Below are 103,860 nucleotides of genomic sequence, written 5' to 3' on the forward strand. Positions count from 1 at the left end.
CCACGCCGAAGTCGTCCAATGCCGTCTGGCAGCCCAACTGGCGGATATCCTGCAACACGCCGCGGGCGGTCGAGAAGTCGGTCACTGCGGCGGTCTCGGTGACCTCCAGGATCAACTGCTGAGGGTCGGCGCCGGCGATCTGCAGTTCGCTGGCCAGGAAGCCGCTGAGCTCGGTGTCATGCAGCGACTGTCCCGAGAGATTGACGGCCAGCTTGATGCCCTGATCCTGCAGGCGTGCGAGCAGCGACAGACTCTTGCCCAGTACCCAGCGATCGAGCGCAACGATCTGCCCGCTGCGTTCGGCAATGGGAATGAACAGGCTGGGCATGACCAGCGCACCCTCGTCGCCATGCATGCGTAACAGTACCTCGTAATGCTGGATACTGAGGTCGTCGAGGCGTGCGATGGGTTGCAGGTACAGCTCGAATTCATCGTTGTTGAGCGCCTCGCGGATACGCTCGACCCAGTACACGCGTTGCTGCAGTTCCTCGCGGGAGTGCTTGGCTCCCGTGAGCAGGTGCCAGTGTTGGGTGCTGCTCTCCTTGGCCTTGTACATGGCGAAATCGGCGCCGGCCATCAGTTCGGCCATGTTGCTGCCGTGTTCGGGGTACAGCGCAATGCCGATGCTGGCGATGGCGCGGTGTCGGCGCCCGTTGACCGAGAAATTGATGCCCGCGAGTATCTCGACGATGCGTTCGGCAACGGCGATGGCCTGTGTGGCGTCGGCCTCTTCGATCAGCAGCGAGAATTCATCACCACCGAGCCGGGCGACCAGCGAGGCGTGTTCGAGCTTTTCGATCAGTGCGTCGCCGACCTGACGCAGCAACTGGTCGCCGGAGTTATGCCCGCTGAGCTCGTTGACTTCCTTGAACTGGTCGAGGTCGAGGAACAGTAGCGCACCCTGGCGGGAGCGCTTGATCGCGCCTTCCAGCGCATCCTGAAAGTAACGCCGGTTGTAGAGGTTGGTCAGCGGGTCGCGGTGGGCCAGCCAGGTCAGGCGCGCTTCGGCGTGCTTGCGCTCGGTGACGTCGATGCCTACCGAGATCAGCACGGCGCTGGTCTGGTAGTCGCCGGGCATCGGGGCGTGATACCAGGCAATGGTGCGCTGCTCGCGCTCGGCGCTCAACATCACGCCCTCTTCCTGGCTGGGGCGGTCCAGGGGACGCTCGACGTCGTGCGCATCGCGTGCGAACAACGTCGCGAAGTGGCGGCCCAGCAAGGCCTTGGCGGGCCGGCCGCTGACGATCTCCGTGTAGCGGTTGGTCAGGGTGATGCGGCCCGCGCCGTCCTGGGTCAGGATCAGCACCCGGGCGGTATCGAGCAGGCCACTGATGAAGTCGCGTTCGGCGCCCAGTTCGGCGAGGCGTCGGGTCAGTTCACGGTCGCGGCTGAGCACCGTTGCCTCGAGCGAGCCCAACTGTTCGGCGAGCTCGAGGGTGGTGTGTTCGAGGCTGTCGATCTCGTCGTTGAACCGCGTCTTGCGCGGGCTGATGGCCTGGCGGACATGCGCGAAGTCACGCTGGGCCAGGCGTGGCAGGAGCGCGGCCAGATGGCGCAGACGGGACATCGGTCGCCACAGGATCAGCAACAGCAGCATTTCGGCAGCCAACCAACCGGCCAGCGCGACCAGCAGGGTGTGACGGGTGTCGCGAGTGATTGCCGCGATCTGCGAGGTAATGTCCGAGACCAGCAGCAGGTGGCCGGTGGTCGGGAACCAGGCGCTATCGTCCAGGGGAATCGCCACCAGCTCGTGGGTGCGCAAGCCGAACTCGAAGCTCCGGGGCTGGGCCTGGATCTGGTTGAGCGCGAGACTGCGCGATGCGGCCTCGATGACCGGCAGGCTGATCTCCTGGCGCGTCAGCGTCACCAGTGCGCCGTTCCACGCCGGCAGGTAGCGATCGGCCTGGCCGAGCGTTGCGTCGCCCTGATTGTCGACCACCAGCAGGGCGATATCGGCGTTGGACATGCTTTGCGCGTAGCGGGTGACCTCGGCCAGCGAACGCGAGATCACCACCACGCCGACGCTGGCGCCGTCGAGCAGTACCGGTACGGCGATGTACTGGCGGCAGTCGCGAACGCAGCGCAACCTGGCAAGCGGTGCCTCGCGAGACATCACTTCGGCGCTCCACTTGGCCAGCGGTAGCTCGTCGCCCGCCAAGGGTTGCCCCTGGGCGAGCAGGGGGCGGCCCTGGCCGTCGAGTATCCGGATCTCATCGACCCCTGCATCGAGTTGCAGCGTCGGCCAGATCGGCTCGATCGCCCGGGCCGCCCGATCGCCGTCGTCATTGGCGACGGCGACGCCGAGATTGGCGCTGGCCGCCGCCATGCCGGCCAGCCGGGTCAGCGCGTTGGCCGATCTGTCGATGGCCATGCCCAGCTCGCGCTGGCGAGCCTGGAAGATCGCATCCCGTGATTGCTGAAACTGACGCGTCAGGCTGTCGTGACTGATGACCGTGAAGGTCAGCACCGTGCCCAGCAACAGCAGGCTGGTCAGGCTGATCGCACGCCAGGTCAGGCTGAGGCGCGGACGTTCCCGGTCGTGGGGCGCGCTGGAGCGGGGTCTCAAAGTGAGCGTCTGCCTCTTCTGTCAGGAGCGTGTTCTGTCGGGACGTGTTCCGTCAGCGGTCGGGCTGGCGGAGACGATGTCGGCTAAAACCGGAACGAGGCCTGCATCAGGAACAGGTTCCAGTACTTCTCCGGCAGGGTGTCGCTATCCGATGCCGGCAGCCAGCCGGTGCCTTCGATGGCATGGTATTCGGCGGCGAGTAGCACCTGCGGGTGTAGACGCCACTGTATTCCGGTCGTCAGATCCTTGGCATAACGAGTATAGGCCGGCCCGCCCCCCGCGGCTTCGAAGCGTGTGCCGCTCGGGTCGTCGCGGTCGTTGACCAGCACGTCGTAGCGCAGCAGCCATTGCCAGTTCTCCTGAAAACGACGCGTGTATTGCACATACCAGCTCTCGCCCGTGGTGTCGGTGTTGCGTCCGGGGGCGTCGAAGTCTTCCAGCTGAATCCCGCGCAACGCGTACTCGGCGGTCAGGCTCCACAGCTCCTCGGTGTACTGCAGCGAGAGAATCCAGGGCTGGAAGTGGAAAGTGCCGTCGCCGGGCCCGGGCTTCCCGTTCCGGTACCCGGCCTCGACGTCGGCGGCACTGAGCGCGGCGGTGACATGACCCTCCTCGTGTTCATACAGCAACTGGCCAATGTAGGAGGTTTCGCCCTCGAACGAGCCGGGACTTTCGCCGAGCCCCAGGGCGCCATCGAGGTCGCTGCCGGCCTGGGGGTTGCCGACGCCGGCCTGCAGGCGCAGCGTGCCGCTATCGAGATACTCCTCGTTGTAGATGGAAATCCCATCGGAAGCGAGTGCCAGCGAGCGGGTGCGATCGAAGTAGATCGACTGCGGCAACAGGATGCCGGGGCGGGTGAAGGCCATGTCGCGGGTCTGGTTGTAGAAGCCGAAGGGGTTCTTGAAGCGCCCTAGCTGCAGGCCGAGGCGTCGTTCGGTATTGGAAAGCCACTCGTAGTCGATGACGCCGTGATCGAGTTTCGGCTGCAAGTCGTCGCCCTCGCCACCGGCGCGCCGACTGAGTACCTGGGCGGCCACCAGCACGTCGGGGTGCGGGCGGAACGACAGGTTGGCGCCGAGCTCGGTGTACTGGTAGCTGCCGCCGCCCTCGCTGCTGGGGCCGAAGAGATCGTTGTCGTCACTGATCAGCCAGGCTTGGCTGATGAAGCCATGTACCTGAAGGGTATCCATGGCATCGGCGGCCTGCGCCGGCTGGCAGACGAGCCCCGCCAGGGCCGCCAGCGACCAGCGGACCCGGAAACTACTCTGCCAGCGGCAGGACATGGACACTGTCATCTAGGTAACCTCGTTCGATATAACCCAGCCCGCCCGGTGTCGTGGCGACCTGTTTCAACATTTCGGCCTGGGAGGCGACGCGCTCGGGAGCCTGGCCGGTGCCGGAGAAGACCATTCGGTCCCAGGCGAGCCTGAGCTGATGGGGGTAGACGTCCAGCAGGCCCTTGGCGAACCGGGCGTGCACCGGATGGGCGTCGGGGAGCACCATCACATGGAGTGCCTGGCCGCTTGGCGAGGTGCGCTGGCGCATGGCGAAGATGGCTCGCGCCGTATCGCGCGGCAGGGGGCCGATGGCGAGCTGCGGATTGGCAATCAGCACGACGTCGTTCTCGGCAGCCATCCCCGGCAGGCCATGGCCGAACAGCGCGACCATCAGGGCGCCGCAGATCAGTCTCGCCAGCCACGCAGAAGCGCGGCGTCCCACGGGCTCCAGCATGATTGCCGGCAAGGTTGCGGGTTTCGAGTCGGTGTATTCGGTTATCCTGCGCGGCGAGTCTTTTCGCCAGTGGTTCCCTTGATGCTTGGACGACATGCTGGGGCCCTGAGTCTGCAAAGAAGCTCGATCGGCGCGTCGTTGCCGGACGCTCGATCGTGTGTGTTTTTCGCACTCAGCCGCGGTGCTCCCCGCGTTGAATTCGGCATGACTTTGGCCGACTGATGGCTGTGGCCGTGTAGAAAACCCGTCATATGAAAAGATTGGCTAGTCGTCATTTTTTTCGCCATCGCCTAATTATCGAACAGCCTGAATTTACCTTGCCTGCCGCTTGGGTCGCTGGCAATAGCGAATGTTCGTTTGGCATCAATTCCTAATTATCGTAAGTGGTATTTGCCGCATGACGACGGCTTACGGATGCGTTTCGGGTGTCTGGCCGACGCGCGGCGCTAGAACTTACCAGCTTGCAGTCGGTTATGTGAATTATAATTAATGAAAAAGCCTCTGGCGCAACAACGGAACGCCATCGGCCAGCTGGTGCCCGTCGTTCGACGATGCTTCGCCCGGGCGCTTGCGCGAGGCGCGAACGCCCGGCGTTTATTGACTAGACTATCGAGATCGCCCACGGCGAGATCATTCCAAGGAGGGTGTTGCCATGTCCCGTCTGACAACCCGGGGAGAGCGCTTCGTCGAGGAACTGGCCCAGCGCCACGACTTCAGTCATGAGGCGGTCGCTCACATGCTGATGGCCATGCATGATGGCAATGCCGGCATGGCGCAGTTCTCGCATTCCGAATTCGGTGGCCATGGTCAGTGGATGCGCGGCGGCATGCTGATGCTGGGTGACATGTTCAACCAGACTCTCAAGGCGCGGGTGGATGCCCTGTGTGTCGAGCTTGCCGATCGGCTCGCTGCCGAGCCGGGACTGATGCAGGAAGGCCGCTTACAGTCGCAGCGCCAGGATTCGGGCTCCGGCCGGGTGTCGAGCCAGGCTTCGCGTCACGAACGGTCGAGCCGGCGCGCCGGCGAGGAGGATGGCGCGGGCCTGTTCACTGCCGATCCGGCGCGTCGCTGGTGGCCTGCCGAGTTGGGCACGCCCAGCGCGACCGGGACGCAGAACCAGTTGCGTTATGCCTACTTCGCCGATGCCAGACGACTCGTCATCGAAGCGGGGGGCATCGTCTGGGTCTATGATACCGGCGAGCATCGCATCGGCGGCTTCACGTCCCGGCAACAGGGGGGCGGCGGATCGATCACCTTGACCAGCCAGCACGGCAGCGTCGATCTGTCCCGCCTGCGCGTCGTGTCCCGCAATGGACAGCCGGTGCCGACAGAGCCAGCGCCGGCTTCCCGGGAGCCGGACGAGGGCGGCGAATCCGTCGGCCATGTCTCGTCTTCGACCCATGAGGAGGTCTTTGCGGCGCTGGAGCGCCTTGGCGATCTCAAGGCCAAGGGCATCCTCAGTGACGAGGAGTTCGCCGCCAAGAAGGCCGAGCTGCTGGCGCGTCTGTAAGGGCATCAACAAGGCAAAGGGGCGTTTCAAGGGCGCCGGCGGGGCACGATCCACCGGTCGCGACGTGGAGGGTCGCGTTCAGTCGGCTATCCTGTAAGGTCAGCATCGAAGGATCCGGAAACGACCGCAAGGAGGGCCCATGCGTTACGAACTCTACTACTGGCCGACCATCCAGGGGCGCGGCGAATTCGTGCGGCTGGCGCTGGAGGACGCCGGTGCCGATTACGAGGATGTCGGTAACCAGGCGGATGCCGGCCTTACCGAGATTTCCTACTACCTGGAAGGCCAGGCGACCGCCAGGCCTCCGTTCGCGCCGCCGTTCCTGAAGGCCGGCGAGACCGTCGTTTCGCACGTCGCCAATATCCTGCAGTTTCTCGCCCCGCGTCTGGCGCTGATCCCCGATGATGAAGACACCCGGTTGTGGGCCCATGGACTGCAATTGACACTGACGGACTTCGTCGCCGAGATTCACGATGTCCACCACCCGATCGGGTCGAGCCTGTACTACGAGGAGCAGCAGGACGAGGCCAGACAGCGCGCGGCGGTCTTTCGCGACGAGCGGCTGCCCAAGTTTCTCGGTTATTTCGAACAAGTGCTCGAACTCAACCCCGATAGCGATGTGTGTCTGGTCGGCGCCGGGCACAGCTACGTCGACCTGTCGCTGTTTCAGGTAGTGAGCGGCTTGCGGTATGCCTTCCCGCGTGCCATGGCCGGGCATGAGGCGTCTTTTCCGCGCGTCATCGAACTGGCCCGGCGCGTCGCCGAGCGACCCAATGTCGCGGCCTATCTGGCATCGTCGCGGCGTCTGCCCTTCAACGAAAGCGGCCTGTTCCGCCACTATCCGGAGCTGGACGTGGATTGACCGGCGACAGTAATCACACAACCCCGCTCCCGGCCATGCCATTGCGACTGGTCAGGGAGCGTGTTCGATGATAGAACGCAGCTACCGGCACCGCTCTGGCGCTCCATAACAACTCCCCGCTCGCCGGCGCTCCCGCTCATTCAAGCGTTCACCTAGGTACCAGGACTGGCATGTTTCTCGACGAGTTCTACACCGAAGCCGATGGCTGGCTGCGTATCGATGCGCAGCAGGCCAGCCGCTTCGCCAAACGCATGGCTGGCGATCACAATCCCATTCATGACCCCGACGCCAGGCGCTTCTGCGTGCCGGGCGATCTGCTGTTTGCCCTGGCACTGGTAAAGCACGGTCTGGCCCAGCGCATGACCTTCCATTTTCGAGGCATGGTCGGCGACAGCGTGCCGCTGAGGTTCGTGGTCGACGATGAAGGCGCGTTGAGCGTCGTCGATGACGCCGGCAAGCAATACCTGTACGTCGAGCGCAGTGGCTCGATCACCCACGAGCCGGCGGTGATCGAACGCTTCACGTGTCGTTACATCGCCTTCTCGGGGCGTAACTTTCCCCACTACCTCAAACCGCTCATGGAAGACAGCGGGGTCATGTTCAATCCGCAGCGGCCGCTGGTGATCTACGACAGCATGGGCTTCCAGCTCGACGCGCTGCCCGGCGAGGGGTTCGAGGTGGCCTTCGACGGTGCCAGCTTCGACATCCAGGGCAAGCGGGGCGAAGCGCGACTGGCTTTTCGCATGAGTGCCGGCGACCAGCCGCTGGGCACCGGCGCCAAGAAGCTGGTGGTCAGCGGGTTGCAGCCCTACGACGCTGAGGTCATGGATGCCTTCGTCGAGGACTTCGCCCGGCGCAAGGCGGCTGCCAGCCTATCGCCGTGAGACGCCCGCTCACGGCGCCATTCTGTGCTTCCGATCGGCCGGCATGGAAAGGCCCGCCATGAGACGGGCCTGTGCATCGTGCGTCTTGCAGGCGCCTAGAATTCCTCCCAGTCGTCCCGCGCCGTATCGTCGGTGCGCGTTGCCGGCTCGGCCTGCGGTGGGCGCCGGGGTTCCGGCACGGGAGCGTGGCGGGCCGGTGTGTCCCGACTGGGGGCGGGGGCCGAATCGCCCAGGTGGAAACGCCCCATCAACTCGCTCAGGTGCCGTGCCTGACCACGCATCTCCTCGGCGGCGGCGCTCGACTCGGTGACCATGGCGGCATTCTGCTGGATCATGGTATCGAGTTCCGTCACCGCGGTGTTGATCTGACTGATGCCATCGCTCTGTTCGCTGGCGCCGGTGCTGATTTCGCCGATGACGTCATTGACCCGTTCGACCCCCTCGAGAATCGACGCCACCGTGCGCGCGGCGCGCTCGACCTGTTCGGCCCCGGCCCGGGTATGCGTCAGTGACGCGTCGATCAGGTCGCGAATCTCGCTGGCGGCATCGCTGGAGCGGGTGGCCAGGGTGCGCACCTCCTGGGCGACCACGGCGAAGCCACGTCCGTGCTCGCCGGCACGCGCCGCCTCGACCGAGGCGTTGAGCGCGAGGATGTTGGTCTGAAAGGCGATCGAGTCGATCAGGGTGATGATGTCGCCGATCTTTTCCGCCGAGGCATTGATGTCGTTCATCGACGATTGTGCCTGCTCCATGGCGTCGTTGCCCTGGTTGGCCAGGTCGCGGGTGTTGCCGACCAGTTGCGTGGCCTGACGCGCGGCGTCGGCGGTGTTGCTAACCGTGCCGGTGATTTCCTCGAGCGAGGCAGAGGTCTCCTGCAGGTTGCTGGCCGACTGCTCGCTGCGCGAGGCGAGGTTCTCGCTGCTCTGGGCGATCTCGCCGGCGGCGTGAGAGACGCTCTGGGTGCTGTGGCGCACGTCGCCGACGAGGCGCGCCAGACCGTCGCCTATGCCGTTCATGGCGGTGGTCAGGCGGCCGATCTCATCATCGCGCCGGACCGCGACGCGCCGCGACAGGTCGCCCTTGGCCAGATCCTCGGCCAGGCCGCCGAGGGTGTCCAGGGGCCGGCTGATCATGCGCCGCTGCAGCAGGTAGAGCAAAAAGCCGAGTGCCAGCGCGACCAGCAGTGCGCCGGCGATCGCGTAGTTGCGCATGGTATCGATGGCGGCGAAGACCTCGTCGTCGAAGACCGTGCTGACGATGGTCCACTGACGCTCGGGGTAATCGGTGAAATAGACCGTCCGCGGGCGTCCATCGTCGGCGGCGATCGCCGTGTCGAAGCGGCCGCTGTCGGCCTCGGACAGCGCCGCATAGGCGGGTTGGCCCCGGGGCGTGAGTACCTCGTCGAGGTTCTGTCCTTCGAAGGGGCCGCCGGCGATCACCTGATTACCATGACCCTCACGGGCGTCGACCAGCATGACGAAGCCACTCTCTTCGAAGCGGATATCGCGGATCTGCTGTTCGAGCAGTGCCGACTGCCGGGTGATGTCGATGCCGATGAAGGTCGCGCCGATGACCCGCCCGGCGGCGTTCTCGATCGGCCGGTACTGGGTGATGTAACGGGTGCCGAACAGATCGGCGGTGCCAGTGTAGGACTCGCCGGCGATCAAGCGGCCGTAACTGCCGCTGTTGCGGTCGAGCAGAGTGCCGACGGCGCGCGAGCCGTCGGATTTCTCGAGCGAGGTGGTGACGCGGACGAAGTCGTCGCCGTCGCGGGCGAAGATCGTCACCGGCGCCTGGGTTTCCCGGCTGAAGTCATCGAGCGGACCGTAGTTGCCGTTGAGCAAGGTAGCACCGTTGCGCAGCGCCGGCGTCTGCCGGCCGACGACCTCGATGCGGTCATCCGGGGCCAGCGTGTAGGCGGCGTCGAATTCGCGTTCGAACAGGTTCAGCAGCCGCGAGACCTCGTGATGCAGCGTCTGGTCGAACAGCGTCAGCCGAGCACCGACCTGGGCCTGCTGGTCGGTGACGTTGTCGCTCATCTCGGCAGCGATCTGGCGCTTGGCGGTCCAGGACAGTATCCAGCTCAGGGCGACGAAACCGACGATCAGGATCACCCCCACCAGGATGGATACCCGGCTGACGATGCCCAGGCGCCGCATGCCCAATCGATTCATCATTGTCATTGCTCCGTTACATATAGATACAAAACCTATCGGCTGGAAAGCGGGCAGCTTGAGCAACGATCGCCGTTTTTCTCGGATTTTGCGGATCTTATATCAGATGTCGTTGATGTCTGGCGTGTATACGGATACGTTTGCTTACAAATCTTTCAGTATGGCCCGGCGCCCGGATCATGCGCTGTCGGCGCCTCGCCGCCGATGTTCAACCAGCGATGGGCGAGGCGCCGGGCGCGATCGAAGTCGGCGCAATGGTTCAAGCGACCACGCACGCTATGAATGCCGGTACGCTTGAGCTTGACGATCTGACGCGGTGTCAGGCCGACGAAGATCAGGCTCACCTCGCTACGCCGCATCTCGTCGACCAGGTTGCGCAGCGCGACCAGCGCCGTGCCGTCGATGCTCGGGACCTGGCGCATGTCGATCATCACGATTCGCACATGCGGGTCGGTGACGTGCAGCGCCGCCAGTGCCTTGTCGGCGACGCCGAAGAACATCGGGCCGGCGATCGAATAGGCCGCCACGCTGGAAGGCAGGTCACCGAGTTGCGGGTGACGGTCGGCCTCCAGGCGCGCGGTCCGCGACAGGCCGCTCATGCGGCGGATGAACAGCGCCGCCGCCAGGCCGATGCCCACGCCCACTGCCAGCACCATGTCGAACACCACCGTGAGCACGAAGCACAGCGCCAGGATCGCGACGTCGCCGACCGGTGCGGTGCGCAGGGTACGCAGGAACAGGTGGGCCTCGCTCATGTTCCAGGCGATGATGAACAGCAGGGCGGCCAGCGAGGCCATGGGCACGCGGCCGAGCAGGCCGGCCAGGCCGATCACCGCCAGCAGCACCACCAGCGAGTGAACCACCGCCGACAGCGGCGAGCGAGCACCGCTGCGGATGTTGGTGGCGGTTCGCGCCAGCGCGCCGGTGGCGGTGATGCCGCCGAAGAAGGGCGCGCACAGGTTGCCCAGCCCCTGGCCGATCAACTCGGCGTTGGGATCGTGGCGGCCGCGGGTCATGCCGTCGGCGACGACCGCGCACAGCAGCGATTCGATAGCCGCCAGCATGGCGATGGCGAAGGCCGGGCCGAGCAGCTGGCGCAGCAGCTCGAAACTCAGGCCGAGCGGCTGGCCATCCGGCCCGGCGGCGTTCCACGGCAGACCGAAATGGGGCGCGATCGGCGGAATTCCCTGGCCGCTCTCGCCATCCAGCGACCAATGAAAGCGCGAGTCGATGGTGGCGACCTGGCCGGGCAGCCAGTGATTGATCACGAAGGCCGCCAGGGCACCCACCACCAGGCCGGCCAGCGGCGCCGGCACCGGCGTCTTCAGGCGCGGCCAGACGAGCAGCACCGCCAGGGTGAGCACGCCGACGGACAGCTCCTGCGGTTGGATGGAGGGCAGCGCGGTGGCGATATGGCCCAGGTTGGCAATGTAGCTGTCACCCAGTTCGGCCGTCAGCCCCAGGAAATCGGGGATCTGCAGGGTGGCTATGACCACCGCGATACCGGCGGTGAAGCCCAGCACCACCGGGTAGGGCACGAACTGGATCAGCGCGCCGAGCCGCGCCACACCGAGCCCGACGAGGATCAGCCCGGCCATCAGCGAGGCGAGCAGCAGCCCGCCGAGGCCGTACTGCTGCACGATGGGGAAAAGGATCACCACGAAAGCGGCGGTCGGGCCCGAGACGTTGAAACGGGCGCCGCCCGTCAGGGCGATCACGATCCCGGCGACGATCGCCGTGTACAAACCGTGCTGCGGCGCCACTCCGGTGGCGATGGCCAGCGCCATGGACAACGGCACGGCGACGATGCCGATGGTCAGCCCCGCGAGCAGATCGCTGCGCAGCTCGTGCGTGCCATATCCCTCCCGCCAGGCCTCTCGCAGTCCCGTGGCCATGCGGGGCCATGCCCAGCGTCGCTCGTCGTCACTCATCGTCGCGTCTGCCTCTATCGAGTCGGGAAAGGGAAGATGTTACCAACCCACGACCGTGATGCGCTGCGGCATTTTTACCGTTCCAGCCGCTTGACCCACAATGATCCTCCACGTTTTCGACAGGCGAGCCCGTATGCACCTTCAGTTTCTGGGTACTTCCGGCGGGGTGCCCACCAAATCGCGCAACGTCTCGGCCCTGGCGTTGCGGCCGGACAGCGGCCGGGGCTGGTATCTGGTCGATTGCGGCGAGGCCACCCAGCATCAGCTGCTGCGCACTCCGTTGAGCCTGGTCAAGCTCGAGGCGATCCTGATCACTCACCAGCATGGCGATCACTGCTACGGCCTGCCGGGGTTGCTGGCCAGCGCCTCGATGGCCGGTCGCACAAGGCCGTTGACCATCGTCGGGCCGCAGGCGATCGGCGATTTTCTCGATGCCGTGAAGACGACCACCGGCTTGCATTTGAGCTTCCCGCTGGCCTTCGTCGATGCCGGGACGCTGACCGGGCCGCTCGAACTGGCCGACTTCAGCGTCGAGGGCGCCGCGCTTTCCCATGGCGTCGCCTGCTATGCCTATGCGTTCAGCGAACGCCATGTCGAGCGCAAGCTGGATCGCCAACGGCTGCAGGCGCGCGGCGTCGAGCCGGGGCCGCTATGGGGCCGCTTGCAGCAGGGCGAGGACGTCGAGCTGGCCGATGGCACGCGCCTCGCCAGCGCCGAGGTGCTGCTGGCTGGCCGCCGCCCGCGCAAGGTCGTGATCGGCGGTGACAACGACACGCCGGCGCTGCTTGCCCGGTTGTGCGAAGGGGCCGACGTACTCGTCCATGAGGCGACCTACACTGAAACGGTCGTCGCCCGGCTGGGCACCGACAATCGGCACAGCACGGCGGCGCGTATCGCCGCCTTCGCCCAGGCGCAGGGAGTGCCCCACTTGCTGCTCACCCACTTCAGTCCGCGTTACGGCTATGCCCCCGATGCCGCATCCTCGATCGCCGATATCGAACGGGAGGCACGGGCGCAGTACACCGGCGATCTGGCGCTGGCCGATGATTTCGCTGTCTACTCGCTATCGCGGGAAGGCGTACTTGGTCAGTCGGACCAGGGGCGACGGCCCCCGCGTCACGCGGTGCTGCACGATGCCACTCGGCACAACGACGAACAGGGAGCGCCATGAGCCGATCGACCAGCATCTGGAACATGACGCTCGGCGGCTTTCGCGATGCCATCGAGTCGCGCTCGACGCCGGGGTGCGGGGCGGCCGCGGCTTCCTCGGCCGTCATGGGGTTGGCCCTTGTGCTCAAGGGGCTGCGCATCACCGATGACAAGCACCCCGACGCCGCGCGTGGCGAATTGATCGCCCGCGGCGATGCGCAACTGGCCGAACTGGTCCGTTATGCCGACGAGGATGTCGACGCCTTCAATGCCTATCTTGCCGCCGTCAAGCGCCCCCGGGACAGCGACGCTGAAAAGCGCACGCGCGAGCGGGCCATTCAGGCCGCCGCCGAACGCGCCAACCGGGTGCCGCTGGCAACGGCGCGCTGCTGCCTCGAGGCACTGAAACTTGCTGGCAGGGCGCTGGAGAAGACCGCCGGCAACCTGCATAGCGACACCCTGGCGGGCGGATTGATGCTGCACGCCGCGCTGTCGTCGGTATTGACCAACGTCGATGCCAACCTGGCCAGCCTGCATGACGACACGGAACGCGAGTCCATGGCGGCGGAGCGACATGCGTTGCAGGGGCGAGCCGACCGTCAGCGCGAAAGATTGTTGGCCTGCGCGGCGTAAGGGGGTGTCAGGGCGGCGTCCTGCAGACGTCCACCCACTCGGCCCGGGTCAGTGCGGCCAGCCGTTCGGGCGCGATGCGTACCGCGCTCCGGGGAGTGCCGGCGGCGGGCAGCACCTCGTCGAAGTCACGCAGCGATTCGTCGCAATACACCGGTAGCGGGGTGGCCAACCCGAACGGACATACGCCGCCGACCGGATGTCCGGTCAGGTCCTGTACCGTCCGGGCATCGAGCATTTTGGCCTTGGCGGCGAAGGCCTCGCGTATCTTGCGATTGTCGATACGTGCATCGCCGCTCGCCACGATCAGTACACTGCGCTCGCCTACCCGAAAGAGCAGTGTCTTGGCGATCTGGCCGGGTTCGACCCCGTGGGCTTCGGCGGCCAGCGCAACCGTGGCGGTGCTGGTGGCCAGTTCGATGACGACGATATCCGGGGCCTGGTCAGCGAGATGGCTGCGTACGGATTGCAGGCTCATCAGGGGGTTCTCCTTGGGCCGAAGGCAGCCCCGGGCGGTATCCGGGGCATGACATCCAATGATGCGCGCCGAGCCCGGGGGATAAAAGGCGCGGCCGCGCGGGCATGTTCTAGCGCTCGAACGCGGACTTGGCAGGAAACAGCTTGGCCAGGCTGGTGTTGATGCTGGCCTTGACGGTCTCGAAGTCGTCGATATCGGCATCGTTGATGGTGAGGAGGGCCGTTTTCTGCGACTCGATGAAAGCCGATACCTCAAGGTAATTGTCGTTGGCGATTTCGTAATAGGTGCCATGCTTGCGAGGCGTCGTCGGGCTGAACCGGCCGTTGACCAGGTGATGATAACGAAACAGGTAATGATTGGTGTCGCTGGTCAGACGAAATCGTGACCGGCAGGTCCTGGCCATCTCGTCGCCGAAGGCGGCCCAGGTTTCCTGCAGGTTCGACTTCAGGTAGGGCTGGGGAAGGTGAGGTTCCTGGAAGCCGGTAAAGCGCGGCCAGGGGAGAAGGAGCAGGGTTCTGGCGAGATGTTGCCGATAAGCGGGGCTGAACCATTTGCCGAGATGTTTTTTCATTGTCGTGCGTTTGTCGAATCGGCGGTTGAGCAGCTTCATGTTGTTCATCAGCACCGGTGACAGGCCATCCCCGGAATAGGCATTGAGAATCGCGAAATCCCGGGGCAGGCCCCGATGGAACAGCATTTCCGGATCCAGCCGATCGATCACGAAAAAGTCGTCGTTGAAGAGCACGAAGTGTTCGGCAAGTGACTCGAGGTGAACGAGGTTGAGTTCCAGTACCCGCGAATTGAAGGTCGGCAGGTAACATGCGTCGATGTAATCGGCGTGCCGGACGATGTTCAGCCTGGGATGTCGCGGGTTGAGCCAGGCCGGCAGATGGCCGTAGGTCACGAAATGGATGCGATTGACCCAGGGGGCGTACTTTTCGACACCGCGAAACCAGTATCGAAGGTTGTCCCAATCCCGGTATCGCCCCGGGCTGAAGTCGGCGATCTCGCGGTACTTTTCGGAGGCGGCGGTTTCCTTGTATTGCCGTTGCCAATCGGGGTCAGAGGGGTCGAGCCAGGTTATGACGAAATCTATTTTTCTTGCACTCATTCGTCCATCTCTCGTATCAGGTCACTTTCATGGTGAAACCCTTCCCCTGTCCGACTTTATTTGTACGTTTTAATTATTTTTTACCAGATAGCTTGGTGCTGGTGAGTCCGGCAATTTTAGTGCTTCTTGAATAGGGCATTTCATCCAGGAAACGCTTTTTCTTCAAGTTGTCATCAAAAGATCATTTGCAGTTATTCACTGTCAAGCTATGTGCTGCACATGGCTGTCGCTGGGAGGTTTATTCTGCAGCGCGAGAGTCAGGGCCATGTCAGATGCGCCAACGCAGCGGATGAGTCTGGCGGAGCACGCCGTCTGCGTCCCAATCCTGCCAGCCGGTAAAAGGAATCGACGCCTCGTTGGCGAGCCCGTCGAGACGTTCCTTCCAACGCTGCTTGTCGGCTTCGAGTTGCCGGCGGAAGGCCGCGTCGGCCTGATAGCTGAGCCCGCCCCCCTGGACGCCGTAGGTCAGTTGCGGAGCCAGTACCTCGAATCCGACGTAATACAGCGAACAGTGAATGGGCCACATCAGCGCGGTGATATCGCCGCTGCGCCCCCACGGCGAGAAGGTCGCCCCTGGAGCGCCGGTGGTCACCGAGCAGATGGCGCGCTTGCCGCGCAGCGGGCCACGGTCGAAGCGTCGCTGGCCGGAATACAGGCCACCATAGACGAAGACCCGGTCGAACCAGCCCTTGAGCATCGCCGGTGGCCCGTGCCACCACAGCGGAAACTGCAGGATCACCAGGTCGGCGCGTTGCACGCGCTCGATTTCGCGCTGCACGTCGCCCGCCAGTGTCGCCGTCTCGAAATGATGGCGTTGTTCGGTCAGCGCGGAAAAATAGCTCCTGTCGACGCGCGAGGCGAAATGTTCGGGGCGTTCCACCGGGTCGAAGCCTTGGCCGTACAGGTCGGAGACATCGATCCGATGGCCGGCGCCTGCCAGCACTTCAATGGCGGCCGCCTTGAGCGCGGCGTTGAATGACCGGGGTTCGGGGTGGCAATGGACGATCAGGATCTGCATGGGGCGTTCCCTCGAGATGGCGGTTGCCCTACGCTAGTCGTTGCGAAATTGGATGGACATTCTCAAGAAATTAAAATCAGGCTTGCAGACTTGCACACTTCGCCTCGAACGAAAAAGGAAGACGGGCATGACTGAGCGCATGGGGCGTTGGGACGACCTGCGTATCGCGCTGGCGATCGCCGAGTCGGGGTCGCTCGCCGGGGCGGCGCGAAGGCTGGGGGTCAACCATGCCACGGTCTTTCGCCGGCTGGGCGAACTCGAACGCCAGTTGGGGGTGCGGTTGTTCGAGCGCTCGCGCGGTGGCTATGTGGCGACACCGGCCGGTGAGGATCTGGCCGCGACAGCGGCACGGGTCGCCGGGGAGGTCGCCGATGCCGAGCGGCGCGTGCTGGGTCAGGACCTGGCGCTCTCGGGCACGCTGCGCATCACCACCACCGATACGCTGCTGGCTGGGCTGCTGACGCCGCTGTTCGCTCGGTTCCGCGCGGCGCATCCTCGGATCGTGCTGGAGGTCGTGGTATCCAACCGCACCCTGAATATCAGTCGACGCGACGCGGACATCGCCATTCGACCCACGTTGACGCCGCCCGAGACGCTGGTCGGGCGCCGTGTGGGGCGCATTGCCCAGGCCAGCTACACGCGGGCCGACCGCCATGCCGAGCCCGCCTGCCCGGCGTGGATCGGCCCCGATCCGCATCTGGGGTATCCGGTGCTGGAAGCCTGGATGGCCCGCCAGGGCCACGACGCGCGGGTCGTGTATCGGGTGGATAGCATGCTCGCCATGCAGTCTGCCGTGCAAAATGGCATGGGCTGTGGCGTGTTGCCGTGCTATCTCGCCGATGCCGATTGCAGTCTGCAGCGCCTGGGGGAGCCCATCGACGAACTGGCCATCGATCTTTGGTTGCTCACCCACCCCGACCTGCGCCGTACGGCACGCGTCCGAGCACTCTTCGGGTTTCTGGCCGAGTCGCTGGAAGCCGATGGTCTGCGCCTGGCGGGGACCGCTCATCGCGTGTGACGTCGCGCAGCCCGTAGGGGGCTTTGCGGATTCGTTATCGTGGTATTCCAGCGGGGCCGCGTCCCGGATTACTTCAGGATTAGCTGATTTACTGCCAGGGATTAAGGCGTAGTTATTTATACTTACTGTGTGGCTGGCTATTTGTTGTCAGCTTTCTCAGGTGGACTTATTTAAAGCTTCGCAGTATAACATTTGTTAACAAAATTTTCTGATAGTTAACCATGGTGCATGGATAAGCGGTTTCCAGAAGTTAATTATAGTTAGGTGATAGCCTTGCGATATCGCACCGAGGTGGACGGATTAAGAGCAATAGCGGTCTCTACTGTCTTGGCGTTCCACTTTTTTCCGGATCTTGTTCCTCTGGGGTACTTGGGGGTTGATCTGTTTTTTGTGATATCGGGGTTCTTGATTTCGACTTATATTATCGAGGAAGATTTAAAATCTTCATTTTCGTATAAGAAGTTTTATTGGCGCAGGGTCAGGCGTATCCTGCCAGCGACGCTGGCATTTCTCCTGGTGACTTCGTTGTTTTCATATTACGTTCTGACACCGCCGGATTTGGTCAAGTTTGCGAAAAGCTTGATCGCGACTTTGACTTTTTCCGCTAACATGTATTTTTGGCGTACAGGAGGGTACTTTGGAGACGTCGATGCGCTGAAGCCGCTTTTGCACATGTGGTCATTGGGAGTGGAAGAGCAGTTCTATCTGGTTTTTCCATTTGTTTTAGTTTCGATCATGTCTGTATTCAGGGGGCACAAAAGGCTCGTTGTTGCTGTCGTTTTCGTGATCGCTTTTTTATCTTTTGTTGCCAATTTGTTCCTTGTTCATATAGGCGGCAGTAATCCTGCGTTTTTCTTGTTGCCGGCGAGGGCCTGGCAATTTGGGGCCGGTGTATTGGCTGCTTTCGCTTTCAGAGAGAGCAAGGGCGAGACAGGCGTGGTGAATACCTACGTAGCATTGTCTTTGGTGGGCGTGGGGTTTTTATTACCTATTCCTGGATTGCCGGTGGCGGTATTGGTCACGCTTGGATTAGGTCTTTTTCTCTCGCAGCGCCATTGCCCGGCACTGTTTCCAATGCGCCTCTTGACTTGTGGCTCGGTAAGAAAAATCGGACTGATGTCCTTTTCGATCTATTTATGGCATTGGCCGGTGCTGGTCTTTATCAAATATTTTACGATAGCGCCGCCATCGCTACCGTTGCTTGTGCTGGGGCTGTTGACGACTGTTGCCCTGGCATGGGCGAGTTATCGATTCGTCGAGGTACCCTTTCGTCGACAACTGACACCCAAGATTGTCCTTGTATCGATATCGTCGAGTGTGATGGCAATGGCGCTGTTAGTCACAGGGATCTTGACTTCGCAGGGGTTTCGGTGGCGTCATCCGGAACTCGTCAATATGATTGCAAGCGCCACGCAGAGCAACTACCGCTGCCCGCTCAATTCTTATGTTACCTATGGAGGCTCACGCGCCTGCTTTCTCAATGATGAAGTGGAGAGCAATTACAGTGTTGCGTTGATCGGGAATTCGCATGCACAAATGTATGCGCCGGCGTTGTCTGCTGTGTTGCGAGAAAGACAGGAAAAAGGAATTCTGATACCGCTTAATGACTGCCTGCCAACTATCGATTTGAACATTTCAGTCGAATGCCTTGGCCTGGCAAGAAAAAACTATGCTTCCTATCGTGACGACGAACAAATCAAGACGGTAATATTTGCCATGACCTGGTACGCGGACTTCTGGGTGGATGAGACGGGTAATAAGATAGATGATCCATTCAGGCTGCAGGTGGCGAGTTCCATTCTGAATCTAGTCAAGCAAATGGAGGAGGCGGGCAAGGAAGTATTCCTGATAGGACCTATACAGATACCGGGCACCGATCTTGCATCGACGCTTAGTCGTGAGCTGATGCTCAAGGGCGCTGATGTCGAGACCATCTTGGGAGAGCTCAAGGTTTCACGTATCGACTTCGACAAGGAATTTGGCGATGTTGTCACCTTTTTAACACGAAGTCTGGGTGAGCATTTTATTGCACCCGACAAGTTGCTTTGCGATGATTATTATTGTTTCTTTGGCAATGATTCCACTATGTTTTTCGCCGATTCAAGCCATTTGAGTGCTGGCGGTGCACGTTTGATGACACCTATCTTTGACCAGATTCTGGGTAGCGCCACAATTCCCCTGAAAACCGTTACGTCGTCTCTTCGAAGTTGCACTCGGCGTCCAGATCATGGGTGGCAGTGAACCAATGCACGGGGCAAGCGTCATGGTTATCTCTGGATCATGGGCGGGCTGGGCTTGCAAGTCGCCCAGGTCGGCGCTTGCGGCGGGGCCATACAGAGGATAGTAGCGTTTCGCCTCGGTTAGCGGCATGAAATCTGCCAGACTGGCCTCATATACCCCATGAATTCGCAAGAGAGAGCCTCAATGAGCGAGACCAACCACCCCTGGAACCAGCCCATGCCGGAGCAGCAGTTCGAGCTGATGCGCGAGATTCTCGACGCGCCCAGCCCGGTCGGCCTGGAAGGCGCGATGACTTACGGCGTGCTCAAGCCGCAGTTCGAGTCGTTCGCGCCGAGCGATTGGCAGCTTCATCAGTACCAGGGCCACGCCGGCGTGGTGCTGGATACCCATCCCGGCCGCGACGACATGTTCAAGGTGATGCTGATCGGTCACGCCGACAAGATTCGCATGCAGGTGCGCTCGATCGGCGATGACGGCAAGATCTGGATCAATAGCGACTCCTTCCTGCCCACGGTGCTGATCGGCCACGAGGTCAAGCTGTTCAGCGAAGACCCCGACAATCCCGGCAGCTATCGGGTGATCCAGGGCGGCACGGTGGAAGCGCTGGGCGCCATCCATTTCGCCGATCCGGCGGTGCGCTCCGGCGACCGGGGCATCAAGAAGGAGCAGATCTACCTGGATCTGCAGATCCACGGCGAGAACAAGAAGCAGCAGGTCTTGAACCTGGGCGTGCGCCCCGGCGACTCGATCATCATGGATCGCCCCATCCGGCCGGGCTTCAGCCCGGATACCTTCTACGGCGCTTACCTGGACAACGGTCTGGGGTGTTTCGTCACCAGCGAGGTCGCGCGGCTGATCGCCGAGGCGGGCGGCACCCGGCAGGTGCGCGTGCTGTTCGCCATTGCCAGCTACGAGGAGATTGGCCGCTTCGGCAGCCGGGTGCTGGCCGGGGAGCTCGAGCCGGACGTGCTGATCGGCGTCGACGTCAATCACGACTACGTGGCGGCACCCGGTATCGGCGACCGGCGCATGCAGCCGCTGGAAATGGGCAAGGGCTTCACCATGGCGGTGGGCGCGATCGCCAGCGAGCAGCTCAACCGGATCATCGAGAGCACCGCCAGACAGCACGACATTCCGATGCAGCGCGACATGGTCGGCGCTGACACCGGCACCGACGCCATGGCCGGCGTGCTGGCCGCGGTGGATTGCGCCGCGACCTCGATCGGCTTCCCGATCCGCAACATGCACACCATCTCCGAGACCGGCAACACCCAGGACGTGCTGGCGGCGATCCATGCGCTGACCTACACCATCCAGGCGCTGGATGCCCTCGACGACCCGCACCGCGAGTTCCTCGACAACCACCCGCGCCTAGACCGGGCCACGCCGCTGAGCCACCAGGGCTCGGCCAAGCCGGAGGGCGAGGACGAAAAAGGCGAGGAGAAGGACAAGGACGCCTGATCCGGCGGACACGATTCGCTGAGCCACGGCCACGTTGAAAGCGCTCCTGGAACGCTTGCAACGTGGCTTTTTTGTCAGCCGGCCTCAGGCAGTGCTGTGCTCCGCGGCATCCTGCGACTTGGCAAGCTTGTGCTGGTCTTCGCTGTTACCCATCTTCCAGTAGCTCGACAGGTAGAGCTGCTGCTTGTTCAGCGTGTACGTCTGCTTCAGGTGGCTGCGCAGCTTGCGCATGCTGGCGAACTCGCAGGCACCCCACACCGCGGGTTGCCCGGCGGGCATCGACAGCCCGCGCAACCGCTCGAGCAGGGCGTCTCCCTCGGGATCGGGGGTCGGGTTGACCAGCCAGTGCAGGTTCAGGCCCGCGGGGTGCTCGAGCGGCTGGATGTCGGCTTCGTCGAGGACCTCGATGAGCGCGTGCCCCTGCGCGTCGGCGGGCAGCATCGCCAGGTTCACGCTGATCGCCGGCAGGGCGGTCATGTCGCCGATCAGCAGGAACCAGTCGGCCTCGTCATGGATCAGCTTCCTGGGTCCGGGGCCGCCGATGAGGATGCGCTCGCCAGGCTCGGCCGCGAGCGCCCAGCGCGAAGCCGGGCCTGCGCTTTCATGGATGACGAAGTCCACGTCGATTTCGTCGGGGCGCTGGTGGCGTACCGTGTAGGTGCGCATCAGCGGGCGCTCCTCCTCGCCGCGCGGGAAGACGAGCTTGATGTAGGCGCTTTCCTGGTCGGCCGGAAAGTCGGCCATGCCCTCGCCGCCGAGGGTGATGCGCAGCATGTGCGGGGTGACGAAACGGCGTCCGGTGACGGTGAATTCGCGGGGGGCGGAGCGACTCATGCGTGGGGCCCTCGTTGTGGTTCGTGATGCGCCATGTCGGGCGCCATGTTGTCGGACATGTGATTGATCAGTTGCAGGAATCGAGCGATATCGGCCTCGCTCAAGCCCGCCGTCATGCGCTCGGCGGTCTGACGCTCGAGTTCGCGAATCTGCATCATGAGCCGCTCGCCGGCCGGAGTGGGAGTCAGCCAGTGGCTGCGGCGGTCCTCGGGGTTCGGGGTCTTCACGATCAGCTCGGCATCGAGCAGTTCGTTGAGAACCCGGGCGATCTGTGCCTTGTCGCGACTCATCCGCTTGGCGATCGAGTGCGCCGTGCTCTGCGGCCGATGGCAGATGGCTTTCATCACCCGGATGTGAGTGACGGCGACGGGAATGTCGGCCTCGCGGGCGGCGGTGCGCAGCCCGGCCCGGTAGGCATGCGTGAAGCGATGCAGGGAGTCGCTGAGTGACTGGGGAAGCATGTTGCCGTCCGTTTGGTTGACAATATCAACTATGTGGTTGATAGGGGACATTGTCAACCAGTTTGCCCGTCATCGCCAGGCATGGAGCGCTCGAGACTATCGGGAAGTCGCGCGTGCATGGCCACCGCCATGCCGCGCCGGCGGGTAGGCGGCGAACTGGCCCGGGCTAGCTGTCATCCGGGCGATAGAAGTCGAACTCGGTGGTCTCGGCGGTCTTGATGTAGTGGTTCGACCAACTGGGCGCGACCTGCTTGTGATGGAAGTACAGGGCCCCGTCGGTACTGTCGGCGAGCGTCCCGTTGAGCGCGCGGCGCGCGATCTCCTTGGACCCGGCGTAGGCCTCGTCCTCGTGCGCGCTGTCCGAACGACCGTCGCACCACCAGGAGAACTGGCAATTGCCCTGCTCGGAACCCTGGCGGACGACCTCGCAGACCGTGTTGGGAAATTCCGGGTGGCCGAGGCGATTCATAACCACGTTGGCGACGGCTTCCATCTCGCCGTCGCCGGCACCCCGGGCCTCCCAGTAGATGGTTCGCGACAGGCAGGTGATGGGGTCGTCGAGTGGCGCGTCGCCCTGCGGGTCGACGGCCTGCACGCCGGTTGGCGTCAACGCCTGGACGGGCGCCGGTGGCGCCTCGCTGGGCTCGGCCGAGGCTTTCTGCTCGAGTATCTCGGCCTTGTGCTCGGCGACTTCGGCCATCTGGGTTTCGGCGCTGGCCAGGGCAGGGCCGGTAGCCGGCCAGAGCCATGTCACGCTCAGGGCCAGACTCAGCAACACGGAATAACGGCGCACGTGCATGTCGGTTTCTCGTCGAGGCGTAGCGCAATCCTACGTGGCCTGGCGGCCAACGGCCATTTGCGCTGCCAACGCTTGCCGCTCGAAGTGCCGCTCGCCGGTCCGCCGAGCTTATACCCTGCGAGTCTCGTGCGAACGCGACGGCGACCAAAGGCTGACGGGCGTGGTGACGGGTCAGTCGTTTCCCTGAGTCGGGGTGCCCATCGGCCTGATCTTCTTCTTGCGACGCCGCTCGGTGGCGTTGCCTTGTCTCTCGTTTTCCCAGCCCCTCCCGATCGGCCTTCCGCGGGGCGGCCTTCCGTGGGGCGGCCTACCACAGGAGGTGGAACTGCGACCAATGTCTAGACCCTGAAAATTGCATTGCCAGAAGCGCTCTTGTACACATGTACAAGAAGTTAATACAGTCGAACATGAGGCGCGCCCGGTGACCACAGTAGCGACCCCATCAGTCAAGGAAAGGCTTCTCGCTTCGGCGCAGCGGCTCTTCTCGCAAAGCGGCTACCACGCCGTTTCGATGCGTGCCATCGCCAAGGAGGCGGATGCCAATGTGGGCAGCCTGACCTACCACTTCGGCTCCAAGGCGAGCCTGCTTCGCGAGATCTACATGCGTCACACGGCGCCCATGAACCAGCGGCGGCGGGAATTGCTCGATGAGGCGGTGCGCATACACGACGACGAGGAGCGGCTCAGGTTCGTGCTGCGGGCCTACGTCCTTCCGGCCTTCTCCATGTCGGAAAACAGCGTCGGAGGCGGCGCCGAATTCACGCGCATGCGGGCGGTGCTGTCGGCGGAAGGCAACAAGGATGCAAGTGCGATCATCGCCGATTCCTTCGATGAAACCAGCCATGCCTTCATGCGCGCCATCGCCGACTGCGTGCCCGGGGCCAGCAAGGAAGGGCTTTTGTGGTGCAGCCAGTTCCTGCTCGGCTCGCTGTACTACGCGCTGATCAATCCCGAACGCATCACCCGGTTGTCGGGCGGCGAGGTCGACGGTCACGACCGTGATGCGGCCATCGATGCGCTGGTCAACGCCAGCTTCGCCAGTTTTCGCGACCTGGCGTCCCGCTGAGAGTGATGCCCGTCCGGCCAGGACGGTCGAGTACAACAACCGCGAGCCAAGCCAGTCGCGAGCACGTCAATCGAGAGGAGTGCATCATGAAAGTCTGGAAATCCATCGCCGCGCTGACGGCAGGCCTGATACTGGCCAGTGGTACTGCCAGCGCCGACGAGCGTCTCTCCATCGGTACCGGAGGTACCGGGGGGCTGTTCTACGTGATCGGCGCCGGGATGGCGGATACCCTGAACAAGCATATGCAGGACACCACGGCCCGGGCGGAGGTGACCGGCGCCTCGATCGAGAACGTGCGGCGAGTCGCGGCCGGGCAGATGGCCCTGGGGCTCTCCTCCTCGTCCACGCTCTACGAGGCCGCCCACGGCGAGGGGCCGTTCGACGGTGACCCGCAGGCGGTCCAGGGCATCGCCTACCTGTATCCCGCCGTGCTGCAACTCGCGACCACCGCCGACACCGATATCGCGGGCATCGCCGAGCTGGCGGGCAAGCGTGTCAGCCTGGGGCCTCCCGGCAGCAACTCGGCGGTCCTCGCCAAGCGTATCCTCGAGGCGTACGGCGTCTTCGATTCCATCGAACCGCAGTTCCTGTCGTACACCGAAGGGGTTGGCGCGCTGATGGACGAGCAGATCGATGCCACGGCCGTGCTGGCCGGCGCCCCGACCGCGGCACTGATCGACCTGAGCTCGCAACGCGACATGCGCCTGTTGCCCGTCGAGGCGGCGCAGGTCCAGGCGATGCTCGATAAGTACCCCTACTACCAGCTGTATGACATCCCCGCGGGCACCTACGCCGACCAGGACGAGCCGGTCACCGCCATCAACGATCCGGCGATTCTGTTCACCGCCGAGGATGTCGCCGAGGACACCATCCATGGCGTGACCAGGACGCTGTTCAGTCATCTCGACGAGTTGGGCGAGGTGCACCCGCAGGCCAGGAAGATCTCCCTGGATACCGCCGAGGACACGCCGGTCGACCTGCACCCGGGCGCCAAGCGCTACTTCGAAGAAGCCCAGCAATGATCACGACGTGATCGAGGCGTAATCATGCAATTCATCGATAAACTGCTGCTGGAGGACGGCGAATCCCGGCAGGGGGAGCGGGTGGTGATCTCACTGCTGTTCGCCCTGCTGGCCGTGGCCGTCACGATACTGGTCGTCTACGGCGCCTATTACGGCGGCATCACCGCGCTGATCCTGCGCTCGCTGTTCTTCTCGGCGGTGGCGGCGGCCGGCCTGCTGTACGCCGGGCTGCGCGCACGGCCGATCGTCCTGAAGCTGCTCTGCTACGCCCTGGTGGTCATCGCGCTGATCCCCGGTCCCTACCTGTGGCAGACCTACATGGACATCATCATGCGCGGGGCGATGTCCACTGCGCTGGATCGCTACCTGTTCGTCGGCCTGATGCTGGTGGTGGTGATGCTGGTGCGGCTGTACGTGGGCTGGGCGCTGGTGGTACTGATCGCCGCGGCGCTGGGCTATGCCTATTTCGGCTATCTGATTCCCGGCAAGTACGGACACGGCGGCTACGACCTGTCGCGGCTGACCTCGACGCTGTTGCTGTCGACCGAAGGCTTCTACGGCGTGCCGATGGGGGTGGCCGCCGAATACATCTTCCTGTTCGCGCTGTTCGGGGCGCTGCTGACCAAGATCGGCACCGGCGAGGTGTTCGTCGACATCGCCCGCGGGCTGACCGGCCGGGTGCAGGGCGGTCCGGGGCTGTCGGCGGCGCTGTCGAGCACCTTGCTGGGCTCGCTCAACGGCAGCGCGGTGGCCAATGTGGTCACCACCGGCACCTTCACGATTCCGCTGATGAAGCGGGTCGGCTACAGCCCGACGCTGGCCGCCGCCATCGAGGCCGCCGCCTCGTCGGCGGGGCAGATCATGCCGCCGGTGATGGGCGCCGCGGCCTTCCTGATGGCCGAGATCATCGGCGTGCCCTACGGCACCATCGCGCTGGCGGCGCTGATCCCCGCGCTGCTCTATGTGGCGGCGCTGATGACCGCCGTGTATCTGGAGGCCGGGCGGCTGAACCTGGCGCGGGACACTTCGGGCGGTCTGCGCTTTCTGGGCGAGACGCTGCGCAAGCGCGGCTACCTGCTGCTGCCGCTGATCTGTCTCATCGCGCTGATGGTGATGGGCAGGTCGCCGACCCAGGCGGCGGTGCTGTCGATCGTCGTCGGCCTGTTGATCAGCCCCTGGCAGAAGCTGACCCGGATCGGCCCGGTCGACCTGGTCGAGGTGTGCAAGGACACCCTGCTGGCCACATTGCCGATCGTCGCCGCCGTGGCCGCCGCCGGCACGGTCATCGGGGTGCTCAACCTCACCGGCATGGGGCTGATGGTCTCGGGGCTGATCGTCGAGGTGGGCGGGGCGAGCCTCTGGGCGGTGCTGCTGCTGACGGCCGTGGCGTCGTTCGTGCTGGGCATGGGGCTGCCGACCTCGGCGGCCTACCTGCTGCTGGCCGTGCTGGTCGCGCCGGCGCTGACCCAACTGGGCATGCAGCCGATCGCCGCGCACATGTTCATCTTCTACTTCGGCCTGGTGTCGGCGATCACCCCGCCGGTGGCGCTGGCCGCCTACGCGGCCGCGAGCATCGCCGGATCGCCGGCCAACGCCACCGCCGTGGAATCCATGCGGCTGGGTTTCGTCAAGCTGCTGGTGCCTTTCCTGTTCGTCAACATGCCGGGGCTTCTGATGATCGGCGAGCCGCTGGACATCGGCGTCGCCATCGTCCTGTCGTTCCCCGCCGTGGTCGGCATCACCATCGCCTTCGCCGGCTGGCTGTCGCGGCCGCTTGCCAGGGTGGAGCGGCTGCTGTTGGTCGCCGCCTCGATCGCGGTGGCCTGGCCGGTCCCGGCCACGGACTTCGATCCGCTGACCCTGGCGATCCGCGGCGCGGGGCTGGCCGCCCTGATCATGCTGCTGGCGAGAATCCACCTGTCCCGCCGGACCGTGACATCCTCGCTGACGCCATCGCCGGGGATGGACGAAGGCGCACTCGACAAGACCTCATTGGGGAAGGAAACATGAACGCAATCGTGCAGACTCTCGAAGGGGCCGATTCCCGGCTCGTTCGGGAGCTCGGCGTGAACCGTACGCAGACCTTGAGGGGCGTGGCCCATCGGCACGGGGCGTTGGAATCATGATGGATACCGATTACCTGGCGTTTCACGCCCATCCCAGGAAACCGGCCTTCCGGCCGCCGGCCGGGGCGGTTGACGCCCATTGTCACGTCTTCGGCCCCGCGGCCGAGTTCCCGTTCTCGCCCGCCCGCAAGTACACGCCCTGCGACGCCGGCAAGGACGAGCTGTTCGCCCTGCGCGACCATCTCGGTTTTGCGCGCAATGTCATCGTCCAGGCCTCCTGCCATGGTACCGACAACCGGGCGCTGCTCGATGCGCTGGCCGCTGCCGGGGACCGGGCGCGCGGGGTGGCGGTGGTCGATCCGCGGATCGGCACGGACGAGCTCGAGGCGATGCACGCCGCGGGGGTCCGGGCGGTGCGTTTCAACTTCGTCAAGCGGCTGGTCGACAACACCTCCTGGGATGACTGCCTGCATATCGTCGACAAGATCAAGCCGTTGGGCTGGCATGTGGTGGTGTATTTCGAGGCCGCCGACCTCGAGGAACTCGAGCCGTTGCTGCGGCGCCTGGACACCATCGTGGTCATCGACCACATGGGCCGCCCCGATGTCGCCAGGGGCGTCGATCACCCCGATTTCCAGGCGTTCATGGCGCTGCTCGGCGAGCACGACAACCTCTGGACCAAGGTCAGCTGCCCCGAGCGGCTGACCCGCCAGGGGCCGGACTACGCCGACGTGGTGCCCTTCGCCCGCGCGCTCGTCGAGGCGTTTCCCAGGCGCGTGCTGTGGGGCACCGACTGGCCGCACCCCAACATGAAGAGCCACATGCCCGACGACGGCGAACTGGTGGAGGTGATCCCGAGGATCGCCGTGACCGACGAGCTCCAACAGCGCCTGCTGGTCGACAACCCGGGGCGCCTTTACTGGAACGATGCGGGCTAGCCCGGTCACGACGGTCAAGCGGCGTGCCTCACGGCGCTATGGCGGTCGGCATCCCCGCTGAGCAGGTGGGGCCCGCATGCTATCCTGTCGGGCCGTTCGATCATCGCCCACCTCGCTACGCGGAGCCGGCATGGAAGAGCCAAGCCTGAGATGGATGCTGGGCCAGGGCGTCAGCCTTGCCGCCCTGGCGCTGTGTATCGTTGCCTTCGCCAGCAAGCGAGACGACCGGCTGTTCGTGCTGCTGCTGTTCGCCAATGTCGCCTTCGCCGCCCAGTTCGCCCTGTTCCAGAGCTGGGTGGCGGCCGGTATCTCGGCGTTGATCGTGTTGCGTATTGCCCTGGTGCGCCGTTATCCGGGCGCCCCGGCCATCATGACGCTGATGTTGCTCGCCACCCTGGCGATCGCCGCGTTGACCTGGAGCGGGCCGCGCGACATTCCCGCCCTGACGGCGGGGCTGGTTGGCACCTACGGCATGTTCATGCTGCGCGGCATCGCCATGCGCGCGATGCTGGCCGTCGCCGCCTTCTGCTGGATCGTCAGCAACCTGCTGGCCGGCTCGATCGGCGGCACCCTGGCCGAGACGCTGATCTTCGTCACCAACGTGGTCACGATCATGCGCCTGCGCCGCGATGCCGTGCTGTACGACTCGCCCTGAGCGGGCGCCGCCGCGCGTCGGCCGTCACCCGGTTCCGGTGATCAGTCCCACCACGCTGACCAGAATCAGCACCACCCCCAGCACGCGGAAGAACACCGAGGCATCGGCCGAGAGCATGTAGCGGTGAACGCGGTCGCCGAGCAGATGGCCGACCAGTGCACAGGGCAGCAGCCACAGCTGGTGGATCAGTTGCAGATCCACGCCGGCGATCACGAACGACACCATCTTGATCACCACCAGGATGAACCACAGCACGAACAGCGTATCGCGCAGTTGATGCTTGGCCACGTGGCTGGCGAACACCGAGACGATCAGCGGCGCGCCGATCAGCGAGGTGCCGCTGACATAGCCGCCCAGGGCCAGCAACACGCAGTCCAGGGTCTTGCTCTGGCTGCGAAACGGCTTGTTGAGCGCATAGCTCGCTCCGTAGACGATGACGATCACGAATATCACCGTGGTCATGATATTGCCCGGCAACGTCAGCAGGCCCACCACACCGATCAGCTTGGGCACGATCATGATCTTCAGCGCCTTGAAAAGGTAACGCCAATCGATGTTGCTTTCGGGCGATGTCGACCTACTGGTGGCCCGTACCTGGCGATGCCCCTGCCAGGCGATCCAGCTCGAGAATATCAGCAGATGGATGGCGATGATCGGCAGAAAGGTCAGCGGCTCGTCGACGACGAGTAACAGGAAGGGCAGGGCGAGTACCGCGCCGCCGAACCCCAGGCTGCTCCGCACGAAGCCGCTCCAGGCGAAGATCGAACCGATCAGCGCGTATTGGTACCACAACAGATCCGCCATACATTCCTCTAATCAAGCAGCCCATGAAGCAAACGCATCAACTATAGCGCGAGTTGGGGCATGATGACGCGAGAAGCGCAGCGAAAGCGCGCTGTTGGGCACATTTCTGTTGCAAGGATGGAGACGAGATAATGAAGCAACACGCCGTGGTGGCTTACGACTATACTAACGAGGACGCGCTCGAGCGGCGCCTGACCAATCGCGAGCCACACCTGAAGGGTGTGCGCCGACTCGCCGCAGATGGTCACTTCATCAGTGGCGGGGCGATTCTTGACGAGGCTGGCAGGATGATCGGCTCCAACGCGCATCTTGCGTTCACCGATCGCTTGGCATTGGGAGCCTGGCTGGAAACCGAGCATGACCGGGCGGGGCTGGGATAAGGTCGATATCCGCAAAGTCCGGTTGTTTGATCCGCAGGTCTGAGCGGTGTCCAATCATGAACTAAGAGGGGACAAAACGAGCGAAGCCCTGGGGCTTCGCTCGGAGTGGCAGCGTTTAAAGGATCGAAAGGTCCGCTAGTGTCGTTTCCAGCCCGATGAGGGGTGCCGATTCGCCGGTGGACAATGCGGCATCGCTATCATTTTCGGCCTTGAAACCGAAGCGCCAAACCTCGCCGGGTGCCAGTGACTCATCGGAGGTCACCTGGTAGCCGTCGTCGACGGCACTAACCTGGCCGTTCCAGAGTTTATCCAAGTCGTCCGGGAGATCGAAGTAAAGCGCAGGGTCGCTTACCGTGGTATCCGATGTGTTTTCAACGAGAACCTCTGTCGTATAGCCACCGTGCCAGGCGCTGTGTATTTCACTATCGATACTCAGTTCGGGGGCGTCGACGTTACTGCTGTCCTCGTCGGTTGTTTCACTGTCGATAGTTTCCCGGCTAGATGTGGCCTCGTCACTCTCGTCCGAATCGGCCTTGCCAAGAATCGCTTCGACGGAAGGCGCTTCGTTACTACTACCTGAGGAGGTCTCACCACTGTCAATGTCGAGTTCAGTGCCATCGGCGAAGATGGCTGTCTCGATATCCATCAACGTGGTTTTACTACCACCTTCCTCGACGACAGTCTGGTCGCCGTCGAAAGCGATGTCATAGGCATCGTATTCTTGAGCGAATAACGCCGTATCGTCGCCGCTCCCGCCATCGAGTCGATCATCGCCCCAGTCGTCACTCGGGCCGCCCTGGAGGATATCGTCGCCCTTGCCTCCAATGAGCGTATCGCTGCCTAGATGACCGTTGAAGAATACGCCTTGGTCGCTGCCTTGCAGTTCATCGTCACGACGTGAGCCGAGTACATAGTCGAACGTGACCTGATTGTCCTCGACATCGGTGATCGCTCCCCAACTGACTCCACCTTCATTGAACCATAGCGAGGGCGACATATTATCGGCCCCGCGTACTGACTGTTCGACATGCACGGTATTGTCATGATCGCGCCCGCCGTGAAAATTGATATCGCGATCGGTGGAACTGACCTCGACCTCGTTGCCTACCGACGAGCGCCAGGACGCGAATAGCAGGCCGTGACGCATACCGCTGTCGGCCAGGTCGGTGTAGCTTCCGTCGTAGCTTTCGCGTAATTCATACGCATAGCCGCTCCCGCCGCTGCCTTTGTTGAAGGTGCCATGGGCTTCGATGGCCTCGGCATCTGTGTCCAGCGTCTCGGCAAAGTGAAAGGCTATCGAAGGACCATCAAGCACCTGAACGTCGTCAAGCTGGCTAGCTACTGTGCCCTCGAGCGAGACGGCGGTATAGTCTTCGAGCTCGCTCAGTGTATTTTCGAAGACGTCATTTTCCGGGCTGCCCAATTCAAAGCCGACAGAGAAGCCTTCCAGGCTCACCTCCTCCAGAGCGTCGATACGCTCGACCTGGGTCTCGCCGCCTGCAAAGTCGAAATGCACGCCGCGATCGAGGGTCACTTCGTCGCCGTCGACTTTTTCTACCTGTGCCATGCTGGTGCGTAGAGGCGCGTTTTTCTCACGCCAGGAAGTATCCCCGATGTCATCGAAGAACTGTGAGTCGTTATCCTGCCAGAGACGCAAGGTATCTCCCGACTCGAGATCGTGATCGTCATCCAGGCGAATTTCCCGCTCGCCCTCGTCGACGCTCGAAGTCAGTGTACCAACGGTATCGGTCTCGCTGCCGTCCAGACGAAGCGCAAACTTCTCGTCGCCATCGTCTAGTGCCTCATCGGTAAAAGTCAGCGTGGTCTTGTCTGAGCCGGCTCCGACCAGTGATACGTCGGAACGCGCGATTGTAATGGCTTCGTCGAACTCATAATCGTCCGCATCGAAGACCAGTGTGGCGCCTTTCGGGGCGTCGTCGATCTGCGCTTCGAGTTGTTGGGCCGTGACGTCTTTATCGATGGTTAAGGTGCTACTCATGCAATGTCTCCAGTAAGCCGTAAACGCTTCTGGCAGCTCCGTTGCCTGTGAAGCCATGCTTGACCCGCAGTCGGTGGCACCCCCGGTGAGACACTGCGTACCGGCATCCTTGTTGCCGAGGGGGGCCTTTCTTTTATCGGGCTCGAGCGGGGCGCGATGCTACCCAGCGAACGAAACGATAAGCAAGCGAGTGGCAGGCGAGGTTAGGCTGAAAGGAATGATAAAAGGGAAGGGCTGTCGGCGAATACAGACATGCCGATGATTAGTAAGTGCTTGTTTATAAAAAAATTTATTTACATAAGTTAAAGTCAATAGAGAAGCTGTGTTAAATGTCAGTCTTGGTTACCGAAAGATGCTTTTTGTAGCCCTTAAAAGCCCGGGCTAAGCTCTGCCTAAAAAACCGACTGACGATGGGCAGAAGCCTAGCCGATTATCAGCTCCGCCTTTCACGTCGTGCCGCGCTCGACGATCTCGAAGCCGAGGTCCTGTCGTATGGTGAAACCCGGGTCGTCCAAGCGCGCCATGAGCGCAATCGCCGATTGCTTGCCGAGTTCGTAACGTGGCACGTGGATACTGGTCAATGCCGGGCGAATGTGCCGCGCAATTGGCGTGTCATGGAGTCCCATGATTGCGAGTCGACCGGGAACATCGATGCCCTGTTCAAGGCACCACGTCAAGGCCCCCAATGCCATCGAGTCGCCATTGAAGAAGAGCGCGTCTGGAAGCGGATCGCGCTTCATCAGGTGCGGCATGACTTGGCGGCCGGCATCCATCGTGGTGCCGATCTGCACGGCAGCGTCCGCGTGCGGCAAGTGGTGCGCGGCCAAGGTCTCGATGAAGCCGGCACGGCGTTGCTCGGCGCGTGGACGGTCCACCGGGGACAGGAACAGGATACGCTTTCTTTCCCGCGTGATCAGGAACTCGGTTGCGGCTTTCGCCATGGCATGGTTCGAGAAACCGACCACCATGTCGAGCGGATCCGAGGGCAGGTCCCAGGTTTCCACCACGGGAATGTGGTTTCTCACCAACAAATCGCGTGTCCTCGGGTTGGTGATCGGCCCGGGGAGGATGAAGCCGTCGACCTGACGTCCCAGGAAGGCGCGAACCAGTTCCTCTTCTCTGATCGGATCGTAGTTCGACAAGCCCACGAGCAGGTCGCGCCCTGAGGCGACGAGTTCGTCGGAGACCCCCTGCACGGTATCGGAATAGATGGAGTCCTCTAAGGTGGGGACTATAACGCCGATGACATCCGAGCGGCTCGACACCAGGCTGCGCGCCACGGTGTTGGCGACATAACCGATATCCTCGGCGGCCTGCTTGACACGTTCGATCGTGCTGTCGCGTACCACCTCGGGCGTATTCAGGGCACGCCACGCCGTGATGAAGGACACACCGGCGGCCTTGGCCACATCGTCGATACGGGGCTTGCGCTTTTGCATCTCACCACCAATGTTCGTGTCGTCGGAGCCTGGGCCGCCAGAGCATATCACAACTCTTGTTTGCCACTTTCGTCGAATTGACCCGTCCTGCCTCGTCGAATGATAAAGGTTTATCATTTTTTCATCTTCCTCTTCGCGGAGTGCCGGGAGCCCATGAATGACACGCGATGACACCATCACCGAAGTGCGGATCGCCAAGGTCCGGGTCAGTGCACGCACGTTGTGGCGTCACGTCACGATTGCCAGTCAGGCGGGCCTTGTGGGGGTCGGCGAAGCCACGTTCGATGCCGCGCCGCCCGATATGGATCGGCGGTTGAGGCGTGCTGGTGATGCGCTCGTGGGAAAAACGCTGAATCAGGACATGCTGACGGCGCTGGGCGCTCTGACCCGGGGCGGCATGGCGGATGCGACGGTCTTCTCAGCGCTCGAACAGGCGTTGACGGATCTGCGTGGCCAGCATGCCGGCCGGCCCTGTTTTCAACTGCTGGGCGCCGGCGCCGAGGCCAGGCCGATCGCGCTGTACGCCAACATCAATCGCAAGACCGTGAGTCGCAAGGCCGAGGACTTCGCCGCGAACGCCGTTCAGGCGGAGCGAGAAGGGTTCCGGGCCGTGAAACTGGCGCCGTTCGATGACCTGACGCCCGAGCTGGCCGAGAGCGAAGCCGGGCAGCGCCTGATCGCGGCAGGACTCGAGCGTGTTGCGACCGTTGCCGGAGCCGTTTCCCCCGGGACGGAACTGCAGGTCGACTGTCATTGGCGATTCTCGCCGCGTACCGCGGCACGCCTGGTGGATGCCCTGGCGGAGCTGGGGGTGCGTTGGCTGGAGTGCCCTTTGCCGGAAGCCAGTGAAGCCATCGAACACCTTGCACGCATCCGTGACCAGGCCAACGCCGCGGGAATGCGTCTCGCCGGGTTGGAGAATTTCTGCGGGTGGGAGGCGTTCCGGCCCTTCGTGGCGGGCGGCTGTTACGACGTCATCATGCCGGATATCAAGCACTGTGGCGGTTATCGGATGATGCTGGAAATCGCTGAAAAGGCCGCGTGTTTCGGTGTTGCCGTTTCACCGCACAATCCCTCGGGACCCATCTCCCATCAGGCCAGCGTGCATGCCGCGACCGTCCTCGGAGGACAGGAACGTCTCGAGATTCAGTGGCGGGAAACACCGCTGTTCGAAAGTATCACCAACCCACCAGCCTGTTTCGAGAAGGCGACGTCTCAGGCACGGGAAGTGCCGGGGCTAGGACTCACTCTCGCTGCCACCGGCCATCGATGAACGCGGTGGCGCGTGTCGAAAGCCGCTACGCATCCACAAGAAAGGAGCCAGTATGAAACTCACTGCCAGTATCACATTCGCACTACTGTCCGCTCTTGCCGTTCCGCCGGCGATTGCCCAGGACTACCCTGATCATCCTATCAAGGTCATTGTGCCGCACGGTGCCGGGGGGTCGACGGACATCACCACGCGGCTGGTGTCCGAGCCGCTTTCCGAGGAACTGGGGCAGGGCGTCGCGATCGCCAACATCACCGGTGGCGGTACCGCAATCGGCGCCCAGGAAGTTGCGCGTAGTCGACCGGATGGCTATACCCTGGCCTCGACCCACGAAGCGTTATTGACGTCGTCTGCGATGGGCGTGAACACCATGGGGCCGGACAGCCTGACTCCGATCGCTCAGCTCGGCCTGGAACGGCAGATCATCGCGGTTCCCGACGACAGCCCGATGCATGATCTTCAGGACTTCTACGATGCCGCTGCGCCGGGGGGCGAGAAGCCCAAGCTGGGCGTTAGCCCCGGGGCTGCCAACCATTTCGCCTTCATGCGCATTCTCGAGCCCATCGACGATCCGGAAGTGACCTTCGTGCCCACTGGAGGTGGCGGCCCCTCCATGAAGGCACTTCTCACGGGCACCATCGACGTCGGTACCTTCGTCGTCTCCGAAGCCAAGGATCAGATCGCGGCCGACAACATACGTGTCCTCGCCACCTTCGGCCCGCAGCGTCACAAGGATTTGCCGGACGTGCAGACCTCCGGCGAGCAGGGCTATCCGATGGACATCGGCATTCATTACGTCTGGTACGCGCCCAAGGACACGCCCGAGGCGCGGATCGACACACTCGCCGATGCGCTCGAAACGGTCATTGGCGACGAGGGCTTCCGGCAGCGCATGCTCGACCGCTCCATCGAACCGGCGTTCGCGCGCGGCGAGGCTCTGCAGCAGGCTCTGGATGAACGCTGGCAGACCATGCAAGCCATTGCCAAGGGTTTGAACCAGTAATGTCCGCGTCCACGCTGCAGCGGCGGTCCGAAGCGATCGCCGCAATCGCGCTCGTCATCGGCGGGCTCGTCATCTGGCATGAGGGCGATGCGATTCCGCCCTCTTTCATGGATACCGGGTTCGGCGCGGGGCTGCTGCCCAAGTGGCTGGGGGCCACGGTGGCCCTGTTGGCGGCGTTGTTTCTCCTGGAAATTCTCGTCGCCTCGCGCCGCGCTACCGCTCGCGATGAAACGGAATCGACACAACGGGAGGTGGACGCGTCGCAACACCGGTCCGGCGGATGGAAGCCGTGCGTGCTGGTGGGGATGCTGGTAGTGCTGCTCGCCAATATCGGCCATCAGTGGGTGCCCTTCTATCCCTCCGTGGCGATCTTCATTTTCGCCACGATTCTGCTGCTGGAAGGACTCGGCAAGAAAGCACTGGTCACCGCGGCCAGCGTATCGGTCGCGACCACGGCACTCGTCTGGATCGTGTTCACGCAATTATTCATGGTGATCATCCAATGACCGCAGAACTGCTTTCCTCGCTGGGGACGATGCTGACGCCGGGTATTCTGGGGCTGCTGATATTGGGGACGGTGCTCGGTGTCGTTTTCGGTGCCATACCGGGGCTCAATGGCGGGATGTTGGTGGCACTGAGCCTGCCGCTCACCTTCGGCTGGAACCCGCTCACGGCCATCGCCCTGCTCATCGGCCAGTACGTTGGTTCGATCGCCGGCGGGCTCGTTTCGGCGACCCTGCTCAATATTCCCGGTTCACCCTCCAACATGATGACGACGCTCGACGCCATGCCGATGGCCCGCCAGGGGCAGGCCGTGCGCGCGTTGCAATTGGGGATCGTTGCCTCGTTCTTCGGTGGCCTGGTCTCCTGGCTGGCGCTCGTCCTGCTGTCCCCGCCATTGGCGGCATTCGCACTGCGCTTTGGCCCCCCGGAATATTTCGCCCTGGTGCTGTCCGCCATGGCGTTGATCGCCACGCTCAGTGCCGGCTCCATGGTCCGCGGTCTGCTGGCGGGAGCATTGGGCATGGCGGCGGCGCTACCTGGGCTGGATCAGGTCACGGCGCAGACACGGCTGACTTTCGGTTTTGACCAGATGACCGGTGGCTTCGAACTGCTGGCCGTTTTGATTGGCATCTTCGCCGTATCGCAGCTCATCAGCGATGCCCGCCCCCAGAAACCCGCCGAGATCATCAGCCTGTCGCCGGGGGCCGTCTCCGCGCGGGTGGGGGATTTCATCAGCCAGAAATGGAATCTGCTTCGGTCATCGCTGATCGGCACCTGGGTCGGCATCCTTCCGGGCGTGGGCGGCTCCGTCGGATCCATCATGGCTTATGCCAGCGCACGCTCATTGTCCAAGACGCCGGAACGGTTTGGTACTGGCAGCGAGGAGGGGCTGTTGGCGTCCGAGGCCGCCAACAACGCCACCATCGGCGGTGCCATCATTCCCATGATCACCATGGGCATTCCGGGATCGATTATCGATGTCATCCTGATTGCCGCCCTGACGGTTCACGATATCCGGCCGGGACCGCTGTTGTTTCAGTCCAATCCCGACATCGTCTACGGATTCATGTCATCCCTGCTGTTGGCCAACATCGTCATGGTGGTCTTCATGCTGGCGACGTTGCGCTGGCTGGCGAGGATGATGACGGTGCCGAAGTCGATTCTGGTTCCGACGCTGCTGGTGTGCTGCATCATCGGCACCTACGCCGTCAACAATCGGCTTTTCGACGTCTGGGTGATGCTCGCCTTCGGCCTCGTGGGGCTGGTCTTCCGAGGGCTGCGCTTGCCCATTGCGCCCTTCGTCATCGGGTTCATCTTGACGCCGATCGCCGAGATAAATTTGCGCAGTGCCCTCATCGCCAACGAAGGGGACTGGACGATCTTCTTCACGCGGCCCATAGCCGGAATCTTCATGGCCTTGGCCATCGTCTTTTTACTGTCGCCCCTGGTGGGGCATGTCAAAAGACGCTTCATGGCACAGCGTTGATCGTGGGCCCGAGTGTGCTCCGCGCGTGAGCGGGCAGGGCCATTGGCTTCACCGTATGGTCCTGGCGCCATTAGAGTATTGGTGACATTGAGAAAGCATGAGGGAAACGACATGAAGCAATACGCCGTAGTGGCTTACGACCACACCGACGAGGACGCGCTCGGGCGACGCCTGGCCAATCGTGAGGCGCATCTGGAGGGCGTTCGTCGGCTCGCCGAGCAGGGTCGTTTCCTCAGCGGCGGGGCGATCCTCGGCGAAGACGGAAGAATGATCGGCTCCAATGCCCATTTCGCCTTCCCGGACCGCCAGGCGCTGGATGCCTGGCTGGAGACCGAGCCCTACATGACTGGCAACGTTTGGGAGCACGTCGACATTCGCGAGGTCAAGCTGTTCGAGCCGAATACCTGAAGGACGCGCAATGGGAGATAGGCGGCGAGGGCTATCACCGTGTCGCCGGCCTCGGCCTGTCGTTGGAGCGGGCCAGACAGGCTGGCGTGTCGCGTGGGGAAAGCTAGCGCCGTGGCTGAAAATCCTTGGTGGCCAGCAGTGTCGCTGCCGCCATCATAAGGCCGCCACACACTCTGTTTATCCAGCCGCTCGATAAGTGTCTCAGCGCGTATGCCGTGCGTATGCCGGCCCATCCCCAGAGTGCCAGGATAGCCCCGTCGATGGCGATGTAGGTGCTTCCCAGAATAAGCAACTGGGGCATGACCGGGATTGTGGGATCGATGAATTGTGGAAACAGCGCACCGAAGAAGACGACTGCAAACGGGTTGGCCATGGAGGTTACGAAGCCCTGGCGAAAGAGGCTCAGCGATGTGTCCGCTGAATTGGCCTGCACGTCGGGCTCGCGCTCCTTCGACAGGATCAACTGCAGGCCGATCCATGCCAGGTAGGCAACGCCGAACCACTTGATCCACAGGAAGGCGCTGGCGGACGTAGCAATAATGGCGGCGAGACCGAATGCTGCCGCCACCATTTGCAGACAGTTGGCCGTCAGGTCGCCCGCCATGGTGGCAGCGCTTCGACGGAGGCCGTGCCGGATGCTGTTCGAGATGATCAGCAACTGACTGGTGTCCGGTGGCGTTGCAAAGAAAGCTGCAACTGCCGCCAGATACAGCAGGTAGGTTTCCACGGACATGCGTCGTGGCTCCTCGGGACGTTGGTAGACGATGGTTTTGGTGCTTTCTACCGCGCTGAAAATCACCCTTCCTTGGCGGGATAGGGATATCTAACCAGATACTCGCCGCAATGAGAATTCAGGATTCTCCTATCTCGCGGTCACGAGGCGGGAGAATCCTTGTCGTGATGTAGACCAAGGTCTACGTTAAGCCCAGGCACGGCCTGTCGTCGTGCGTACACGCACCACAGGGAGGTGAGCATGGCCAGCAAGCTCGATATTCACGCCCAATCGCAGACGCTGCCCGGCAGCGAGGCCGCGATGGATCCGCCGGCCGAGATGATCCGCGCCGGCTACAAGGGTGCCGACAAGCTCGCGGGCAAGGTCGCGTTGATTACCGGCGGCGACAGCGGCATCGGCCGCTCGGTGGCGATCCACTTTGCCCGCGAGGGAGCCGACGTGGCCGTCGTCTATCTCAGCGAAGCCGAGGACGCCGCCGAGACGAAGCGCCTGGTCGAGGCGGAAGGGCGTCGCTGTCATCTCATCGAGGGCGACCTGTCGGATGCCGGCTTCTGCCGGAGCTGCGTCGACGAGACGCTGGATACCCTGGGCGGGCTCAACGTGCTGGTCAACAACGCCGGCACGCAGTGGGTCAGCGAGGATCTCGCCGAGCTGCCCGACGAACAGTGGCGCAGGATGTTCGACGTCAACATGCACAGCCAGTTCTACCTGGCCAAGGCGGCGCTGGCGCATCTGGGCGAGGGGGACTCGATCATCAACAACGCCTCGATCAACGCCTACATCGGCCCCGATTTCCTGGTCGACTACTCGGCGACCAAAGGGGCGATCGTCAGCTTCACCCGCAGCCTGTCGAACCAGGTGGTGGGGCGCGGCATCCGCGTCAACGCCGTGGCGCCCGGCCCGGTATGGACGCCGCTGCAACCCGCTACCCTGGGCGCCCACGACCCGCAGTGGCTGGAAGGCTTCGGTGAGCAGACGCCGATGGGGCGCGCCGGTCAGCCCAGCGAACTCGGCCCGGTGTTCGTGTTCCTGGCGAGCCAGGATGCTTCGTTCATCAGCGGCCAGACGATCCATCCCAACGGTGGTACCGTGGTCAATGGCTGAGGCGAGGCCGAGCCTCGCTCGTTGACACAAGGCAGGTTCGACGATGACCCACGAGAACGACCCAAAGCCCCGGCGCTGGCTCGATAGCGCCACTCATCACTACTGGCTGACCCGTGAAGGGCTCGCGCTGCTCGACTTCCATCGACAGGCGCGTCTGGCGTCCGGCGGCTTCGCGGCGCTCGGTGGCGACGGACAGATTCCCGAAGGCGCCGGGGCCGACACCATGATCACCGGGCGCATGGCGCACAGTTACGCCCTGGCAGCGCTTCAGGGCGTGCCGGGTGCCGCGGCGCTGGCCGAGCACGCCATCCTTGCGCTGAGCGGGTTGCTGCGCGACGAGCGTCACGGCGGCTGGTTCGCGGCCGATCCCGCCACGACGGGCGATCGCACCAAGCAGTGCTATCTTCATCATTTCGTCGCCCTGGGCGCCGCCACCGCGACCCATGCCGGCATACCCGGCGCGGCCGCGCTGCTCGACGAGGTCGTCGGGGTGATCGATACCCGCTTCTGGTCGGCCCAGGAGCAGGCTTTCGTCGAGAGCTACAGCCAGGACTGGAGCGAGCCGAGCGACTATCGCGGCGGCAACAGCAACATGCACGGCGTGGAGCTGTGCCTGGCGCTGGCGGATGTGCGCGGCGAGCCGGTATGGCTCGACCGGGCGCTGGCCATCGTCGAGCGGCTGATCCATGGTCATGCCGCCGCCCGCGACTACCGCATCCTCGAGCACTTCCACGGCGACTGGTCCGAGTGGCCGGACTACAACGTCGACCGGCCCGACGACGGCTTCTACCCCTATGGCGCCACGCCGGGGCACGGTTTCGAGTGGTCGCGGTTGATGCTGCACCTGGAAGCGGCGCTGGAAGTTCGTGGCCGAGCGGCGCCGGCCTGGCTGTTCACCGATGCCGCGGCGTTGTTCGATGCCAGTCTGCGCGACGGCTGGGCCAGCGATGGCTCCCCCGGGCTGGTTTATACCGTGGACTGGGACGGCCGGCCCAATTCCCGCCGGCGGCGCCACTGGACCCACGCCGAAGCGCTGGCCGCCGCGGGCGCCTTGCTGCAGCGCACCGGCGAGGCCCACTACGAGCGCTGGTATCGGCAACTCTGGGATTTCGTCGACACGACCTTCATCGATCGCGCGCGGGGCGGCTGGCAGCAGGAACTCGATAGCCAACTGGCGATCGACCCGGCCGAGGGCGACGTCAAGCCCGACCTCTATCACGCCTACCAGGCCACGCTGCTGCCGCGGTTGCCCTTGGCGCCCAATCTGGCATTGGCCGTTTCAGGGCTGTGAACCCGGCATGGCGTGGGATCGTCCCTGGCGCGTTGGGCCGGCAATGTCCCAGCGAGGCTAACCCGAGAGCACGGTCGGCAACCAGAGAGCGATCGAGGGCCAGAGGCAGATGAGCAAGGCGGCGAAGCACATCAGGACGAAAAACGGCGCCGCTGCCAGCGCCACGCGGCCGATGCTTTCCCCCGTCAGTCCCTGCAACACGAACAGATTGAAGCCGACCGGCGGCGTGATCTGACCGAGTTCGACCATGATCACCAGGAAGACGCCGAACCACAGTGGGTCGTAGCCGGCCTGGACGATGATCGGCAGCGTGATCGGCAGGCTCATAACCGTTATCGAGATGCCATCCAGGAACAAGCCCAGCACCACGTAGAACAGGGCCATGGCCAGCAGCAGGGCCACCGGGGCAAACCCCTGCGCGGCGATCCAGGCAGCCAGTTCGCGCGGCAGGTGCAGGTAGCCCATGGCGGTGGACAGCAGGGCGGCGGCGATGAGCAGGCTGCAGACCATCACCGAACTGATCAGCGCGCCGCGCAGGGCGTCGATGAACAAAACGAGGGTCAATTGGCGCTCCCCCAGCAGCAGCACCAGGGTGGCGGCACAGCCGACAGCGGCCGCCTCGGAGGGTGTGGCGATGCCGCTGTAGATGGCACCGAGGACGATCACGATCAGGCCCAGCACTGGCGCCAGGTTCACCAGGGCGCGGCCGATGCCGGTCGTGTCGTCATCGTCGCGGGGGGCCACGCTCGGGTCGATCAGGCTGCGCATGGCCACGTAGCCGATGTACAGCGCGGCGATCAGCAGCCCGGGCAGCACGCCCGCCATGAACAGCTTGCTGATCGAGACCTCGGCCTGGACGCCGTAGACGATCATCACGATCGACGGCGGTATCATCAGCCCCAGGCTGCCGGCGCCGGCCAACGAGCCGATCGACAGGTTGCGATCGTAACGGCGGTTGGCCAGTTCCTGAGTGGTTATCTTGCCGACGGTGGCGGTGGTGGCGGCGCTGGACCCGCTGACGGCGGCGAACAGGGTGCAGCCCAGCACGTTGGTGTGCAGAATGCCGCCGGGCAGGTGCCGGGTGAGCGGCGTCAGGCCCCGGAACAGCCGTTCGGAGATGTCGGAGCGAAAGATCAGCTCGCCCATCAGGATGAACAGCGGGATGGCCGAGAGCTCCCAGCTGTTGGCGGCGCGGAACAGGATCTTGGAGAGGATCAGGCCGATCCGCTGGGCGTCGAAGTCGCCCAGGCCCCACAGCGAGAGCATGGCCACGATGACCAGGCCGGAAAAGACCCAACTGCCCAGGGCCAGGATGCCGAGAAGCAGGGCGATGACCCCGGCACCGGTGAGTAGCGTGTCCATTCATTGTCCCCCGGGCTTGAAGGTCCGGCGCTGTTCCAGGATCTGCACCGCACGCACGGCGAGCGTGAAGCAGAGCAGGTACAAGCCCAGCAGGACCGCGCTCTGGGGAATCCACAGCGGGGTTCGGGCCATTGTCTCGCTGATGATGCCGCGCTCGAAGCTGCGTTCCACGGCCAGCGTCCAGTAGCGGGCCAGCAAGCCGAAGGCGAGCAGCGCCGAGACGCTGGCAAACAGTTCCAGCGGCCAGCGCCAGGCACGGGGCAGGCGCTCCAGGACGAGAGACACGCGGATCAGCCCACCCTTTTCCAGGGCGTAGGGCATGCCGAGGAAGGTCATCGCCGCCACGCTGTAGCCGATGTACTCGTCGAGGATGAACGTTGAACGGCCGAACAGGCGCAGGCCGATCTCGAGCAGGATGTGCCCGAGCATGTACACCACCAGCAGCATGGCGACACCGGCGCCCAGCGCCGCCAGGGCGCTGGACAGTCGGCTCAGGACCGCGACGACGGGGTTGGGTCTGCCGCTGGCATCCGCAGGAGAGTCGGACGCCTTCATCACTCGCTCTCTTGGCGACGATACTGCTCGAGGATGCGCTGGCCACGATCGCCGGCCGTCTCGACCCAGTGGGCGACCACCGGCTCGGCCGCCTTCTCCAGGCCGGCCTGGAACTCGGCCGGAATGGGATCGTGGATGGCCACCTGGTGCTCGCGCAACTCGGCGTAGTTCTGTGCCAGACGCTTCTTCACCACCTCCCAGTTGTGGGCGTCGGTTTCCTTGGCCGCCTGGAGGACCGCCTGCTGGTTGGCCTCGCCGAGGGCTTCGAAGGCATCCCGGTTCATGTGCACCATGTTGAGCGGCACGGCGTAGTTGATGGCGCTGAAGTCGCTGAGGTGTTCCCAGAAGCTGCCGTTGGCGCCGGCCTCGGCCGAGGTCAGCACGGCCTCGATGCCGCCGGTGGCGAGTTGGGGGACGACATCGGCCCAGGACAGCTTCACCGGCGAGGCGCCGGCGCTCAACAAGGCTTCCGTGCCGTTGCGATCGTAGCTGCGGATCTTGAGGCCATCGAGGTCCGCCATGCCGGTCACCGGGGTCTTGGACCAGATGCCGCTGGCCGGCCACGGCGAGGCGTACAGCAGGATCTGGTCGTTGTCCTCGAAGACCTTGGCGTATTCGGGGCGGGCGATGTCGTAGAGCCGGTGCGCGGATTCGATATCGTCCGCCACGAAGGGCAGCGACGACAGCAGGAAGATGGGGTCGATGCCGCCCAGGGTGCCGGACAGGCTGTCGGCGATCTGCACGGCGTTGTCGGCCACGGCGTAGAAGTGATCCGCCGAGCGGAAGCCCAGCGAACCGCCCGTGTGCAGGGTTATGTCGACCTCGCCGTCGGTCAGTTCCCTGACCCGGTCGATGAACCAGGCATCGCCCTGGGCATGGATCGAACTGGCGTTGTATTCGTTCGAGAAATCCATGTTGGAGGCCGAGTAAGCGGGTACGGCCAGTGTCGCCAGGCCGAGCGTCGCAAGAGAGCGCTTCAGAAGCCGGCCGATCGCAAGCAGGGGGGTGCCAGGCATGAGGGGGTCCTTTTGATTGTAATGATCGATCCCTGAGCTTCATGGAACGCCCCCGGCGAGGCAGACCCCATGGCGACGCCAGGCGTTCCCTCCGCGACATCGACGGTCGAACGGGGCCTGGACGCCAGGCTCGACGGGGCCGGCTTCACCGAGGGGGCGGTGTCGCGCAAACCTTCCGGCGTGACGTTGAGAGAACGATCGGCGCGGCCCCGGCCTGCATCATGGCGTACACCAACAAATCCACAATCCGGTTATTGCCATGGTCTATACCACCGCCATTCTGCTCAGCCTGCTCGGCTACTTCATCATCGGCCACCTGGCCGGGCGTCGCGTCAAGCATCTCGATGACTACCTGGTTGCCGGCCGCAACGCCCCGACCTTTCTCATCCTCGGGACACTGGTGGCCAGCTATCTGAGCACCAGCGCCTTCCTCGGCGAGACCGGCTTCGCCTACAGCGGGTATCCCTTCGTCATGCTGATCTTTGCCGCCGTCAGCACCTCGGGCTGCCTGCTGGGCGCGCTGGTTTTCGGCCGCTACCTGCGGCGCAGCGGTGCCCTTACGGTGCCCGAGTTCTTCGGCAAGCGCTTCGCATCGCGGCGCGTGCAGGTGATCGCGGGGCTGACCACCGTGGTCGGGCTGGGCGCCTACCTGCTGGGCGTGATGCAGGGCGCGGGGATCATGTTCGAGGAGCTCACCGGTCTGCCGTACTGGGTGGGGCTGGTGCTGGTCTGGCTGACCTACACCGGCTTCATCCTCTATTCCGGGTCGCCCGGCGTGGTGCTGACCGACACGGTGATGTTCGTCATCTTTTCGCTGGCCGCGCTGGGCGGTTCGCTCTACATCATCGACGACCTGGGCGGTTGGCACGGCGTGATCGAAGGGCTGCTGAGCCAGTCCGACAAGCCCGGCATCGCGCTCTGGCACGGTGTCGTCGAGGGCGACGGCGCGGCGTTCTCCTCACCCGCCGAGGCACTGACCTGGGGGCTGACGCTGGGGCTGGTCTGGGCCGCGGTGCTCGCCGCCAGCCCCTGGCAGGCCAGCCGTTACCTGATGGCGCGCAACGAACACGTGGTGATGCGCTCGGCGATGCTCACCGCCGTGGCGCTGGCGATCTTCTACGCGCTGATGATGATGACCGGTGCAGCCATCAACCTCTACAAGCCCGATCTGGATGCCGAGCACGCCATGGTCTGGTCGGCGCTCAACGTGATGCCGACCTGGCTGGGCATCGTCATCCTGACCGGGGTCTTCGCGGCCGGGCTGTCGTCCTGCTCGACCTTCCTGTCGATCATCGGCTTCAGCCTCTCCAACGACATCCTGCCCGCCTCGCGCGACGAGAAGACCGCCATGCGCACCAGCCGGCTGGCGGTGCTGGCCGCCGGGCTGATCGCGCTGGTGCTGGCGCTGTTCCAGCCTCCGGCGGTGATGGCCGTGGTATGGTTCGCAGCGACCCTGTTCGCCTCGTCCTGGGGGCCGGTGGCTCTGATGAGCATCTGGAGCCGCCGGATTACCGCCGCCGGCGCGGCCTGGGGGCTGATCGTCGGTTTCGTCGGCAACCTGCTGCTCTCGCTGGCCACGCAAGCCGAATGGATCGTGCTGCCGGTCTACCTGCATCCCGTGGTGATCAGTACCGCGGCGGCGGTGGCGGCCATCATGGTGGCCTCGCGCCTGACCACGGTCAGTCAGGCGGAGCGCGACTACCGGGCAAGCCTGCATCGCCGGGACGAAGACATCCAGGCGCACTGGGAACGCGGCACGCGCCGGGTTGCCGTCTGCACCATGGTGGTGGGGATTCTGGTGGGCGTCTTCCTGTGGTACCAATATGCGGGCACGCTCGACGGGCTGGCCAGCCGCTTCGACGTCGCCGATTCGGCGACGCTGGGCGCCTATGCGTTGGCGGTCGGCTGTGGCGGCATGCTGCTCATCGCCGGTGGGGTCGGGTATCGAGTTGCCCGCACCCGCCGGGCCGGGGTGCAGCGAAGCGTCTCCAGCGGCGCCTGACGCGGCGTGGCGGCACCGGGTGCCGCCAATGCCGACCGACCAACCCATCGGGGCCGCGCCACCGGGCGTGGCCCCGACTCGTCAAACGAGGTCCCTGCGATGTCTCTCGAACTGCAGGATCACCGTCGCGGCCTGCTGCTGGCCACGTTCGGCATACTGGTGCTGAGTGTCGACAGCCTGCTGGTCCGCCTGGCCTCGAGCGACGGCTGGAACATCGTGTTCTGGCGGGGCAGCCTGATGGCGCTGTCCGTGGGGGTACTCTATTGCCGGAGACGGCGACTCGCCACGCTGAGGGGCCACGAGGGCGCCGCGCTGCTGTCGGCGTTGCTGCTGGCCGCGATGTCCACGCTGTTCGTCCTGGCGGTCATGCATACGCGGGTGGCCAACGTCGTGGTGATCCTGAGCACCGCGCCGCTGTTCGCGGCGCTGTTCACGCGTTTCTGTCTGAACGAGGCCGTCTCGGCGCGCACCTGGATGGCGATCGCCTTTGCTTCCCTGGGGCTTCTGATCGTCTTCGCCGGCTCGATGCAAAGCGCGGGGATGCTGGGTAATGTCTATGCTCTGGGTGCCTCCGCGGCCGTGGGCGGCAATCTCACGTTGCTGCGGCGTTTTCCCGCGATGGACAGGTTGCCGCTGATCGCCGTCGGCGGGCTCGTTTCGGCGGTGATCGCGCTGCCCATGGCGACCCCGCTGCGGCTCGATGCCGGCAGCTACCTCGTCCTCGCCGTCATGGGCCTGGTGCAGATGCCGCTGGCGACGGCGCTGATCAATAACGCGACGCGCTACCTGCCCTCCGCCGAAGTCGCGCTCTTCTATCTCGTCGAGGCGATACTCGGCACGCTATGGGTCTGGTGGATACTCGGGGAACGCCCGCCCGGCGCCACCGTCTACGGCGGCGCGCTCACGCTGGTCACGCTGGTCGCCAACGCCTGGCTGGGGCTGCGGGCGAGGGCGGCGGCCAGCCCCGGCTAAGAGGGTGTTTACAAAATGTCTGCGCTCGGCAATACGGCGTTAAAATCGGCCTCAAAATGCTCATTTAACCCTCGTAAACTCCGCTTTTTCGGCCGATTTTGCCTTGTCTTGCCTTCGCTCGCCGACTTTGTAAACACCCTCTGAGCGGGCGTCATTCGGCGTGCTTGCGCCGCAACGGTTCGAGCAGGTCGCTCAGGCCGTTGTGGTCGATCTCGTGCATCAGTTCGAGCAGCTGGCCGATCTCGCCGCGGGGGAAGCCCTCCCGCGCGAACCAGTTGAGATACGGCCCGGGCAGATCGGCGATCAGCCGGCCCTCGTACTTGCCGAACGGCATCCGGCGGGTCACCAGCTTTTCCAGGTCTTCGGGTTTCACGCGATGGGCTCCTCGATGGAGGGTTCCTTGATGAGTGTCGCCTTGGGCGGCGTGACTATCAGGCGGCGCCCGTCGACTTGACGAAGTCGACGAACGCACGCAGCGGCGCCGGCATGAGACGCCGCCCGGGATAGTAGAGAAAGGGCCCCGAGAAGCGCTGCCACCAGGGCTCGAGGATGGGCTCGAGCTCGCCGCTGTCGAAACGCGGACCCAGCCAGGTCTCGAACAGGCCGACGATGCCCAGGCCGGCGACTGCCGCTTCGACGGCCAGGTCGCTCGCCCCGCCGGCCTCGACGATCAGCTGGCCACGAGGGTCGATCCATAGCACCTCGCCGTCGCGTTCGAACTCCCAGGGCGGCATCGCCCCGCTGGGAAAGCGATGGCGCAGGCAGGCGTGGTCGAGCAGCTCGCGGGGATGCGACGGCCGCCCGCGCCGCTCGAGATAGGCGGGGGCGGCGCCCACCGCGAAGCGCTGGGTGCGCGGCCCGATGGGGACGGCGATCATGTCCTGTTCCAGGCGCTCCTCGTAGCGTATGCCGGCATCGCAGCCCGCCGCGAGCACATCGACGAAGCTCTCCTCGGTGATGACTTCGAGGCGAATCTCGGGGTAGGCCGCCAGAAAGGACGGGACGATGGACGGCAACACCAGCCGTGTCACGCTCGCCGGGACGTTGAGGCGCAGCAACCCCGCCGGCTTGTCGCGAAACACGTTGACCACGTCCAGCGCGGCCTCCAGCTCGGCGAATACCGGGCCGAGTCGTGCCAGCAGGCCATGGCCGGCCTCGGTCGGGGCGACGCTGCGCGTCGTGCGGTTCAGCAGCCGGACGCCGAGTTGCGTTTCCAGGCGGCGGACCGCTTCGCTCAAGCCCGATGCGCTGACCCCGCTCGAGCGCGCCCCCTCGCGGAAGCCGCCGGCGCGGGCCACCGTCACGAAGGCGTTCAGATCGCCCAGCTCGTTGTTCATTGTTCGCCATCCTGCACAACCTGTACGGATTGTGTGGGATTATCGCGGAAAAGCCCAGCGCTTATGGTGATCTCACCAACCATGAGAATCACCGAGTGAGGCAACACCATGAGCCAGCATCTTCCTGCCAGCTTCGCGCTGGGCGATCGCCGCGTCGGCCGAATGGGCTACGGCGCCATGCAGTTGGCCGGCCCCGGCGTCTTCGGCCCGCCCCGGGATCGCGAGGCCGCCCTGGCGGTATTGCGCGAGGCGGTGGCGATGGGCGTCAACCATATCGACACCAGCGATTTCTACGGCCCGCATGTCACCAACCGGCTGATTCGCGAGGCGCTGACGCCGTATCCCGACGACCTTTGCCTGGTCACCAAGATCGGCGCGCGGCGTGACGAAGCGGGCGCCTGGCTGCCGGCCTCCTCGGCCGAGGAACTGACCCGGGCCGTCCACGACAACCTTCGCCATCTCGGCCTCGAGGTGCTGGACGTGGTCAACCTGCGCCTGATGTTCGACACCCACGGCCCTGCCGAAGGCGCCATCGAGGAACCGCTCACGCCGCTCGCCGAGCTCCAGCGTCAGGGCCTGGTGCGCCATATCGGGCTCAGCAACGCCACGCCCCGGCAGGTCGCGGAAGGCCGGCGTATCTGCGAGATCGTCTGCGTGCAGAACCATTACAACCTCGCGCATCGCGACGACGACGCCATGATCGATGAGCTGGCGCGCGAGGGGATCGCCTATGTCCCGTTCTTCCCCCTGGGCGGATTCACCCCGCTGCAATCGTCGACGCTGTCCGACGTCGCGCGGCGACTGGCGGCCACGCCGATGCAGGTGGCGCTCGCCTGGTTGTTGCGCCGGGCGCCGAACATCCTGCTGATTCCCGGTACCTCGTCCGTCGCGCATCTGCACGAGAATCTCGCCGCGGCCGAACTCGAGCTTCCCGATGCAATACGCGAGGAACTGGACGGCATCGCCAACGTGGTGGGGCGGTGACGACGGGGCCGGGTGTCGGAGGGGATTTGCGTTATCGCGGAGCGGCCCAGGTCGGCCCCGGAAACGCTATTCGCATGTGTCCGAATGGCTTACCCTTGGCATCCCCGAGTCGGCATGAGAGCACCAATGGCTGGTTCCGTATCGCGTCGTCTTCCCTACCACGTCGCGGACACCATCAAGGGCTGGATCGTCGATCGTCAGCTGATGCCCGGCGACCGGCTGCCCGGCGAGGCCGAGCTGATGGCCTCGCTCAACGTCTCCAAGGGCACCATTCGCGAAAGTACCCGGGTCCTGGAGGCCCAGGGGCTGGTGCAGACGCGAACCGGACCCGGCGGTGGTGTCTTCGTCTGCCAGATGAGCGAGGCGAAGGCCACCACACTGCTCAGCCATTACTTCTATTTCCAGGACATCTCGATCCGCGACATCTACCAGATCCGCCAGGCCCTGGAGCCCGAACTGGCGGCCTCGCTGGCCGGCAGGGTCGGCACCGAGGACCTGGCGCGGCTGCGCGAGAGCCTGCACAGCTACGCCGAGACGGCGCCCGACCTGGAGGCGGAGCGCCAGCAGCACCTCGACTCGCTGCGTTTCCACGAGATGCTCGCGGAACTGGCCGGCGGCAATCCGCTGTTGTCGTTCATCATCCGCTTCACCGTGCAGATACTGTCCGACCTTACCGTCTACCGGCGACTCTACGAGCCCGGCGATCACCGGATCGGCCCGGCCGGCTGTCAGTATCACGCCCGGATCATCGATGCCATCGAGCAGGGCGACGCCGAGCGGGCGCGGGAACTGATGCGCGAGCACATGCGCTCGGCCCAGGCGGTGATGAACGACAACGAGGCCCAGGTCCGGCGCGGCTTCCTGGCCGGCTGAGACCTCAGGCCGGGCGGGCGGGGTCCAGGTCGCCAAGAAAGCGCATCAGCACGCGGGTCGCCCGGTCGGCGTCCTCGGCGCTGATGGCTTCGTCGGGGTGATGGCTGAGGCCATCCCGGCAGCGCACGAACAGCATGCCGATGTCGGTCACGTCGTTCATCGCCAGGCCGTCGTGGCCGGCGCCGCTGAACAGCCGCTCGGCGGGTTCGCCGCAGCTTCGGCAGGCGCTTTCCAGTGCCTCGATCAGCCACCCGGCGCAGGCCACCGCCTCGGCCTGGTAGGTGGTCTCGCAGCTCAGCTTCAGCTCGCCGTCCGCGGCGATCCGGCGACAGGCCGCAAGGATCTCCTCGCGGCCCCGGGCCCGGACGTCGGGATCGGGCGAGCGCAGCTCCAGCGTGAAGTTGACCTCGGCGGGAATCACGTTGACGGCGTTGGGTCGCACGTCGAGTTTGCCGATCACGCCGACGAAAGCCTCGGTGGCGTTGAGTACCCGGTCGGCTTCCAGCACCATCCGGGCCGCCCCCACCAGGGCGTCGCGACGACCCGGCATGGGCGTGGTGCCAGCGTGGCCGGCCTTGCCGGCGACGCTCAGCCGGTGCCGCTCGATGCCGGTCAGTGCGGTCACCACGCCCACCGCCTGATCGCGCTGTTCGAGTATCGGCCCCTGTTCGATATGCACCTCAATATAGCCGAGCAGCGCGTCGCTACGGCGCGCCAGTTGCGGGATGCGCTCGGGTGCGCCGCCGAAACGCGAGAGCGCCTCGCCGAGGGAGATGCCGTCGGCGTCGCGGGCCTCCAGGCTGGCGGGGTCGAAGGTCCCGGCCAGGGCGCGGCTGCCGATCAGGGTCGACTGGAAGCGGGTGCCCTCTTCGTCGCCGAAGGCCACCACCTCGACCCCGTAGGGCAGTTCGACGCCATCGTCCTTCAGCGCCTGCAGTGCCTGCAGCGGCAGCGCCACGCCCAGCATGCCGTCGTACTTGCCGCCCTCGACCACGGTATCCTGATGGGAACCGAGGATCAGTGTCCTCTCGCCGGCCTGCGCCCGGGCGTTGCGGCCCACCAGGTTGCCCGAAGCGTCGAGCTCCGGGTTCAGGCCGGCCTGACGCATCCAGTCGCCGATCAACGCCAGCACCTGGCGGTGCTCCTCGGAACAGAACAGCCGCGTGACGCCTGCGCCGGGCAGGGAATATTGCGCGGCCTCGTCCAGGCGCGCCATCAGTTGCTGGCCCAGGTTTCCTGAGTGTTTGGAATCGTTCATGGTGCCTCCTGGCATCAGTGGCGGGGTAGCGAGGCGAGGAATTCGGCAAAGTCCGGCGCGCGCACGCGTTCGGCGAGTGAGCGAAGCGCCTCGACGGGGCGTTCGTCCCAGTCCACGCGCAGATCGATGGGCGCGGCGTCGAAGGATTCGATTCGCAGGGCGGCCGAGCGCACACCGCGCCGGTCGCCACCGGCCTTCAGCGCGGCGTCGAGGGCGTCGATCAGGGTCTCGAGCAACCGCGATTCGTAACCGTCGCGGTAGCGGGGCGCGGCGGTGCGCGCCCAAGCCGCGTCGGGGTTGTCGCAGGTCAGGCTCAGGAAGCGCTGCAGCAGCGTCGCGACGACCTGGCCGCTGGCCAGCATGTTGCCGGCCGCGGCCACCGTCGGGCGCAGTTCGGCGTCGACCTCGGGCAGGTTGGCCTCGCCGCTATGCATCGCGGCCTGGCCGCCGGCATCCATCACCAGGCACTGGCGCCGCGTCGCGCCGTCGTCCCGGCTGGTCACCTGATCAAGCGCCTGGCGGGCGGTGCGCCCCCGGGCCAGAGCGTCGCGGATATCGTCCGGGTACCAGGGGTTGGTGGCCAGCCCCTGGGTGGCGCAGGCGCCCAGCCCGCGCCAGGCATGATGCACGTAGCCGCCCACCGCCACGCCGCCGGTGGCGGTCAGCGCGGCGGCCATGCCGGTGGCCGGTTGCACATGGATCAGCGACAGGGTCACGGCGGGCTCAGTAGCCGACGTAGTGGCCGATCACCAGGCCGACCCAGGCGAGCATGTAGACCAGCACCATGAAGGGCAGAATGGCCTTCAACCACTTCTCGTAGGAGACCCGGCCCAGCGCCAGCATGGCCAGGGTGCCGCCCGAAGTGGGCACGATCAGGTTGGTCAGGCCATCGCCGACCTGGAAGGCGGTGATCATCAGTTGACGGCTCATGCCGACCAGGTCGGCCACCGGGATCAGGATCGGCATGGTGACCAGCGCCTGGCCCGAGCCCGAGGGCACGAAGAGGTTGATCGCGCCCTGCACCACGCTCGCCATGATCGCCGCCAGCGCGCCGGGTATGCCCTGAATAAGGCCGCTGAGCGCATGCACGATGGTATCGATGATCTGGGCCTGGTCGAGCAGCACCTGGATGGACGCGGCCAGCCCGATCACCAGCGCGCCGGGGGTGACCCTGGAGGCGCCCTCCATCATCTGCCGGACGATCTCGTTGGCCGATAGCCGGTTGACGATGCCGATCACGATGGCGATCAGCAGGAACATCCCGGCGATCTCGTTGATGTACCAGCCGAGCGTGAACACGCCCACCAGCATCGCCGCCAGGCCCAGCAAGAATACCCCCAGGGTCGCCTTGTCGTGCCCCGAGAGCCGGTACTCGTGCAGCGCCTTGCTCATCATCCTGGTGTCGTCGGGCTCCTCGAAGTCCATCCTGACCACCCACTTGCAGATATAGAGCGAGAGTAGTGCCAGCGACGAGATCACCAGCAGGGTACGCAGCCAGGCGCCGGAGAACGTCGGTAGCTCGGCGATGCCCTGGGCCACGCCAACGGTGTAGGGGTTGATCGGCGAGAGCGCGAAGCCGATCCCTATGCCGCCCACGGCCATGGTGGTGCCGACCAGGCTGGAACAGCCGATCGCGCTGGCGATCAGCACCGCGATCGGCACCAGGGCGATGTTGTTCTCGAAGCCCACGGCCACGCCGAAGAAACCGTAGATGAAGGTGCCGGCGGTGATGATGACGTTGCGCCGCTCGACCCCGACGCGGTTGACCGCCACTCCAATGGCGTTCTCGAGCGCCCCGGTACGCTGCAGGATGTGAAACAGCCCGCCGGCGATGAACACGATGAACAGATAGAGCGACGCTTCGTTGAGGCCGCGGGGCACGGCGACGAAGATATCGAAGGGCGAGATGGGGCTAACGTCGTTCAGGTATTCGAAGGAGCCGGACACCACCCGGGTGCGGCCATCCTCCTCGACCCGCTGGTACTCGCCGGCGGGTACCACGAAGGTGAGCGCATAGGTGGCCAGCAGGATCATGAAGATCAGCACCATGGGGTCGGGGACCGTCCGGTACCACTTCTTCTTGCGCTGAGACAGCGCCTCTTGATGAGTACTCATGGCATTGTCCTTGTTGTGGTCGCGTCGGAACGGGGAGACGCTGCCGGTCAATTTATCATGATAAATTGACCGAACAAAGGACAGGCCGGCCTCGTGCGGAATGCCAGTGCGCCTGGCAACGAGGCGGTCAACTCGGTCGATTACCGCTCAACCGCTGGCGCACGAATGGCCACGGTGAGGCGCCATCATGCTTCCCAGAAGCGCTTGCGGCCTTCGCGGCTGGCTTCGATGGGCGTGACGCCGATGTCTTCGAGAAGGTGGGGAGCGAGCTCGCGCAGCTGCTGGCGCGTGAGATGACGACGCCGATAGAGGCGTAACGTGGCGATGAGGCGGCGAAGCGGGGCGGGGCGCATGGCGATACTCCTGTTGCTGGGCCTGCAAACAGGGTATGGTTTGCGCAATGGGCGATACAGATTCAGATAAATATATTAAATGCGGTACAGAAGCGGATTTCTACCGGCTGTGTCGATAATGTCGACGCCTTCTGTACTGGTTACCATTTTTTCTGGAGAAACTGTCCTGAAGCGCTATGAAGAGGTCGCGGCCGCGCTGCGCCGGAGCATCGAGCAGGGCCAGTACGGTGTCGGCGCTCGACTGCCGTCGATCCGCAGCGTCTGCCGCGATTTCCGGGTGAGCGTGTCCACCGCCCAGGAGGCGTATCGACGCCTGGAGGACGCGGCACTGATCGAGGCCCGCCCCAGGTCCGGCTATTACGTGCTGCCGAGCCAGATGCCGACGGTGCTGCCATCGGTGACGCGCCCGGCCCAACGCCCGCTGGACGTATCACAGTGGGACCAGGTACTCGAGCTGGTCGGCATGCCGCGCGACACCGGGGTCATGATGCTGGGGCGGGGCATTCCCGATCTGGAGAGCGCGACGCTCAAGCCCCTCTCGCGGCTGCTGGCCGGCCTGCATCGCCACGCCGAGATGCACGAGCTCAACTACGACTCGCTGGCCGGCAGTCTCGAGCTGCGCCGTCAGATCGTGCGCCTGGTCACTGCCTCGGGGTGCCTGCTGCACCCCGACGACGTGCTGATCACCACCGGTTGCCAGGAAGCGCTGTCGATCGCCATCCGCACGCTGACCGCGCCGGGCGATGTGGTCGCCGTCGACTCGCCGAGCTTCTACGGCACCATGCAGATCCTCAAGGCCAACGGCCTCAAGGCGCTGGAGATCCCCACCGATCCGCAGACCGGGATCAGCCTCGAGGCGCTGGAGCTGGCCCTGGAGCAGTGGCCGATCCGCGCCATCCAGGTCACCCCGACCTGCAACAATCCGCTGGGCTACACCATGCCCGAGCCCCGCAAGCGCGCGCTGGTGGCGCTGGCCCAGCGCTTCGACGTGGCGATCATCGAGGACGACATCTACGGCGACCTGGCGTTTTCCACGCCGCGGCCGAAGACGCTCAAGGCGTTCGACGACGACGGCCGCGTGCTGCTGTGCAGCGCCTTCTCCAAGACGCTGAGCCCGGGGCTGCGGGTCGGCTGGATCGCCCCGGGGCGCTACCGCGACCAGGCCATGCACATGAAGTACGTCTCCACCGGGGCGTCGGCGACGTTGCCGCAGCTGGCGGTGGCCGAGTTCATCGCCAAGGGGCATTACGAGCGTCACCTGCGCGAGATGGTGCGCCAGTACCAGCGCCATCGCGACACCATGCTCGGCTGGGTCAAGCGGCACTTTCCCGCCGGGACCGGGGTCAGCTACCCCCAGGGCGGGTTCCTCCTGTGGCTGGAATTGCCGGCCGGCGTCGACTGCGTGCGCCTCAACGAGCGCCTGGCGGCCGCGCGGATCCGCATCGCGCCGGGCTCGCTGTTCTCCGCTTCCGGCAAGTACCGCCACTGTCTGCGTCTGAATTACGCCTCGCCGATGACCGCCGACATGGCCGGGGCCATCCGTGTGGTGGGCGCCACGGTGACGACCATGGTGACGGAGGCCATCGCGCTGCGGGAACCGGGCGTTGCCTCGTGAGCCGGGGCGTCCTTATTCGGTGCTTTTGCCAAGCGCTTCCAGATAGGCGCGAATCCGCGCGGCATTGGTGCCGATGTCGCTGCGCCCGATCCGCGAGGCCGAGCGTACATCCACCCGCACGCCATCCTCGACTTCGTTCAGGCGGATCGCCACGTCGTCCTTGAAACCGAACCAGCGAGTGGTCGCGGTGGCCTCGAGCGTGGTATCGCCGACCCTGATCACCTCCCAGCCCTGATCCCGCGCGGTCTCCTCGGCGGCGTCCATCGCCTCGGCCAGCGGCAGATCCAGGATGATTGGCCGAAGGTCCGGGTAGGCCTGGCGCTGCTGACGAGCGCTGGCCTCGCCAGGGTAGGCCACGGCGTTGGGCGCGGCGTTCCGCGCCGGCGCCAGGGCGACGAAGGCGGGTGGGTCCCGCATGTCGGTGGTGATGTCGTGAATCGCCGGCACCTGCCGGGCGCGCTGCTGCAGCTGCCAGGGCACGATCATCATCGCCGCCACCGCGATGAGTACCAGCCCGCCGGTCAGCGCCGGCTTGAGCCGCCTGCAAAGGCTCGCCGCCAGCAGCGTCGCCAGCCCCAGGGCCGCCGCGCCGAGCGCCAGGTAGGCCCCCTGACGCAACAGGCCGAAGGCCGCGCCGAGGTCGACCAGGCCCAGTCGGTGGGCCGGCCCCGCGCCGCCGATCAGCAGCGCCGCGGCGATCGTCACCAGCACGCTCAGCCAGGCCAGTCGACGCGGCCAGCGCCTGCCGCGCGGCGACCGAGGTTCGTATGAAGACATGGCCATGTGCGCTTTCGCTCCTGCATCGGGTCGTCGATTCAGCATACGCGCCGTGGAGGCGCTTATCCCGTCTGCCATGTCATTTGCGCAATAATGTCCAAGCCATCGGCACGCGGTGGGCTTTAAGCTGGGTCGGGTCAGCGTTCAGGGAGGTGGAAACATGGCGAAGCAGCCCAGCCGGTTCCGGTTCTTAAAGAGTCGGCACGTTCCCGAGCTTACCGTGCTGCAGGCGGCGATGAGCGATTTTCGCTACGATCCCCACGCCCATGACGAATACGCCTTCGGCGTCACGCTCGCCGGGCGCCAGGATTTCTTCAGCGGCGGCCAGTATCACCGCAGTCCCCCCGGCAACGTCATCCAGTTCAATCCCGGCGAGGTTCACGACGGCCAGCCGGGCGGCGACAGCACGCTGGGCTACGTGATGGCCTACGTATCGCCCGCCCAGCTCGAGGCGGTGTTTGCCGATGCGGCGGGGCGCAGGAGTGCCGGCAACTTCCGAAGCCGCGACACGCTGATACAGGACCCCGCGTTACGCGACGCCATTCTGGAACTGGTGCGTCTGGTGACCCAGCAGGTCGGCAGCCGTATCGATCAGGAGTACGCCCTATACCGCATCGTCGAGCGACTCGTCCAGCGCGACGGGCAGTTTCAGCCGGGCGCTACCACCGGCCGGCCCGATGCGCTGCTGACACGCGCCAGGGATTACGTCCTCACCCACCTGGAGGAGGACATGTCGCTGGATGACCTCAGCCGGGCCGCGCATCTCTCGAAATACCATTTCCTGCGGCTGTTCCGGCAGCAGTTCGGCATGACGCCGCACCAGTACGTGATCAATTGTCGCATCAACGCCGCGCGTCATGCCCTGGAAACCGGCGCGCTACCCAACGCGGTGGCCTTCCGTTACGGCTTCGCCGACCTCAGCCACTTCAATCGCCGCTTCAAGCGCATCTACGGCATGACGCCGTACCAATACCAGCGCAGCATCACTTCGTGACCGGGACTTCGCCATGTTAGCAATCGTCGCCTATGCCCTGGGCATCATGTACACGCCTGGGCCCGTGAACCTGCTCGGCCTGAATGCCGGACTCCATGGTCAGGCCAGGGCCTCACTGGGGTTCTACCTCGGGGTCGGAACGGCCTTGCTCATTCTGTTCCTGCTGTTCGGCTGGGCCGGTGCCGCCTGGGTACGCCCCGACATGCTCGCCGTGGTCGGTGCGCTGGGCTGCGGGTATATCCTTTACCTGGCCATCAAGATCGCCCGCTCGAGCATCGACCTGGGCGCCGTACGCCAGGCGCCGCGGGCGATGCGCTTTCGCGACGGCCTGATCATGCAACTGTGCAATCCCAAGGGCGTGGTGGCGACGCTGCCGATCGCCACCATCCAGTTTCCCGCCGTGGGTATCGACGGCGTCAGCCTGGTACTCTGGTCGCTCGGCCTGGCGATGCTGGCGGTCGGCGCGCCCGGCAGCTATGCATTGATCGGCGCCGTGCTCGGCAAGCGCGTCGAGAATCCCGGGATTCTCAAGGGCTTCAGCCTGGCGATGGCGGCGTTGCTCGCCGGCGTCGCGCTGTCCATCGGTTACGAGCACGTCTGGCTGCCGCTGTCGTCGGATCTGATGTGACTCGCCTGCGTGTATCGCGCGCCAGCTGCTCCTCGATACGGAGCGCAGCATCATCGACGCCGGCATGGAGGTCGGCTATTCGAGCCCCAGCCATTTTTCCCAGGTGTTTCGCCGCGAGGTGGGGGTTACGCCCAGCGCCTATCGCCAGGCGTGACGTGACGCTCATTGAATGGTGAAGACCAGGCCTAGTGATGCCTCATCGATCGCTTGCCTCGTAGGGCGAGACGAGGCCCGCCTGCATGTCGGAGCCTCTCAATAGTTCGATAAAGGCGCGCAGGGCAGAGGGCACGTGACGGCGTCCCGAGTAGTACAGCATCAGGCCGGGGTAGGGCGGGCTCCAGGCTTTCAGTATCGCCACGAGCTGGCCTGCTTCGAGCCGGTCGCGCGCCGTTTCTTCGGGTATGAAGGCGATTCCCAGCCCGGCGGCCGCCGCCTCGACCATCAGGTCGCTGTCATCGAGCGTCAACGCACCCGGCACGTCGATGGCGATTTCCTGGCCGTGGCGTGCAAATTCCCAATGGTAGCGTTTGCCGCTCGGCAGGCGCTGGCGTATGCAGCGGTGTCTATGGAGATCGTCCGGGACGCGGGGCTCGCCGAACCGGCGTAGATAGGCCGGCGCGGCCACGGCGAGAAAGCGGATCTCCTTGCTGATGCTCACGGCGATCATGTCCTGGGGTACCGCTTCGCCCAGCCGAACGCCGGCATCGAAACCCTGCTCTACGATATCGACGAGTCTCCCCTCGCTGACCAGATCGAGTTCCACGTCGGGATAGCGCGCCAGATAAGACGGGACGACATGGGCCAGCAACAACCGGGCGGCGCCTTTGCTGGCATTGATTCGCAATGAGCCGCTGGGCTCGCCGCGCTCCTCGGCGAGCGAATCGAGCGTTGCATCCAGCTCGCTCAGGGTCGGCGTGATGCGTGCAAGCAACTTGCTTCCGGTATCGGTGAGGGAAACGCTGCGCGTGGTGCGGTGCAGCAGTCGAACGCCGAGCTGCTCTTCCAGCTTGCGCATTCGGTGACTCAACGCCGAGCGCGATATGCCCATGAGATCGGCGGCCCTGCGAAAGCTGCGCTCGCTTGCTACTACCGAGAAGGCTTCCAGATCCGCCAGGGTGGGTTTCGTCATTGGTGAATTCTCTGCACTAAATCATCCCATCCTAGCCTACTTCTGGTTACCAATCGGTGGTGCCAACATGGGTCTTGCAAGCCAACTACGAAGGAAAGGAGCATTCCCATGAGCAAGACATGGCTGATCACTGGCGCTTCCTCCGGCCTTGGCCGCCTGATGACGGAAAGCCTGCTGGCCCGTGGCGACCGCGTCGTCGCCACGCTGCGCCAGGAGAGCGCGCTCGACGACCTTCAGCAGGCCCACGCCGACCGCCTCGCTGTGATGAAGCTCGATCTCACCGATACCGTGGGCATCCGCGCCACCGTCGAGCGAGCCTTCGCCGGCATGGGCCGGATCGATGTCGTGGTATCGAACGCCGGCTATGGTCTCTTTGGCGCCGCGGAAGAACTGGGCGACGAACAGATCGAGCACCAGATCGCCACCAACCTCACCGGTTCGATCCAGCTTATTCGCGCGGTATTGCCTCACCTGCGCGCGCAGGGCGGAGGACGGATCATGCAGGTCTCGTCCGAGGGCGGGCAGATGGCCTATCCGAATTTCTCCCTCTATCACGCCACCAAATGGGGCATCGAAGGTTTCATCGAGTCGCTGGCCCAGGAAGTTGCGCCGCTGGGGATCGATTTCATCCTCGCCGAACCGGGCCCCACCGCGACCAATTTCGCCGCGGCGCTGGCGCACGCCGAGCCGATGGACGCCTATGCCGGGACGCCCTCGGGCGATGTACGCCGAGCCCTGACGGATGGCAGCTTCATGATCAAGGGCGATGCCGGCAGGACGGTTGCCGCGATGATCGCCGCCGCCGACCAGCCGAATCCGCCCTTGCGGTTGACGCTCGGCAGCACGGCTTATGCGTCGATCACGCGCGCGCTGACCGGGCGTCTCAGTGCGCTCGAGGCGCAGAGGGACGTAGCCTTCTCGGCGGATGCGGACTGACGCTCTGCGGTTTTTATGCAGCGCGGTCGGCGCGGGGCGCGGGCAGGCAGCCCCGATTGACACCATTCCAGGCTGGGGTACGCTAAGCGCAGCGCCGCAAGGCGTCCCCGTCCGCGGAAAGGGCTGCGCCCATTACCACCCTCGATCTCAACCATACGGCTCCCAGCCTGACTGGCGGACACAGGCGCATGGAGGGAATCGTATGACTTCGCTCTACCCGCGTGACGCCACGTCACATGGACGTTTCAATCTCGAACAGCAGCGCAAGCGCGCCAAGGAACTGCTCAAGGCGGCACGGGCCGACGACTCCGGGGCACTGGCGCGAATTCTTCGGTACATCCCGCCGCGCGAGTCGCCCTTGCAGCTCGCCGATGCCCAGTTCGTGATCGCTCGCGAGTGCGGCTTCCCCGGCTGGCGGAAACTCAAGGCGCATATCGAATCGCTCGATGCCGCACGGCGGCTGGCGAACGAACGCGGCGACCATGACAGGGCCACGCTGCACATTCGCTGTGGTTCGGATATCCAGCACAGCCTGCGCACCGCCGGCTTCGAAGGCGATTTCCTCGAGTTCTCCGATCCCTTCTGCCTGGGCCCGCTGCACGACCTGCCTCCCGTGGAGCTGGTGCGTATGCGGGCGCGCTTCCTGGCGGGAGTGTCCGGCATGACCGAGCGGGACGCCCGGGCCCGGCTGCACGAGAGCTATCACGTGCTGAACGACCTGGATCGCTATGAACGGATAGTGCTGTGGTTCGAGCACGACAGTTACGACCAGCTCCTGCTCGCCTATCTGCTGCATCGCCTGCGGCTGGACCCACCCCGGGCCGGGGTCGAGCTGGTCGCCGTTGAATCGATTCCCGGCGTCGAGCGCTTCATCGGCATCGGTCAGCTTGCGCCGGACCTGCTGGCCTGGCTGTGGCGGCAGCGCCGACCGGTGGAGGCGTCGTTGCTCGCGCTGGGCGCCAGGGCCTGGGCGGCACTCACCGCCGACACGCCGGAACCGCTGAAGGCTCTGGTCGCTACCGGCACCCCGGCGCTGCCGATGATGGAGCGAGCACTCGCCCGCCATCTGCAGGAGCTGCCCGCGCCCGATACCGGTCTGAGCCTGACGGAGCGGCTTACGCTAGAGATCGTCCGCGACCACGGCCCCCTGCCGGTCGGCAAGACGTTCGCTTACCTGATGCGCGAGTACGAGCCGCTTCCCTACCTGGGGGATCTGATGTTCTGGTGGCTGCTGCAGCCGCTGATCGTGGCGCCCCGGCCAGCATTGGCGATCAGTGAAGCCCACGAGGAATGGCCTCACCGCCGCCTCGGCCTGACCGGTTTGGGGCATGACATCCTCGCGGGAAGCCGTCACTGGCTGGACTATGCCCCTGGCGGACGGTGGGTCGGCGGGATACGGATCGCGCCGCTGACGGGAAGCGACCCGACCAGACATGCGCAATGAGCTGAGCGCGGGCAGCGACAATGGACCGTGCCGTGTCATTATCGGGCCGTTCATTCGCCTGCTAGTCTGATTTGCACACCCTATCGAAGCCATAGGCAGGCCACTCATGATTCACGACCCCAACGGGCGCATCTCGCTGCACCCGCACGACCGGCGGGTGCAGGTCTGGGCCGGCGATGCACTGATCGCCGACACTCGCAATGCCATCGAACTGCGCGAAACCGGCTATCCGCCCCGGCAATACTTGCCACGGGAGGATGTGGCCATGCAGCGCCTGACCCGCACCGACAGCGTGACCCATTGCCCGTTCAAGGGCGATGCCAGCTACTACGCCATCGAGCTCGATGACGATACGCTTGCCGATGCTGCCTGGAGTTACGAGGCGCCGTTCGAGGCCGTCGCGGCTATCCAGGGAAGGCTGGCGTTCGATTCGCCAGCGATCGAGGAACAGCTCGGCGATTGAACCCGTCGGGTCGGAAGCCATGCCTGCCGGAGGGCTCCCTCACGCCCGGTACTCGCCGCCCACCGGCTGGGCGATGGCCTGTGGCTCGCTGTGGCCCCGCTCGACCAGCTTGCGCAGCGCCACGTAGAACACCGGGGTCAGGAACAGCCCGAACAGGGTCACGCCGAGCATGCCGGCGAACACCGTGATGCCCGTGATCGAGCGCACCTCGGCACCCGCGCCGGACGACAACACGAGCGGCACGGTGCCGGCGATGAAGGCGACCGAAGTCATGACGATTGGCCGCAGGCGCAGACGGCTGGCTTCCAGCGCCGCCTCGACGATGCTGCGCCCCTGCATCTCCAGTTCGCGGGCGAACTCGACGATCAGGATGGCGTTCTTGCACGCCAGCCCCATCAGCACCACCAGCCCGACCTGCACGAACACGTTGTTGTCGCCACTGGCCAGCCAGACTCCGAATAGCGCCGAGAGCATGCACATCGGCACGATCAGGATCACCGCCAACGGCAGTGTCCAGCTTTCATAGAGCGCGGCCAGCACCAGGAACGCCAGCAGCACCGCCAGCGGGAACACCACCAGTGCCGCGCCGCCCTGGGTGGATTGCTGGTAGCTCAGGTCGCTCCAGCCGATCCCCATCCCTGCCGGCAGGGTCTGTTCGGCGAGTGCCGTGACCGCGGCCATCGCCTCGCCCGACGACATCACGCGCGGATCGGCCTCGCCCAGCAGATCCGCGGCGGGGTAGCCGTTGAAGCGGATCACGGGGTCCGGGCCATAGGTCTGGCGGATGTCGACCATGGAGCCCACCGGCACCATCTCGCCCGCGGCGTTGCGCGTGCGCAGGTTGGCGATGTCCGACACGTCGTCGCGGAACGGACCGTCCGCCTGCGCGATCACCTGCCAGGTGCGACCGAACATGTTGAAGTCGTTGACGTAGGCGGAGCCGAGGTAGGTCTGCAGGGTGTCGAACAGCTCGGTCAGGGGCACGCCCTGCGCCTTGGCTTTCTCGCGGTCGACATGGGCGTCGAGCTGCGGCACGTTGGCCTGGTAGCTGCTGATCGGATAGCCGAGCCCCGGTGTCTGCGCCGCCGCGCCCTGGAACGCCTGCACGGCGTTCTGCAGCTTGCCGTAGCCCAGTCGCGTGCGGTCCTCGACGAACAGCGACCAGCCCGAGCCGTTGCCCAGTCCCTGGATCGGTGGCGGCATGAACGCGAAGGTGAAGCCTTCCTGGATCGTCGCGAACTTCTGGTTGAGCTCGGCGGTGATCTCCTCGGCCGTGCGCGAGCGCTCGCTGAAGGGATCGAGGGTGAAGAAGACCACTCCATTGTTCGGCGTGTTGGTGAACTGCAACGGGTTGAGGCCTGGAAACGCGACTTCGCTGGCGACCCCATCGGTCTCGTTGGCCAGCGCCGCCATCTTCTTGAGCACCTCGTCGGTGCGCTCGATCGAAGCGCCCTCGGGCATCTTCACGCCGGCGATCACGTACAGCTTGTCCTGCACCGGAATGAAGCCCGCGGGCACGGTCTTGAACATCAGGCCAGCGCCCACCAGCAGCACCGCGTAGACCAGGAACACGGCGCCGCGACGGCCGAGCGTGTGCGACACGGCACTCTCGTAGCGCGAGGAACTGCGGTTGAAGAAACGGTTGAACGGGCGGAACAGCCAGCCGAAGAGCCGGTCGATCAGTCGCGAGGCCCGGTCCCTGGGCGCGTCGTGCGACTTGAGCAGGATGGCTGCCAGGGCCGGCGACAGGGTCAGTGAATTGATTGCCGAGATCACCGTGGAGATAGCGATGGTGACGGCGAACTGCTTGTAGAACTGGCCGGTGACCCCGGTCAAGAATGCCATCGGCACGAACACCGCGCACAGCACCAGCGCGATAGCGACGATCGGCCCGCTGACCTCCTTCATCGCCAGGTGCGCGGCCTCCAGCGGCGTGGCGCCGAGCTCGATGTGGCGCTCGACGTTTTCGACCACCACGATGGCATCGTCGACGACGATGCCGATCGCCAGTACCAGGCCGAACAGCGTCAGCGTATTGATCGAGAAGCCCAGCACGTAGAGCACCGCGAACGTTCCCACCACCGAGACCGGCACCGCCAGCAGCGGAATGATCGAGGCGCGCCAGGTCTGCAGGAACAGGATCACCACCAGCACCACCAGCAGCGTGGCTTCCAGCAGCGTGGCGACGACCGACTCGATCGAGTCGCGAACGAAGATCGTGGTGTCGTAGATCGACTCGATCTCGACCCCGGGCGGGAGCGAAGGGCGCAGCTCAGCCATCTTGGCGACGACGTTGTCGCGGATCTCCAGCGCATTCGCGCCCGGCGACTGGAAGATACCGATGGCAGCGGCATTCTTGCCGTCGAGGCGCGCACGCAGCGTATAGTCGCCGGCGGCGAGCTCGATGCGGGCGACATCGGCCAGGCGCACCAGCTCGCCGTCGGCACCGGACTTCAGCACGATATCGCCGAACTCCTCGGCGGTCTCCAGCCGGCCCTTGGTGTTGATCGGCAGCAGGAAATCGCTGCCGTTCGCCATCGGCTCGGCTCCGAGCTGGCCGGCGGAGACCTGGACGTTCTGCTCGCGCACCGCCCGCAGCACGTCGCTCGCTGTCATGCCGCGCGCGGCGATGCGGTCGGGGTCCAGCCACAGGCGCATCGCGTAGTCGCCGCCGCCGAAGAGTTGCGCGTCGCCGACGCCGTTGATCTTCGCCAGTTCGTCCTTCACGTGCAGCCGCATGTAGTTGCGCAGGTACAGCGAGTCGTAACGACCGTCGCTGGAGGTCAGGTGCACCACCATCAGGAATACCGGCGACTGCTTCTGCGTGGTGATGCCCTGGCGGCGCACGTCCTCGGGCAGCCGCGCCTGCGCCTGGGCCACGCGGTTCTGCACCCGTACCGCGGCCTCGTCGGGGTCGGTGCCGGGCTTGAACGTCGCGGTGATCTGCAGCACGCCGTCGGAGCCGGCAACGGACTTGATGTACATCATGTCCTCGACGCCGTTGATGGCTTCCTCGAGTGGCGTCGCCACGGTCTCGGCGATCACCTTCGGGTTGGCGCCGGGATACACGGTGCGCACGACCACCGACGGAGGCACTACCTCGGGATATTCGCTGATCGGCAACAGTGGCAGCGCGATCAGGCCGGAAATGAAAATGACCAGCGACAGCACCGCGGCGAAGATCGGCCGGTCGACGAAAAACTTGGCGAAGTCCATGGGACATTACTCCATCGTCGGCCCGGGCCTTGCCCCGAGCCGGAGACACACGTCATGCGGTCGTCAATGAGCCGCTGAGAGATCCATCGAAGGCTTGGAATCGCGCATGGCGACGCCTTGCGCGGCCACCGGCATGCCGGGGAAGAAGATCCGCTGCACGCCGTTCACCACGACGCGATCGCCGCTTTCGAGCCCGGACTCCACCACCCGCAGGCCATCGACCATGCGGCCGGGCTGGATGTCCTTGCGTACCGCCAGTCCATGCTCGTCCACGACGTAGACGAACTTGCGATCCTGATCGGTCAGTACCGCCTTGTCGTCGATCAGCAGCGCCCGGTCGTCGCTGCCGCCGCGCAGCTGCACGCGGGCGAACATGCCCGGGGCGAAGTGGCCGTCGCGGTTGTCGAGTACGGCACGCATCAGGATGGTGCCGGCCGCCGTGTTCAATTGATTGTCGACGAAGTCCACCTGGCCCTCGTAGGGGTAGCCGCTGTCCGTGGCCAGGCCGATCCGCACCGGCGTACGCTCGTCACGCGAACTGCGACGCTCGCCGGAACGGGCCAGCGCGTCGTAACGCAAATAGCTCTGCTCGTCGGCGTAGAAGTGCACATGAACCCGATCCATCGACACGATGGTCGTCAGCGACGAGGCTTCGGATACCAGGTTGCCGGCGGTGACCAGCGCGCGGCCGGTGCGCCCGGCGATCGGCGCGCGTACCTCGGTGTAGGCCATGTTCAGGCTAGCCCTCGCCACCCCCGCCCGCGATGCCAGCACCTCGGCCGCCGCTTGTGCAGCGGTGGCGCGGCGCTGGTCGAGTTCCTCGCGGGCGATGGCGCGGCTCCTGGCCAGGGTCTCGGCCCTGGCCACCTGGGCGCGGGCCAGTTCGGCATTCGCCTCGGCGCGCTCGAGATCGGCTTCGGCCCGGTCCAGCTCCGCCTGGTAGGGGCGCTGATCGATGACGAACAGCACATCGCCTGCCTCGACCAGTTGCCCTTCGGTGTAGTTGATGCGTTCGATGTAGCCGTCGACGCGCGGGCGCAGCTCGACCGTTTCGACCGCCTCGACATGACCGGTGAATTCGTCCCAGTAACGCACATCCTGCACCAGCACTTCGGCCACGCTGACCTCGGGCGGCGGCGGGGCCTGCTGGGTACTTTCCGCCTGGGTGTCGCAACCCGCGAGCAGGGCCAGCCCCAGCAGTGCGGGAATCGTCAGCGTCGCGCGCGATGAACGCAACGAATGGAACATCTTGTGGACGTTCATGGGCGGGCCTCTATGAAGGAGTCGCTTATCGGTACCAGCGCCAGCCGGCTCGTGGCGGGCATAGAGTCGCCGTGTCCCCGGTTGCGGAAATGATCGCCGGGGTACGGAGAAAATCGACAATCGGCGTGGATGAAGCGAGAGATTAAATCGGTTAACCCGACTTGATTAGTCGGGTTTGGAGGGAAATACTGTTCCAGTGGCGGGATAGTCCGTGTGCCCGTTGCCCGGCGGTACTCCTCAGGACCATGCACGGCAAGGACAACACTATGGTGCAGGATCTCAACGACGCCTTGATCTTCGCCAAGGTCGTGGAGCAGGGCAGTTTTACCGCCGCCTCGAAGCTGCTGGGCATACCCAAGACCACGGTGAGCCGCAAGATTCAGGGGCTCGAACAGCGCCTGGGCGCGCGTTTGCTGCAGCGCACTACGCGTCGGCTGAGCCTCACCGAGGCCGGTGGCGTCTACTACGAATACTGCAATCGGATTACCCAGGACTTGAGCGAGGCGGAAAGCGCCGTACACCAGCTCGAGGGCAGCCCGCGCGGCTGGCTACGGGTCACCGCACCGTTCACCATGTGCACGGAATTCACCTCGACGCTGGTCCGCGACTTTCGCGAGCTCTATCCCGAGGTCAGGATCGACCTGGTGCTGTCGAACGAGCACCTCGACCTGGTCGCCCACCAGATCGACGTGGCGCTGCGGGTCGGCAACCTGCCGGATTCCAGCCTGGTGGCCCGGCCACTGGCGCGCTATCGCTCGTTCGTGTATGCCAGCGAGCGCTATATCGCCCGTCATGGAGCGCCGCGCACGCCCGCCGAGCTGGCCCATCATCCGGTACTGGCGAAGAGCGCCGACCGGCGCAGCCAGCGCTACTTCTGGCAACTGCACAAGGGCACGCACCGCGAAGAGGCCATGGTCGAGCCTATTGCCGTGGCCAACGATCCATTCGTGCTGCGCCGCCTGCTCGTCGAGGGCCACGGCCTGATGCTGGCCAGCGAGATCGTGGCGTGCTGGGGGCCGGAGGGAGAGCAATTGCATCGCGTGCTGGAAGGCTGGGAGGGGCCGGAAACCGAGCTCAACGCGGTGTTCCCCAGCGGCAAGCTGATCTCGCCCAAGGTGCGCAGCTTCGTCGACATGGTCGCAGAGCGCATCCAGGTCGACAGCGATTTCAGCAGCGAACAGTGGCAGCTGCCGGCCGTGGCCAACGAGACGGTTGCCGATGAAAACGTCGAGGTCATGGGCGAGATGGCCTGAGCGGGTGCTTCGCGGTCTTCCTGCTCAACCTGAGGACAGATCAGGGTTTCATCGCTTGCCGTATGAACAATGTCCCAGCCGCCGGTTGCCGGCTGTCTTTGGGGCTGATGTGCTTCACCCCGGAGATGGCTTGGCGAGGGCAGCCGGGTTCCTGCCCGTACAATCCCTCGAGACGACGGCCCAGTAGCCGCTATGCCTCGAGCCATCTCGCCCCGGTCGATTCACAGGAAACTTGCCACAGCCGCTCGGCGACGGCCCGATCCCGACCAACGTCAGCGATATGAGCGCGTCCGGGCGCACCGCGCGTCTCGGCGATACCGGCGGGGCCGATGTAGTCGCCGGGGCGAACGTCGTCGGCGATGGCCGCGTGGAGGGTGGGGCGCGCGCCCTCGGTCGCGGTCTGGGTAATGAATGGCATCAGCACCCTGAAGAGGCGTCCCACCAGGGCGCGGCTCTTGACGCCATGATCGAACAGCGCCGTGCGCGAGAGCCCGGGGTGCGCCGCCAGGCTGGTCAGCCCCCAGTCATTGTCAGTGCTGTGACGCTGAAGCGCCTGGCTGAACAGCAGCATGGCGAGCTTGGATTGGCGGTAGGCGCGCCACGGGTTGTAGCGATGTTCGCCGTGCAGGTCGTCGAAGTCGATGTGCCCGCCACGGTGCGCCAGGCTTGAAAGCTGCACGACACGCGGCGCCGGTGCCGCCAGCAGCGGGGGAAGCAGCAGGCTGGTGAGCAGGAAATGGCCCAGGTAGTTGACGCCTAACTGGCGCTCGAAGCCGTCGCGGGTCAATTCCCGCCCCGGCAATGCCATGATGCCGGCATTGTTGATCAGCCCGTCCAGCGCGGCCTCGCTGGCGCGCAGGCGGGCGGCGAAATCGCGCACCGAATCCAGGCTGTCCAGATCGAGCGGCTCGAAACGCACATCCGCCCCCGGGCTGTCGTTGCGCAGCGCATCGACCGCCGCGTGTCCCTTCTCGGGATTGCGCGCCGCCACGATGACCCGGTACTTCCGGCGGAGCAGCCCGTCCGCGGTAGCCAGGCCCAGGCCGGTGTTGGCGCCGGTGACGACCGCCAGTGGCGATCGGTCATCGCGGTCTGTCATGAGGGTGTTCAGGTGTTGCCCGCATCGCCGATGGTCTGGATGACCTCGAAGCCCTCGAACTTCGGCGGGCCGAGATACAGCCCCTCGCGGCGACTCTGGCCGGCATTGGCGTGCGCGGCGCGGAAGGCTTCGGAGTGCGTCCAGGCCTCGAAATCCTCGCGCGAACGCCAGAGGGTATGGGAGGCGTAGAGCACGTGATCCTCCTCCGCGGGGCCGCGCAGCATGTGAAACTCGACGAAACCGGGCAGGCCCTGCAGGTGGGTCTCCCGCTCCAGCCAGATCTGTTCGAACTCGTCCACCCTCTCGGGATTGACCCGGAAACGATTCATGGCGATGAACACGGTACACGCTCCTCGTGGCGAATTGATAGGCATTCTCACATGATGCCATCTTACCTGATAAGGGGCCAGATGGCGCAGGCTGGTTGTCCTGCCTTGTGCCGGCCATCATCTGGCGAGTGTGCAACCCCCTGGCCGGCGAGACTGGGTTTCGCGACGGTTTCAGGGGGCGTTGGCGTCGCTGGCCGGCATCCCCAGCAGCAGCGGCTCGCCGGCAAGCGCCTGCCGCAGGCGAGTGGCGAGGATGTCCACGACGGCATCGTTCTCGCCGACCAGCCGCGTCGTGGTGACACGCGGGCCGGGGGAGCGCGCCATCGCCCGTTCGCAGATCTTCGCGATATCGCCGCCCTCACCGGCGTGCCGACCCGGGGAGAGAAACAGCATGGACAGGATCACGTCACTGCCGGCCAGCGCCGGCGAGGCCAGCAGATCTTCCAGAAGTGGCTCGTTGAACCGGTAGGCCTCGCCCTCGCGACGCTCCATCGAGGCAAAGGTGACGCAGCTGGCCTCATCGGCCAGCAGCACGCTCAACTGACCGGCGAGGTAGTTGCGCACCGCCGTGACCTCGGGGATCGGAGTGCCGTGATCGACCAGCACGACCGCTGGCCGCGGCAACCCCGTCATGCGCTCGCGCACGTTGTCCGCCAGCAGTTGCGCCAGGCGCAAATCCGGGGTTGCCTGACTTTCCACCAACGGCAGGGCCACCTTGATGCCCAGTCGCGGGTAGCTGGACTGCACTTCGGCCAACCGCGCGGGCAGGTAATCGGTCAACGCCCGGCTGGGGCCGAAGAAGAACGGCACGATGACCAGCTCGGTCACGCCCTGCGCGGCGGCCCGTTCGGCCAGCGGGCCCAGCGTCACCGCCTTTTCCCCGCCGAGCTTCGTAGGGTCGATCTTGCAGGAGTGCAGCAGCGACGTGGCCTCGACCGCCTCGCCGGTGGCCTGGCCGAGCGCCAGGGCGAGCCGGCGCAGGTTGAGCGTGGCCTGGGGGCGCAGCGATCCGTTGTCGACGAGCAGAATCTTTCGCATTAAGGCCTCGGGGTGGATATGACGGAGGGCTTCATCACACTACCGGCCGGGGCGGTGGTCAAGTTACGAGCCCTGCGTGCAGTCTCGGTTCCAGGCGGTATTGAGCTTCCGAGCCTGCCGGCCGATGGGGCGGTTGAGTCGTGGCCTAGTCTGCCATCCGATGATCCTGTCACCCGGCCAGGGAAATGCCGGGCGCAGGTATGAGCTCACCGGAAAAACTCAGGGAGCCAAGTCGATAGTGCAGGGAAAAACACCAGCAGCAGTATTGCAAGGAGCTCGGCGATCAAGAACGGGAAAAGCTGTTTCAGCAGGGGCAACATCTTCATCTCCCCTATTCGCATCATGATAAACAGAACCACACCTACCGGGGGCGTGATCAAACCGACTGCCAAGGTCAGAATAATGATGATGGATGTCTGTATGGGGTCTATGCCCAACGTGTCGCCAAGCGGCATCAATAAGGGGGCAAATATGACAATGGCCGCTCCTATGTCCAGGAACATGCCTAACACGAGCATGAGCAGCATGACGGACAACAGGAATAACCAAGGCTGCGACTCAAACATCGGTGCCATCGACGACACGAGGTTCGAAATACCTAGTAGATTGAGTGCGTAGGAAAGGATTGCGGCACAGGCTACCAGAAGATAAATGCTTGCCGACATCCTTGCCGCCGAGCTGACTGCAGCCCAGAAGCCAGCAAGATTCAATTCCTTGAACACGAATACGCCAAGGATGGAGGCGATAGCCACAGCGATGCCACCGCCTTCGGTTGCGGTGAAGGCGCCGACGATCATCCCTCCTACAATGACGATGGGAAGTAGTGCCACTAACAGAGCTTCAACCACTAGCAAGGGTATCTCTTTCTTGGCTATTTCTACTTTAGGCTTGGGCAGCCCACCGTGTCGTCCATGTAAAAAAATAATGGCCAGACAGGCACCGCCGATTAGCAGGCCGGGAACGACACCGGCAACAAAAAGATCAATGACCGAAATGCCTGTTACTGCAGCCATGATGATGGCTAGACCCGACGGCGGGATTATTGGGCCAATGATGGCGCTCGCCACGGTCACGGCTCCGGTGTATTCCTTGCTGTAGCCCTCGCGGGGCATTTCGTTGATAAAGAATTTGCCTAATGCGCTCGTGTCAGCCACTGCGGAGCCTGATATTCCGGCGAACAGTACCGAGGAACCCACGTTGGCGTAGGCGGTGCCGCCATGAAATCTACCAGTAAAAAACGAAGCGAGTCTGATGAGTCTTGTAGTGATGCCGCTACGGTTCATTATTTCAGCCGCCAGAATATAAAAGGGGACGGCTAGGAATACAAAGCTGTCGACTCCGGCAAAAAAACGCGTTATGGATACCTGCAGAGGCAGTCCTGTCAACCATATCCCTGCCATGCCGCCGACGCCAAGAGCGAATGCGATGGGCACGCCGATCAGGATCAACCCCAGCCCTAATATGGCTACTATTAGCATGACTTCACCTTTGGCCGTTTATCCGCTATGTCTGTGCTTCGGAGCTGTCAGAAAAACCAGCGAACCAACTGAGAGCAATCTCTATGAAAACCAGTCCACCGCCAACCGGTATGGCCATGTAAGGAAAGACCATGGGGATGCCTGATGCGGCTGCCGTCTGTGCCCTGTTGCTCATTGCTGTATCCCATCCATAAAATACCAGGACAAGACAGAAACCGGCGCCCACGGAATAAAGCGCACTGCGCATGTGGCGTCGATATTTGACTTTTACGATATTTAGCAAACCATCGACCGCCATATGCTCTGCTCGGTAAACGCAAGCCACACTACCCAGCATCATGAGCCAGATCATGCAAAATCGCATGACTTCTTCGCCCCAGGGGAGAGAGTCGCCAAAAAAATATCTTCCCACGACTTGCGAAATGTTGACCAGGGATACGAAAATAAGCAGCAAAGTACAGATTACCTCGCAGCTCTTTGCCAGCCATTTGGCTATATTGCTGAGCATCTTCCCTTTCCTTTGAGTGGCTGAATAAAGGAGGGCTCAAGGCCCTCCGCCAGGCTCAGTTGTACATGCTCTGTTCGGCTTCATCGACTGCCTTCATTATCTCGTTAACAAATTCTTCGCCGACCTGGCTGACGATGTATTTGCGTACAGGGTCTTGCGTCTTTTCCTTGAACAACTCCTTCTCCTCAGGTGTGGATACATGGACTTCGACACCTTTTTCTTCTTCTAAAAGTTTTGAATATTTCCAGTCGCCTTCCGTTTTTTGTACATTTTCCGTAGCGGCAAGCAGCTTGGAGCCGTCAGTAACAATCTGCTGCTGACTGGCCGACAGGGAATTGAACCAGTCTCCGTTGGCTATGACTATATGCAGGCCTAGAACATGCTCGTTCAGAGTGAAGTAATCCACTACATCGCCAGCCCCTCCGGTATAATGGACTGCCGGTGGACTCTCCAGACCGTCGACCACGCCTTGCTTGAGCGCCATTACGGCCTCTGCGCCGGATATCGGAGTGGGTGATGCTCCCAGTGCCTTGACCATTTCCATGTAGACAGGGCTCTCCATCGTTCTGATCTTCAGGCCTTCCATATCGGAAGGTTCGATGATTTGCTTGCCCGTAGTTGCGAATGAGCGAAAACCATTTTCCGAAAAGGCCAGGGCTTCCATGCCGGTCTTACGGGTGATGTCGTCAAGCATGCCGCGGCCGAAATCGCTTTGCATGACCTGCCAGGCAACGGGAGCCGATCTGAAGAGGTAGGGAATCGACCATGCCTGGATCGGTTCATAGAATCCGGCAAAGGCGCCGTCGGAGGGCAGCGACATTTCCAGTGAACCCTGCTGAACCATTTCGGTCATCTCCCGAGCAGTGCCCAGCTGCCCTCCAGGGAACAGCCTGACGGAGATTTCACCATTGCTTTTGCTCTCGACGTACTCCTTGAAGCGGGAGACAGCGTTATATTCGGGGTTGTCACCCTTGAACATCTCGAATCCGAACTTGATTTGGGTCTCTGCCCAGCCTTGCAGGGGCATGATGCCGAAGCCTGCAACCATGCAGGCAGCGAGAAGCTTCTTCATTGGCGCGTTGGTACAGGGCATTTGCTGGTCCTCATTGCCGATTTGCCAGAATCGTACATTATCTGTATTATTTGGCACACTGTATACCCATAAACTATACGCTAAAACTATACTTTGGTAGGATCTTATGCGATGGTCAATTCGTGTAGAAATGGGTAAAGACATTGAGATTGGGTACTGAACATGCACGACCAACTGGACAAGGTAGCCAAGGGCGCCTCCCCGAGGGGAGGCAAGACGAGTCGTTCTCATCGGCTGCATGAGCTCATCCGCGAGGACATCATCGATGGCCGGCTTGCGCCTGGCTCTCGCCTGAAGGTCAGCGAGCTGGCTGACTACTATGGAACGAGCACCAACCCTGTGCGTGAAGCGCTTAATCGCCTGGAAGGCGAGGGCGTCGTGGTCATTACACAGAACCGTGGTGCCCGCGTGCGGGCAATCGATGAGGATTTCATCAGGAATATATACGAGATAAGAATCCTGATTGAGCCCTATCTGGTACGCTGGTTCGTGGATTATGCGAAAGAATCAGAGATTAAAAAGCTACGTGAAATCCAGGAGGAGATAGACGAAATAATTGACACGGATCTTGAGCGCTTTAATGAGCTCAATGAGCAGTTTCACAGTATTATTTATGCCAATCATTATAATTCGGAAGCCCGCAATATCATCAAGCGGCAAGAGGCCATGTTGCATATCCTCAGCAGGCGATTCGGGCTTCCCAGGTCACGAAAACGGGCCATATGCCAGGAGCACAAACAGCTTATAGATGCAATCGAGAGCGGAAATGAGCAATTGGCTGTCGAGGCTGAAGAGCGTCATGTCCGTGGCTCCGTTGAGTTGCTGCTGGAACAGATGCGAATTCATAGGGTGTCAGCTGGCTGATGCCACGAGCAAGGATTGCCGGGTTAGCGTATGAAAATCACTTCAATTACTTCCTACATTGTATGGGTTGGCGTCAGAAACCAGTTGCTCGTCAAGGTTGATACTGACGAAGGTATTTACGGTTGGGGCGAATCAGGCCTGTCTGGAAGGGAGAGGGCCGTACAGGGGGCGATAGAGCATTATCGAGAGTTTCTGATAGGCCGGGATCCTCTTCAAGCCGGTGCCATATGGCAGGAGATGTACCGCAGTCAGTATTTTGAAGGCGGGCGTGTATTGACTGCGGCGATCAGCGCTATTGATATTGCGCTGTACGATATCAAGGGCAAGGCTTTTAACGTGCCCGTTTGCCAGCTTTTAGGTGGCAAGCAACGCGACAGGGTGCCGACCTTTGGCACAATAATCAGTGATAGTACGGCCGAGGTCGTCGAAAAGGCGAAATTGCTTCAAGAGAGAGGCTGGAAATGCATTCGCCTGGTGGCTGCCGGTCAGGAAAACCCGGCGACCTATGAGCCGAGAGAATCCATCGCTGATACGGTACCGATGGTGATCGGTGCGAGAGAGGCTCTAGGCAGCGATATCACTCTCGGTCTGGAATACCATCATCGACTGAGTGTTGCGGAGGCAGCATCCTTCTGCAATAAGTTGCCCAACGGTACACTGGATTTCATTGAAGAACCCATTCGTGACGAATCACCAAAGTCCTACAAGTCGCTGCGGACCCTAACCAATATTCCCTTTGCCATTGGAGAGGAGTTCTCATCAAAATGGCAATTCCTGCCCTATATCGAAGACGATGTCATCCAGTTCTGTCGCATCGATATCTGTAATGTCGGTGGCTTTACCGAGGCGATGAAGGTCGCTGGATGGTGCGAGGCTCATTACATCGACTTAATGCCTCACAACCCGCTTGGGCCTATCTGCACGGCGGCGAGTATTCATCTTGCGGCATCGGTAAGCAATTTTTCCTGGCTGGAATGCCGTAGCACGCCTGCAGAAACACATCTGAACTTCGATTCTCCTGAAGTCTTTCCCGTACAGCCGGAGTTGGAGGGTGCGGATTTTCCGGTTCTGGACAAGCCGGGCCTGGGAATTGAAGTCGATGAGGAGTATATCAAGCGTCAGGCTTTCAAGTTTTCAGAACCGCCGCATCTGCGTCGCAGGGATGGGTCTTTCACGAATTGGTGAGATTGATGCCCTGGCCAATATGATGGAGCCACTTGACCGTAAGGCGAGCATTGCCGTGCATCATGCCGGTTGAGTTCTGCTGCTTCGGCACCAGGGAGCGTGGCGCCCCCGAAACCTGCTGGCAGGGGGCGCTAACACCAAGGGCAAATCAGTCTTCGTTGACGGCGATGACGCGTGTCTCGCCGGCGCGCACTTCGTCCCAGGCCTGGTCGAGGGTGTAATTCTGGTGGGCATTGATCGTATCGAGCACTTCTACGGCATCCTGCAGGGACTCGCCGCCGGCTTTCAGAGCGACCACCAGCTTGGCAAGGTCCTGCTTGCTGAAGGTGTTGGCGATATTGTCGGCATGCTGGGTCAGTTGGCTGCGGTTCATGGTCCTATCCTCATGTAAGGTCATCATCCCCGGGGGAATCCCGTTTGGGGCGGCCATCTCCGATGGCGTTCTGGTGCCTTAGCTACTCATGCCGGGCCGGGTAAATGCCCGATGCTGCAACAGCGATGGGGTCACAAGCGTTTCTGGACCGTCGCCTCTGGCGCCTGGATCGAATCAAGGCATGGCGCTCAGGTGTAGCCGTGGTCAGGTCAGTGAATCGGGGTAGCGAAACCCTGCCCTGAACCGTGATTTCACTATGGGCCAGAGCAAGGCGCGCCACAAAGCGCCATTAGCTGCATAAGTCGTTGTAGCAAAACTACATAAGAAAGATTCGAGCTTGGGATAGGTAGCGAGACTACGAGAGGAGGCGAAAGGGGTTTCGTTACTTCATGGCGCAGATGGGTTCCACCGGCTGCAGGCGACTGGGCGGCGCCCTGGTCGTGGACGCCGCCGCACTCGAGCCACGCTACTCGGTGCCCGACCAGCTCTGCTCCGTCTCCACCTGGCCGCGCCGCTGCAGCCCGCGCATCGCGAGCCAGCATAGCGCCGCCCAGGCTGCCCCGGCTGTCCAGCCGGCAAGAACGTCCGTCGGCCAATGCACCCCCAGATAGACCCGGCTTGCCCCTACCAGCAGGGTGAACAGTATCGCCAGTATCAGCAGGTAGGCCTTCAGCCTCAGCGCGGGCTGTACGCGGATGAGCAGGGCGGCCAGGGTGAGGTAGGTCACGGCGGACATCATCGAGTGGCCGCTGGGAAAGCTCGCGGTATAGACCATGGTTTCATGAGTAACGAGATCGGGTCGGGCGCGATCGTAGCCCATCTTCATCACTGTACTCAGCAGCATGCCGCCAGGCACCGCGATCGAGGCAAAGAGCGCCGCGCGATAGCGACGGGCGAGCAACAGGTAGCCCAGCGCGCCCAGCGAAATGAGTACCAGCACCGCGACACCGCCCAGCGCGGTGAAGTCTCTGCCTATTTCCTCGACCCAGCCCGGGCCGAGCGGATCACTGTGATCCGCCGGGTTGCGCAGGGAAAGCAGCAGGCTCTCGTCGATGCTCTGGGTTTCCCCCTCCATGACGGCGTCGGCCAGCTCGACGAACCCCCAGACCCCGCCGGACAGTACCGAAACGCACAGCAGCACCGCCAACTCGTAGCGGCCGAATCGGGCCAGCAGGGATAGACCCTGGCGTCCCGCATGCCCCATTTTTCTGTAATGCTTCATTGCAGCTCCCTTGCCTCGAAAACCAAATACTATGGCTATTCAGCCAAGCCACTGGTGTCGCTGCGTGACTGTAGCCCCTCCAGCCCGCTCATTCGAACCACCTCTCTCAATACTGCTTCATCGAGTATGCCGCGTCCCGTTTCCACCAGGCTCAGCCAGTGCCTGGCGCGTGTTATGCCGGTGTAGACCAGCTCTCGCGTCAGGATGGGGTTGGGCGCGTCGGGCAGCAGCAGGGCGGTGTGAGTGAATTCCGAACCCTGGGACTTGTGCACGGTCATGGCGAAGACGGTTTCCACCGCCTGCAGGCGGCTGGGCAGTGCCCATCTGATGGGCTTTTCGGCATCGGCGGTGGGGAAAGCGACGCGCAGCACGCTTCTGTTCGGGGCCTCGGGGTTCGGCAGGGCGAGGGTGATGCCGATGTCGCCGTTCATCAGGCCCAGTCCGTAGTCGTTGCGGGTGACGAGCACCGGGCGGCCAAGGTACCAGCCGCGCTCGAGTTCGGCGTCGCTGGCGCTGATCAGCCGCTCGCGCCGCAGTGCCTTGGCAATGCGCAGGTTCAGGCCCTCCACGCCCCATGGGCCCTTGCGCAGCGCGCACAGCAGCTGGAAACGATTATGCGCCTCGAGCACGGCCAGCGCCCAGTCGTCGTACGTGCCGCGATGGGTCTGCGGGTCGCTGCCGGCCGGGGGGTGCCGTTGCCTGAGCACCTCGAGATAGTGGCGGTAGCCGGTGGGCGGGGCGAGCGCCTTGCCGCGATGCTGCCGGCCCATGCCCCGGTCGACGAAGCCGGTCGGATTGCCGCCGATCACCAGCCGTTCGAAGGCCGGGTCGTCGCCATCAGCCAGGGTAAGGAGGGCGATATCGGCGAACCCCTGCTGAAACACATCGCGGATGGCGTGCTTCTTGTTGCGGGGCTGGTGGTTGCCGGCGAGCGGGGCGTTGACGGCCTGGGCGAGCTGGCCGATGCCGCTGGTGGCATCGAAGCGGTGGCTGACGCGCAGCATGGCGATGGCCTGGTCGAGCGGCTGGCCGTCCGCGTCCCGGTAGGGATCGGGGATCGTGGCGCCGGTCGCCTGTTGCAGCCACTGGCAGGTCGCCGGAGTGTAGTGGCCGCCCTCGGCGCGCTGGCACAGGTCGCCGAGCACCGCGCCGGCTTCCACCGAGGCGAGCTGGTCCTTGTCGCCGAGCAGGATCAGCCGGGCTCCCGGCGGCAGTGCGCCGAGCACGGCGGCCATCATCTCGATGTCGACCATCGAGGCTTCGTCGATCACCAACACGTCCAGCGCCAGCGGGTTGTCGGCATGGTGGCGGAAATGGCGGGTGTCCGGCCGCGAGCCGAGCAGACGGTGCAGCGTCGTCACCTCGGTGGGGATCTGCCGCCTGAGTGCCTCGGGGTCGTCGCTGACGCCGCCCAGCGTCAAGCCGCCGACCTGCCCGGCGATCGATTCGTTGAGCCGCGCGGCGGCCTTGCCGGTGGGCGCGGCCAGGCGAATACGCAGCGCGCGCCGGGTGCGGGCGAGCTGTTGCGACTGCAGCAGGGCGAGCAGCTTGACCACGGTGGTGGTCTTGCCGGTGCCGGGGCCGCCGGTGATCACCGCGAAATGCGCGCGGGCGGCCAGGGCGCAGGCGATCTTCTGCCAGTCGGGGCCGGGCGTTGGGACATTGCCGGGGAACAGCGCATCCAGAGCCTGGCGAAGCTGGGGGGCCGACTCATCGCGAACAGGTTCGCTCCCATGGCTGGCAGCAGGCTGAGAGCCTGGATTCGGCCTTGGGCTTGTGGGAGGGAATTCATTCCCGATGGGATCCTGAGTCGAGCCTCTGGTATCGGGCTCGCTTGCCGCCAGCTTGGCATCGATCTGACGGCGAATGTCCTGCTCGTATTGCCAGTAGCGGCGCAGGTAGAGCCGGGCGCTACCGGGGCCTTCGCGCTTGACCAGCGGGGTGTTGCCGGGGCGTCCGTCGCGTCCGTCGGCGACCAGCAGCGGGTGTTCGAGCGCGGTGCGCCAGCGTTCGAGGTCCAGCCCTTCCAGCACCTGGCTGGGTAGCGGCGGCGGGTCGCTGAGGTCGTCGCCCTCCGGCGGCAGCGAGAGCGCCAGGTTGGGGGCGGCCAGGGTCCGGGCGAGATCCAGGCACACATGGCCGCGGCCGAGCTGATGACTGGCCAGGGCGGCGGCGAGCAGCAGCAGAGGCGAGCAATCGCTTACTTCGCGATGCAGGAACACCGCCAGGGCGCGGTCCAGCGCGCGCAGCCAGCCACGTGCCACCCAGCGGTCGAGCAGGGCGATCAGCGCGTCGACCTCCCGCAGCGCGGGGTTCGGGGCCGGCGTCGTGTCGCTGGCTCCGGGGGCTGGCGCGGCCTCGTGCGTCGCGCCCGACTCATCGGCGGCAGCGTCGAACAGATCGGGCGTGGCGTCGTGGTTGCCGCCTCGCTTGCCCTTGTGCTGGCCTTCCTGCCCAGGGGTGCGCTTGGTCATGCCGGCGTCTCCGTGTCGGTCGGCGCTCGCTCGGCGGCGGTGTGGTCGTGGCCCCGGAATAGCGCGTCCATCGCCTCGATCAGCTCGCGGGGCGGACGCTCGGCATACACGCCGTGACTCTCGGCGTTCGTGCCGCGCAGAAAGACCGTCAGCGAGCCGCCGATGTGGCGCTCGAACTCGTAATCCGGCAGGCGTGCCTTGAGCAGCCGGTGCAGGGCGAGCAGGTAGAGCGCGAACTGCAGGTCGTAGCGCTTCCCGGCCACCGCCAGGCGCATCGCCTCAGGACTGTAGGCGGCGTCGTCCGGGCCCAGGTGGTTGGACTTCCAGTCGACGACGTAATAGCGCCCCTCGCACTCGAACACCAGGTCGATGAAGCCCTTGAGCATGCCGTTGAGCGTGTCGGCGTCGAGCGGCGAGCGTGGGGTGCCAGCGAGTGTGTGAGCGCTTACGAGGGCGTCCAGGCGTCGGGTGTCGACGCGGTTGGCGGCGAACCAGAACTCCATTTCCACCTGGTAGGTGGTCAGCGAATCCAGTCGGCACTGGCTGCCCGCCTGGGGCAGTGGCAGCGGGGCGCTGAGCAGCGCGCCGAACCATTCATGCAGGCTGGGCAGCCATTGCGACCAGCCGCGCAGGTTCAGGCGCCGGGCCAGGGCATCCTCCCGGGCGACGGGGTCGGCGGCCGCCCGGGCGAAGCCCTGCCTGCCGGCCCACTCGAGAATCCCATGCAGGAAGGTGCCGGTGCCGGGGCCGCGCGGGAAACGGTGCAGGTTGGCGGTTTGCTCGCCGAGGTCATGGTCACGGGGCTCGGCGATCACTTCCAGGGCGGTGGCTTCCAGCGCGGTGGCCGGTTCGGGCAGCGCCGTGCCCTCGGCCGGGCCGATGGACGAGATGGCGGCAGGCGCCATGGCCGGGGCGCTGTGGCGGGTGTTGGCGCTTACTGGGGCGGGTTCGATTGCATCCACCGGTGTGCTGTCGGCGGAGACGCGAAGCGCCGAGTAGCTGGCGATCCACCAGTGCTCGCGGGCCGGACGCCCGGGCACGCGCGCCGCGCCGAGGGGCTGGTCGGTGCCGTCCAGGTCGACGACCCGGGCATGCGCCTGCGGAGCTGGCTCGGTCCGGATGCTGCCGCAGTCGCCGCGCAGTCGGCCGAGGGCCGCGCCGAAGTCGGCGGGCGCGATGGCGGCGCCGTTGTCGAGCATCTGGCCGATGGCGCTGTCTTCTAGGCCCTTGAGCGGCGCCATGCCCAGCCAGGTGGCGTGGCGTGCACGGGTCAGGGCAACGTAGAGCTTGCGCAAGTCCTCGCCCAGGCGTTCGCGGTCGACGATCGCCAGCATCTCGTCGTCGGCTTCCAGGCTGACGCGCAGCCGGCCTTCGGCGTCGTGCCAGCGCAGCGGCGAGTCGTCGGCCCTGGTCGGGCGATGCCCGCAGATGAACGGCAAAAACACCAGCGGGTACTCGAGTCCCTTGGACTTGTGGATGGTGATCACCTGCACCAGGTCGGCATCGCTCTCCAGGCGCAGCTTGTGGGTATCGCCCTGTTCTTCGGGATGGGCGATGGACTCGGCCAGAAAGCGGATCAGCGCATGTTCGCCATCGAGTTCCTGGCTGGCCTGTTGCAGGAGTTCGCCGAGGTGCAGCAGGTCGGTTAGCAAGCGCTCGCCCTCGCTGGCCGGCCCGCCGCCCAGCAGCCGCGTGGCGATGGCGAAGTCGTTGACCAGCCGGCGCACCAGCGGCAGCACGCCCTGGTCCTGCCACAGGCGGTGGTAGTCGCGGAACTGCATCACCCGGTCTTCCCAGGCCAGTTCGTCCTCGTTCAGGGCGGAGAGCGTGGCGATATCCAGTCCCAGCGCGGGCATCGCCAGGGCGGCGTGCAGCTTGCGCGCGTCGTCGGGCTCGGCGCAGGCGTGCAGCCAGGCTTCCAGTTGCGCGGCCATGGGCGAGGCGAACACCTTGTCCTTGTCGGAGAGATAGACGCTCTTCACCCCGCGCCGAGCCAGTGCCTGCCGGATCGCCCGCGCCTCGCCCAGGCCGTTGACCAGCACCGCCATGTCGGAGGGCTTGAGCGCCTTGAACGCGTCGCCGCCGGCAAACCCGGCGCGGCCGCGCTGGCCCTGTTCCAGCAGCTCGACCATGTGCGAGGCGCAGCGCTCGGCCATCTCGCCATGGTAGGCGGTCTTGGAGAGCGGCTCGTCGGCATCGAGCTGCCACAGGGTCATGGCGGGCAGCGGCTGGCCATCCACGGCGAACGAGTCCTTGCGGCCCTTGGCGCCGACGTCGATGAAGGGCACCGGATTTTTGCCGTCGGGCTCCTTGAACAGGAAGGCCCCGGGCGGATGCGTCTCGGCATGCGCGAAGCAGCGATTGACCGCGGCGACCATGTCGGTGCTGGAGCGGTAGTTGGTGCCCAGGGTGACGTGGCGGCCGTCGGTGTCGCGGCGCGCGCGCAGGTACGTATGGATGTCGGCGCCGCGGAAGGCGTAGATCGCCTGCTTGGGATCGCCGATCAGGAAGACGCCGCACTCGCGGCGGTTCTCGCGGATACGGTAGACGCAGTCGAAGATGCGGTACTGCACCGGGTCGGTGTCCTGGAACTCGTCGACCAGCGCCACCGGGAACTGGCGGCGGATCTGCGCGCCCAATGCCTCGCAGTTGGGGCCGGCCAGGGCACGGTCGAGGTGGTTCAACAGCTCGTTGGGGCCCATCTCGGCGCGGCGCTGCTGCTCGCGGTCGAGCCGCTCGCGGCACCAGTGCACGGCGTGGGTGAGCAGGCCGGCATAGGGGTTGGGCAGGGCCCGCAGCTCGGCCTGCAGGCGTTCCAGCGCGGCCAGCGCCGAGTGATCGGGCGGCTCGCCCTTGAGCCAGATCTCGGCCATGCCTTGCGGCGTCAGGCGCTTCCAGGCGGCGGGCGTCAGGCCGGGCCAGGTGGCATCGTTGTGGCACCACTCGCGCAGTGCGCCGAGCCAGTTGGCACGGCTTCTGGCGTTGAAGCTCTGGCCCTTGAAGGCTTTCTGCCTGGCGGCGTCCTCGAACAGCGCCTCGCACTCGTCGAGCCACGCCGGCCAGGGCGCCTTGAGCTCGGCCAGGCGCCGCGCGGTTTCGTGCTGGGTGCGGGCCACGGTTTCCCCGGGGGGCGGGGCGCCCTTGTCCAGCGCCTCGCATTCGGGCATCAGCTCGCGCACCGCCCGGTGCAGCGCCTCGGGCGAGTCCCAGTGGCGCACCACGCTGGCCAGCGCCTCGGCGTCGAGCGGGTAGTAGAAACTGCGCCAGTAGTCGCGCACCACCTCTAGCTCCAGCTCGGTCTGGTCGTTCTCCAGGTTCAGCGAGAACAGGCTGCCGCTGTCGAAGGCGTGTTCGCGCAGCATGCGGTAGCACCAGCTGTGGATGGTCGATACCGCGGCCTCGTCCATCCATTCGGCGGCGAGCTGCAGGCGTCGCGCGCAGGCGGGCCAGCTGGCCTCGGGGTAGTCGTCGCGCAGTTGAAGCAGCAGCGAGTCGGCTTGGCTGTCGGCAGCCTCGGCAATCGGGGCTGGTCCGGCGACAGGCCTCTGCGAGGGCGCTGTGAACCCATCCCTGGGCGCTACTTTTTCCTTCCCTGGAAAAAGACCCTCGCTAGGGCCTGTCCCCGGTGTCTCCCCGGCGTGTGTGCTGCCATCATCAGTGGGCGTGGCTTCGGGCGCCTGTGGAGAGAGAAAAACTCCGGCGGCTTCTACCAGCCGCGAACGAATCCGTTCGCGCAGCTCCTGGGTGGCGGCGTTGGTGAAGGTCACCACCAGGATCTCGGGCGGGGTCAGCGGGCGCTCGAAGGCGGCCTCGTCGCTATCCGAACGCGCGCCGAGCACCAGCCGCACGTAGAGCAGGGCGATGGTGAAGGTCTTGCCGGTGCCGGCGCTGGCTTCGATCAGGCGGCTGCCGTGCAGTGGAAAGCCGAGTGGGTCCAACTGCGTGACGTCGCTCATTTTCCGCCTCCCTTGACCGCGTCGTGCACGGGTTTGAGCAGTCGATCGGCCAACTGGGCGAAGCCGTCGGGCCGGTGGCGGTTGGCCTCGACCAGGGCGCGGAAGTTCGGCCAGCGGTGGGCGAGATAGGGGTTGCGGTCGACTTCGCCAGCGTTGTAGCCGTCGCCCTCGTAGAGCTTGCGAGCGGCCTGCCAGGCGTCGTGATCCGGCGCGACCTCATCCGGGGTATCGTGGGGGCCAAGCTTGCTCAGCCAGACGAAGGCGCTACCGATGGCCAGCGGCAGCGGCTCGCGCATGCCGGCCTGCCAGGCAGCGATCAGCTCGTGCAGGTGAGCGCGGGCCTGCCCGGGCTCCAGCGGTGGCAGGGTCACGTGGCCGGCCTTGGAAAGCAGCCGGGTGGTCAGCGGCTCGTCTTGCAAGTGACCTGACAAGTGCGCCACCCAGGGCCGCAAGAGGTGGTGCCAGTGGTACTTGCTGTTCTTGATCAGGCTGCTGGTGGAAAGCAGCAGACGGCAACGGTTGCCGTCGTCGCCCCGGCGCAACTCGTCCAGCCAATCCTCGAGCAGCAGCCCCGGCGCCACTTCAAGGCCGATCGGCTCCGGCTCGCCGACGGCATGCGGCCACTCCTCGAGTGCCTGTTCGTAGGCCTCGAACAGCTCGTCCATCGGCTCGATGAGCGTCTCGCGCATACGGTTGCCGAACGCGCCCATCGCCAGCACGCCCTGGCCCTCCAGGCGGTCCAGCGTGGCGCGCATGGCCGGCTCGCGGGGCTCGCCCCGGTCGATGGCGCGGCGCTGGGCCTGGATCAGCAGGTCCTGCAGTTGCCAGTTGCCCAGGCCATCCAGGGCGAACGGTTCGTGGTCCAGGCTGGTGAGGTCCTCCCGGTCGAGGAACACCTTGAGCCGGGTGTTGAAGAAGGCCCGGGCCGGGTCGCGCAGGAAATTGCCGAGCTGGACCAGCGTGAGCGGGCCCTCCTGGGTGAATTCGCCGAGTTCGCCGCTCTCGGCCAGCGGGGTTGCCTCGCCGTGCACGGCATGCCACTCGTGGGCATGGGTGAACAGCCGCCGGTCGGCGATGCGGCGTGCCGCCTGCTGGCTGGCGTCGGGGAAATAGGCGCGGCTGAACGGTTGTAGCGGGTGCACGGTGGTCAGGGCGCTCAACAGCGTTTCGTCGTTCCCGGAGTGCCAGCCGGCCGCGAGGTGGTCGCGCAGCTGGCCGACCAGCACCGAGGGCGGCTTCTCGGCATTGTCGACGATGCTGCGGCCCACCCAACTGACGTAGAACTGGTCGCGGGCCGAGAGCAGCGCCTCGAGAAACAGGTAGCGGTCGTCCTCGCGTCGCGAGCGGTCGCCGGGGCGGTAGTCGCCGTTCATCAGGTCGAAGTCCATCGGCGGGTGGCTGCGCGGGTAGTCGCCATCGTTCATGCCCAGCAGGCAGACCCGCTTGAACGGGATGGCGCGCATCGGCATCAGCGTGGCGAAGTTGACCGCGCCGGCCATGAAACGTTGCGACAGGCTGTGCTCGTCGATCTGGCCGAGCCAATGTTCGCGCACCACCGACAGCGGCAGGTCGCGGGTCAGCCCGGCTTCCTCGGCGCTCTCCTGCCAGTCCTGCAGGGCCTGTTCGAGCTGCGTGAGCATCAGGCTGTCCCGGGCGTCGTCGCCGCTGAAGCTCTCCTCGAGCAGCCGTCTCAGACGCTGGACCCAACCGTCGACGTCGGTGGGTTCGCGTAGCGCGTGCCACTGGCGCTCGAGGGTTTCCAGCAGGCTGGCCAGCGGCCCGGCGAGCTGTGCTTCCAGGCCGCCGATGTCGTCGTACGGCTCGATGTCCCGCCAGGGGCCGTCAGCAGCCTCGCCCACGGTGTAACCGAGCAGCAGCCGGCGCAGGCCGAAGGCCCAGGTGTTCTGTTCCATGCCGTCGGGCAGGTCGAGGCTCGCCCGCTGCTCGCCATGCAGGCCCCAGCGGATGCCGGCGCCCTCGATCCATCGGCGCAGGGTCGGCAGGTCGTTTTCGTCGATGCCGAAGCGCTCGCGCAGTGCCGGCACGTCGATCAGATCGAGCAGCTCGCTCACCGACAGGCGCAGCTCAGGAAGGCGCAGCAGGGTTTCCAGGGCGATCAGCAGCGGCAGACGGTGGCGGCTGCCCTGGTCGGAGAGGGTATAGGGGATGAAGCGCGGGTCGTCGCGTTCCTGCCGGCCCTGATCGCAGTCATGGCCATGGCGGCTGCGTTGATACTGGCCGAACACGGCCTGAATGTGCGGCGCGTACTGGTCGATGTCCGGCACCATGACGATGATGTCCCGCGGGCGCAGCTCGGGATCGTCGTTGAACGCGGCGAGCAGCTGATCGTGGAGGATCTCGACCTCGCGCTGGGGGCTGTGGGCGACATGAAAGACGATCGAGTCGTCGCGCCGGGCATTTACCGCCGGCCAGGTCTCGCGGGTCTCGTGGGGCGGGCGCAGTTCGCGGATGTCGTCCTGCAATTGATTGAGCAGGCGTTGCTCGCCACGGCTGTCGACGAACGGCTCGAACAGGTCGATGCGCAGCGCCTCGGCGGCGAACAGTCCCGCGTACTGCTGGCTGTCGTCGTGCTCGTCGAGCAGCCGCAGGTAGTCGCGGCCCTGCTTGCCCCAGGCGGCGAGCAGCGGCTGGGCGTGCAGATGCAGGCCGGCCTCGCCGTCGCCGTCCCCGAGCACGTCGAGGCGTGCCGGCATCCCCGGCTTGCGGCGCTGGCGATAGCGTTCGGCACGCAGCAGGTCCTTGTGTTCGATGATGTCGGCCCAGTAGTGCTGGCAGGGGTTGTGCACGCACAGCACCACCTGACAGCAACGCGCGATGACCGCCAGCGCCTCGAGCGCCTGCTGGGGCAACGACGAGATTCCGAAGACCATCACCCGGCGCGGCAGCCCGGGCGGAGGAGCGCCGCTAACGAGCGACTCGGCGGCGTCGAGGAAGCGGCGATGGACCCGCGCCCGGCTGGACTCGACGCCGCCGTCGCCGACATCCTCGACGAGCGCTCGCCACAGGGCCGGCTGCCAGCACTGGCTCTCGTCCAAGGGCCGGGCTTCGCCGCGGGCGGTGATCAGCACGTCCTCGCCACGGCTCCAGGCGTCCAGCCAGTCGGCGCGGTAGACCTGGTACTGGTCGAACAGGTCGGCCAGGCGCTCGGCGAGCTGGTGATGCTTGCGCAGGTCGTCGTCGCCGTCGAGGAACTGGCGCAGCGGGGCGAAGACTTCGCGTCCCATCAGCTCCGGCAGCAGGCGCAGCAGGCGCCACAGCAGCCGCGACTTGTCGAACGGCGACGAGACCGGCACGGCGTCGGGGTCGCTCTCGACATGGGTGAGCACAGCGCGGTAGGCCTGCCACAAGAAGCGTGCCGGCAGGGCGATGTTCAACGAGGCGGCGATACCCGAGCCGCCGGTGCCATCGTCGCGCTCATCGGCGGCCAGGGCCAGTTTCATCCATTGGGCGATGCCGTTGCTCTGGACCAGGATCGTCTCGTTTTCCAGCGGCGCGAGCGGATGACGTTTCATCCACTCCACGGCCACGCCGCGCAGGTCCTCCAGGCGGTTGCCGTGGATGGCCATGAAGCCGGGCTGGAGGGCAGGTGACGAAGCGAGGGGCATGGCGATCCTGCATGACTGGATAAATGAGCAGGGTAATGGTGCCCCAGCGAGCGGCGAGAGCAAAGCGGAGAAGCATGTTATCGTAACCCGAACGGAGGTATCGACGATGAACCGAGCCTTTGATATCGATGCACTACGCGCTGTGGCCGGAATCGAATGACGCAGTTTCGCGCGGGCGGTTGTGGAGTTCGGACGGTCGCGATCAGCATGCAGCTCAAAAAGCTTGAGCAGCAGGCGGGCACTCAACTCTTTGTCTGAAAAGGGAGAGGTCTGGTTCCGACCGAAGCCGGCGAGGCTCTGGCCGTCTATGCCCGCCGGATCGTCGCCCTCAATGGCGAGGCCGCACGGGTATGTCACAGGGTAACGTTTGCTATGCTCCTCAATACTGGGGGTGTCCCGTCAAGGGGCTGAGATACTGTTGGCCCATCTGCCGTGATGGCAACGCGCAGCGCAGTGACCCTTTGAACCTGATCCGGAGCATGCCGGCGAAGGGACGGGAACGCCGCGCGCTCCTTTGCCGGCCTCAAGAGGCGAGGCTGCCATGCCGACAACCACCGCAGACCCTTTTCCCGACACGCCTGCGCGACCCATCGCAGCGGCAATCGCGGCGGTGATACGCCACGGCCAAGTGCTGCTGGTCCAAAGGGCCAATCCGCCGGATGCCGGACAATGGGGATTTCCGGGTGGCAAGATCGAAGCGGGTGAGACGATCTCCGATGCCGCATTGCGCGAATTGCTGGAGGAAACAGGCGTGGCGGCCGAGGCGCTGTGCGTCTTCACCGCCGTAGATGCTTATGAGCGGGACGAAAGTGGAGGGCTGTGCCGGCACTTTATCCTGATCGCCGTGCTGTGCCGCTGGACCGCCGGGGAGCCGATCGCCGGCGACGATGCGCTGGAAGCGCGATGGGTCCAACTCGCCGATCTCGACGGGCCCGACCTCGCACTGAGCCTCGACGTCTCGGGCGTGGCGCGGCAGGCGGCGGACCTGGTGCGCGAGTTGCGGGCATGATCGGAATGATCCCCAACGCCCGGATTGCCGAAACGGTTGTGGATCGTCTACGTCACCATACGGCGCGCAACATCATGCTCGACCCGGTTACGGTGGCTAAGAGTGGGCACGCCCTGCTCGATGATGCGACCGCCGCGTGAACCGATTGCGATCAAGGAAACGACCATGATAGCAGGTAAACCGATAGGCTTTATCGGGCTCGGCACGATGGGCACTCCCATGGCACTGAACCTCGCCAAGGCCGGCACACCGCTCTTCGTCTGGAACCGGACGCCGGACCGTTGCGCCTCACTGGCGCAGGCCGGAGCCGGTGTTGCATCTGACCTGGACGACCTTTTCGCCCGTTGCGGCACCGTCCTCCTGATGCTGGAGAACGATATTGCCACGGATGCGGTACTGGGGCGTGGCACGACCAGCTTTGCCAGGCGTGTGGAGAAACGATGCATAGTCTCGATGGGCACGGTGTCGGCGGAGTATTCCCGGCAGCTCTCGGAGGATATCCGAGCGTCCGGCGGTCGCTATGTCGAAGCCCCGGTGTCAGGCTCGCGCAAACCGGCGGAGGCGGGACAGCTCGTTGGCATGCTCGCCGGCAATGCCGTAGACCTCGACCTTCTGCGCCCGCTTCTCGCTCCGATCTGCAAGCAGGTCTTCGACTGCGGCGAGGTCCCCGGCGCGCTACATATGAAGCTAGCGGTAAACACGTTTCTGATTACCATGGTGACCGGGCTCGCCGAAGCCGGGCATTTCGCGGCGCGGCACGATCTCGACATGGTCCGCTTCGCGGAAATCCTGAACGCCGGACCGATGGCCAGCGATGTCTCGAAGATGAAGATCGAAAAACTCCGCCATCGCGATTTCGCGCGGCAGGCCGGGATCTCCGACGTGCTGAAAAACAGCCGGCTGGTGATCGAGGCGGCGAGGGCGGCAGGCATGGCGTTTCCGTTGATGAAGGTCTGCGAGGCACTCTACGCGGAAACGGAAGCCATGGGCTGCGCAGAGGAAGACATGATCGCCGTCGTGCGGGCATTCGAAGCGCGTACGCTCCGCTGACTGTGTATCGTCCAATCATATAAGGAAGGTTCGGCCATATAATTCGATCCCGGTCGATCCGTTAAAGAGCACATTTCAAAACACTGATAGCGCGGATGTCGGGTAGGTTGAAGCAAGGGTCTTTCGCCAAGGCCGGAAAGTGATCCATTTCCATTCCGGCATTTCCGTCATCCATGGCGGTCAGATGGCGAAAGTAGCGTCCGGGGAAGGGGTTACAGCGCCCTTGCGAAAACCTGCCCCGGCTGCAGCACTCGGTTGTGAAATGCGTTCTAAGTCCCTGAGAAACGGCGGAGCCAGATTTCCGCGCGCTCCTTGTCGCGTGCCTCATAGGTCGCAAAAGCGTCTGCCAGGTCGCCTGTTGCCGCCAGATCGCGATCTTCACCGATCTCGGTCAGCCGCATCGTGTACCATGCGGTCATGCCGCCCTCTGGAGCTTCGGTGAATCTTGGAAAGGCCGGCTCGGCCATTTGTCGCGCTTGCCAGAGTTTGGGCAGTGACGGCTCTAGGGCAAGCGCCCGAGCCATGCCAACGAGGTCGATCGCTCCGCTGGCCACAGCCTCCTCAGCCTGGCTCAGTGTCTTGAACCCGCCTGTCGCCATCAAGGGTTTTGTCGTCACCGCGCGGGCGCGCTTGGTGAAATCGACGAAGTAAGGTCCCTTGCCGCCGCGGTCAGAAGCGGACCGGGTGCCTGGAAAGTACGTTCCACCACTGATATCGATCAGGTCGAGTTCAGTCTCGTCCAACGCGGCGATCACCGACAATGCGCCTTCGGCGTCGAGCCCACCTTCCAACTGGTCTGAAGAATTGAGCTTCAAGCCAACGGGGAAATCCGGCCCGACGGCCGCGCGCACCGCCTCCACGACCTCGAGCAAAAGCCGCATCCGCCCGGCGATGGAACCGCCATAGTCATCGGTGCGCCGGTTGAACAGAGGTGATAGGAACTGGCTAATCAGGAACCCATGCGCCGCATGAAGTTCGACCCCATCGAAACCCGCGTCCCGAGCCAGCCGCGCCGTTCGCGCGAACTCGAAGGGCAATGTCGCTATCTCGTCCCGCGACAGCTCAGCGCAGATCAAGCCGGGCAGGTTGAGTGCGCTTGGCCCTTTGGGTGCGCTGGTCGGCGGGTAGGCCAAGGCACCGGCGTGACCAAGCTGGAGCCATAGCTGGGCACCCTGTGTGGCGCCGGCACGAGCAAGCGCCCTGAACCGTTCCAGATCGGCGTTGTCGTCGAGTACGAGGTTTCCCGGCTTCTCGGCATATTTGCCGCTGCCCTGAACTTCTCCGACAATCGCTAGGGCCACGCCGCCCTCGGCCCACCGCTGATACAATCTGATCTGTGCTTGTGTAGGATGTCCGGTCCCATCGCCCAGGGAGTCAGACATTGCCGCCTTCACAAGGCGATTCCGCAATACGATGCCGCAAGGCAGCAGCAGTGGCTCGAATAAAACACTGTGGCGGTTGCCACTCTTGGTGTGGCGCAAAAACAGTTTCCTCTTTATGGGCTTTCTCTGCCCTTTCTGCCCCAGCATGTCAGGTCTTTCCAGTAGATCGCAATAGGCGCGAGCGAGATCAGACCGGTGTATTATTGGCCAACGTGTATCGGGACTTCCCCAAATTTCAATCGCGCGCCCAAGAACTCCCGTCCTCCTGCAAGTTGGCAACCGAGCCATCCTTCAGCCATGCCATCCTGGGAAAATTCACGGTGGGTTGGTGTGGTCTCCGAAAGCGGTGCGGGGCGCATGATCATCGCGACACGCAACCGGCTGACCCATGCCTGCCTGGGCATCGACGACGCTACCGTCTGGAGCATCATCCGAGACGACATCCCCAAGCTCCTTGCGTCGCTGACAGCCTTGAAACAGCGGCATGACTAGCCACCGAAAGGCTTCGATAGCATCGCTGAGATAGTTGCTCCTCGCGGATCACGTAGCCATAGTGGCAGCGTTCTAACCCAGTACCTTGCCCTTGCACCAGTAGCCCATGCTGGTGATGTAGCGCTTGGGCAGCCCGCACTCGTTGACCAGATAGCGACGAACGCTCCGCGCCACCTTGGTTTCCGCGGCAATCCAGGCGTAGAAGGGGGCGCTGTCGTCGACGGTCGCGGCTTCCCAGAACAGGCCTTCGCCCCGCGTCTCTTCGTCGGTGTCGGCACTGGCGGGCTGGCCGCCCAGGGCACGGATTTCCCGAGCAAGGTCGAGTTCGCGTACCGCGTTCAGCAGCCGCTCGCCGTGGGTGCAGCCGGGGGCGGCATCGCGCGGCAGCCAGCGTACCTGGGCGCCGGGCGCCAATGCCTGCTCATCGCCGCCCTTCGGCACCTCGACCAGCGCTTCCACCCGCGGGCGGTCGGAACGCGCGGCGAGTTCTTCCAGGATCCCGGCGGCCGCCGGCAGGGCGGTCTCGTCGGCGACGATGAGGACCCGGCGCACGCTCCGCGGCGGCTTCCACTCGAAACCCACCGCGGCGGCGTCCGTGCCGGCTGCCGGGGCGGTCATCGCCAGGCGGTCGCCGGGGCGGGCCTGCATCGCCCAGCGCGAGGCGGGGCCGTTGTCGCCGTGGAGCACGAACTCGACGTCGACCTCGGCGCGGGCCGGGCGCAGTTCGCGGATGGTGTAGGTACGCATCGGCGGACGCTGGGCATCGGGCAGGGCGCGGAAAGCACCATACCAGTCGTGCTCGTGCAGTTTGGCGATCTCGAACAGCGCGTCGAGCCCGCCTTGGGCGCTGGCTTCGCTGCCGGCATCAGGGCTGGGGAAGAACAGCTTGATGCGCTGATCCGGTGCATGGGTGGCCATCTGGCCGACCTCCGGCCCGGTGAAGGTGAACCTGACCAGCGAGGGGCTGACCGAGGTACGCCGGGAGAGGGTGATATCGAAGATTCGGTAGCTTTGCTGTGCGGCCATGGCGTGTTCCCCCCGTTGCGATCGGGAGAGGTTATCACCCTTGATAACCATTCTCAATTGGGTTGGCGCTCTTGTCTTCGCTCGACAGGCGTATCCTTCTCTGGGTCAATCCCGGTCGCCAAAACTGACCCTTACGATATCGCGGGGCTCGATCCCCAGCCGCGCGAAGGTCGTCGCATCCCGACCGACGATGTTGTCGCTTTCCATCAGGATGACCTGATCGCGGGTCAGGGGCGGTTCGGGCAGCACCGCGAGCGGCGCGGTCAGGGCGCGCCATAGCGAGAAGGGCACCGGCAGCAGTTGGTGGTGTTGACCGTGGCGTTGCTGGGCGGCCCGTACCAGCTCTCGATAGCGATGGACACCAGCGCCGCCCAGTTCGATCACTTCGCCGGTGATGTCCCGCGCAAGGACCCGCGCCACGGCCTCGGCGACATCGTTGACGTGGACCGGTTGCAGCCGCGTCGCGCCGTGACCGAACAGCGGCACGAGCGGCAACCGGGCGAGCATGGCGAGGCTGCTCGCAAACGCATCATCGGGTCCGAACAGCACGCTGGGGCGTAGCGCCACGGCGCCGGGGTGGGTTTCGCGCACGGCTCGCTCGCCTCGGGCCCGGGCGCGCACATAGGCAGAATCCGAGGCCTCGTCGACGCCGATGCCGGAGATATGCACCAGCCCCGTGCGCTTCTCGGCAGCCAGCCGGGCAAGCCGGGTGGCGGCTTCGACGTGGATGGTGGTGAAGCCGAGCCCCCGGCGCTCGACATAGAGGCTGACGGCATTGACCGCGGCATCGGCGCCTTCCAGCGCCGCGGCGAGCGAGGCATCGTCGCGGACGTCGGTCCGCCGGAAGACCACCTTGCCGCTGGCTTCGGGGACGGCGACGTCGCGTGCGTGGCGGGCGGCGACGATCACCTCGATTCCCGCCCGGGCGAGGCGCATGACGATGCGCCGTCCGAGAAAACCGGTGCCGCCGAAGACGGTGACGCGATTGGCTGGCATGCGTGTTCCTCCTTGAAGGCCTTATCGACTCCTGCTTATTCGCGTGGCGGCAGCCGGCGGCGCTCGAACCGACCGCCGAGGCGCGCCTGACCGAACAGCCGCCCGCCCAGGCGGTAGAGCAGGTACAGGAAGCCCAGCGGGAAAAGGATCGTCTGGGTGATGAAGATCATGGTCAGGTCGACGACCTTGTCGGTGATCGCGTCGAAGCCGTCGACCACGCTTGCAACCGGGTCGCCGACCAGATGGCTCAGGCTGCCCTTGAGCTTCTCCCACCAGTTCTGCGCTTGTTCCTGGTTGGAGATCTGATCGTCGGCGATCTCGGATAGTCTTTCCTCGGTGGTTTCCAGCTGACTCATGGTGGCCTGGCGCGGCTCGTCGAGAAACGCCTCGCTGGCCAGGCCGCTGGCCAGCGCCACCAGCAGCACCGCGAAGCGCAGGAATATCCCGGCCAGCGCCAGCTTGAGCGCGGCGCTCTGCCCGACACGCGCGCGTAGCGCCACCAGCGCCGCGGCCAGCACGCAGGCTCCGCTGACCAGCGTCTTGATGACGGTACTGGCCGAGATGCCCAGCAGCAGTTTCTGCAGCGCCAGCGAGCCGGTGGCGGCGAACATGACCCACGAGAAGCGTTCGATCATGTCGTTGGCCGGGTCGAGCGCCTCGCCGACCGAGATCTGGAATACCTGCAGGTCGACGGTCGAGGATTGCAGCACCGAGATGGTGGCATTGAGCCCCCGGGCGATGGCGAAGGCGGCGAAGGCGTCGCCCAGCGAATCGTCGAGGGTGGCCAGCGCCCAGAGCTGGGGCGCCTCGAGCCAGGCGAGGGCGGCCAGCAGCAGCAGGCTGCCGGCCAGCCAGTAAGAACGTGTCATCGCGAATTGCCTATGGGAAGCGGTCTGGCGCATTCTCCCTCAGGCCGGCGGTGGCTGCCAGATGCCCCGGATCGCGAGGCATGCGATGCCTGGCTGAGCGGAGCCGATCATCGCCGGCGCGGCAGAATTCGCCCGGCAGCCATCAGGTCGTCGGGGTCGAAGAGCTTTTTGAGTCCGTCGAGCAGTTCACGTTCGAGATCGTCGAGGCCGGCCAGGAAGGGACGTTGCTTGACGCGTCCTATGCCATGCTCGGCGCTGATGCTGCCTTCATGAGCATCGACGAGGTCGAACAGGATTGCTTCCAGTTCATGCAGCAAGGCTTGCTTGGCACCATGCTCGAGCGTCGCGGGCGGCAGGAGGTTGAAATGCAGATTACCGTCGCCGATATGCCCGTAGGCGATCACCTGCGTTTCGGGGGAGCGTTCCGTCATGGCTTGGCAGGCGCCTTCGAAGAACGCCGTCAACGCTGAAATGGGCAGCGAGATATCGGTACGTAAATGTTCGCCACGCATTTGCTGGCCCTCCAGCATGCTTTCGCGGATCTGCCACAGCTGGGCGGCTTGTGCCTCGCTGCTGGCGAGTACGCCATCCCGCACGTGGCCCTGGTCCGCGCCGGCCTCGAAGAGGTGTTCGATCATGGTGTCTAGATCCACGGGACCGCTGGCGGAAACTTCCATCAAGACATAGACGGGGTGGGCTTCATCCAACGGGTCGGGGAGCGCGGGCGTCGCCTCGAACGCCAGTTCCATGCATACGCGGGGAATCAACTCGAACGCCGAAAGCAAATCGCAGCAACTCCGCCGGGCCTGGCTGTACAGCTTCAATGCGGCGGCGATGTCGGGTACGGCGATCAGCGCGGTGCGTCTTGTTTGCGGGCGAGGAGCGAGCTTGAGTACCGCTCCCGTGACGATGCCCAGTGTCCCTTCGGCACCGATGAACAGCTGCTTGAGCTCGTAGCCGCGATTGTCCTTGTGCAATGCATGCATGCCGTTCCAGAGGCGACCATTAGGGAGTACCACCTCGAGGCCCAGGACCAGCTGGCGCATCATGCCGTAGCGCAGCACGTTGAGACCGCCGGCGTTGGTGGAGACGTTGCCGCCAATCTGACAGCTCCCCTGGGCGCCGAGGGCGAGGGGGAAGTAGCAGTCCGCTTGCTCGGCGGCGTCCTTGACGGTCTGCAGGAGACAGCCGCTGTCCACGCTCATGCTGAAGTTGATGGGGTCGAGATGGCGGATCCTGTTCAGACGTTCGAGGCTGATCACGAGTTCGCGGCGTTCGGCATCGGGCTGCGCACCGCCAACCAGTCCCGAGTGACCGCCCTGGGCCACCATGGGTATCCCATGATGATGGCAGTAGCCGACGACCGTCGCCACCTCCTCGGCAGTGCGCGGTCGGGCAACGAGCAACGGCTCGCCGCGCTGGTCGCCGGCCCAGTCGATGGTATAGCGGGGAAAGTCCGCGGGGTCGTCGATGACCCCGTCGGCACCGAGCCGTTTGGTCAGGAAGGCGATCAGTTCGGCCTGGCTAGTGTCCATCAGTGTTTCCTTCATCGCGTGCGGTCAGTCCAGTGGCAGCCGGTTGCGCCGTTTGAGTTCGCGGATCAGGGCGCTGTGGTCCAATGCTCCGTCGCCGTGCTCGATCAGGTCGTGGAAGAGCCCGTCGACCAGTCGGCTGACCGGTAGCTCGAGCGCGAGACGCTCCATCTGCCGAAGGGCGGTCTGGGTGTCCTTGTACTGCCATCGGGCCGGACCGCCGGGCGCATGGTCGTGCTCGAGCATGCGACGCCCGTGGATCCGCAGGATCGTCGAGTCGGCGAAGCCGCCCTGAAGCGCTTCCAGGACGCGCTCGAGGTCGGCGCCGCCGCGCTCCGCCAGCAACAGTGCCTCGGCGATCGCGGCGATGCCGTTGGCGACGATCAGCTGGTTGGCGAGCTTGGTCAACTGACCGCTTCCCGCCGGGCCGACGTGTACGGCCCGGCCCAGCACGTCGAAGAGCGTCCGGGCGCGCTCGAATGCGGCTGCCTCGCCGCCGACCATGATCGCCAGACTGCCGTCGACGGCGCCTTTCTCGCCGCCGGAGACCGGCGCGTCCAGATAGTTGATCCCGAGTTGCCGTGCCGCCTCGGCCTGACGTTCGGCAGTGTCGACTGGGATCGAGCTCATCACGATCAGCGTGCTGTCGGCACACATCATCGACAGCACCCCATCGTCGCCGAACAGGAGGGCATCGCACGCTGGGCCGTCGCTGAGCATGACGATCACCGTTTCGGCCTGTTCGACCGCCGCGCCGGGGGTGTCGGCGATATCGACGGGGACCTCGTCGCCAAGCCGTGCGACCTTGTCGTGGCTGCGGTTCCAGACCGTGACGCGGTGAAAGGCAGCGGTCAGCCGCCTGGCGATCGGTGCACCCATGATGCCGGTTCCGAGCACGGCAATCGTCGTTTCGTCGGACATGTCGGTCTCTTGTTCTAAATCAGTGAAATGCGACTTGCGGGCCATCGACACTCATGCACCGCGGTTCTTTACGAAGCGCGCAGGTCGACATCGTTGAGCTCGGCGATGACCTCCGCGATCATGGGAACGTAATCCTCGCCGTGGTCGCTGTTGACGGCCAGGGCATAGGTGTTCTTCACCGCGTTCGATAGCGGATTGAGCATGCCGGCCCGGTCGGCCATGGTATCCAAGTATTGCATGTCCTTGCAGGCGTTTTGCAGCGTGAAGGGGTGCGCGTCGCGATCGCCTTCGAGCACGTACTGCATGTAGGTACGGTAGAAGCCGCAGTCGGTCCGCCCGCCGCGGATGATCGAATCGAAGCGCGACACATCGATGCCGACCCTGGCGGCCAGAGCCAGCGCCTCGGCATAGAGGGCGCCGTAACCCAGCGACAGGAAGTTGTTGAGCAGCTTCATCTTGTGGCCGTCACCCAGGTCCCCGGCGTGGATGATCTGCTCGGCCCAGGTCTCCAGCCAGGGCGTCAGGCGTTCGAGTGTTGCCGCCTCGCCGCCGACCAGGGTTCGCAGCTTGCCTTCCCAGGCATGCCGTGCAGTGCGACTCAGCGGCGCGTCGACCAGGGTGACCCCGTGCTCCGCCAGCCGTGGCGCCAAGGCCAGGGTCGAGTCGGGGTCCGAGGTCGAGGCGTCAACGATGATCGTTCCGGCACGCAGCCCTGCGATCAGCCCGTCGGGGCCTTCCATGAGCCGCTCGACCTCGGGCGAGCCCGGCAGGCACAGGCAGACGATATCGGAGGCGCCCGCCAGTTCACGGACTGTCGTCATCTCCCGGGCGCCGCGCGAGACCAGGTCGTCGATCGGCGTGCGGTTGCGATGTGCGACGATCGTCAGCGGGAAGCCCTTCTCGACGGTGTTCTTGCCGATGCCGTGGCCCATCAGGCCGGTACCTATGAGGCCTACTCGGGGGGAATGCTCGTTCATGTCGCCTGTCTCGTGTTGTCTTTCGTGTCACTCGGCAGGTCATTTCGAGAAGGAATCCTGCCCCTTGTGTCCCAGTCGGACGAAGAGCCTGACCAAACGCGGGCCGTAGAGGATCAGAGCCGCCAGGGCGAAAAGCACCATGGCGATTGGGCGATTCAGGAAGATCGCCAGATCGCCGCCTCCCATAGAAGAAGTCTGGATTAACGTTTTTTCGAACATTCCACCGAGGACGATCCCTAGTATTAGAGGGGCGGTGGGATACTCATAGCGCTTCATGAAATAGCCAATGATTCCGAAAGCCAACGTTAGCCAGACCCCCCACATGCGATTTTCGATGGCGTAAGCGCCGATGAATGATAGAAACAAAATGCAAGGATAAATCAATGCATAACGGAAGCGCAGGAGCGAAGCAAATACAGGAACGAGAGGCAAGTTGAGCAGTAATAGTATTACGCTCCCAATGAAGAATGAGCACATTAGTCCCCAGACCAAGTCAGGCTCGTTGGTAAAAAGCAAGGGGCCGGGCTGAATGCCGAAGACAATGAAAGCGCCAAGCAAAACCGCTGTTGTTCCCGAACCGGGAATACCCAAGGTGAGGGTGGGTACGAAGGCACCATTGACTGCTGCGCTATTTGCAGCCTCCGGCGCGGCAACCCCTTCTATGGCCCCTTTGCCGAATTCGTCCTTGTGCTTTGAGAAATGACGCGCCAGATCGTAGCCCAGGAAAGAGGCGAGCGTGGCACCAGCGCCCGGTAGTACCCCGATAAAAAACCCAAGGAGACCACTGCCCAATATGGTAGTCCGACACCTCCGCCAATCCTCCCGCTTCAGTATCATATCGCGAAAGCGCGTACGTATTGGTTCAACTTTACCACTGCGCACTTGATGCAGTACTTCAGCTACCGCGAATAGGCCAATAACTACCGGCAAGAATCCAATACCTCCAAATAGATTGATAAAACCAAAGGTAAAGCGCGCGCTACCACTTTGCGGATCGAGGCCAATGGTAGTGATTGCCACGCCTAGACTGGCCATGGCCAGTCCCTTTGTGCGTGATGTTCCACTAAAACCAACGATGCTGGTGAAGCCGAGAACGATCAGTGCACAAATTTCGGGTGGTCCGAAATGAAGCGCCAGGGAAGCGAAGAACGGGGCTAATGCCATGAGGAGAATCAAGCTGATGATGCCCGAAACGAAGCTTGAGACCGCGCCTATGGCCAAGGCTGGCCCGGCCCGACCTTGTCGAGCCATGGGGTAACCGTCGATGGCGGTAACTACGCTGGCCGAATCACCTGGCGTGGCAATCAGGACCGAGGTGATCGTCGCACCATACTGCGCGCCATAGTAAATACCAGCGAGCATGATGAGAGCAGTGATAGGGCTCAAATTGAGAGTCAAGGGTAACAGCAAGGCGACGCCGGTAGCCGAGCCTAGCCCGGGTAGCAGGCCAATGACCGTGCCGAGCAATACTCCGATGAAACAATAGAGCAGATTTATGGGAGTCAGCGCGGTACCAAATCCCGTTATCAGGTGCGCAAAAAAGTCCATGACTCAGCCTCCAATCAGTGGGGCAATGATGCCGAGGGGCAAACGAATCCCCATGAGTTGGTAAAAGATAAGCCAGGCAAGAAGCCCTATACTTAGACTGATGACTAAGCTGAACCAAAAGTGTTCGCGCTCCACTACGGCCAAGATCGCGAATACAAGAATTGAAAAGGTCAGGAGGAATCCTAGGATAGGCGACAAGATGACTGCTATAAGCAACAATCCAAAGATCAATGCTACGGATTTCGTAGTGTTGTGGCGCGCTTGTTTGTCAGTTTCTGTCTCGGGTCCGGTGTCCTCTCCTGTTGGATTTGTCGTGACGTGGACGCGAGACTTCCAGGTCTCCCAGCCGATCATGGCACCGAAAGCGACCAATAGAAGGCCGGCTATAAAAGGGACGAAGCCCGGACTTATCCGGGCTTCTTCTCCCAGGACACAGTAATCGATCGAGAGGGTGGAAAACGCCGCTCCTATTGCGACGAGGATCAACGCTCCCACGTAGTCTCCTCTCGGTTTCATGGCAATTACCTCTCAGTCCGTATCTTTGAGGAGTGGAGAAATAGTATTATGTTGTTTTGCAAGAAATTCGGCGAATTCATCACCGGTCCGTATCTTCGGAGTCAGGTAGTTGTTGTCGATGTAGGTCTTGTAACTTTCGGTTTTAGACCATGCCTTGATTGCATTCTCCCAGTATGTTTTTTGTGCCTCGCTGAGCCCAGGTGCAGCAATTATCCCACGGAACTGCAGGGTGGGAGTGACGTCGACATCGATTCCTGCTTCGGCAATGGTCGGTATATCTGCTAAAGGAGATTTTTGGAATCGCGTTTCCTTGAAAATGGTCAAGGCACGGACTTTACTGGCCTTGATGAGTTCGATTGCCTCTCCAGGGTTGGCGCCAGCAGCGGCAACGTCACCGCCAAGTAAGGCGGCGTTATTTGCCGAACCAGATTCGAAGACCACACGGTTGAATGAAACATCCTGGTCCTTTTCGATCAGTTTGAAGGCTAAAGAGGCCGGGCTACCCTTGCCAGAGATGGCTATATTGACCTGGCTCTCCTTCGCTGCATCGACCAGGTCACTAATGGATTTATACGGGGATTCATTGGCGACGATTATCATCGTATGATCCTCGGCGACTTCAGCAATTGGCGTCAGCTTTTCCCAACTGTATGGGACATCGTTCATGAGGGGCAAGATGATAGCCGCCCCTGTCTCCGACGCGAGAAGGTAGTGGGGGTTGTCTTGGCGCTGCAGAAGCGTCGAATAACCTACGGCGCCTGAACCACCGACGATGTTCTGGACGGAAATGTCGATATTGTTTCTGACTTCCTCCATGCCCGATGTTGCCGCGCGGCCGAAAGTATCACTTCCGCCACCGGGTTTGAACGGCACCACCATCGAGACTTGCTGCGACGGAGACCATGAGGATTCTTGGGCATGGGCGGAATTTGCTAATGTTACGGAGCCCAAGGCGCAGGCCATCGCTATGGCACTGCCGGTCTTTAGGAAACTTTTGCGATTTTTTGTGGTGGTCATTGCAATTCTCCTAATGTTTTTGTGAGCTACTAGATTTGTTGTTCTTGACGTAAGGCGTTGCTTGTCTCCTCTATTAATTAGAGAGTGAGTGTTGCCGTCGAGAAGGGGTTACTCGACGATGTGAAACTGGTCGAAGATCGTTTCATTAAGCGTGATCCCGAGTCCTGGAATATCGTCGCTCAAGTCGAGATGCCCATCGATGGGTTTGGGGTCGCCATCGAATAGGTAATAGAAGAGTTCGTTGCCGATCTCGACGTCATGCACCGGAAAGAACTCCGACATCGGTGAGGCGAGCGATGCCATCGTCAGGTGATAATTGTGCATTTGTCCCGCATGGGGGATCACAGGAATCTCGAAGGCCTCGGCCATGGCGTTGATCTTGCGCGCCACGCTGATGCCACCGACTCGGTTGGTATCGTACTGAATCACTGAAATGGCCTTCTTCTCCAGCAATTGGCGAAAGCCGTGCACGGTGAACTCGTGCTCGCCGCCGGAAATCGGCATCGGTGCGATACGGTTGAGCTCGGCATAACCGTCGATATCGTCGGCGATCACCGGCTCTTCCAGCCAGCGCAGCGAGAAGGGTTCCAGTTTCGGCAGCATGCGTCGGGCGTAGTCGAGATTCCATCCCATGTAGCAATCGGCCATCAGGTCGATGTCCTCGCCGATCACTTCGCGCACCGCGGCCACGCTCTTGATGTTATCGCGCATGCCACCGGGCCCATCCCTGGGCCCGTAACCGAAACGCATCTTCATCGCCGTGAAGCCCTGGTCGAGATAGGCTTGCGCTTCGCGCTGCATCGTCTTGCGATCGGTGTGGTAGAGCTTGGAGGCGTAGCACGGGATCTTCTCCTTGGTCCGTCCGCCCAGTAGCTTGAACACCGGCTTGCCGAGCGCCTTGCCCATGACGTCCCAGATAGCGATGTCGACCCCCGAGATCGCCGCCATGCCGATGCCGCGCCGCCCCCAGGCCAGTATCGCGCGATACATGCGCTGCCACAGGTACTCGTAGTCGAACGGGTCCTGGCCGATGATCAGGGGGGCGAGGTGCTGGTCGATGATCGTCTTGGCGACACGTGGCGCCAGGGCCACGTTGCCGAGCCCGACTATGCCCTCGTCCGTTTCGACCTCGACCACCGTCCAGCCATGGAACCGGAAACTGCCCATCGCATCGCCGCGGTCCCACAGGGCATCCATGGCATTGGTACAGAAGTGTGGCTGTGGCGGCACCGTGTCGCCCTTCCACTCGAAGACACGGGCCCTGATCTGCGTGATTCTCATAATCTTGTCCATATAGCGTTGCGAGACGATCAGCGGGAGAACCGGGTGCTGGCCGCCATCTGGCAAGCTAGTTTGAAGGCGTTATGGGTCGGGCGGAGATTGGCTTTTCCTGAACTGGCAATGTCATAGGCCGTGCCGTGTGCTGGCGTGGTAATGGGAATCGGTAGGCCGCCGTGAACCGTGACCCCTTCATGAAAACCGAGAAGTTTTATGGCGATCTGCCCTTGATCGTGAAACATAGTGACCACGGCGTCGTATTCCCCGTCACGTACTTTAAGAAATAATGTGTCAGCGGGATGAGGGCCGGAAACCGTTAGCCCCTCGGCTTGTGCTTTTTCCACTGCGGGGGCGATGGTGTCAATTTCCTCGCGACCGCAGGTGCCACTCTCGCCACCATGTGGATTGAACGCCGCGACGGCGATGCGTGGATCGACAACTCCGGCCAAACGTAGTGACTTGTCGGTGAGGCGTGTTGCTTTCAGGATACGTTCACGCGTGACGTAGGAAGGCGCGTCCTTCAATGGAATATGTGATGAGATACGTGAGGTCCAAATACTGCCGAATGTATTGAACTCGCAGGTATATTCATCGACACCCAGATAATCAGCGAAGAATCCCAGTTCATCCTCGTAGTTCATGCCCCCGAGCTTCATGGCGTACTTGTTCAGCGGGCCGAAGCAAATCCCATCGATATCGCCCCGCACGGCGGCGTCCAGACATTGGGTCAGGGCCTGGCGAGCGGACCGTCCGCCTGCAGCGTTAGCTTCGCCGTAGCGGGTCTCCTCGCGGGAGATGCTATCGATGGGCATCAATACGGGCGTCGAGTGTCCTCGTGCCTCGGCGAAGCTTTCGACTGCAGGCAAGTCGAGCCGGGTACCGGCGACGCGCTGACCCTCTTCCCAGAGCCAGGGGTCGGCAACCAGCACCGTGTGTCCGCTCTCCTGGGTAGCGGGCTCCGCCAGAAGCTTGGCGATCAGCTCCGGACCGATTCCTCCGGGGTCGCCGAGGACGAGGCCGATGAGCGGGCAGTCGCCGGATCGGGAGGTGTCGCGCAGGGGGGGCATGGCTGTCGTATCCTTTCGTGACGACGCCATTAAAGGGCGTCTGTGTTATTGTTTCTGGTCTTCTGGTTGTATCACCAGTCCAGTTAACGTCAAGACTAGTTGTTGAAATGGAGGCGTCAAGGCGGAAATGTGCCATATTTTGTTAGACTTAGGTGGTAACAAGGTTGTGAAAGACTCACGAGTGGACTAAATAATAGACCAGTAGTTGAGGGGGCAGGTACGATGGACAATCCAGCCTTTGCGTTCGAAAAGACGCTGAGAAACAAGACCAAGAAGGAGCTGCTGGCCGACAAGCTGGTCGAAATGATCCGCAATCGCCTGCTTCAGGATGGCGATGAGTTGCCCAGCGAGCGCGAGATGGCGCAACTGTTCGGCGTGAGTCGCGAGACCATCCGCGGTGCGGTGGCCCAACTGGCGGCGCTGGGGGTAGTCAGCGTGTCGCATGGCAGCAAGACGCGAGTCCGAGCCGACGAGCAGGTACTTCGCCATTATCATCTTATGCAGGATGGGGGGCCGGAGACCGATGCCCGGACACCGCGCTATGAAATCGACAGCGTCTACGAGAGCCGGCTGGTGATCGAGGCGGCGATCGCCCGGCGGGCGGCCTTGAAGATCGATGCGTACGGTGTCGCCCAGCTCGAGAAGATGCTCGAGACCCAATCCGAGTGCGATCAGACCAACCCGATTCCCTTCCAGATGTCGGACAAGGCGTTTCACAAGCTGATCTCGGAGTACGCCTGCAACGCCATCTTGCTCAAGTATGCCGAGGAGCTTTACAGCTTCGACCTTTATATCCGACGCAGCGTATTGCTCGAGCCCGGCGCGGTCGAGCGCAGTTACCGCGAGCACGTGTACATCGTCGAGGCCTTGCGACGAGGCGACCCGGATGCTGCCGAACGCGCCATGCTCGCGCATCTCGACAGTGTCTACCGCACGACCAAGGAGAAAATGGCCGCCGTCCCCGATCTGGGGCAGGCGTGAGCAGGAGCGCAGGACAATGCGCCACCGGGTTGCGCGCGCCCTGGACGACCGCGTCATCGAGCAGATGCTGTTCAACCTGCCGTCGGGCCGGCGGCCTACGGGCTGCAGGTCCGGCCTGCATGGCATTTAACCAACGACGATTGAGGATGGACGATGCACGTATTGATCACCGGCGCGGCCGGCTTTCTCGGCCAGCGCCTGGCGAAGACGCTGCTCGAACGCGGCGAGGTCGACGGCAGGGCCGTGACGCGCCTGTCGCTCGTCGACCGGGTCGCTCCGGCGCCGCCGTCTCACGACACGATCCGGCTCGATTGCCGGGCCATGGACATCACCCGCCCCGGTGCGCTGGACAGCCTGCTCGGCGAACGCCCCGAGGTCATCTA

Annotated in this window: 93 protein-coding genes and 1 riboswitch (1 of these 94 cut by a window edge); of the genes, 42 read left to right on the forward strand and 51 right to left on the reverse strand. The window is 64.1% G+C overall.

Annotation, left to right across the window (positions count from 1 at the left end):
• The 3 genes from HR9077_RS17680 to HR9077_RS17690 form a co-directional block, all read right to left on the reverse strand.
• On the reverse strand, nucleotides 1-2,566 hold the 5' portion of the coding sequence (locus tag HR9077_RS17680; protein WP_136068619.1) for a bifunctional diguanylate cyclase/phosphodiesterase. 290 nt of this gene lie to the left of the window's left edge; only the first 2,566 of its 2,856 coding nucleotides appear in the window; its start codon is at nucleotides 2,564-2,566; its stop codon lies beyond the left edge, outside the window.
• An 83-nt stretch (nucleotides 2,567-2,649) separates the two neighbouring features.
• Nucleotides 2,650-3,861: a hypothetical protein gene (locus HR9077_RS17685; RefSeq protein WP_244613339.1), complete on the reverse strand. Its 1,212-nt coding sequence runs from the start codon at nucleotides 3,859-3,861 to the stop codon at nucleotides 2,650-2,652.
• Nucleotides 3,827-4,297, reverse strand: coding sequence for a hypothetical protein (locus tag HR9077_RS17690; protein WP_348532936.1), 471 nt, complete (start codon nucleotides 4,295-4,297; stop codon nucleotides 3,827-3,829). The genes HR9077_RS17685 and HR9077_RS17690 overlap by 35 nt, the downstream gene beginning before the upstream one ends.
• 652 nt (nucleotides 4,298-4,949) lie before the next feature.
• On the opposite strand from HR9077_RS17690, the gene HR9077_RS17695 reads away from it, so the two are divergent.
• The 3 genes from HR9077_RS17695 (at nucleotide 4,950) to HR9077_RS17705 (ending at nucleotide 7,553) form a co-directional block, all read left to right on the forward strand.
• Nucleotides 4,950-5,807, forward strand: coding sequence for an SHOCT domain-containing protein (locus HR9077_RS17695; RefSeq protein WP_136068620.1), 858 nt, complete (start codon nucleotides 4,950-4,952; stop codon nucleotides 5,805-5,807).
• A gap of 139 nt (nucleotides 5,808-5,946) precedes the next feature.
• Nucleotides 5,947-6,669, forward strand: coding sequence for a glutathione S-transferase (locus tag HR9077_RS17700; protein WP_136068621.1), 723 nt, complete (start codon nucleotides 5,947-5,949; stop codon nucleotides 6,667-6,669).
• A 170-nt stretch (nucleotides 6,670-6,839) separates the two neighbouring features.
• A complete protein-coding gene (locus HR9077_RS17705; RefSeq protein ID WP_136068622.1) occupies nucleotides 6,840-7,553 on the forward strand; it encodes a DUF3581 family protein in 714 nt (237 codons plus the stop codon).
• A gap of 95 nt (nucleotides 7,554-7,648) precedes the next feature.
• Here the strand turns inward: HR9077_RS17705 and HR9077_RS17710 are convergent, their stop codons facing one another.
• Together HR9077_RS17710 and dauA are read right to left on the reverse strand one after the other, a co-directional pair.
• Nucleotides 7,649-9,730, reverse strand: a complete 2,082-nt coding sequence (locus HR9077_RS17710) for a methyl-accepting chemotaxis protein (protein WP_168380990.1) — start codon at nucleotides 9,728-9,730, stop codon at nucleotides 7,649-7,651.
• Nucleotides 9,731-9,882: 152 nt separating this feature from the next.
• Nucleotides 9,883-11,658 (reverse strand): C4-dicarboxylic acid transporter DauA, encoded by a 1,776-nt coding sequence (dauA, locus tag HR9077_RS17715; protein WP_136068624.1) that lies wholly within the window; start codon nucleotides 11,656-11,658, stop codon nucleotides 9,883-9,885.
• Between the two features lie 133 nt (nucleotides 11,659-11,791).
• On the opposite strand from dauA, the gene HR9077_RS17720 reads away from it, so the two are divergent.
• Complete coding sequence (locus HR9077_RS17720; protein WP_136068625.1) at nucleotides 11,792-12,829, forward strand: MBL fold metallo-hydrolase; 1,038 nt, start codon at nucleotides 11,792-11,794, stop codon at nucleotides 12,827-12,829.
• Nucleotides 12,826-13,440, forward strand: a complete 615-nt coding sequence (locus tag HR9077_RS17725; protein WP_136068626.1) for a cyclodeaminase/cyclohydrolase family protein — start codon at nucleotides 12,826-12,828, stop codon at nucleotides 13,438-13,440. Before HR9077_RS17720 ends, HR9077_RS17725 begins: the two co-directional genes overlap by 4 nt.
• A gap of 7 nt (nucleotides 13,441-13,447) precedes the next feature.
• On the opposite strand, the gene HR9077_RS17730 is transcribed toward HR9077_RS17725, so the two are convergent.
• The 3 genes from HR9077_RS17730 to HR9077_RS17740 form a co-directional block, all read right to left on the reverse strand.
• Entirely contained in the window at nucleotides 13,448-13,915 is a 468-nt protein-coding gene (locus HR9077_RS17730) for a YbaK/EbsC family protein (protein WP_136068627.1), read from the reverse strand.
• A gap of 109 nt (nucleotides 13,916-14,024) precedes the next feature.
• Nucleotides 14,025-15,026: a stealth conserved region 3 domain-containing protein gene (locus tag HR9077_RS17735; protein WP_136068628.1), complete on the reverse strand. Its 1,002-nt coding sequence runs from the start codon at nucleotides 15,024-15,026 to the stop codon at nucleotides 14,025-14,027.
• 268 nt (nucleotides 15,027-15,294) lie between these two features.
• Entirely contained in the window at nucleotides 15,295-16,044 is a 750-nt protein-coding gene (locus HR9077_RS17740; RefSeq protein ID WP_136068629.1) for an NAD(P)H-dependent oxidoreductase, read from the reverse strand.
• Nucleotides 16,045-16,171: 127 nt separating this feature from the next.
• Here HR9077_RS17740 and HR9077_RS17745 point away from each other — a divergent pair, with 127 nt between their 5' ends.
• The 3 genes from HR9077_RS17745 to HR9077_RS17755 all read left to right on the forward strand — a co-directional run bounded on the left by HR9077_RS17745 (nucleotide 16,172) and on the right by HR9077_RS17755 (nucleotide 20,764).
• The gene (locus tag HR9077_RS17745) at nucleotides 16,172-17,062 is read left to right on the forward strand and encodes a LysR family transcriptional regulator (RefSeq protein WP_136068630.1); all 891 of its coding nucleotides are present in this window, start codon (nucleotides 16,172-16,174) and stop codon (nucleotides 17,060-17,062) included.
• Between the two features lie 273 nt (nucleotides 17,063-17,335).
• Entirely contained in the window at nucleotides 17,336-19,303 is a 1,968-nt protein-coding gene (locus HR9077_RS17750) for an acyltransferase family protein (protein WP_168380991.1), read from the forward strand.
• A gap of 183 nt (nucleotides 19,304-19,486) precedes the next feature.
• Nucleotides 19,487-20,764 carry a M20/M25/M40 family metallo-hydrolase gene (locus HR9077_RS17755; RefSeq protein WP_136068632.1) on the forward strand — a complete coding sequence of 426 codons (1,278 nt, stop codon included), beginning with the start codon at nucleotides 19,487-19,489 and terminating at the stop codon, nucleotides 20,762-20,764.
• An 84-nt stretch (nucleotides 20,765-20,848) separates the two neighbouring features.
• On the opposite strand, the gene HR9077_RS17760 is transcribed toward HR9077_RS17755, so the two are convergent.
• From HR9077_RS17760 to HR9077_RS17770, 3 genes are all read right to left on the reverse strand, one after another.
• On the reverse strand, nucleotides 20,849-21,598 hold the full coding sequence (locus HR9077_RS17760; protein WP_136068633.1) for a siderophore-interacting protein: 750 nt from the start codon (nucleotides 21,596-21,598) through the stop codon (nucleotides 20,849-20,851).
• Nucleotides 21,595-22,059: a MarR family winged helix-turn-helix transcriptional regulator gene (locus tag HR9077_RS17765; protein WP_136068634.1), complete on the reverse strand. Its 465-nt coding sequence runs from the start codon at nucleotides 22,057-22,059 to the stop codon at nucleotides 21,595-21,597. Before HR9077_RS17765 ends, HR9077_RS17760 begins: the two co-directional genes overlap by 4 nt.
• A gap of 166 nt (nucleotides 22,060-22,225) precedes the next feature.
• Nucleotides 22,226-22,858, reverse strand: a complete 633-nt coding sequence (locus tag HR9077_RS17770) for a cell wall hydrolase (RefSeq protein ID WP_136068635.1) — start codon at nucleotides 22,856-22,858, stop codon at nucleotides 22,226-22,228.
• A 421-nt stretch (nucleotides 22,859-23,279) separates the two neighbouring features.
• Between HR9077_RS17770 and HR9077_RS17775 the strand changes: the two genes are divergently transcribed.
• The 5 genes from HR9077_RS17775 (at nucleotide 23,280) to HR9077_RS17795 (ending at nucleotide 28,605) form a co-directional block, all read left to right on the forward strand.
• On the forward strand, nucleotides 23,280-23,924 hold the full coding sequence (locus HR9077_RS17775; RefSeq protein ID WP_136068636.1) for a TetR/AcrR family transcriptional regulator: 645 nt from the start codon (nucleotides 23,280-23,282) through the stop codon (nucleotides 23,922-23,924).
• A gap of 86 nt (nucleotides 23,925-24,010) precedes the next feature.
• Nucleotides 24,011-24,946, forward strand: a complete 936-nt coding sequence (locus HR9077_RS17780; RefSeq protein WP_136068637.1) for a TAXI family TRAP transporter solute-binding subunit — start codon at nucleotides 24,011-24,013, stop codon at nucleotides 24,944-24,946.
• Between the two features lie 24 nt (nucleotides 24,947-24,970).
• The gene (locus HR9077_RS17785) at nucleotides 24,971-26,956 is read left to right on the forward strand and encodes a TRAP transporter permease (RefSeq protein WP_136068638.1); all 1,986 of its coding nucleotides are present in this window, start codon (nucleotides 24,971-24,973) and stop codon (nucleotides 26,954-26,956) included.
• A gap of 112 nt (nucleotides 26,957-27,068) precedes the next feature.
• On the forward strand, nucleotides 27,069-27,950 hold the full coding sequence (locus tag HR9077_RS17790) for an amidohydrolase family protein (RefSeq protein WP_210725962.1): 882 nt from the start codon (nucleotides 27,069-27,071) through the stop codon (nucleotides 27,948-27,950).
• A 130-nt stretch (nucleotides 27,951-28,080) separates the two neighbouring features.
• Nucleotides 28,081-28,605: a YgjV family protein gene (locus HR9077_RS17795; RefSeq protein ID WP_136068639.1), complete on the forward strand. Its 525-nt coding sequence runs from the start codon at nucleotides 28,081-28,083 to the stop codon at nucleotides 28,603-28,605.
• Nucleotides 28,606-28,629: 24 nt separating this feature from the next.
• On the opposite strand, the gene HR9077_RS17800 is transcribed toward HR9077_RS17795, so the two are convergent.
• Nucleotides 28,630-29,409 carry a sulfite exporter TauE/SafE family protein gene (locus tag HR9077_RS17800; RefSeq protein ID WP_136068640.1) on the reverse strand — a complete coding sequence of 260 codons (780 nt, stop codon included), beginning with the start codon at nucleotides 29,407-29,409 and terminating at the stop codon, nucleotides 28,630-28,632.
• Between the two features lie 131 nt (nucleotides 29,410-29,540).
• On the opposite strand from HR9077_RS17800, the gene HR9077_RS17805 reads away from it, so the two are divergent.
• Entirely contained in the window at nucleotides 29,541-29,789 is a 249-nt protein-coding gene (locus tag HR9077_RS17805; RefSeq protein ID WP_244613341.1) for a YciI family protein, read from the forward strand.
• Nucleotides 29,790-29,904: 115 nt separating this feature from the next.
• Here HR9077_RS17805 and HR9077_RS22355 read toward each other — a convergent pair whose 3' ends face one another.
• Nucleotides 29,905-31,788 (reverse strand): cellulose binding domain-containing protein, encoded by a 1,884-nt coding sequence (locus HR9077_RS22355; protein ID WP_136068641.1) that lies wholly within the window; start codon nucleotides 31,786-31,788, stop codon nucleotides 29,905-29,907.
• 446 nt (nucleotides 31,789-32,234) lie between these two features.
• Nucleotides 32,235-33,227: a LacI family DNA-binding transcriptional regulator gene (locus tag HR9077_RS17815; protein WP_168380992.1), complete on the reverse strand. Its 993-nt coding sequence runs from the start codon at nucleotides 33,225-33,227 to the stop codon at nucleotides 32,235-32,237.
• A gap of 157 nt (nucleotides 33,228-33,384) precedes the next feature.
• Between HR9077_RS17815 and HR9077_RS17820 the strand changes: the two genes are divergently transcribed.
• From HR9077_RS17820 to HR9077_RS17840, 5 genes are all read left to right on the forward strand, one after another.
• Nucleotides 33,385-34,500, forward strand: a complete 1,116-nt coding sequence (locus tag HR9077_RS17820) for a mandelate racemase/muconate lactonizing enzyme family protein (protein WP_136068643.1) — start codon at nucleotides 33,385-33,387, stop codon at nucleotides 34,498-34,500.
• Nucleotides 34,501-34,552: 52 nt separating this feature from the next.
• Nucleotides 34,553-35,500, forward strand: coding sequence for a Bug family tripartite tricarboxylate transporter substrate binding protein (locus tag HR9077_RS17825; protein ID WP_136068644.1), 948 nt, complete (start codon nucleotides 34,553-34,555; stop codon nucleotides 35,498-35,500).
• The gene (locus HR9077_RS17830; protein WP_136068645.1) at nucleotides 35,500-36,006 is read left to right on the forward strand and encodes a tripartite tricarboxylate transporter TctB family protein; all 507 of its coding nucleotides are present in this window, start codon (nucleotides 35,500-35,502) and stop codon (nucleotides 36,004-36,006) included. Before HR9077_RS17825 ends, HR9077_RS17830 begins: the two co-directional genes overlap by 1 nt.
• Complete coding sequence (locus HR9077_RS17835) at nucleotides 36,003-37,490, forward strand: tripartite tricarboxylate transporter permease (RefSeq protein ID WP_136068646.1); 1,488 nt, start codon at nucleotides 36,003-36,005, stop codon at nucleotides 37,488-37,490. Before HR9077_RS17830 ends, HR9077_RS17835 begins: the two co-directional genes overlap by 4 nt.
• A 111-nt stretch (nucleotides 37,491-37,601) precedes the next feature.
• On the forward strand, nucleotides 37,602-37,898 hold the full coding sequence (locus HR9077_RS17840) for a YciI family protein (RefSeq protein ID WP_136068647.1): 297 nt from the start codon (nucleotides 37,602-37,604) through the stop codon (nucleotides 37,896-37,898).
• 103 nt (nucleotides 37,899-38,001) lie between these two features.
• Here the strand turns inward: HR9077_RS17840 and HR9077_RS17845 are convergent, their stop codons facing one another.
• Nucleotides 38,002-38,631 (reverse strand): LysE family translocator, encoded by a 630-nt coding sequence (locus tag HR9077_RS17845; protein ID WP_136068648.1) that lies wholly within the window; start codon nucleotides 38,629-38,631, stop codon nucleotides 38,002-38,004.
• Nucleotides 38,632-38,871: 240 nt separating this feature from the next.
• On the opposite strand from HR9077_RS17845, the gene HR9077_RS17850 reads away from it, so the two are divergent.
• Nucleotides 38,872-39,735: an SDR family oxidoreductase gene (locus tag HR9077_RS17850; RefSeq protein ID WP_136068649.1), complete on the forward strand. Its 864-nt coding sequence runs from the start codon at nucleotides 38,872-38,874 to the stop codon at nucleotides 39,733-39,735.
• A 43-nt stretch (nucleotides 39,736-39,778) separates the two neighbouring features.
• On the forward strand, nucleotides 39,779-41,026 hold the full coding sequence (locus tag HR9077_RS17855; protein WP_136068650.1) for an AGE family epimerase/isomerase: 1,248 nt from the start codon (nucleotides 39,779-39,781) through the stop codon (nucleotides 41,024-41,026).
• 57 nt (nucleotides 41,027-41,083) lie between these two features.
• Here the strand turns inward: HR9077_RS17855 and HR9077_RS17860 are convergent, their stop codons facing one another.
• The 3 genes from HR9077_RS17860 to HR9077_RS17870 are packed head-to-tail and all read right to left on the reverse strand — an operon-like array spanning nucleotide 41,084 to nucleotide 43,959.
• Nucleotides 41,084-42,388 (reverse strand): TRAP transporter large permease, encoded by a 1,305-nt coding sequence (locus HR9077_RS17860; protein ID WP_136068651.1) that lies wholly within the window; start codon nucleotides 42,386-42,388, stop codon nucleotides 41,084-41,086.
• A complete protein-coding gene (locus HR9077_RS17865) occupies nucleotides 42,389-42,943 on the reverse strand; it encodes a TRAP transporter small permease (protein WP_136068652.1) in 555 nt (184 codons plus the stop codon). It lies immediately after the preceding gene.
• Nucleotides 42,943-43,959, reverse strand: coding sequence for a TRAP transporter substrate-binding protein (locus HR9077_RS17870; protein ID WP_136068653.1), 1,017 nt, complete (start codon nucleotides 43,957-43,959; stop codon nucleotides 42,943-42,945). The genes HR9077_RS17865 and HR9077_RS17870 overlap by 1 nt, the downstream gene beginning before the upstream one ends.
• Before the next feature lie 259 nt (nucleotides 43,960-44,218).
• Here HR9077_RS17870 and HR9077_RS17875 point away from each other — a divergent pair, with 259 nt between their 5' ends.
• Together HR9077_RS17875 and HR9077_RS17880 are read left to right on the forward strand one after the other, a co-directional pair.
• Complete coding sequence (locus HR9077_RS17875) at nucleotides 44,219-45,961, forward strand: sodium:solute symporter family protein (RefSeq protein WP_136068654.1); 1,743 nt, start codon at nucleotides 44,219-44,221, stop codon at nucleotides 45,959-45,961.
• A 99-nt stretch (nucleotides 45,962-46,060) separates the two neighbouring features.
• Nucleotides 46,061-46,933 carry a DMT family transporter gene (locus HR9077_RS17880; protein ID WP_210725963.1) on the forward strand — a complete coding sequence of 291 codons (873 nt, stop codon included), beginning with the start codon at nucleotides 46,061-46,063 and terminating at the stop codon, nucleotides 46,931-46,933.
• A 151-nt stretch (nucleotides 46,934-47,084) separates the two neighbouring features.
• Here HR9077_RS17880 and HR9077_RS17885 read toward each other — a convergent pair whose 3' ends face one another.
• Together HR9077_RS17885 and HR9077_RS17890 are read right to left on the reverse strand one after the other, a co-directional pair.
• Nucleotides 47,085-47,306: a DUF3820 family protein gene (locus HR9077_RS17885; protein ID WP_136068655.1), complete on the reverse strand. Its 222-nt coding sequence runs from the start codon at nucleotides 47,304-47,306 to the stop codon at nucleotides 47,085-47,087.
• Between the two features lie 58 nt (nucleotides 47,307-47,364).
• A complete protein-coding gene (locus tag HR9077_RS17890; protein ID WP_136068656.1) occupies nucleotides 47,365-48,270 on the reverse strand; it encodes a LysR family transcriptional regulator in 906 nt (301 codons plus the stop codon).
• A gap of 108 nt (nucleotides 48,271-48,378) precedes the next feature.
• On the opposite strand from HR9077_RS17890, the gene HR9077_RS17895 reads away from it, so the two are divergent.
• Together HR9077_RS17895 and HR9077_RS17900 are read left to right on the forward strand one after the other, a co-directional pair.
• Nucleotides 48,379-49,254 (forward strand): aldo/keto reductase family oxidoreductase, encoded by an 876-nt coding sequence (locus tag HR9077_RS17895; RefSeq protein ID WP_136068657.1) that lies wholly within the window; start codon nucleotides 48,379-48,381, stop codon nucleotides 49,252-49,254.
• Between the two features lie 126 nt (nucleotides 49,255-49,380).
• Nucleotides 49,381-50,127, forward strand: coding sequence for a FadR/GntR family transcriptional regulator (locus HR9077_RS17900; RefSeq protein ID WP_136068658.1), 747 nt, complete (start codon nucleotides 49,381-49,383; stop codon nucleotides 50,125-50,127).
• Between the two features lie 4 nt (nucleotides 50,128-50,131).
• Here HR9077_RS17900 and HR9077_RS17905 read toward each other — a convergent pair whose 3' ends face one another.
• The 4 genes from HR9077_RS17905 to HR9077_RS17920 form a co-directional block, all read right to left on the reverse strand.
• The gene (locus HR9077_RS17905) at nucleotides 50,132-51,385 is read right to left on the reverse strand and encodes a M20 family metallo-hydrolase (RefSeq protein ID WP_210725964.1); all 1,254 of its coding nucleotides are present in this window, start codon (nucleotides 51,383-51,385) and stop codon (nucleotides 50,132-50,134) included.
• A gap of 14 nt (nucleotides 51,386-51,399) precedes the next feature.
• Nucleotides 51,400-52,101 (reverse strand): DUF1028 domain-containing protein, encoded by a 702-nt coding sequence (locus HR9077_RS17910; protein ID WP_136068659.1) that lies wholly within the window; start codon nucleotides 52,099-52,101, stop codon nucleotides 51,400-51,402.
• Between the two features lie 7 nt (nucleotides 52,102-52,108).
• The gene (locus tag HR9077_RS17915) at nucleotides 52,109-53,500 is read right to left on the reverse strand and encodes a YfcC family protein (protein WP_136068660.1); all 1,392 of its coding nucleotides are present in this window, start codon (nucleotides 53,498-53,500) and stop codon (nucleotides 52,109-52,111) included.
• Nucleotides 53,501-53,685: 185 nt separating this feature from the next.
• Nucleotides 53,686-53,853: a DUF1127 domain-containing protein gene (locus HR9077_RS17920; RefSeq protein WP_136068661.1), complete on the reverse strand. Its 168-nt coding sequence runs from the start codon at nucleotides 53,851-53,853 to the stop codon at nucleotides 53,686-53,688.
• Nucleotides 53,854-54,019: 166 nt separating this feature from the next.
• On the opposite strand from HR9077_RS17920, the gene HR9077_RS17925 reads away from it, so the two are divergent.
• Complete coding sequence (locus HR9077_RS17925) at nucleotides 54,020-55,468, forward strand: aminotransferase-like domain-containing protein (protein ID WP_136068712.1); 1,449 nt, start codon at nucleotides 54,020-54,022, stop codon at nucleotides 55,466-55,468.
• 12 nt (nucleotides 55,469-55,480) lie between these two features.
• On the opposite strand, the gene HR9077_RS17930 is transcribed toward HR9077_RS17925, so the two are convergent.
• Complete coding sequence (locus HR9077_RS17930) at nucleotides 55,481-56,251, reverse strand: DUF1499 domain-containing protein (RefSeq protein WP_244613343.1); 771 nt, start codon at nucleotides 56,249-56,251, stop codon at nucleotides 55,481-55,483.
• A 154-nt stretch (nucleotides 56,252-56,405) separates the two neighbouring features.
• Here HR9077_RS17930 and HR9077_RS17935 point away from each other — a divergent pair, with 154 nt between their 5' ends.
• Genes HR9077_RS17935 through HR9077_RS22515 form a run of 3 tightly spaced genes read left to right on the forward strand, consistent with a single transcriptional unit; the run spans nucleotide 56,406 to nucleotide 58,021 of the window.
• Nucleotides 56,406-57,239, forward strand: a complete 834-nt coding sequence (locus HR9077_RS17935) for an AraC family transcriptional regulator (RefSeq protein ID WP_136068662.1) — start codon at nucleotides 56,406-56,408, stop codon at nucleotides 57,237-57,239.
• A gap of 13 nt (nucleotides 57,240-57,252) precedes the next feature.
• On the forward strand, nucleotides 57,253-57,867 hold the full coding sequence (locus HR9077_RS17940) for a LysE family translocator (RefSeq protein WP_136068663.1): 615 nt from the start codon (nucleotides 57,253-57,255) through the stop codon (nucleotides 57,865-57,867).
• 25 nt (nucleotides 57,868-57,892) lie between these two features.
• Nucleotides 57,893-58,021 carry an AraC family transcriptional regulator gene (locus tag HR9077_RS22515; RefSeq protein ID WP_458692929.1) on the forward strand — a complete coding sequence of 43 codons (129 nt, stop codon included), beginning with the start codon at nucleotides 57,893-57,895 and terminating at the stop codon, nucleotides 58,019-58,021.
• A 42-nt stretch (nucleotides 58,022-58,063) separates the two neighbouring features.
• Here HR9077_RS22515 and HR9077_RS17950 read toward each other — a convergent pair whose 3' ends face one another.
• A complete protein-coding gene (locus HR9077_RS17950) occupies nucleotides 58,064-58,996 on the reverse strand; it encodes a LysR family transcriptional regulator (RefSeq protein WP_136068664.1) in 933 nt (310 codons plus the stop codon).
• A 108-nt stretch (nucleotides 58,997-59,104) separates the two neighbouring features.
• Between HR9077_RS17950 and HR9077_RS17955 the strand changes: the two genes are divergently transcribed.
• From HR9077_RS17955 to HR9077_RS17965, 3 genes are all read left to right on the forward strand, one after another.
• Nucleotides 59,105-59,932 carry an SDR family oxidoreductase gene (locus HR9077_RS17955; protein ID WP_136068665.1) on the forward strand — a complete coding sequence of 276 codons (828 nt, stop codon included), beginning with the start codon at nucleotides 59,105-59,107 and terminating at the stop codon, nucleotides 59,930-59,932.
• A gap of 202 nt (nucleotides 59,933-60,134) precedes the next feature.
• Nucleotides 60,135-61,376 carry a DUF1835 domain-containing protein gene (locus HR9077_RS17960; RefSeq protein WP_136068666.1) on the forward strand — a complete coding sequence of 414 codons (1,242 nt, stop codon included), beginning with the start codon at nucleotides 60,135-60,137 and terminating at the stop codon, nucleotides 61,374-61,376.
• 106 nt (nucleotides 61,377-61,482) lie between these two features.
• Complete coding sequence (locus tag HR9077_RS17965) at nucleotides 61,483-61,839, forward strand: DUF427 domain-containing protein (RefSeq protein ID WP_136068667.1); 357 nt, start codon at nucleotides 61,483-61,485, stop codon at nucleotides 61,837-61,839.
• 39 nt (nucleotides 61,840-61,878) lie between these two features.
• Here the strand turns inward: HR9077_RS17965 and HR9077_RS17970 are convergent, their stop codons facing one another.
• Complete coding sequence (locus tag HR9077_RS17970; protein ID WP_136068668.1) at nucleotides 61,879-65,055, reverse strand: efflux RND transporter permease subunit; 3,177 nt, start codon at nucleotides 65,053-65,055, stop codon at nucleotides 61,879-61,881.
• A 63-nt stretch (nucleotides 65,056-65,118) separates the two neighbouring features.
• Nucleotides 65,119-66,303, reverse strand: a complete 1,185-nt coding sequence (locus HR9077_RS17975; RefSeq protein WP_458692930.1) for an efflux RND transporter periplasmic adaptor subunit — start codon at nucleotides 66,301-66,303, stop codon at nucleotides 65,119-65,121.
• A gap of 281 nt (nucleotides 66,304-66,584) precedes the next feature.
• Between HR9077_RS17975 and HR9077_RS17980 the strand changes: the two genes are divergently transcribed.
• Entirely contained in the window at nucleotides 66,585-67,571 is a 987-nt protein-coding gene (locus HR9077_RS17980; RefSeq protein WP_136068670.1) for a LysR family transcriptional regulator, read from the forward strand.
• Nucleotides 67,572-67,761: 190 nt separating this feature from the next.
• On the opposite strand, the gene HR9077_RS17985 is transcribed toward HR9077_RS17980, so the two are convergent.
• The 6 genes from HR9077_RS17985 to HR9077_RS18010 all read right to left on the reverse strand — a co-directional run bounded on the left by HR9077_RS17985 (nucleotide 67,762) and on the right by HR9077_RS18010 (nucleotide 73,116).
• Nucleotides 67,762-68,670, reverse strand: a complete 909-nt coding sequence (locus HR9077_RS17985; RefSeq protein ID WP_136068671.1) for an oxidoreductase — start codon at nucleotides 68,668-68,670, stop codon at nucleotides 67,762-67,764.
• Between the two features lie 8 nt (nucleotides 68,671-68,678).
• Nucleotides 68,679-69,011, reverse strand: a complete 333-nt coding sequence (locus HR9077_RS17990; RefSeq protein ID WP_136068672.1) for an antibiotic biosynthesis monooxygenase family protein — start codon at nucleotides 69,009-69,011, stop codon at nucleotides 68,679-68,681.
• Between the two features lie 159 nt (nucleotides 69,012-69,170).
• Nucleotides 69,171-70,037 carry a sirohydrochlorin chelatase gene (locus HR9077_RS17995; RefSeq protein WP_136068673.1) on the reverse strand — a complete coding sequence of 289 codons (867 nt, stop codon included), beginning with the start codon at nucleotides 70,035-70,037 and terminating at the stop codon, nucleotides 69,171-69,173.
• A 206-nt stretch (nucleotides 70,038-70,243) separates the two neighbouring features.
• Nucleotides 70,244-71,515 (reverse strand): TRAP transporter large permease, encoded by a 1,272-nt coding sequence (locus tag HR9077_RS18000; protein ID WP_136068674.1) that lies wholly within the window; start codon nucleotides 71,513-71,515, stop codon nucleotides 70,244-70,246.
• Nucleotides 71,516-71,540: 25 nt separating this feature from the next.
• Nucleotides 71,541-72,023: a TRAP transporter small permease gene (locus HR9077_RS18005; RefSeq protein ID WP_210725965.1), complete on the reverse strand. Its 483-nt coding sequence runs from the start codon at nucleotides 72,021-72,023 to the stop codon at nucleotides 71,541-71,543.
• Between the two features lie 55 nt (nucleotides 72,024-72,078).
• A complete protein-coding gene (locus HR9077_RS18010) occupies nucleotides 72,079-73,116 on the reverse strand; it encodes a TRAP transporter substrate-binding protein (RefSeq protein WP_210725966.1) in 1,038 nt (345 codons plus the stop codon).
• A 162-nt stretch (nucleotides 73,117-73,278) separates the two neighbouring features.
• Here HR9077_RS18010 and HR9077_RS18015 point away from each other — a divergent pair, with 162 nt between their 5' ends.
• Nucleotides 73,279-73,980: a GntR family transcriptional regulator gene (locus HR9077_RS18015; protein ID WP_136068675.1), complete on the forward strand. Its 702-nt coding sequence runs from the start codon at nucleotides 73,279-73,281 to the stop codon at nucleotides 73,978-73,980.
• 30 nt (nucleotides 73,981-74,010) lie between these two features.
• Nucleotides 74,011-75,165, forward strand: coding sequence for a mandelate racemase/muconate lactonizing enzyme family protein (locus HR9077_RS18020; RefSeq protein WP_136068676.1), 1,155 nt, complete (start codon nucleotides 74,011-74,013; stop codon nucleotides 75,163-75,165).
• Nucleotides 75,166-75,313: 148 nt separating this feature from the next.
• Here the strand turns inward: HR9077_RS18020 and HR9077_RS18025 are convergent, their stop codons facing one another.
• The 5 genes from HR9077_RS18025 to recC all read right to left on the reverse strand — a co-directional run bounded on the left by HR9077_RS18025 (nucleotide 75,314) and on the right by recC (nucleotide 86,816).
• Nucleotides 75,314-75,538, reverse strand: coding sequence for a hypothetical protein (locus HR9077_RS18025; RefSeq protein WP_136068677.1), 225 nt, complete (start codon nucleotides 75,536-75,538; stop codon nucleotides 75,314-75,316).
• Between the two features lie 466 nt (nucleotides 75,539-76,004).
• A complete protein-coding gene (locus HR9077_RS18030; RefSeq protein ID WP_136068678.1) occupies nucleotides 76,005-76,760 on the reverse strand; it encodes a phosphatase PAP2 family protein in 756 nt (251 codons plus the stop codon).
• A 35-nt stretch (nucleotides 76,761-76,795) separates the two neighbouring features.
• Nucleotides 76,796-79,234: an exodeoxyribonuclease V subunit alpha gene (recD, locus tag HR9077_RS18035; RefSeq protein ID WP_136068679.1), complete on the reverse strand. Its 2,439-nt coding sequence runs from the start codon at nucleotides 79,232-79,234 to the stop codon at nucleotides 76,796-76,798.
• Nucleotides 79,231-83,190, reverse strand: coding sequence for an exodeoxyribonuclease V subunit beta (gene recB / locus HR9077_RS18040; RefSeq protein WP_136068680.1), 3,960 nt, complete (start codon nucleotides 83,188-83,190; stop codon nucleotides 79,231-79,233). Before recB ends, recD begins: the two co-directional genes overlap by 4 nt.
• The gene (recC, locus tag HR9077_RS18045; protein ID WP_136068681.1) at nucleotides 83,187-86,816 is read right to left on the reverse strand and encodes an exodeoxyribonuclease V subunit gamma; all 3,630 of its coding nucleotides are present in this window, start codon (nucleotides 86,814-86,816) and stop codon (nucleotides 83,187-83,189) included. The genes recB and recC overlap by 4 nt, the downstream gene beginning before the upstream one ends.
• Between recC and HR9077_RS22040 the strand changes: the two genes are divergently transcribed.
• From HR9077_RS22040 to HR9077_RS18065, 4 genes are all read left to right on the forward strand, one after another.
• Nucleotides 86,815-86,976, forward strand: coding sequence for a hypothetical protein (locus HR9077_RS22040; RefSeq protein ID WP_210725967.1), 162 nt, complete (start codon nucleotides 86,815-86,817; stop codon nucleotides 86,974-86,976). The two genes, recC and HR9077_RS22040, sit on opposite strands and share 2 nt — an antisense overlap.
• 217 nt (nucleotides 86,977-87,193) lie before the next feature.
• A riboswitch (TPP riboswitch) is annotated at nucleotides 87,194-87,328 on the forward strand.
• 29 nt (nucleotides 87,329-87,357) lie between these two features.
• Nucleotides 87,358-87,825: an NUDIX hydrolase gene (locus tag HR9077_RS18055; RefSeq protein WP_136068682.1), complete on the forward strand. Its 468-nt coding sequence runs from the start codon at nucleotides 87,358-87,360 to the stop codon at nucleotides 87,823-87,825.
• Complete coding sequence (locus HR9077_RS22045) at nucleotides 87,822-87,965, forward strand: bifunctional hydroxymethylpyrimidine kinase/phosphomethylpyrimidine kinase (RefSeq protein ID WP_210725968.1); 144 nt, start codon at nucleotides 87,822-87,824, stop codon at nucleotides 87,963-87,965. The genes HR9077_RS18055 and HR9077_RS22045 overlap by 4 nt, the downstream gene beginning before the upstream one ends.
• A gap of 25 nt (nucleotides 87,966-87,990) precedes the next feature.
• Complete coding sequence (locus HR9077_RS18065; RefSeq protein ID WP_136068684.1) at nucleotides 87,991-88,875, forward strand: NAD(P)-dependent oxidoreductase; 885 nt, start codon at nucleotides 87,991-87,993, stop codon at nucleotides 88,873-88,875.
• A gap of 269 nt (nucleotides 88,876-89,144) precedes the next feature.
• On the opposite strand, the gene HR9077_RS18070 is transcribed toward HR9077_RS18065, so the two are convergent.
• On the reverse strand, nucleotides 89,145-90,404 hold the full coding sequence (locus HR9077_RS18070; RefSeq protein WP_136068685.1) for an NADH:flavin oxidoreductase/NADH oxidase family protein: 1,260 nt from the start codon (nucleotides 90,402-90,404) through the stop codon (nucleotides 89,145-89,147).
• Between the two features lie 210 nt (nucleotides 90,405-90,614).
• Here HR9077_RS18070 and HR9077_RS18075 point away from each other — a divergent pair, with 210 nt between their 5' ends.
• Nucleotides 90,615-90,749 carry a HepT-like ribonuclease domain-containing protein gene (locus tag HR9077_RS18075; protein WP_244613345.1) on the forward strand — a complete coding sequence of 45 codons (135 nt, stop codon included), beginning with the start codon at nucleotides 90,615-90,617 and terminating at the stop codon, nucleotides 90,747-90,749.
• Nucleotides 90,750-90,821: 72 nt separating this feature from the next.
• On the opposite strand, the gene HR9077_RS18080 is transcribed toward HR9077_RS18075, so the two are convergent.
• From HR9077_RS18080 to HR9077_RS18130, 11 genes are all read right to left on the reverse strand, one after another.
• On the reverse strand, nucleotides 90,822-91,775 hold the full coding sequence (locus HR9077_RS18080; RefSeq protein WP_136068687.1) for a siderophore-interacting protein: 954 nt from the start codon (nucleotides 91,773-91,775) through the stop codon (nucleotides 90,822-90,824).
• Nucleotides 91,776-91,880: 105 nt separating this feature from the next.
• Complete coding sequence (locus tag HR9077_RS18085; protein ID WP_136068688.1) at nucleotides 91,881-92,771, reverse strand: SDR family NAD(P)-dependent oxidoreductase; 891 nt, start codon at nucleotides 92,769-92,771, stop codon at nucleotides 91,881-91,883.
• 35 nt (nucleotides 92,772-92,806) lie between these two features.
• Nucleotides 92,807-93,640 carry a prefoldin domain-containing protein gene (locus tag HR9077_RS18090; protein ID WP_136068689.1) on the reverse strand — a complete coding sequence of 278 codons (834 nt, stop codon included), beginning with the start codon at nucleotides 93,638-93,640 and terminating at the stop codon, nucleotides 92,807-92,809.
• 107 nt (nucleotides 93,641-93,747) lie between these two features.
• The gene (locus HR9077_RS18095) at nucleotides 93,748-95,175 is read right to left on the reverse strand and encodes an FAD-binding oxidoreductase (protein WP_136068690.1); all 1,428 of its coding nucleotides are present in this window, start codon (nucleotides 95,173-95,175) and stop codon (nucleotides 93,748-93,750) included.
• 24 nt (nucleotides 95,176-95,199) lie between these two features.
• On the reverse strand, nucleotides 95,200-96,093 hold the full coding sequence (locus HR9077_RS18100; protein WP_136068691.1) for an NAD(P)-dependent oxidoreductase: 894 nt from the start codon (nucleotides 96,091-96,093) through the stop codon (nucleotides 95,200-95,202).
• A 68-nt stretch (nucleotides 96,094-96,161) separates the two neighbouring features.
• Nucleotides 96,162-97,070: an NAD(P)-dependent oxidoreductase gene (locus HR9077_RS18105; RefSeq protein ID WP_136068692.1), complete on the reverse strand. Its 909-nt coding sequence runs from the start codon at nucleotides 97,068-97,070 to the stop codon at nucleotides 96,162-96,164.
• Between the two features lie 39 nt (nucleotides 97,071-97,109).
• Nucleotides 97,110-98,618 (reverse strand): tripartite tricarboxylate transporter permease, encoded by a 1,509-nt coding sequence (locus tag HR9077_RS18110; protein ID WP_136068693.1) that lies wholly within the window; start codon nucleotides 98,616-98,618, stop codon nucleotides 97,110-97,112.
• Between the two features lie 3 nt (nucleotides 98,619-98,621).
• A complete protein-coding gene (locus tag HR9077_RS18115; protein WP_168380993.1) occupies nucleotides 98,622-99,113 on the reverse strand; it encodes a tripartite tricarboxylate transporter TctB family protein in 492 nt (163 codons plus the stop codon).
• A gap of 33 nt (nucleotides 99,114-99,146) precedes the next feature.
• Nucleotides 99,147-100,151: a tripartite tricarboxylate transporter substrate binding protein gene (locus tag HR9077_RS18120; protein WP_136068695.1), complete on the reverse strand. Its 1,005-nt coding sequence runs from the start codon at nucleotides 100,149-100,151 to the stop codon at nucleotides 99,147-99,149.
• A 108-nt stretch (nucleotides 100,152-100,259) separates the two neighbouring features.
• Complete coding sequence (locus HR9077_RS18125; protein ID WP_136068696.1) at nucleotides 100,260-101,432, reverse strand: L-rhamnonate dehydratase; 1,173 nt, start codon at nucleotides 101,430-101,432, stop codon at nucleotides 100,260-100,262.
• Nucleotides 101,433-101,461: 29 nt separating this feature from the next.
• A complete protein-coding gene (locus tag HR9077_RS18130) occupies nucleotides 101,462-102,496 on the reverse strand; it encodes a 4-hydroxythreonine-4-phosphate dehydrogenase PdxA (protein ID WP_136068697.1) in 1,035 nt (344 codons plus the stop codon).
• Between the two features lie 222 nt (nucleotides 102,497-102,718).
• Here HR9077_RS18130 and HR9077_RS18135 point away from each other — a divergent pair, with 222 nt between their 5' ends.
• Both HR9077_RS18135 and HR9077_RS18140 read left to right on the forward strand, forming a co-directional pair.
• On the forward strand, nucleotides 102,719-103,477 hold the full coding sequence (locus HR9077_RS18135) for a FadR/GntR family transcriptional regulator (RefSeq protein ID WP_136068698.1): 759 nt from the start codon (nucleotides 102,719-102,721) through the stop codon (nucleotides 103,475-103,477).
• 153 nt (nucleotides 103,478-103,630) lie between these two features.
• The coding region (locus HR9077_RS18140; protein WP_136068699.1) for an NAD-dependent epimerase/dehydratase family protein at nucleotides 103,631-103,860 on the forward strand (230 nt) is incomplete at its 3' end.

The organism is Modicisalibacter radicis (assembly GCF_900961225.1).
In the GTDB taxonomy this organism is placed as follows: domain Bacteria; phylum Pseudomonadota; class Gammaproteobacteria; order Pseudomonadales; family Halomonadaceae; genus Modicisalibacter.

What these genes read in the sequence shown, in the direction of transcription:
- HR9077_RS18090 (WP_136068689.1), bottom strand. Translation starts at nt 93,640, where the DNA reads ATGACACGTTCTTACTGGCTGGCCGGCAGCCTGCTGCTGCTGGCCGCC.
- HR9077_RS17745 (WP_136068630.1), top strand. Translation starts at nt 16,172, where the DNA reads ATGACTGAGCGCATGGGGCGTTGGGACGACCTGCGTATCGCGCTGGCG.
- HR9077_RS17920 (WP_136068661.1), bottom strand. Translation starts at nt 53,853, where the DNA reads ATGCGCCCCGCCCCGCTTCGCCGCCTCATCGCCACGTTACGCCTCTAT.
- HR9077_RS17815 (WP_168380992.1), bottom strand. Translation starts at nt 33,227, where the DNA reads ATGCAAAAGCGCAAGCCCCGTATCGACGATGTGGCCAAGGCCGCCGGT.
- HR9077_RS18010 (WP_210725966.1), bottom strand. Translation starts at nt 73,116, where the DNA reads ATGCCCTGTACCAACGCGCCAATGAAGAAGCTTCTCGCTGCCTGCATG.
- HR9077_RS18135 (WP_136068698.1), top strand. Translation starts at nt 102,719, where the DNA reads ATGGACAATCCAGCCTTTGCGTTCGAAAAGACGCTGAGAAACAAGACC.
- HR9077_RS17760 (WP_136068633.1), bottom strand. Translation starts at nt 21,598, where the DNA reads ATGAGTCGCTCCGCCCCCCGCGAATTCACCGTCACCGGACGCCGTTTC.
- HR9077_RS17800 (WP_136068640.1), bottom strand. Translation starts at nt 29,409, where the DNA reads ATGGCGGATCTGTTGTGGTACCAATACGCGCTGATCGGTTCGATCTTC.
- HR9077_RS17965 (WP_136068667.1), top strand. Translation starts at nt 61,483, where the DNA reads ATGATTCACGACCCCAACGGGCGCATCTCGCTGCACCCGCACGACCGG.
- HR9077_RS18130 (WP_136068697.1), bottom strand. Translation starts at nt 102,496, where the DNA reads ATGCCCCCCCTGCGCGACACCTCCCGATCCGGCGACTGCCCGCTCATC.
- HR9077_RS17710 (WP_168380990.1), bottom strand. Translation starts at nt 9,730, where the DNA reads ATGATGAATCGATTGGGCATGCGGCGCCTGGGCATCGTCAGCCGGGTA.
- HR9077_RS17905 (WP_210725964.1), bottom strand. Translation starts at nt 51,385, where the DNA reads ATGAACGATTCCAAACACTCAGGAAACCTGGGCCAGCAACTGATGGCG.
- HR9077_RS17765 (WP_136068634.1), bottom strand. Translation starts at nt 22,059, where the DNA reads ATGCTTCCCCAGTCACTCAGCGACTCCCTGCATCGCTTCACGCATGCC.
- HR9077_RS18055 (WP_136068682.1), top strand. Translation starts at nt 87,358, where the DNA reads ATGCCGACAACCACCGCAGACCCTTTTCCCGACACGCCTGCGCGACCC.
- HR9077_RS17730 (WP_136068627.1), bottom strand. Translation starts at nt 13,915, where the DNA reads ATGAGCCTGCAATCCGTACGCAGCCATCTCGCTGACCAGGCCCCGGAT.
- HR9077_RS18110 (WP_136068693.1), bottom strand. Translation starts at nt 98,618, where the DNA reads ATGGACTTTTTTGCGCACCTGATAACGGGATTTGGTACCGCGCTGACT.
- HR9077_RS17840 (WP_136068647.1), top strand. Translation starts at nt 37,602, where the DNA reads ATGAAGCAATACGCCGTAGTGGCTTACGACCACACCGACGAGGACGCG.
- recB (WP_136068680.1), bottom strand. Translation starts at nt 83,190, where the DNA reads ATGAGCGACGTCACGCAGTTGGACCCACTCGGCTTTCCACTGCACGGC.
- HR9077_RS18095 (WP_136068690.1), bottom strand. Translation starts at nt 95,175, where the DNA reads ATGGACACTAGCCAGGCCGAACTGATCGCCTTCCTGACCAAACGGCTC.
- HR9077_RS17865 (WP_136068652.1), bottom strand. Translation starts at nt 42,943, where the DNA reads ATGAAGGCGTCCGACTCTCCTGCGGATGCCAGCGGCAGACCCAACCCC.
- HR9077_RS18020 (WP_136068676.1), top strand. Translation starts at nt 74,011, where the DNA reads ATGAAAATCACTTCAATTACTTCCTACATTGTATGGGTTGGCGTCAGA.
- HR9077_RS17720 (WP_136068625.1), top strand. Translation starts at nt 11,792, where the DNA reads ATGCACCTTCAGTTTCTGGGTACTTCCGGCGGGGTGCCCACCAAATCG.
- HR9077_RS17805 (WP_244613341.1), top strand. Translation starts at nt 29,541, where the DNA reads ATGAAGCAACACGCCGTGGTGGCTTACGACTATACTAACGAGGACGCG.
- HR9077_RS17975 (WP_458692930.1), bottom strand. Translation starts at nt 66,303, where the DNA reads ATGTTCCATTCGTTGCGTTCATCGCGCGCGACGCTGACGATTCCCGCA.
- HR9077_RS18125 (WP_136068696.1), bottom strand. Translation starts at nt 101,432, where the DNA reads ATGAGAATCACGCAGATCAGGGCCCGTGTCTTCGAGTGGAAGGGCGAC.
- recD (WP_136068679.1), bottom strand. Translation starts at nt 79,234, where the DNA reads ATGACCAAGCGCACCCCTGGGCAGGAAGGCCAGCACAAGGGCAAGCGA.
- HR9077_RS18070 (WP_136068685.1), bottom strand. Translation starts at nt 90,404, where the DNA reads ATGCTGGGGCAGAAAGGGCAGAGAAAGCCCATAAAGAGGAAACTGTTT.
- HR9077_RS18065 (WP_136068684.1), top strand. Translation starts at nt 87,991, where the DNA reads ATGATAGCAGGTAAACCGATAGGCTTTATCGGGCTCGGCACGATGGGC.
- HR9077_RS17895 (WP_136068657.1), top strand. Translation starts at nt 48,379, where the DNA reads ATGAGCCAGCATCTTCCTGCCAGCTTCGCGCTGGGCGATCGCCGCGTC.
- HR9077_RS17725 (WP_136068626.1), top strand. Translation starts at nt 12,826, where the DNA reads ATGAGCCGATCGACCAGCATCTGGAACATGACGCTCGGCGGCTTTCGC.
- HR9077_RS17980 (WP_136068670.1), top strand. Translation starts at nt 66,585, where the DNA reads ATGGTGCAGGATCTCAACGACGCCTTGATCTTCGCCAAGGTCGTGGAG.
- HR9077_RS17820 (WP_136068643.1), top strand. Translation starts at nt 33,385, where the DNA reads ATGACACGCGATGACACCATCACCGAAGTGCGGATCGCCAAGGTCCGG.
- HR9077_RS18005 (WP_210725965.1), bottom strand. Translation starts at nt 72,023, where the DNA reads ATGCTCAGCAATATAGCCAAATGGCTGGCAAAGAGCTGCGAGGTAATC.
- HR9077_RS17790 (WP_210725962.1), top strand. Translation starts at nt 27,069, where the DNA reads ATGATGGATACCGATTACCTGGCGTTTCACGCCCATCCCAGGAAACCG.
- HR9077_RS18085 (WP_136068688.1), bottom strand. Translation starts at nt 92,771, where the DNA reads ATGCCAGCCAATCGCGTCACCGTCTTCGGCGGCACCGGTTTTCTCGGA.
- HR9077_RS17770 (WP_136068635.1), bottom strand. Translation starts at nt 22,858, where the DNA reads ATGCACGTGCGCCGTTATTCCGTGTTGCTGAGTCTGGCCCTGAGCGTG.
- HR9077_RS18030 (WP_136068678.1), bottom strand. Translation starts at nt 76,760, where the DNA reads ATGAAGCATTACAGAAAAATGGGGCATGCGGGACGCCAGGGTCTATCC.
- HR9077_RS17935 (WP_136068662.1), top strand. Translation starts at nt 56,406, where the DNA reads ATGGCGAAGCAGCCCAGCCGGTTCCGGTTCTTAAAGAGTCGGCACGTT.
- HR9077_RS18015 (WP_136068675.1), top strand. Translation starts at nt 73,279, where the DNA reads ATGCACGACCAACTGGACAAGGTAGCCAAGGGCGCCTCCCCGAGGGGA.
- HR9077_RS17830 (WP_136068645.1), top strand. Translation starts at nt 35,500, where the DNA reads ATGTCCGCGTCCACGCTGCAGCGGCGGTCCGAAGCGATCGCCGCAATC.
- HR9077_RS17880 (WP_210725963.1), top strand. Translation starts at nt 46,061, where the DNA reads ATGTCTCTCGAACTGCAGGATCACCGTCGCGGCCTGCTGCTGGCCACG.
- HR9077_RS18080 (WP_136068687.1), bottom strand. Translation starts at nt 91,775, where the DNA reads ATGGCCGCACAGCAAAGCTACCGAATCTTCGATATCACCCTCTCCCGG.
- HR9077_RS18075 (WP_244613345.1), top strand. Translation starts at nt 90,615, where the DNA reads ATGATCATCGCGACACGCAACCGGCTGACCCATGCCTGCCTGGGCATC.
- HR9077_RS17995 (WP_136068673.1), bottom strand. Translation starts at nt 70,037, where the DNA reads ATGCGAAAGATTCTGCTCGTCGACAACGGATCGCTGCGCCCCCAGGCC.
- HR9077_RS17930 (WP_244613343.1), bottom strand. Translation starts at nt 56,251, where the DNA reads ATGGCCATGTCTTCATACGAACCTCGGTCGCCGCGCGGCAGGCGCTGG.
- HR9077_RS17700 (WP_136068621.1), top strand. Translation starts at nt 5,947, where the DNA reads ATGCGTTACGAACTCTACTACTGGCCGACCATCCAGGGGCGCGGCGAA.
- HR9077_RS17940 (WP_136068663.1), top strand. Translation starts at nt 57,253, where the DNA reads ATGTTAGCAATCGTCGCCTATGCCCTGGGCATCATGTACACGCCTGGG.
- HR9077_RS17695 (WP_136068620.1), top strand. Translation starts at nt 4,950, where the DNA reads ATGTCCCGTCTGACAACCCGGGGAGAGCGCTTCGTCGAGGAACTGGCC.
- HR9077_RS22355 (WP_136068641.1), bottom strand. Translation starts at nt 31,788, where the DNA reads ATGAGTAGCACCTTAACCATCGATAAAGACGTCACGGCCCAACAACTC.
- HR9077_RS22045 (WP_210725968.1), top strand. Translation starts at nt 87,822, where the DNA reads ATGATCGGAATGATCCCCAACGCCCGGATTGCCGAAACGGTTGTGGAT.
- HR9077_RS17970 (WP_136068668.1), bottom strand. Translation starts at nt 65,055, where the DNA reads ATGGACTTCGCCAAGTTTTTCGTCGACCGGCCGATCTTCGCCGCGGTG.
- HR9077_RS18000 (WP_136068674.1), bottom strand. Translation starts at nt 71,515, where the DNA reads ATGCTAATAGTAGCCATATTAGGGCTGGGGTTGATCCTGATCGGCGTG.
- recC (WP_136068681.1), bottom strand. Translation starts at nt 86,816, where the DNA reads ATGCCCCTCGCTTCGTCACCTGCCCTCCAGCCCGGCTTCATGGCCATC.
- HR9077_RS17835 (WP_136068646.1), top strand. Translation starts at nt 36,003, where the DNA reads ATGACCGCAGAACTGCTTTCCTCGCTGGGGACGATGCTGACGCCGGGT.
- HR9077_RS17845 (WP_136068648.1), bottom strand. Translation starts at nt 38,631, where the DNA reads ATGTCCGTGGAAACCTACCTGCTGTATCTGGCGGCAGTTGCAGCTTTC.
- HR9077_RS22040 (WP_210725967.1), top strand. Translation starts at nt 86,815, where the DNA reads ATGGCGATCCTGCATGACTGGATAAATGAGCAGGGTAATGGTGCCCCA.
- HR9077_RS17860 (WP_136068651.1), bottom strand. Translation starts at nt 42,388, where the DNA reads ATGGACACGCTACTCACCGGTGCCGGGGTCATCGCCCTGCTTCTCGGC.
- HR9077_RS17735 (WP_136068628.1), bottom strand. Translation starts at nt 15,026, where the DNA reads ATGAGTGCAAGAAAAATAGATTTCGTCATAACCTGGCTCGACCCCTCT.
- HR9077_RS18105 (WP_136068692.1), bottom strand. Translation starts at nt 97,070, where the DNA reads ATGAACGAGCATTCCCCCCGAGTAGGCCTCATAGGTACCGGCCTGATG.
- HR9077_RS17755 (WP_136068632.1), top strand. Translation starts at nt 19,487, where the DNA reads ATGAGCGAGACCAACCACCCCTGGAACCAGCCCATGCCGGAGCAGCAG.
- HR9077_RS17870 (WP_136068653.1), bottom strand. Translation starts at nt 43,959, where the DNA reads ATGCCTGGCACCCCCCTGCTTGCGATCGGCCGGCTTCTGAAGCGCTCT.
- HR9077_RS17890 (WP_136068656.1), bottom strand. Translation starts at nt 48,270, where the DNA reads ATGAACAACGAGCTGGGCGATCTGAACGCCTTCGTGACGGTGGCCCGC.
- HR9077_RS17875 (WP_136068654.1), top strand. Translation starts at nt 44,219, where the DNA reads ATGGTCTATACCACCGCCATTCTGCTCAGCCTGCTCGGCTACTTCATC.
- HR9077_RS17985 (WP_136068671.1), bottom strand. Translation starts at nt 68,670, where the DNA reads ATGACAGACCGCGATGACCGATCGCCACTGGCGGTCGTCACCGGCGCC.
- HR9077_RS17915 (WP_136068660.1), bottom strand. Translation starts at nt 53,500, where the DNA reads ATGAGTACTCATCAAGAGGCGCTGTCTCAGCGCAAGAAGAAGTGGTAC.
- HR9077_RS17855 (WP_136068650.1), top strand. Translation starts at nt 39,779, where the DNA reads ATGACCCACGAGAACGACCCAAAGCCCCGGCGCTGGCTCGATAGCGCC.
- HR9077_RS17685 (WP_244613339.1), bottom strand. Translation starts at nt 3,861, where the DNA reads ATGACAGTGTCCATGTCCTGCCGCTGGCAGAGTAGTTTCCGGGTCCGC.
- HR9077_RS17705 (WP_136068622.1), top strand. Translation starts at nt 6,840, where the DNA reads ATGTTTCTCGACGAGTTCTACACCGAAGCCGATGGCTGGCTGCGTATC.
- HR9077_RS18025 (WP_136068677.1), bottom strand. Translation starts at nt 75,538, where the DNA reads ATGAACCGCAGCCAACTGACCCAGCATGCCGACAATATCGCCAACACC.
- HR9077_RS17785 (WP_136068638.1), top strand. Translation starts at nt 24,971, where the DNA reads ATGCAATTCATCGATAAACTGCTGCTGGAGGACGGCGAATCCCGGCAG.
- HR9077_RS17900 (WP_136068658.1), top strand. Translation starts at nt 49,381, where the DNA reads ATGGCTGGTTCCGTATCGCGTCGTCTTCCCTACCACGTCGCGGACACC.
- HR9077_RS17780 (WP_136068637.1), top strand. Translation starts at nt 24,011, where the DNA reads ATGAAAGTCTGGAAATCCATCGCCGCGCTGACGGCAGGCCTGATACTG.
- HR9077_RS17955 (WP_136068665.1), top strand. Translation starts at nt 59,105, where the DNA reads ATGAGCAAGACATGGCTGATCACTGGCGCTTCCTCCGGCCTTGGCCGC.
- HR9077_RS17950 (WP_136068664.1), bottom strand. Translation starts at nt 58,996, where the DNA reads ATGACGAAACCCACCCTGGCGGATCTGGAAGCCTTCTCGGTAGTAGCA.
- HR9077_RS17850 (WP_136068649.1), top strand. Translation starts at nt 38,872, where the DNA reads ATGGCCAGCAAGCTCGATATTCACGCCCAATCGCAGACGCTGCCCGGC.
- HR9077_RS17690 (WP_348532936.1), bottom strand. Translation starts at nt 4,297, where the DNA reads ATGCTGGAGCCCGTGGGACGCCGCGCTTCTGCGTGGCTGGCGAGACTG.
- HR9077_RS17740 (WP_136068629.1), bottom strand. Translation starts at nt 16,044, where the DNA reads ATGCAGATCCTGATCGTCCATTGCCACCCCGAACCCCGGTCATTCAAC.
- dauA (WP_136068624.1), bottom strand. Translation starts at nt 11,658, where the DNA reads ATGAGTGACGACGAGCGACGCTGGGCATGGCCCCGCATGGCCACGGGA.
- HR9077_RS18100 (WP_136068691.1), bottom strand. Translation starts at nt 96,093, where the DNA reads ATGTCCGACGAAACGACGATTGCCGTGCTCGGAACCGGCATCATGGGT.
- HR9077_RS17960 (WP_136068666.1), top strand. Translation starts at nt 60,135, where the DNA reads ATGACTTCGCTCTACCCGCGTGACGCCACGTCACATGGACGTTTCAAT.
- HR9077_RS17825 (WP_136068644.1), top strand. Translation starts at nt 34,553, where the DNA reads ATGAAACTCACTGCCAGTATCACATTCGCACTACTGTCCGCTCTTGCC.
- HR9077_RS17795 (WP_136068639.1), top strand. Translation starts at nt 28,081, where the DNA reads ATGGAAGAGCCAAGCCTGAGATGGATGCTGGGCCAGGGCGTCAGCCTT.
- HR9077_RS18120 (WP_136068695.1), bottom strand. Translation starts at nt 100,151, where the DNA reads ATGACCACCACAAAAAATCGCAAAAGTTTCCTAAAGACCGGCAGTGCC.